The organism is Pseudomonas petrae (assembly GCF_021728295.1).
Classification (GTDB): domain Bacteria; phylum Pseudomonadota; class Gammaproteobacteria; order Pseudomonadales; family Pseudomonadaceae; genus Aquipseudomonas; species Aquipseudomonas petrae.
This window is the reverse complement of record NZ_JAKJXE010000009.1, coordinates 114,077-227,303: the sequence shown is the minus strand read 5'-3', so window position 1 is coordinate 227,303 and position 113,227 is coordinate 114,077. Positions and strand designations below refer to the sequence as shown.

General features: G+C 61.6%; 107 protein-coding genes and 1 riboswitch (1 of these 108 only partly in view). Of the genes, 61 read left to right on the top strand and 46 right to left on the bottom strand.

All coding sequences use genetic code 11. The annotated features are described in order from the left end of the window. The first annotated feature begins 6 nt into the window (after positions 1-6). Positions 7-232, top strand: a riboswitch (cobalamin riboswitch). A gap of 107 nt (positions 233-339) precedes the next feature. From cobO to L4G42_RS17640, 12 genes are all read left to right on the top strand, one after another. Continuing rightward, positions 340-951 carry a cob(I)yrinic acid a,c-diamide adenosyltransferase gene (cobO, locus tag L4G42_RS17695; protein ID WP_237253638.1) on the top strand — a complete coding sequence of 204 codons (612 nt, stop codon included), beginning with the start codon at positions 340-342 and terminating at the stop codon, positions 949-951. Then, on the top strand, positions 948-2,249 hold the full coding sequence (locus tag L4G42_RS17690) for a cobyrinic acid a,c-diamide synthase CobB (RefSeq protein ID WP_237253637.1): 1,302 nt from the start codon (positions 948-950) through the stop codon (positions 2,247-2,249). Before cobO ends, L4G42_RS17690 begins: the two co-directional genes overlap by 4 nt. A 10-nt stretch (positions 2,250-2,259) precedes the next feature. Continuing rightward, the gene (gene bluB / locus L4G42_RS17685) at positions 2,260-2,910 is read left to right on the top strand and encodes a 5,6-dimethylbenzimidazole synthase (RefSeq protein ID WP_237253636.1); all 651 of its coding nucleotides are present in this window, start codon (positions 2,260-2,262) and stop codon (positions 2,908-2,910) included. Beyond that, entirely contained in the window at positions 2,907-3,815 is a 909-nt protein-coding gene (gene cbiB, locus L4G42_RS17680) for an adenosylcobinamide-phosphate synthase CbiB (protein ID WP_237253635.1), read from the top strand. Before bluB ends, cbiB begins: the two co-directional genes overlap by 4 nt. Beyond that, positions 3,808-4,800 carry a threonine-phosphate decarboxylase CobD gene (gene cobD, locus L4G42_RS17675; protein ID WP_237253634.1) on the top strand — a complete coding sequence of 331 codons (993 nt, stop codon included), beginning with the start codon at positions 3,808-3,810 and terminating at the stop codon, positions 4,798-4,800. Before cbiB ends, cobD begins: the two co-directional genes overlap by 8 nt. Beyond that, positions 4,797-6,266, top strand: coding sequence for a cobyric acid synthase (locus tag L4G42_RS17670; RefSeq protein ID WP_237259904.1), 1,470 nt, complete (start codon positions 4,797-4,799; stop codon positions 6,264-6,266). Before cobD ends, L4G42_RS17670 begins: the two co-directional genes overlap by 4 nt. Beyond that, a complete protein-coding gene (gene cobU / locus L4G42_RS17665) occupies positions 6,266-6,787 on the top strand; it encodes a bifunctional adenosylcobinamide kinase/adenosylcobinamide-phosphate guanylyltransferase (protein WP_237253632.1) in 522 nt (173 codons plus the stop codon). The genes L4G42_RS17670 and cobU overlap by 1 nt, the downstream gene beginning before the upstream one ends. Next, positions 6,784-7,836: a nicotinate-nucleotide--dimethylbenzimidazole phosphoribosyltransferase gene (cobT, locus tag L4G42_RS17660; protein ID WP_237253631.1), complete on the top strand. Its 1,053-nt coding sequence runs from the start codon at positions 6,784-6,786 to the stop codon at positions 7,834-7,836. The genes cobU and cobT overlap by 4 nt, the downstream gene beginning before the upstream one ends. Continuing rightward, complete coding sequence (gene cobC, locus L4G42_RS17655; RefSeq protein WP_237253630.1) at positions 7,833-8,405, top strand: alpha-ribazole phosphatase; 573 nt, start codon at positions 7,833-7,835, stop codon at positions 8,403-8,405. Before cobT ends, cobC begins: the two co-directional genes overlap by 4 nt. Continuing rightward, positions 8,406-9,143, top strand: a complete 738-nt coding sequence (locus L4G42_RS17650) for an adenosylcobinamide-GDP ribazoletransferase (protein WP_237253629.1) — start codon at positions 8,406-8,408, stop codon at positions 9,141-9,143. It begins immediately after the preceding gene. A gap of 222 nt (positions 9,144-9,365) precedes the next feature. Continuing rightward, a complete protein-coding gene (locus L4G42_RS17645; RefSeq protein WP_237253628.1) occupies positions 9,366-10,313 on the top strand; it encodes a GlxA family transcriptional regulator in 948 nt (315 codons plus the stop codon). A gap of 102 nt (positions 10,314-10,415) precedes the next feature. Next, on the top strand, positions 10,416-10,967 hold the full coding sequence (locus tag L4G42_RS17640; RefSeq protein ID WP_237253627.1) for a glutathione peroxidase: 552 nt from the start codon (positions 10,416-10,418) through the stop codon (positions 10,965-10,967). Positions 10,968-11,077: 110 nt separating this feature from the next. On the opposite strand, the gene L4G42_RS17635 is transcribed toward L4G42_RS17640, so the two are convergent. From L4G42_RS17635 to L4G42_RS17625, 3 genes are all read right to left on the bottom strand, one after another. Beyond that, entirely contained in the window at positions 11,078-12,373 is a 1,296-nt protein-coding gene (locus L4G42_RS17635) for an OmpP1/FadL family transporter (protein ID WP_237253626.1), read from the bottom strand. A gap of 139 nt (positions 12,374-12,512) precedes the next feature. Then, the gene (locus L4G42_RS17630; protein WP_237253625.1) at positions 12,513-13,004 is read right to left on the bottom strand and encodes a hypothetical protein; all 492 of its coding nucleotides are present in this window, start codon (positions 13,002-13,004) and stop codon (positions 12,513-12,515) included. 278 nt (positions 13,005-13,282) lie between these two features. Beyond that, complete coding sequence (locus L4G42_RS17625; RefSeq protein WP_237253624.1) at positions 13,283-13,507, bottom strand: hypothetical protein; 225 nt, start codon at positions 13,505-13,507, stop codon at positions 13,283-13,285. A gap of 1,078 nt (positions 13,508-14,585) precedes the next feature. On the opposite strand from L4G42_RS17625, the gene L4G42_RS17620 reads away from it, so the two are divergent. The 3 genes from L4G42_RS17620 to L4G42_RS26130 all read left to right on the top strand — a co-directional run bounded on the left by L4G42_RS17620 (position 14,586) and on the right by L4G42_RS26130 (position 18,073). Beyond that, positions 14,586-15,950 (top strand): DNA recombination protein RmuC, encoded by a 1,365-nt coding sequence (locus tag L4G42_RS17620; protein ID WP_237259920.1) that lies wholly within the window; start codon positions 14,586-14,588, stop codon positions 15,948-15,950. A 363-nt stretch (positions 15,951-16,313) separates the two neighbouring features. After that, a complete protein-coding gene (locus tag L4G42_RS17615) occupies positions 16,314-17,765 on the top strand; it encodes an NCS1 family nucleobase:cation symporter-1 (protein ID WP_237260978.1) in 1,452 nt (483 codons plus the stop codon). A 182-nt stretch (positions 17,766-17,947) separates the two neighbouring features. Next, positions 17,948-18,073 (top strand): PA1414 family protein, encoded by a 126-nt coding sequence (locus tag L4G42_RS26130; protein ID WP_122535674.1) that lies wholly within the window; start codon positions 17,948-17,950, stop codon positions 18,071-18,073. A gap of 123 nt (positions 18,074-18,196) precedes the next feature. Here the strand turns inward: L4G42_RS26130 and L4G42_RS17610 are convergent, their stop codons facing one another. After that, positions 18,197-18,487: a hypothetical protein gene (locus tag L4G42_RS17610; RefSeq protein ID WP_237253622.1), complete on the bottom strand. Its 291-nt coding sequence runs from the start codon at positions 18,485-18,487 to the stop codon at positions 18,197-18,199. A gap of 548 nt (positions 18,488-19,035) precedes the next feature. After that, entirely contained in the window at positions 19,036-19,986 is a 951-nt protein-coding gene (speB, locus tag L4G42_RS17605; protein WP_237253621.1) for an agmatinase, read from the bottom strand. 165 nt (positions 19,987-20,151) lie between these two features. Between speB and L4G42_RS17600 the strand changes: the two genes are divergently transcribed. Together L4G42_RS17600 and L4G42_RS17595 are read left to right on the top strand one after the other, a co-directional pair. Further along, positions 20,152-21,045 (top strand): LysR family transcriptional regulator, encoded by an 894-nt coding sequence (locus L4G42_RS17600; RefSeq protein ID WP_065992937.1) that lies wholly within the window; start codon positions 20,152-20,154, stop codon positions 21,043-21,045. A gap of 10 nt (positions 21,046-21,055) precedes the next feature. After that, positions 21,056-21,646 carry a tRNA-uridine aminocarboxypropyltransferase gene (locus L4G42_RS17595; protein ID WP_237253620.1) on the top strand — a complete coding sequence of 197 codons (591 nt, stop codon included), beginning with the start codon at positions 21,056-21,058 and terminating at the stop codon, positions 21,644-21,646. Positions 21,647-21,658: 12 nt separating this feature from the next. Here the strand turns inward: L4G42_RS17595 and L4G42_RS17590 are convergent, their stop codons facing one another. The 3 genes from L4G42_RS17590 to L4G42_RS17580 form a co-directional block, all read right to left on the bottom strand. After that, positions 21,659-21,880, bottom strand: coding sequence for a DUF6316 family protein (locus L4G42_RS17590; protein WP_237253619.1), 222 nt, complete (start codon positions 21,878-21,880; stop codon positions 21,659-21,661). Positions 21,881-22,035: 155 nt separating this feature from the next. Next, complete coding sequence (locus tag L4G42_RS17585; protein ID WP_237253618.1) at positions 22,036-22,650, bottom strand: NAD(P)H-dependent oxidoreductase; 615 nt, start codon at positions 22,648-22,650, stop codon at positions 22,036-22,038. Further along, positions 22,643-24,037, bottom strand: a complete 1,395-nt coding sequence (locus tag L4G42_RS17580) for a class II fumarate hydratase (RefSeq protein WP_237253617.1) — start codon at positions 24,035-24,037, stop codon at positions 22,643-22,645. The genes L4G42_RS17585 and L4G42_RS17580 overlap by 8 nt, the downstream gene beginning before the upstream one ends. 262 nt (positions 24,038-24,299) lie before the next feature. On the opposite strand from L4G42_RS17580, the gene L4G42_RS17575 reads away from it, so the two are divergent. From L4G42_RS17575 to L4G42_RS17545, 7 genes are all read left to right on the top strand, one after another. Continuing rightward, positions 24,300-24,836 (top strand): DUF2059 domain-containing protein, encoded by a 537-nt coding sequence (locus tag L4G42_RS17575; RefSeq protein WP_065992947.1) that lies wholly within the window; start codon positions 24,300-24,302, stop codon positions 24,834-24,836. 12 nt (positions 24,837-24,848) lie between these two features. Continuing rightward, complete coding sequence (locus tag L4G42_RS17570; protein WP_237253616.1) at positions 24,849-25,145, top strand: BolA family protein; 297 nt, start codon at positions 24,849-24,851, stop codon at positions 25,143-25,145. Between the two features lie 275 nt (positions 25,146-25,420). Further along, entirely contained in the window at positions 25,421-26,413 is a 993-nt protein-coding gene (gene trhO / locus L4G42_RS17565; RefSeq protein WP_237260976.1) for an oxygen-dependent tRNA uridine(34) hydroxylase TrhO, read from the top strand. A 3-nt stretch (positions 26,414-26,416) separates the two neighbouring features. Next, positions 26,417-27,052, top strand: a complete 636-nt coding sequence (locus L4G42_RS17560; protein ID WP_237253614.1) for a DsbA family protein — start codon at positions 26,417-26,419, stop codon at positions 27,050-27,052. Then, on the top strand, positions 27,000-28,886 hold the full coding sequence (locus tag L4G42_RS17555; protein ID WP_237259909.1) for an ABC transporter ATP-binding protein: 1,887 nt from the start codon (positions 27,000-27,002) through the stop codon (positions 28,884-28,886). Before L4G42_RS17560 ends, L4G42_RS17555 begins: the two co-directional genes overlap by 53 nt. Before the next feature lie 271 nt (positions 28,887-29,157). Next, positions 29,158-31,629 carry an EAL domain-containing protein gene (locus L4G42_RS17550; protein ID WP_237253612.1) on the top strand — a complete coding sequence of 824 codons (2,472 nt, stop codon included), beginning with the start codon at positions 29,158-29,160 and terminating at the stop codon, positions 31,627-31,629. A gap of 36 nt (positions 31,630-31,665) precedes the next feature. Beyond that, positions 31,666-32,463 (top strand): iron-containing redox enzyme family protein, encoded by a 798-nt coding sequence (locus L4G42_RS17545; RefSeq protein WP_237253611.1) that lies wholly within the window; start codon positions 31,666-31,668, stop codon positions 32,461-32,463. A gap of 4 nt (positions 32,464-32,467) precedes the next feature. Here the strand turns inward: L4G42_RS17545 and L4G42_RS17540 are convergent, their stop codons facing one another. The 5 genes from L4G42_RS17540 to L4G42_RS17520 all read right to left on the bottom strand — a co-directional run bounded on the left by L4G42_RS17540 (position 32,468) and on the right by L4G42_RS17520 (position 37,258). Further along, the gene (locus L4G42_RS17540) at positions 32,468-33,394 is read right to left on the bottom strand and encodes a GGDEF domain-containing protein (protein ID WP_237253610.1); all 927 of its coding nucleotides are present in this window, start codon (positions 33,392-33,394) and stop codon (positions 32,468-32,470) included. A gap of 278 nt (positions 33,395-33,672) precedes the next feature. Further along, positions 33,673-34,428 (bottom strand): YciK family oxidoreductase, encoded by a 756-nt coding sequence (locus tag L4G42_RS17535; protein ID WP_237253609.1) that lies wholly within the window; start codon positions 34,426-34,428, stop codon positions 33,673-33,675. Between the two features lie 57 nt (positions 34,429-34,485). Further along, a complete protein-coding gene (gene mupP / locus L4G42_RS17530; protein ID WP_237253608.1) occupies positions 34,486-35,157 on the bottom strand; it encodes an N-acetylmuramic acid 6-phosphate phosphatase MupP in 672 nt (223 codons plus the stop codon). A gap of 3 nt (positions 35,158-35,160) precedes the next feature. Beyond that, positions 35,161-35,859 carry a bifunctional 2-polyprenyl-6-hydroxyphenol methylase/3-demethylubiquinol 3-O-methyltransferase UbiG gene (gene ubiG / locus L4G42_RS17525; RefSeq protein WP_237253607.1) on the bottom strand — a complete coding sequence of 233 codons (699 nt, stop codon included), beginning with the start codon at positions 35,857-35,859 and terminating at the stop codon, positions 35,161-35,163. A gap of 67 nt (positions 35,860-35,926) precedes the next feature. Beyond that, a complete protein-coding gene (locus tag L4G42_RS17520; protein WP_237253606.1) occupies positions 35,927-37,258 on the bottom strand; it encodes a TRZ/ATZ family hydrolase in 1,332 nt (443 codons plus the stop codon). A gap of 165 nt (positions 37,259-37,423) precedes the next feature. Here L4G42_RS17520 and mtnA point away from each other — a divergent pair, with 165 nt between their 5' ends. From mtnA to fabF, 17 genes are all read left to right on the top strand, one after another. Beyond that, the gene (gene mtnA / locus L4G42_RS17515) at positions 37,424-38,500 is read left to right on the top strand and encodes an S-methyl-5-thioribose-1-phosphate isomerase (RefSeq protein ID WP_237253605.1); all 1,077 of its coding nucleotides are present in this window, start codon (positions 37,424-37,426) and stop codon (positions 38,498-38,500) included. A gap of 305 nt (positions 38,501-38,805) precedes the next feature. Next, positions 38,806-41,616: a DNA gyrase subunit A gene (gyrA, locus tag L4G42_RS17510; protein WP_237253604.1), complete on the top strand. Its 2,811-nt coding sequence runs from the start codon at positions 38,806-38,808 to the stop codon at positions 41,614-41,616. A 257-nt stretch (positions 41,617-41,873) separates the two neighbouring features. Beyond that, positions 41,874-42,959 carry a 3-phosphoserine/phosphohydroxythreonine transaminase gene (serC, locus tag L4G42_RS17505; RefSeq protein WP_237259910.1) on the top strand — a complete coding sequence of 362 codons (1,086 nt, stop codon included), beginning with the start codon at positions 41,874-41,876 and terminating at the stop codon, positions 42,957-42,959. Next, positions 42,959-44,053 (top strand): prephenate dehydratase, encoded by a 1,095-nt coding sequence (gene pheA, locus L4G42_RS17500; RefSeq protein ID WP_237253601.1) that lies wholly within the window; start codon positions 42,959-42,961, stop codon positions 44,051-44,053. Before serC ends, pheA begins: the two co-directional genes overlap by 1 nt. A gap of 54 nt (positions 44,054-44,107) precedes the next feature. Beyond that, positions 44,108-45,220: a histidinol-phosphate transaminase gene (gene hisC / locus L4G42_RS17495; RefSeq protein WP_237253599.1), complete on the top strand. Its 1,113-nt coding sequence runs from the start codon at positions 44,108-44,110 to the stop codon at positions 45,218-45,220. Positions 45,221-45,248: 28 nt separating this feature from the next. Next, on the top strand, positions 45,249-47,456 hold the full coding sequence (locus tag L4G42_RS17490; protein ID WP_237259921.1) for a bifunctional prephenate dehydrogenase/3-phosphoshikimate 1-carboxyvinyltransferase: 2,208 nt from the start codon (positions 45,249-45,251) through the stop codon (positions 47,454-47,456). Next, a complete protein-coding gene (gene cmk, locus L4G42_RS17485) occupies positions 47,453-48,142 on the top strand; it encodes a (d)CMP kinase (RefSeq protein ID WP_065992981.1) in 690 nt (229 codons plus the stop codon). The genes L4G42_RS17490 and cmk overlap by 4 nt, the downstream gene beginning before the upstream one ends. Positions 48,143-48,263: 121 nt before the next feature. Next, the gene (gene rpsA / locus L4G42_RS17480; protein WP_065992985.1) at positions 48,264-49,955 is read left to right on the top strand and encodes a 30S ribosomal protein S1; all 1,692 of its coding nucleotides are present in this window, start codon (positions 48,264-48,266) and stop codon (positions 49,953-49,955) included. A 202-nt stretch (positions 49,956-50,157) separates the two neighbouring features. Further along, a complete protein-coding gene (gene ihfB / locus L4G42_RS17475; RefSeq protein WP_037011901.1) occupies positions 50,158-50,457 on the top strand; it encodes an integration host factor subunit beta in 300 nt (99 codons plus the stop codon). 17 nt (positions 50,458-50,474) lie between these two features. Further along, on the top strand, positions 50,475-50,714 hold the full coding sequence (locus L4G42_RS17470; RefSeq protein WP_237253595.1) for a lipopolysaccharide assembly protein LapA domain-containing protein: 240 nt from the start codon (positions 50,475-50,477) through the stop codon (positions 50,712-50,714). Between the two features lie 196 nt (positions 50,715-50,910). Continuing rightward, entirely contained in the window at positions 50,911-52,284 is a 1,374-nt protein-coding gene (locus L4G42_RS17465; protein WP_237253594.1) for a phosphohexomutase domain-containing protein, read from the top strand. A gap of 123 nt (positions 52,285-52,407) precedes the next feature. Then, the gene (locus tag L4G42_RS17460; RefSeq protein ID WP_237253592.1) at positions 52,408-53,376 is read left to right on the top strand and encodes a UDP-glucose 4-epimerase family protein; all 969 of its coding nucleotides are present in this window, start codon (positions 52,408-52,410) and stop codon (positions 53,374-53,376) included. After that, the gene (locus tag L4G42_RS17455; RefSeq protein WP_237253587.1) at positions 53,373-54,389 is read left to right on the top strand and encodes an MraY family glycosyltransferase; all 1,017 of its coding nucleotides are present in this window, start codon (positions 53,373-53,375) and stop codon (positions 54,387-54,389) included. Before L4G42_RS17460 ends, L4G42_RS17455 begins: the two co-directional genes overlap by 4 nt. 110 nt (positions 54,390-54,499) lie before the next feature. Beyond that, a complete protein-coding gene (locus L4G42_RS17450; protein ID WP_237259911.1) occupies positions 54,500-56,494 on the top strand; it encodes a polysaccharide biosynthesis protein in 1,995 nt (664 codons plus the stop codon). Between the two features lie 197 nt (positions 56,495-56,691). Further along, positions 56,692-57,036: a ComEA family DNA-binding protein gene (locus L4G42_RS17445; protein ID WP_237253584.1), complete on the top strand. Its 345-nt coding sequence runs from the start codon at positions 56,692-56,694 to the stop codon at positions 57,034-57,036. Positions 57,037-57,205: 169 nt separating this feature from the next. Next, positions 57,206-58,009, top strand: a complete 804-nt coding sequence (locus L4G42_RS17440) for an SDR family NAD(P)-dependent oxidoreductase (protein WP_237253583.1) — start codon at positions 57,206-57,208, stop codon at positions 58,007-58,009. A gap of 40 nt (positions 58,010-58,049) precedes the next feature. Beyond that, positions 58,050-59,324: a beta-ketoacyl-ACP synthase II gene (fabF, locus tag L4G42_RS17435; protein WP_237259912.1), complete on the top strand. Its 1,275-nt coding sequence runs from the start codon at positions 58,050-58,052 to the stop codon at positions 59,322-59,324. Between the two features lie 61 nt (positions 59,325-59,385). Here the strand turns inward: fabF and L4G42_RS17430 are convergent, their stop codons facing one another. From L4G42_RS17430 to dsbD, 4 genes are all read right to left on the bottom strand, one after another. Beyond that, positions 59,386-59,949 (bottom strand): TetR/AcrR family transcriptional regulator, encoded by a 564-nt coding sequence (locus tag L4G42_RS17430; protein ID WP_237253581.1) that lies wholly within the window; start codon positions 59,947-59,949, stop codon positions 59,386-59,388. A 149-nt stretch (positions 59,950-60,098) separates the two neighbouring features. After that, entirely contained in the window at positions 60,099-60,866 is a 768-nt protein-coding gene (gene dsbG / locus L4G42_RS17425; RefSeq protein ID WP_237253580.1) for a thiol:disulfide interchange protein DsbG, read from the bottom strand. Positions 60,867-60,877: 11 nt separating this feature from the next. Continuing rightward, entirely contained in the window at positions 60,878-61,750 is an 873-nt protein-coding gene (locus L4G42_RS17420; protein ID WP_237253579.1) for a TlpA family protein disulfide reductase, read from the bottom strand. After that, positions 61,750-63,537, bottom strand: coding sequence for a protein-disulfide reductase DsbD (gene dsbD / locus L4G42_RS17415; protein WP_237253674.1), 1,788 nt, complete (start codon positions 63,535-63,537; stop codon positions 61,750-61,752). The genes L4G42_RS17420 and dsbD overlap by 1 nt, the downstream gene beginning before the upstream one ends. A gap of 153 nt (positions 63,538-63,690) precedes the next feature. Here dsbD and L4G42_RS17410 point away from each other — a divergent pair, with 153 nt between their 5' ends. Next, the gene (locus L4G42_RS17410) at positions 63,691-64,374 is read left to right on the top strand and encodes a response regulator (protein WP_237253578.1); all 684 of its coding nucleotides are present in this window, start codon (positions 63,691-63,693) and stop codon (positions 64,372-64,374) included. Next, positions 64,371-65,705: an ATP-binding protein gene (locus L4G42_RS17405; protein ID WP_122535635.1), complete on the top strand. Its 1,335-nt coding sequence runs from the start codon at positions 64,371-64,373 to the stop codon at positions 65,703-65,705. Before L4G42_RS17410 ends, L4G42_RS17405 begins: the two co-directional genes overlap by 4 nt. 71 nt (positions 65,706-65,776) lie before the next feature. On the opposite strand, the gene L4G42_RS17400 is transcribed toward L4G42_RS17405, so the two are convergent. Then, positions 65,777-66,226 (bottom strand): SgcJ/EcaC family oxidoreductase, encoded by a 450-nt coding sequence (locus L4G42_RS17400; protein ID WP_237253577.1) that lies wholly within the window; start codon positions 66,224-66,226, stop codon positions 65,777-65,779. A 357-nt stretch (positions 66,227-66,583) separates the two neighbouring features. Here L4G42_RS17400 and L4G42_RS17395 point away from each other — a divergent pair, with 357 nt between their 5' ends. The 3 genes from L4G42_RS17395 to L4G42_RS17385 all read left to right on the top strand — a co-directional run bounded on the left by L4G42_RS17395 (position 66,584) and on the right by L4G42_RS17385 (position 69,523). Continuing rightward, complete coding sequence (locus L4G42_RS17395; protein WP_237253576.1) at positions 66,584-67,861, top strand: serine/threonine transporter; 1,278 nt, start codon at positions 66,584-66,586, stop codon at positions 67,859-67,861. A 248-nt stretch (positions 67,862-68,109) separates the two neighbouring features. Further along, a complete protein-coding gene (locus L4G42_RS17390) occupies positions 68,110-68,673 on the top strand; it encodes a GNAT family N-acetyltransferase (RefSeq protein WP_237253575.1) in 564 nt (187 codons plus the stop codon). Between the two features lie 67 nt (positions 68,674-68,740). Further along, positions 68,741-69,523, top strand: a complete 783-nt coding sequence (locus L4G42_RS17385; protein WP_237253574.1) for a DeoR/GlpR family DNA-binding transcription regulator — start codon at positions 68,741-68,743, stop codon at positions 69,521-69,523. Here L4G42_RS17385 and L4G42_RS17380 read toward each other — a convergent pair. From L4G42_RS17380 to L4G42_RS17365, 4 genes are all read right to left on the bottom strand, one after another. Continuing rightward, positions 69,501-71,066: a sensor domain-containing diguanylate cyclase gene (locus L4G42_RS17380; protein ID WP_237253573.1), complete on the bottom strand. Its 1,566-nt coding sequence runs from the start codon at positions 71,064-71,066 to the stop codon at positions 69,501-69,503. The genes L4G42_RS17385 and L4G42_RS17380 overlap by 23 nt on opposite strands. 266 nt (positions 71,067-71,332) lie before the next feature. Beyond that, positions 71,333-72,658: an MFS transporter gene (locus L4G42_RS17375; protein WP_237253572.1), complete on the bottom strand. Its 1,326-nt coding sequence runs from the start codon at positions 72,656-72,658 to the stop codon at positions 71,333-71,335. Positions 72,659-72,816: 158 nt separating this feature from the next. Beyond that, positions 72,817-74,370: a UxaA family hydrolase gene (locus L4G42_RS17370; protein WP_237253571.1), complete on the bottom strand. Its 1,554-nt coding sequence runs from the start codon at positions 74,368-74,370 to the stop codon at positions 72,817-72,819. Between the two features lie 267 nt (positions 74,371-74,637). After that, entirely contained in the window at positions 74,638-75,600 is a 963-nt protein-coding gene (locus L4G42_RS17365; protein ID WP_237253570.1) for a LysR family transcriptional regulator, read from the bottom strand. A gap of 107 nt (positions 75,601-75,707) precedes the next feature. Between L4G42_RS17365 and L4G42_RS17360 the strand changes: the two genes are divergently transcribed. The 3 genes from L4G42_RS17360 to L4G42_RS17350 all read left to right on the top strand — a co-directional run bounded on the left by L4G42_RS17360 (position 75,708) and on the right by L4G42_RS17350 (position 78,039). After that, on the top strand, positions 75,708-77,018 hold the full coding sequence (locus L4G42_RS17360; RefSeq protein WP_237253569.1) for an L-fuconate dehydratase: 1,311 nt from the start codon (positions 75,708-75,710) through the stop codon (positions 77,016-77,018). Positions 77,019-77,263: 245 nt separating this feature from the next. Next, positions 77,264-77,692, top strand: coding sequence for a YidH family protein (locus L4G42_RS17355; protein ID WP_237253568.1), 429 nt, complete (start codon positions 77,264-77,266; stop codon positions 77,690-77,692). After that, positions 77,689-78,039 (top strand): DUF202 domain-containing protein, encoded by a 351-nt coding sequence (locus L4G42_RS17350; RefSeq protein ID WP_237253567.1) that lies wholly within the window; start codon positions 77,689-77,691, stop codon positions 78,037-78,039. Before L4G42_RS17355 ends, L4G42_RS17350 begins: the two co-directional genes overlap by 4 nt. A gap of 213 nt (positions 78,040-78,252) precedes the next feature. Here the strand turns inward: L4G42_RS17350 and L4G42_RS17345 are convergent, their stop codons facing one another. Next, positions 78,253-78,810, bottom strand: a complete 558-nt coding sequence (locus L4G42_RS17345) for an RrF2 family transcriptional regulator (protein WP_237253566.1) — start codon at positions 78,808-78,810, stop codon at positions 78,253-78,255. 362 nt (positions 78,811-79,172) lie between these two features. Here L4G42_RS17345 and L4G42_RS17340 point away from each other — a divergent pair, with 362 nt between their 5' ends. Further along, entirely contained in the window at positions 79,173-80,378 is a 1,206-nt protein-coding gene (locus tag L4G42_RS17340; RefSeq protein WP_237253565.1) for an NAD(P)/FAD-dependent oxidoreductase, read from the top strand. 158 nt (positions 80,379-80,536) lie between these two features. Here L4G42_RS17340 and L4G42_RS17335 read toward each other — a convergent pair whose 3' ends face one another. The 8 genes from L4G42_RS17335 to dkgB all read right to left on the bottom strand — a co-directional run bounded on the left by L4G42_RS17335 (position 80,537) and on the right by dkgB (position 89,596). After that, on the bottom strand, positions 80,537-82,132 hold the full coding sequence (locus L4G42_RS17335; RefSeq protein ID WP_237253564.1) for a gamma-glutamyltransferase family protein: 1,596 nt from the start codon (positions 82,130-82,132) through the stop codon (positions 80,537-80,539). A 70-nt stretch (positions 82,133-82,202) separates the two neighbouring features. Next, positions 82,203-83,111 (bottom strand): ABC transporter permease, encoded by a 909-nt coding sequence (locus tag L4G42_RS17330; RefSeq protein WP_237259914.1) that lies wholly within the window; start codon positions 83,109-83,111, stop codon positions 82,203-82,205. Next, entirely contained in the window at positions 83,111-84,055 is a 945-nt protein-coding gene (locus L4G42_RS17325) for an ABC transporter permease (protein ID WP_237260973.1), read from the bottom strand. Before L4G42_RS17325 ends, L4G42_RS17330 begins: the two co-directional genes overlap by 1 nt. A gap of 43 nt (positions 84,056-84,098) precedes the next feature. Further along, positions 84,099-85,598, bottom strand: a complete 1,500-nt coding sequence (locus L4G42_RS17320) for an ABC transporter substrate-binding protein (protein ID WP_237259916.1) — start codon at positions 85,596-85,598, stop codon at positions 84,099-84,101. After that, positions 85,595-86,728, bottom strand: a complete 1,134-nt coding sequence (locus tag L4G42_RS17315) for an ABC transporter ATP-binding protein (RefSeq protein WP_237253560.1) — start codon at positions 86,726-86,728, stop codon at positions 85,595-85,597. Before L4G42_RS17315 ends, L4G42_RS17320 begins: the two co-directional genes overlap by 4 nt. After that, entirely contained in the window at positions 86,725-87,729 is a 1,005-nt protein-coding gene (locus L4G42_RS17310) for an ABC transporter ATP-binding protein (RefSeq protein ID WP_237259917.1), read from the bottom strand. The genes L4G42_RS17315 and L4G42_RS17310 overlap by 4 nt, the downstream gene beginning before the upstream one ends. Further along, positions 87,726-88,463: a FadR/GntR family transcriptional regulator gene (locus tag L4G42_RS17305; RefSeq protein WP_237253558.1), complete on the bottom strand. Its 738-nt coding sequence runs from the start codon at positions 88,461-88,463 to the stop codon at positions 87,726-87,728. The genes L4G42_RS17310 and L4G42_RS17305 overlap by 4 nt, the downstream gene beginning before the upstream one ends. Before the next feature lie 329 nt (positions 88,464-88,792). Next, complete coding sequence (gene dkgB, locus L4G42_RS17300; RefSeq protein ID WP_237253557.1) at positions 88,793-89,596, bottom strand: 2,5-didehydrogluconate reductase DkgB; 804 nt, start codon at positions 89,594-89,596, stop codon at positions 88,793-88,795. A 738-nt stretch (positions 89,597-90,334) separates the two neighbouring features. On the opposite strand from dkgB, the gene L4G42_RS17295 reads away from it, so the two are divergent. Both L4G42_RS17295 and L4G42_RS17290 read left to right on the top strand, forming a co-directional pair. Next, complete coding sequence (locus L4G42_RS17295) at positions 90,335-90,637, top strand: transposase (RefSeq protein ID WP_237250421.1); 303 nt, start codon at positions 90,335-90,337, stop codon at positions 90,635-90,637. Then, complete coding sequence (locus L4G42_RS17290) at positions 90,634-91,470, top strand: IS3 family transposase (protein WP_272904134.1); 837 nt, start codon at positions 90,634-90,636, stop codon at positions 91,468-91,470. Before L4G42_RS17295 ends, L4G42_RS17290 begins: the two co-directional genes overlap by 4 nt. Positions 91,471-91,740: 270 nt before the next feature. On the opposite strand, the gene L4G42_RS17285 is transcribed toward L4G42_RS17290, so the two are convergent. The 4 genes from L4G42_RS17285 to L4G42_RS17270 form a co-directional block, all read right to left on the bottom strand. After that, a complete protein-coding gene (locus tag L4G42_RS17285) occupies positions 91,741-92,301 on the bottom strand; it encodes a DUF1003 domain-containing protein (protein ID WP_237253115.1) in 561 nt (186 codons plus the stop codon). Between the two features lie 117 nt (positions 92,302-92,418). Further along, positions 92,419-92,625: a hypothetical protein gene (locus tag L4G42_RS17280; RefSeq protein ID WP_065993044.1), complete on the bottom strand. Its 207-nt coding sequence runs from the start codon at positions 92,623-92,625 to the stop codon at positions 92,419-92,421. A 123-nt stretch (positions 92,626-92,748) separates the two neighbouring features. Beyond that, positions 92,749-93,231, bottom strand: coding sequence for a GreA/GreB family elongation factor (locus L4G42_RS17275; protein WP_237253126.1), 483 nt, complete (start codon positions 93,229-93,231; stop codon positions 92,749-92,751). A 43-nt stretch (positions 93,232-93,274) separates the two neighbouring features. Next, positions 93,275-93,670 (bottom strand): hypothetical protein, encoded by a 396-nt coding sequence (locus L4G42_RS17270; RefSeq protein WP_237253114.1) that lies wholly within the window; start codon positions 93,668-93,670, stop codon positions 93,275-93,277. Positions 93,671-93,792: 122 nt separating this feature from the next. Between L4G42_RS17270 and earP the strand changes: the two genes are divergently transcribed. Then, the gene (gene earP / locus L4G42_RS17265; RefSeq protein WP_237253113.1) at positions 93,793-94,938 is read left to right on the top strand and encodes an elongation factor P maturation arginine rhamnosyltransferase EarP; all 1,146 of its coding nucleotides are present in this window, start codon (positions 93,793-93,795) and stop codon (positions 94,936-94,938) included. 87 nt (positions 94,939-95,025) lie between these two features. Beyond that, the gene (locus L4G42_RS17260; protein ID WP_037011849.1) at positions 95,026-95,595 is read left to right on the top strand and encodes an elongation factor P; all 570 of its coding nucleotides are present in this window, start codon (positions 95,026-95,028) and stop codon (positions 95,593-95,595) included. A 279-nt stretch (positions 95,596-95,874) separates the two neighbouring features. Here the strand turns inward: L4G42_RS17260 and L4G42_RS17255 are convergent, their stop codons facing one another. The 3 genes from L4G42_RS17255 to L4G42_RS17245 form a co-directional block, all read right to left on the bottom strand. After that, on the bottom strand, positions 95,875-96,894 hold the full coding sequence (locus L4G42_RS17255) for an alpha/beta hydrolase (protein ID WP_237253112.1): 1,020 nt from the start codon (positions 96,892-96,894) through the stop codon (positions 95,875-95,877). A gap of 51 nt (positions 96,895-96,945) precedes the next feature. Next, the gene (locus L4G42_RS17250; RefSeq protein ID WP_237253111.1) at positions 96,946-97,365 is read right to left on the bottom strand and encodes an organic hydroperoxide resistance protein; all 420 of its coding nucleotides are present in this window, start codon (positions 97,363-97,365) and stop codon (positions 96,946-96,948) included. 166 nt (positions 97,366-97,531) lie between these two features. After that, entirely contained in the window at positions 97,532-98,005 is a 474-nt protein-coding gene (locus tag L4G42_RS17245) for a MarR family winged helix-turn-helix transcriptional regulator (RefSeq protein WP_237253110.1), read from the bottom strand. A gap of 235 nt (positions 98,006-98,240) precedes the next feature. On the opposite strand from L4G42_RS17245, the gene L4G42_RS17240 reads away from it, so the two are divergent. Further along, positions 98,241-98,972 (top strand): sulfite exporter TauE/SafE family protein, encoded by a 732-nt coding sequence (locus L4G42_RS17240; protein ID WP_272904096.1) that lies wholly within the window; start codon positions 98,241-98,243, stop codon positions 98,970-98,972. 35 nt (positions 98,973-99,007) lie between these two features. On the opposite strand, the gene L4G42_RS17235 is transcribed toward L4G42_RS17240, so the two are convergent. After that, positions 99,008-99,862 carry a LysR substrate-binding domain-containing protein gene (locus L4G42_RS17235; protein WP_065993052.1) on the bottom strand — a complete coding sequence of 285 codons (855 nt, stop codon included), beginning with the start codon at positions 99,860-99,862 and terminating at the stop codon, positions 99,008-99,010. Positions 99,863-99,958: 96 nt separating this feature from the next. Between L4G42_RS17235 and L4G42_RS17230 the strand changes: the two genes are divergently transcribed. Beyond that, on the top strand, positions 99,959-100,192 hold the full coding sequence (locus tag L4G42_RS17230; RefSeq protein ID WP_237253109.1) for a DUF1127 domain-containing protein: 234 nt from the start codon (positions 99,959-99,961) through the stop codon (positions 100,190-100,192). Between the two features lie 49 nt (positions 100,193-100,241). Further along, positions 100,242-101,489 (top strand): winged helix-turn-helix domain-containing protein, encoded by a 1,248-nt coding sequence (locus L4G42_RS17225; protein WP_237253108.1) that lies wholly within the window; start codon positions 100,242-100,244, stop codon positions 101,487-101,489. Between the two features lie 391 nt (positions 101,490-101,880). On the opposite strand, the gene L4G42_RS17220 is transcribed toward L4G42_RS17225, so the two are convergent. Beyond that, positions 101,881-103,227, bottom strand: a complete 1,347-nt coding sequence (locus tag L4G42_RS17220; RefSeq protein WP_237253107.1) for a class II 3-deoxy-7-phosphoheptulonate synthase — start codon at positions 103,225-103,227, stop codon at positions 101,881-101,883. A 228-nt stretch (positions 103,228-103,455) separates the two neighbouring features. Between L4G42_RS17220 and L4G42_RS17215 the strand changes: the two genes are divergently transcribed. Beyond that, positions 103,456-104,211 carry a spermidine synthase gene (locus L4G42_RS17215; protein ID WP_237253106.1) on the top strand — a complete coding sequence of 252 codons (756 nt, stop codon included), beginning with the start codon at positions 103,456-103,458 and terminating at the stop codon, positions 104,209-104,211. On the opposite strand, the gene L4G42_RS17210 is transcribed toward L4G42_RS17215, so the two are convergent. Further along, positions 104,212-105,003, bottom strand: coding sequence for a crotonase/enoyl-CoA hydratase family protein (locus L4G42_RS17210; protein ID WP_237253105.1), 792 nt, complete (start codon positions 105,001-105,003; stop codon positions 104,212-104,214). It lies immediately after the preceding gene. 415 nt (positions 105,004-105,418) lie between these two features. Here L4G42_RS17210 and L4G42_RS17205 point away from each other — a divergent pair, with 415 nt between their 5' ends. After that, complete coding sequence (locus L4G42_RS17205; RefSeq protein ID WP_192172776.1) at positions 105,419-107,095, top strand: DEAD/DEAH box helicase; 1,677 nt, start codon at positions 105,419-105,421, stop codon at positions 107,093-107,095. Positions 107,096-107,232: 137 nt separating this feature from the next. Here L4G42_RS17205 and L4G42_RS17200 read toward each other — a convergent pair whose 3' ends face one another. From L4G42_RS17200 to L4G42_RS17190, 3 genes are all read right to left on the bottom strand, one after another. After that, positions 107,233-107,457, bottom strand: coding sequence for a pyocin S6 family toxin immunity protein (locus tag L4G42_RS17200; protein ID WP_237253104.1), 225 nt, complete (start codon positions 107,455-107,457; stop codon positions 107,233-107,235). A gap of 11 nt (positions 107,458-107,468) precedes the next feature. Beyond that, positions 107,469-108,491 carry a colicin E3/pyocin S6 family cytotoxin gene (locus tag L4G42_RS17195; protein WP_237253103.1) on the bottom strand — a complete coding sequence of 341 codons (1,023 nt, stop codon included), beginning with the start codon at positions 108,489-108,491 and terminating at the stop codon, positions 107,469-107,471. 375 nt (positions 108,492-108,866) lie between these two features. Next, positions 108,867-109,634: a DODA-type extradiol aromatic ring-opening family dioxygenase gene (locus L4G42_RS17190; protein WP_237253102.1), complete on the bottom strand. Its 768-nt coding sequence runs from the start codon at positions 109,632-109,634 to the stop codon at positions 108,867-108,869. Between the two features lie 105 nt (positions 109,635-109,739). On the opposite strand from L4G42_RS17190, the gene L4G42_RS17185 reads away from it, so the two are divergent. Further along, positions 109,740-110,396, top strand: a complete 657-nt coding sequence (locus L4G42_RS17185; RefSeq protein WP_237253101.1) for a thiopurine S-methyltransferase — start codon at positions 109,740-109,742, stop codon at positions 110,394-110,396. Positions 110,397-110,476: 80 nt separating this feature from the next. Here L4G42_RS17185 and htpX read toward each other — a convergent pair whose 3' ends face one another. Continuing rightward, a complete protein-coding gene (htpX, locus tag L4G42_RS17180) occupies positions 110,477-111,364 on the bottom strand; it encodes a protease HtpX (protein ID WP_237253100.1) in 888 nt (295 codons plus the stop codon). Between the two features lie 267 nt (positions 111,365-111,631). After that, positions 111,632-112,843 carry a pyridoxal phosphate-dependent aminotransferase gene (locus L4G42_RS17175; protein ID WP_122535600.1) on the bottom strand — a complete coding sequence of 404 codons (1,212 nt, stop codon included), beginning with the start codon at positions 112,841-112,843 and terminating at the stop codon, positions 111,632-111,634. 192 nt (positions 112,844-113,035) lie between these two features. Between L4G42_RS17175 and msrB the strand changes: the two genes are divergently transcribed. Continuing rightward, on the top strand, positions 113,036-113,227 hold the 5' end (the start) of the coding sequence (msrB, locus tag L4G42_RS17170; protein WP_237253099.1) for a peptide-methionine (R)-S-oxide reductase MsrB. Its footprint extends 207 nt past the window's final position; only the first 192 of its 399 coding nucleotides appear in the window; its start codon is at positions 113,036-113,038; its stop codon lies beyond the right edge, outside the window.

The window sequence follows — 113,227 nt, the reverse complement described above, 5'->3', positions numbered from 1 at the left end:
CTCTAACCTTCGCGCCATGTTTCAGGTGCCCGGGACTTCGTTGGTCCACAGGGTGAAACAGGGAAGCCGGTGCGATTGCTCGTGCGATCAATTCCGGCGCTGCCTCCGCAACGGTAAATGAGTCAAGGCCACGCACAATGCCACTGTGTTCGCTGAACATGGGAAGGCGCCTGGCCTGCCACGGTTGTGGCAACTCATGAGTCCGGAGACCGGCCTGATCCATCGAACAGCATCACGGAGGGCGATGCTCTGCTGCAGGCCGGGCCTTGTCCGGTGCCTGCTGACAGTCTTTGCCTGTGCCCTCCGTTTGCCACACCTGCCCTCAAGCGGAGAGCTGAGATGAGCGAATCCCCCGAACGTGACGAACGCCACCTGGCGCGCATGCTGCGCAAAAAGGCGGTGATGGACGAGCGCATTTCCAGCGCGCCAAATGAATGCGGGTTGCTGCTGGTCTTGACCGGTAACGGCAAAGGCAAAAGCAGCTCGGCGTTCGGCATGCTCGCCCGCGCCATGGGCCACGGCATGCAGTGCGGCGTCGTGCAGTTCATCAAAGGCCGCCACAGCACCGGCGAAGAGCTGTTCTTCCGCCGCTTCCCCGAACAAGTGCGTTACCACGTGATGGGCGAGGGCTTCACCTGGGAAACCCAAGACCGCCAGCGTGACATCGCCGCCGCCGAATCCGCGTGGGCCGTGACCCGGGAAATGCTCAAGGACCCCTCCATCGGGATGGTCGTGCTCGATGAGCTGAACATCGCCCTCAAGCACGGCTATCTGGACCTGGAGCAGGTGCTGAGCGACTTGCAGGCGCGGCCGCCGATGCAGCACGTGATCGTCACCGGTCGGGGGGCGAAGCAGGAACTGATCGACCTCTCCGACACGGTTTCCGAGATCGGCGTGGTCAAGCATGCCTTTCAAGCCGGCATCAAGGCGCAGAAAGGCATCGAACTGTGAGTGAGCGCCAACCCCGGCACTGCCCGGCAGTATTGATCGCCGCCCCCGCGTCCGGTCAGGGCAAAACCACCGTCACCGCCGCACTCGCCCGTTTGCATCGCAATCAGGGCCGCAAGGTGCGCGTGTTCAAGTGCGGGCCGGACTTTCTCGACCCGATGATTCTCGAGCGCGCCAGCGGCCATCCGGTGTACCAGCTGGACATGTGGATGATCGGCGAGGACGAAAGTCGTCGTCTTTTGTGGGAAGCCGCTGCTGATGCCGACCTGATCCTCATCGAAGGCGTCATGGGCTTGTTCGACGGCACGCCCTCCAGCGCAGACCTGGCCCGGCGTTTCGGCGTGCCGGTGCTGGGCGTGATCGACGGCACGGCCATGGCCCAGACCTTCGGCGCACTGGCGTTGGGATTGGCGCGGTATCAGCCGAACCTGCCGTTTGCCGGCGTGCTGGCCAATCGGGTCGGTACGGTGCGCCATGCGCAGTTGCTGGAAGGCAGCCTGACCGAAGGCCTGCGCTGGTACGGCGCGCTGTCGCGTGAAACCGGCATTGAGCTGCCCAGCCGGCACCTCGGCCTGGTGCAGGCCAGCGAATTGAATGACCTGGACATGCGCCTCGACACTGCTGCCACCGCGCTGGCCAGCACCTGCGACGCCACGTTGCCGCCGGCCGTGACCTTCACTGCCCCCGAGTTTGTGCCGGCTGAACCGCTGCTGGCCGGCGTGAAAATCGCCATCGCCCACGACGAGGCGTTCGCGTTTTTCTACGGCGCCAGCCTCGACCTGCTACGGGAGATGGGCGCCGAACTGTCGTTCTTCTCGCCTATCCGCGACCGGGAATTGCCCGACGTCGACAGCCTGTATCTGCCCGGCGGCTACCCGGAATTGCATCACACGGCGCTGGCCGAAAACCACAGCATGCGCGCCGCGATTCGCGCGCACCACGCCGCCGGCAAACCTCTGCTCGCCGAATGCGGCGGCATGTTGTACCTGCTCGATGCCCTGACCGATGTCGATGGCCAGCGCGCCGAAGGGGTGGGCTTGCTCAAGGGCGAAGCCGTGATGCAAAAGCGTCTGGCAGCCCTGGCCCTGCAATCGGTCGAACTGCCGGAAGGCACCCTGCGCGGCCACACCTATCACCACTCCCTGACCAGCACCGAGCTGACCCCCATTGCCCGCGGCCTCAGTCCCAATGGCGGGCGCGGCGCCGAAGCGGTCTACCGCGAAGGGCGCATGACCGCGTCGTACGTCCACTTTTACTTCCCCTCGAATCCCCAGGCGATGGCGGCGCTATTTTTGCCATGAGCCCGCTCCTATGACTGACCACACCTTCACCGACCACGAACGCGCTGCCGTTTACCGCGCCATCGCCGAGCGTCGCGACATGCGCCACTTTTGCGGTGGCTCGGTCGCGCCGGAGTTGCTGGCTCGCCTGCTCGAAGCCGCGCACCATGCGCCGAGCGTTGGTTTGATGCAGCCGTGGCGCTTCCTGCGCATCACCGACCCGGCATTGCGCGGGCAGATTCAGGCGCAGGTGGAGGAGGAGCGCATTCGCACTGCCGAAGCCTTGGGCGAGCGGTCTGACGATTTCATGAAGCTGAAGGTCGAGGGCATCAGCGACTGCGCCGAGGTATTGGTCGCCGCGTTGATGGACGATCGCGACAAGCACATCTTCGGCCGCCGCACCTTACCGGAAATGGACATGGCTTCACTGTCGTGCGCGATCCAGAACCTCTGGCTGGCGGCGCGTGCCGAAGGCCTCGGCATGGGCTGGGTATCGTTGTTCGATCCCCAGGCCCTGGCCGATTTGCTGAAGATGCCAACCGGTTCAAAACCCCTGGCGATTCTGTGCCTGGGCCCGGTCAAGGAATTCTACCCGGCGCCAATGCTGGTGCTGGAGGGCTGGGCGCAGCCACGTGCGCTGCAAGCGCTGGTCTACGAGAACACATGGGGAGTGATTGCATGAGTGTGGCGTTATTGAGCGTCGCCGGGGTCGCGCTGGACGCGTTGCTCGGCGAGCCAAAACGAAACCACCCGCTGGTGGCGTTCGGCCGTTTTGCCGAGCGCATCGAACAGCGCCTGAACGCCGCCGGCCGAGGCTGGCGCAGCCATGGCGTGACCGCATGGTTCATCGCCGTGGTCCCGCTGACGCTGATCGCGACCTTACTCAGCTGGCTGCCGTTGATTGGCTGGCTGGTGGAAGTGTTGGCGCTGTACTGCGCTTTGGGTCTGCGCAGTCTGGGTGAGCACGTCGAGCCTGTCGCCCAGGCGCTGCGCAGCGATAATCTGGACGAAGCGCGTCGGCGGGTCGGCTATCTGGTCAGTCGCCAGACGTCGGAGCTGGACAGCACCGAAGTGGCCCGCGCGGCCACTGAATCGGTGCTGGAGAACGGCAGCGACGCGGTGTTCGCGGCGATCTTCTGGTTCGTCGTGCTGGGCGCGCCGGGCGTCGTGCTCTACCGCCTGAGCAACACCCTCGACGCCATGTGGGGCTATCGTAACGAGCGCTTCGAACGCTTCGGCTGGGCGGCGGCAAAAATCGACGACCTGCTCAACTACATTCCGGCCCGCCTGGTGGCCTTGACCTACGCGCTGCTGGGCAACACCCGACTGGCCCTGCGCTGCTGGCGCACCCAGGCACCGAAGTGGGACAGCCCCAATGCAGGCCCTGTGATGGCCGCGGGCGCCGGTGCGCTGGGCGTCGAACTGGGTGGCCCGGCGATTTATCACGGCGAGCTGCATGAGCGTGCGACGCTGGGCGAAGGCGTGCCAGCGGACGCGGACGCCATTGATCGCGGCTGGCAACTGGTGCAGCGCGGCGTGTGGCTGTGGTTGCTGATCTTGTGTCTGGGGACAGAATTCTATGCTTGAACACGGCGGCCGGTTGCGTGGCGCAGTCCTGAAGTACGGCATCGATGAGGCGGACTGGCTCGACCTGTCCAGCGGGATTTCACCGTGGTCGTGGCCGATCCCGGCGATTCCTGATGCGGCGTGGGCGCGCCTGCCGGAGACCGATGACGGCCTGGAAGCCGCCGCCCGCCGCTATTACGGTGCCACGGACGTGCTGCCGGTGGCCGGTTCCCAGGCGGCGATTCAAGCGCTGCCAAGTCTGCGTCAGGCGGGCAAGGTCGGCGTGTTGTCGCCGTGCTATGCCGAACACGCGGAGGCCTGGCGCAGTACCGGCTTTCTGGTGCGCGAGGTGCTGGAGCATGAAGTCGAACGTTTTATCGATCAGCTTGACGTGCTCGTGGTGGTCAACCCCAACAACCCCACCGGCCTGAGCCTTGCGCCCGAACGCCTGCTGGAGTGGCATACCCGGCTGGCCCAGCGTGGCGGTTGGCTGGTGGTGGACGAAGCGTTCATGGACAACACGCCGGAGCTGAGCCTGGCGGCTTACACCCAGCGCGCGGGGCTGATCGTGCTGCGCTCGTTCGGCAAGTTTTTTGGGCTGGCCGGTGTGCGCCTGGGCTTCGTGCTGGCGGAGCCGCGCTTTCTCAAAGTCATGGCGCGGCAGATCGGGCCCTGGTCGGTCAGCGGGCCGACGCGCATTCTCGGTCAGGCCTGTCTCAACGACGTGGCCGGGCATCAACGTCAGCGCCAGCGCACTGAACAGGCCAGTCAGCGTCTGGTCGATGTGCTCACTCGCCACGGTTTCGCGCCCAAGGGCGGATGCGCGCTGTTCCAGTGGCTGATCACGCCGCTGGCGGAAGAACTTCACGCATTCTGCGCACAGCGGGGCATCCTGCTGCGGATCTTTACTCACAACAGCAGCCTGCGTTTCGGCCTCCCCCGCGAAGAAGCCGACTGGCAGCGTCTGGAACAGGCGCTGAGCGAATTCTCCCGGGAGCGCCCATGAACATCGGCAAAACCCTGATGGTTCAGGGCACCACGTCCGACGCTGGCAAAAGCACCCTGGTGACGGCGCTGTGCCGCTGGCTGACCCGCCAGGGCGTGCGCACCGTGCCGTTCAAGCCGCAGAACATGGCGCTGAACAGCGCGGTGACCGCCGACGGCGGCGAGATCGGCCGCGCCCAGGCCGTGCAAGCCCAGGCCTGTGGCCTTGAGCCGCACACCGACATGAACCCGGTGCTGCTAAAGCCCAACAGCGACACCGGCGCGCAAGTGATCATTCACGGGCGCGCCGTGACCACCATGAACGCCGTCGCGTACCACGATTACAAAGCCATCGCCATGCAAGCGGTACTGGCCTCGCACCGCCGCCTCAGCGAAGGCTGGCCGGTGGTCATGGTGGAAGGCGCCGGATCGCCGGCCGAGATCAACCTGCGCGCCGGTGACATCGCCAACATGGGCTTTGCCGAAGCGGTGGATTGCCCGGTGCTGCTGGTGGCGGACATCAATCGCGGCGGGGTTTTTGCCCATCTGGTCGGCACGCTGGAGTTGCTTTCGCCCAGCGAGCAGGCGCGGGTCAAAGGCTTCATCATCAATCGCTTTCGCGGCGACATCGCCCTGTTGCAGCCCGGTCTCGACTGGCTTGAACAGCGCACCGGCAAACCAGTGGTCGGCGTGCTGCCCTACGTGATGGACCTGCATCTTGAGGCCGAGGACGGTCTCGATCAGCGTCAGACCGACAAGGCCGAGCAGGTGCTCAACGTCATCGTGCCGGTCTTGCCGCGCATCAGTAATCACACCGACTTCGACCCGCTGCGCCTCCACCCTCAGGTCAATCTGCAATTCGTCGGGCCGGGGCAGGCGATTCCTGGCGCTGATCTGATCATCCTGCCCGGCTCGAAAAGCGTGCGCAGCGATCTCGCCTATCTGCGCGCCAATGGCTGGGACACCGCCATCAGCCGCCACCTGCGTTACGGCGGCAAAGTGCTGGGCATCTGCGGTGGCCTGCAAATGCTTGGCGAGCAATTGCATGACCCGCTGGGGCTGGAAGGCGCGGCCGGTTCAAGCCCGGGCCTGGGGTTGTTGGCCCTGAGCACGGTGCTGGAAGAAGAAAAACAACTGCGCAACGTCAGCGGTCGCCTGACCCTCGAAGACGCCGACGTCAGCGGCTATGAGATTCATGCGGGCGTGACCACCGGCGCGGCGCTGGAACGTCCACTGGTCCAGCTCGCCGACGGTCGCTGCGATGGCGCGCGCAGCCCGGACGGCCAAGTGCTCGGCACGTACCTGCACGGACTGTTCGAGAATCCTGCGTCGAGTAGCGCTTTGCTGAGATGGGCCGGGCTGCAGAATGTGCAGTCGGTCGATTACCACGCCCTGCGCGAGCGCGACATCGAACGCCTGGCCGATCTGGTCGAAACCCACCTGGACGGCACATTGCTGCGTGAACTCTGCGGCCTGGAGCAACCCTGATGCTGCAATTGATCCTCGGCGGTGCGCGCTCCGGCAAAAGTCGGCTGGCCGAAAAGCTCGCCAGCGCCAGCGGCCTCGACGTCATCTATATCGCCACCAGTCAGCCGCTGGATGGCGAAATGAACCAGCGCGTCGCCTTGCACCGCCAGCGTCGGCCGGCTGAATGGGGACTGATCGAAGAACCCGTCGAGCTGGCCCGCGTGCTCCGGGAAAACGCCGGGGAGGGCCGCTGCCTGTTGGTGGATTGCCTGACCCTGTGGCTGACCAATCTGTTGATGCTCGACGATCCGCAGCGCCTGGCACAGGCGCGCGATGCTTTGCTCGATGGCCTGGCTGAACTGCCGGGCGAAATCATTTTTGTCAGCAACGAAACCGGGCTGGGCGTCGTGCCCCTCGGTGAGCTGACCCGTCGGTATGTCGATGAAGCCGGCTGGCTGCATCAGGCGCTGGCCGAACGTTGCCATCGCGTGGTGTTCACCGTCGCCGGACTGCCCATGACCCTGAAAGGACCCGCACTATGAGTAACGCCTGGTGGCTCGCGCCTGCCCGAGAAGTCGATCGCGCCAGCCGCGAAGAAGCGTTGGCCCGTCAGCAGCAGTTGACCAAACCCACCGGCTCTTTGGGTCGGCTGGAAGACGTCGCGGTGCAACTGGCCGGCCTGCAGGGTCGCCTGAAACCGAAGGTCGATGAGGTCTGGATCGCGATTTTTGCCGGTGACCATGGCGTCGTCGCGGAAGGGGTTTCGGCTTACCCGCAGGCGGTGACCGGGCAGATGCTGCACAACTTCATCATGGGCGGCGCGGCCATCAGCGTGCTGGCCCGACAACTGTCCGCGCAGCTGGACGTGGTCGATCTGGGCACGGTTGCGCCGCTGGACCTGCCGGGCGTGCGTCACCTCAATCTCGGCCTTGGCACCGCGAATTTTGCCCAGGGCCCGGCCATGAGTGAGGCCCAACTGCACGCTGCGCTCGAAGGCGGTCGCGACAGCGTGTTGCGCGCCAAGGCAGCGGGCGCCGAGCTGTTCATCGGCGGCGAAATGGGCATCGGCAACACCACCGTCGCCAGCGCGCTGGCGTGCGCGTTGCTCGATTGCCCCGCCGCCTCGCTGGTCGGCCCCGGCACCGGTCTGGATGCCGAAGGCGTGAGCCACAAGGCCCAAGTGATCGAGCGGGCCCTGCGGCTGCATGCCGACGCCGTCGGTGACGCGCTGGCCAGTCTGCGCGCCCTCGGTGGTTTTGAAGTGGCGGCGCTGGTTGGCGCGTACCTGGCGTGCGCGCAGGAGGGCATTGCAGCGCTGGTCGACGGCTTTATCTGCTCCGTGGCGGCGCTGGTGGCGGTGCGCCTCAATCCTTCGTGCCGGGAGTGGCTGTTTTTCGGCCATCGTGGCGCCGAGCCGGGCCATCGCCTGGTGCTGGACGCGTTGCAGGCCGAGCCGTTGCTGGAACTGGGATTGCGTCTGGGCGAAGGCAGCGGCGCTGCGCTCGCGGTACCGTTGTTGCGTCTGGCCTGTGAGCTGCATAACGGCATGGCGACCTTCGCCGAAGCCGCCGTGGCAGACCGCCCGGCATGACGTTGCGTCTGGACCTGCTGCGCCATGGCGAAACCGAATTCGGCGGCGGCCTGCGCGGCAGCATCGACGACGCGCTGACCGACACCGGCTGGCAGCAGATGCGTGCGGCGGTGGGTGATCGCGCCCCCTGGGACCGCATCGTCAGCTCGCCGCTGCAGCGCTGCGCGCGTTTCGCCGACGAATTGGCTGAGCGCTTGGGCTTGCCCGTCGAACTGGCGCCCGATCTTCAGGAATTGCACTTCGGTGACTGGGAAGGCCAGAGCCCCGCGCAATTAATGGAAACCGATGCTGCCGGGTTGGGGCGGTTTTGGGAGGACCCGTACGGGTTTACGCCACCCAACGGCGAGCCGGTCCAGGCGTTTGCCACCCGCGTGTCGGCCGCTGTTGAGCGGTTGCAGCGGGCGTATGACGGACAGCGCGTTCTGCTGATCAGTCATGGCGGGGTGATGCGTCTGTTGTTGGCCCGCGCCCGCGGTCTGCCTCGGGAGCAATTGTTGCAGGTCACGGTGGCCCACGGCGGTATGTTCGGCCTCGTTGTGCAGGCCGACGGTGAGTTGACGGAGGTTTAAATGCTGCCGTTCTGGATCGCCTTGCAGTTCCTCAGCAGCCTGCCGGTTCGCCTGCCGGGCATGCCGACGCCCCAGGAGTCGGGGCGCTCGCTGCTGTTTTACCCGCTGGTGGGGTTGCTGTTCGGCGTGATGTTGATGGCGCTGAATCATCTGCTCGACGGCGCGCCGATGCTATTGCATGCCGCTTTGCTGCTGGCGGCGTGGGTGATGCTCAGCGGAGGGCTGCACCTGGACGGCCTGGCCGACAGCGCGGATGCCTGGCTCGGTGGTTTTGGCGACCGTGAACGCACGCTGACCATCATGAAAGATCCGCGAAGCGGCCCGATCGCGGTGGTCACGCTGGTGGTGGTGTTGCTGTTGAAGTTCAGCGCCGTGCTGGCGTTGATTGAAGCGCACACGGGCGTTGGCCTGCTGCTGGCCCCGGTGATCGGCCGCGCGGCCATGCTGGCGCTGTTTCTGGACACGCCGTATGTGCGCGCCGGCGGGCTGGGCCAGGCGCTGGCCGATCACCTGCCGCGCAAGACCGGGATGCGGGTGCTGGCGGCGGTGGCGGTGGTCTGCGTGCTGATCGGTGGCGGGGTGGCAGCGTGGGTATTGGTTATTGCAGCGTGCGGGTTCTTCTGGCTGCGCCGTGTGATGATGAAACGTCTGGGCGGTAGCACCGGCGACACCGCCGGCGCGATGCTCGAACTGCTGGAAACGTTGGTGCTGGTCACATTGGCGCTCATGTGCGATTGATGCAGCATCCTGCCTCTGACGTGCGGCGCAGGAGCGTGGCTTGTCCCGCGATCTGCCGGGAACCGGCAGCAAAATCCTGCGCTGCGGTTTGCCAGGCAATTCGCGTAAGCAGACTTGCTGCCGCTGCGCGCCAGATCGCGGGACAAACCACGCTCCTACAACCCGCTACGCTGGTTAATCGAGGACTTATCCATCGAGTTCCGGAACGGCCGGAGAGGTGTCATGCATAGCGTTGCGCTGGTGGTGTACCCGCAATTTCAGTCCCTTAGCCTGTCGGTCGGGTCCGTGCTGACCTGCGCGAACCTGATGCAGGGCGAGGCGGCGTACTCCTTTCATCTGGTGTCCGAGAGCGGCGGGGCGGTCATGTCGTCCGAAGGCTTCTCGGTCAACACCACGCCATTGCAGCCCGAGGGTTACGACACGATCATCGTCAGCGGCTACATGGACCTGCAATTGCCGACCCCCAGCCTGCTTGAGTTCGTGCGTACCGCGTCCGCTCAATCGCGGCGGGTGGCGTCGCTGTGCACGGGCGGTTTTGTGCTGGCCGAAGCGGGCCTGCTCGACGGCAAGCGCGCCACCATGCACTGGATTCATGCCCCCGAGTTTCGCAAGCGCTACCCGAACGTTCGCGTCGAAGACGACAAGCTGTTTACCGTGGACGGCCAGATCTGGACAGGTGCGGGCATGAGCGCTGGCCTCGACCTCGCGCTGGCGATGGTCGAGAACGACCTCGGCGCCGACATTGCCCGGCAGGTCGCGCGCAAGCTGGTGATCTATCAACGTCGCGGCAGCGAGCATTCCCAGTTGTCGACGCTGCTGGAGTTGGACCCCAAGTCCGACCGCGTGCAACTGGCGCTGGCCTATGCCCGCGAGAACCTCAAAAGCGATCTTTCAATAGACGCACTGGCGGCCATCGCCCGGTTGAGCCCTCGTCAGTTCAGCCGGGTGTTTCGCGAGGAAACCGGCCAGACCCCGGCAAAAGCCATCGAATGCCTGCGGGTGGAAGTGGCCCGGGCAATGATGGAAACCAGTCGGCACCCGATCGAAGTGGTCGCCCGGGAAACCGGCTTCGGCGATCGGGAAAGAATGCGCCAGGCGTTTCTGCGCAACTTCGGCGAACCGCCCCAAGCCATGCAGCGAGCCTTCACGGCGACCGACAAAGCCAGCTAACTCTCATGGCCGACTTTTCGTGGCGCGCTAGGCATTCGTCGCGCGGCGGAGTAGCGTAGCGGCAGCCCCACATTTCCTGCCCGCTCTTGAATGGACGTCGCCATGGCCTTTCGCTGGATTCACGCGCCTCTGCTATTGCTTGCCCTCAGTGGCGCCGCGGCGGCCGCCGATTGCCCGCCACTTCTGCAGGGGGACCTGCCCAAGCTGCGGGCGAAACAGGATATCGACCTGTGTAAACAGTTCGCCGGCAAGCCGATGCTCGTGGTCAATACCGCGAGCTTCTGTGGCTTCGCTCCGCAGTTCAAAGGGCTTGAAGCACTCAACCAGCGCTTCAAGGGCGAGGGGCTTGAAGTGCTCGGCGTGCCCTCGGACGATTTCCTGCAGGAATCCAAAGACGCTGCCGAAACCGCCAAGGTCTGCTACGTGAACTACGGCGTCACGTTCACCATGACCGAACCGCAGCCGGTGCGTGGCGCCGACGCCATCAACCTGTTCAAGGTCCTCGCCAGGCAAAGCAGCGCGCCAAGCTGGAACTTCTATAAATACGTGGTCGACCGCAAAGGCAACGTGGTTGCCAGCTTCTCCAGCAAGACGACACCGGACGATCCCGAGCTGATTTCAGCCATCGAGAAGGCCATCGCCTCCAAACCGTAAAAACTCGCTGACGCAAAGCAGACCGGTCACAACGAAAAACCCCGCAGCCATCGCTGGCTGCGGGGTTTTCTGTAGGGCGGACAGGTGATGTGCCTGTCCCGCCCACTGCATCAGAAGCGGTACGTCATGCCCACGCCGAAACCGTTGGCGCTGTTGTCGTACTTGGCGTTGTAGCTTTGACCCAGAGCGTTCGAGTCGGCGACCTTGACCTTCTCTTCCTGCAAGTAGGAGTAAGCCACATCGATGGTGATGTCGTCGGTCGGGCTGTAACCGGCGCCCAGGCTGAAGATCGTGCGATCGCCCGTCGGGATGCGCGGCGAGCGGTTCTCGTTGTTGGTCGGCGACTGGTCGAACGACAGGCCGGTACGCAACACCCACTGCTTGTTCAACTGATACGACGTACCCACGGCGTAAGCCCAGGTGTCGTGCCAGTTCTGCTCTTCGCTGATGGTGCCAACCAGTGTCTGAGTGGCGTCGCGGCGAGACACCGGCGTGATACCGGAGTTTTTAACGGTGATGTCTTCCAGGCGGCTCCAGCGTGTCCACGTTGCACCGGCGTACAGCTTCCAGGCGTCGTTCATTTTCTGAGTGACGGAGAAGTCGACGGTTTCCGGTGTATCGATGTTCAGCTTGGCGTCATAGCGACCGCCCGGCAGGATGGCCGAAGGCACGCCTGCGCCCGGGGTCACTTCGGTGTGGCCTTCGAGCTTGTAGGTCACTTTGGAGTGGTAGGTCAGGCCGACGCTGGTGGTGTCGGTGGCTTGCACCAGGATACCGGCGTTGAAACCGTAACCGACGTCATCACCCTTGACCTGCACGCGGCCGTCGCCGGTGCGGGCACCCAGCAGCGGGCTGACATTGAGTGCCGATTCCAGTGCACCGGAAATACGGTTGATGGTCGGACCGAAACCGATCGACACCTTGTCATTGAATGCGTAGCTGACGGTCGGCTGGAAGGTCACGACCTTGACGATGCTCTTGCTGCCGAAGTTGCGGCCCTGAAAGTTGTCTTCGTAGTCGGTGACCAGGCCGAATGGCGCGTAGACACCAAAGCCGAACGCCCAGTGTTCGTCGACCGGGTTCACGTAGAAGCCCATCGGCACGGCGATGAAAGGCACCATGTCGCCTTTGTTGGAACCGGTGCTGCGGCCGCTGGTGTCGGTGATGTCGGTGGAGGCATCGATCGCGGCAACCCCCACGGTCGCCTGCGCGCGCTTGAGGCGCGACATGCCGGCCGGGTTGCCGTACACGATGCTGGCGTCATCGACAGAGGAGGTACGGCCCGCAAAACCGGTCCCCATGCCGCTGATGCTTTGCTCGTTCAGGGCAAAACCGGATGCAAAAATCTGAGTGGAGGCAAGAGTGATGGCGAGACTGAGGCTGGATTTGATCATTGTTTTTTTCATTGTTAGAACTCCTTGTTGATCACCGCGCGGAAATTACCAATATTTCTGCCCACGCGCCATAGCCTGGATCAGCCGATTTAGAGCGGTTCTTGTAGGACAATCCTGAAAGTTCGCGGCTTTTTCGTTCGATACCAATCGGTCACGAAATGGCTGTCGAGGGCTGAAACAGCGGACTGACCCATGTTTGCCAGGCCGAGGTGAAATCCTGCAGCTGACCGCCGGGTTGAAATATCTCGCGCCACATTTGCGCCATGGCCAGAGAGTCATCTGCATCAGGAAGCGAAATATGGCTGGCTTCGACCATTAACCAGGCGATGGCAGTCGAGTAACGCAGGTTGACGGTCAGCTCCAGATCGGGCCCTGTCAGGAACGCATGCTGGCTGGCCAGGCCTCGAACAAGGCTGGCAAGGTCCGGATCGCGGGCGAGGTATTCGTCCCAAAGCCGGCGGTGCTGGGTGTCGGCAATGCTGTAAAGCCCGTGGCCGCGCGGGTTGTCCAGCTCGGCGCCTAGCGCGGACTGGCTGGCGGCGACGCCCAGCAGCAGGGATTCGGCGGCTCGATTGTGTCGGCCGAGGTAGATGAGCGTCGGGCGGATGACATAGCGACACAGTTCACTGGCGGCGATTCCCATAACACCCTCGGGGAGTTGATGAGTCGGCGGACCCTGGCGCTTGGCAGCAGGGATGGAGTGGGCCCACCGGCAGCGACCTGAGCCGCTGACTTGAAGTGTAGTGTGATATTTACGGTGTAAAGGTCTGTTTTAGCGGTAGTTCCCACGCAGCTTGAACAGGGTGACTGGCATTCATTACTGCATCTGTCGCTTTTTATGTAAGTAAAACAGATACAAAAAAGCCCCACCGTTATCGGGTGAGGCCTTGTCGATGCAGCGTTATTTGCCGACGGACGGTATCAGGCAACCAGGGCCTGACGCGTACGGTCGATCACAGCCTGCAGCGGAGCATCGCTGGAGTATTGATCCGGGTACAAACGCTCGCTATGGCGGGCGATACCGTGCTCGTTGACGATGGTGAAGCTGAAGCAGCCTTTGCGTGCTGCCATGATCAGGCAGTCCATTGGAGCAAAAGCGTTGGTCAGTGTACGAATAGCATTTTGAGTCTTGATATGAGTAGTCATGTTAGGGGTGTTTCCTGAATCGACACGCAATAAGAGGCGTGCAAAATAAAAACGTTCCAGTAAACGCGGACCGATGCTCGAATGTGAGTCAGGGGCAGGGCGCAGAACCTGTCTGGAACAAAAGCAGCCAGTTGAGCGCATTTGAAATGTGGCGCGGGGCTGACTGGTAGGTACTTAGGAGGGCAGGCAACACAACGCGAGCTAAGGTTCGATGCTCGAGGTGAAGATCCTGATCAATTTGCAGGCTGGTTGAGGAGAGCATGAATATTCTGCACACCCCTCCGTTGTGACGGCAGGTTGTGTGAGTTCATGTCTGGAAACCATCGAGGTGATCGATCCCTTTTTCCAATCCGTTCGCTCAGTTGGCGAACCGGGGTTGGGGGATTTGTTCGATCAGAATTGACTTTCAGCTTGGTACTAACGGCGGCGATGCTAATGGAATTGCACGGACAAGGCAAGTGCTGATTTGCAATCAAGCGAGAGTGTGGCGTAACGCGGGGCGAAAGAGATTACATCATATTGAGCGGAAAGGGTGGCCCCGTGCCTTATTCCGGCGAATTTTGAGCGGCTGCCATGGCTGTTGAAACAGGCTTATAAGCGGACGAAATCAACTTGTGCACATTGCGAAAGGTATCTGTCATGTCACTGTCACGTCGTCCGCTAACCGCTTGATTTAATGCAGCGAATTATTAAGTCAATGAAAACCATCGTTTTTTTACGCTGGTGAAAAAATCGTCAGTTTGAACGCAGGCCCCATTCTACGTGCGTTTGCGAGAGCTTAAGGTGTGTTGTCCACTGAGTTATCCACAGGTTCTGTGGATTGTCCCAAGCGTCGGCTCTATCACGCCGCTCTTGAAGCATCCGCTAGCGTTTTTGTCTTCGCCAGGCACAGTTTTACCCGGATCGGACGTCGAGCTCGCTTCTGCGCATAATGCTGTCTGCATGAACGTCGGAGTCTGGATTTATGGTGTTTGAGTTAACCAGCCTGTTGCTGGGTTTGGCGGTGGCTGCGGTGCCTTTGTTGGGGCTGGCGTGGCAGTTGCAGCGGCGTCTGGCGCACCGCGAGGCGGATGCCGCGTTGCTTGATGAGCGCTTGAGTAACGCGCAGATGGCGCAGGATGGGCTCAATGCGCAGCTCGACGCCAGCCGCGACGAGATCAGCGATCTCGCCCAGGCCAATGCGGTCAAGCAGGCGGACCTGGCAGCACTGCGCCGGGAAGTGGAGTTGCTGCGCCAACAGCATGAAGGCGCGCGCGAGGCCCAGGAAGACTGGGGCCGCGAACGGTCCTCCAGAGAGGCCGAGCTGCGCCGACTCGATGCCCAGTGCGCATCGCTTGGCGCCGAGCTGCGCGAACAGCAGGAAAGTCACCAGCAGCGCCTCACCGACCTGCAAGGCTCCCGCGATGAGCTGCGTGCCCAGTTCGCAGAGCTGGCCGGCAAGATTTTCGATGAGCGCGAGCAGCGCTTTGCCGAAACCAGTCAGCAGCAGTTGGGGCAGTTGCTCAACCCGCTGAAGGAACGCATCCAGTCGTTTGAAAAGCGCGTTGAAGAAAGTTACCAGAACGAAGCACGCGAACGCTTCTCTCTGAGCAAGGAGCTGGAGCGCTTGCAGCAGCTCAACCTGCGCCTGAGCGACGAAGCGAACAACCTGACCCGTGCGTTGAAGGGGCAGAAGACCCAGGGCAACTGGGGTGAACTGATTCTGGAACGGGTGCTCGAGCATGCCGGTCTTGAAAAGGGCCGCGAGTACCAGACCCAGGTCAGCCTGAAAGGCCCCGACGGCGAGCGCTTCCAACCCGACGTTCTGATCATGCTACCCGGCGACAAGCAGGTCGTTGTCGACGCGAAGGTCAGCCTGACTGCCTATCAGCAGTACGTGTCGGCTGACGATGAAGTGATTTCCCAAGCGGCGCTGAAGCAGCACGTGCTGTCCCTGCGCAATCACGTCAAAGGCCTCTCCGGCAAGGACTACAAACGCCTTGAGGGGCTCCACAGTCTCGATTTCGTTTTGCTGTTCGTGCCGATCGAAGCGGCGTTTTCTGCAGCGTTGCAGGCCGAGCCGAATATGTTTCAGGAGGCGTTCGATCGCAACATCGTCATCGTCAGCCCGACCACGCTGCTGGCAACGCTGCGGGTCATCGACAGCCTGTGGAAGCAGGAGCGGCAAAGCCAGAATGCTCGGGAGATCGCCGAGCGGGCAGGGTGGCTCTACGACAAATTCGTGCTGTTCATCCAGGACCTGGACGAAGTCGGCAACCGCCTTCAGCAGTTGGACAAGGCCTACGGCGCCGCGCGCAACAAGCTCGTCGAGGGGCGCGGCAATCTGGTCAGCCGTAGCGAACAGCTCAAGCTGCTGGGGGCGCGCGCCAGCAAGAGCCTGCCGGCGGATCTGCTGGAACGGGCGATGACTGACCCTGATGGACTGGCTCAGTTGCCGGAGTGATCCGGGGCTGTTTCTTACGAGGATGCGATAGCACGCGGGCTTATAAGTTGGAACAAAGCTCGCGGTGATCGTATACACATTTTCCCTCTCCCTTTTGCCCGTCTGCTGCCCGATAAAAATGCACCGACATTGATCACGATGCACTGCCAGCAAACGCGGCGTCTGCAGTCCCCCGTATTCAAATCTAAAATTCCGGCGTCTTCGGTTGCTGGATACCCGCTGTTTTGGCGCCTTGCCAGCGGTTTGGGTCGGTCATGGCACGCATTCTGCCTCTCGCTTCGTATACAACCCACACTCGCTCCCGTACGCAGTGTGTGAACGTGTGCTGTCGGGAGCCGGTTCGTCCTTAAAGGGAGAAATGCGATGACCGAGCCATTGCCGAAGGGCTACAGCCCCCGCCTGTACAACGAGGATCTGGGCCCCGTGCCGCAGAAATGGACCTGGTACAACATTTTCGCGTTCTGGATGAGTGACGTGCACAGCGTCGGCGGCTACGTCTTCGCCGCCAGCCTGTTCGCCCTTGGGCTGGCGAGCTGGCAGGTGCTGATCGCGCTGCTGTTGGGCATCTGCATTATTCAGGTGATCGCCAACCTGCTGGCCAGGCCGAGTCAGCAGGCGGCCGTGCCGTATCCGGTGATCTGCCGTCTCGCCTTCGGCGTGTTCGGTGCGAATATTCCTGCGGTCATTCGCGGCCTGATCGCGGTGGCGTGGTACGGGGTGCAGACGTATCTGGCCTCAAGCGCGCTGATCATCGTGGTGCTGCGCTTCTTCCCACAAATGTCGGTCTACGCAGAGCCGCAGTTTGCGGGTTTGTCTTACCTCGGTTGGTTCGGCTTCCTCGCGCTCTGGGTGGTACAGGCTGCAGTGTTCTGGACCGGGATGGACTCGATCCGGCGCTTCATCGACTGGGCGGGCCCTGTGGTCTACGCCGTGATGTTCATCCTGGCGGGCTGGATTGTGTGGAAGGCGGGCTGGGCCAACATCAGCTTTACCCTCTCCGAGAAATCGCTGACCGGCTGGGAGGCGGTTTCCCAAGTGATCATGGCGACCGCGCTGGTGGTGTCCTACTTCTCCGGGCCTACCCTCAACTTTGGCGACTTCAGCCGCTACTGCCGGAGCATGTCCGAAGTGCGTCGCGGCAATTTCTGGGGCCTGCCGATCAACTTTCTGGCCTTCTCGCTAGTCACCGTCGTGATCGTTTCGGGGACGTTGCCGGTGTTCGGCGAGATGCTGCATGACCCGATCGCCACCGTAGCGCGCATCGACAATGACGTCGCTGTACTGCTCGGCGCATTTGCCTTCGTAACCGCGACGATCGGCATCAACATCGTCGCCAACTTCGTGTCGCCGGCGTTCGACTTCGTCAACGTCGCCCCCAGCAAGATCAGCTGGCGAGCAGGCGGGATGATCGCGGCGGTGGCGTCCATCTTCATCACGCCCTGGAATCTGTTCAATAACCCTGCCGTCATCCATTACACGCTGGACATGCTGGCAGCATTCATCGGACCGTTGTTCGGCATCTTGCTGGTGGACTATTACGTGATCAAAAAACAGCAGATCGACGTCGACGCGCTATTCAATGATGGGCCGACCGGGCGCTACTGGTACACCGGCGGGGTGAACTACACGGCGGTCAAGGCGCTGCTCCTCGCGACAGTGGCGGGCATTGCAATCACCTTCATCCCGGCGTTGCAGCCGATGGCCAACTTTGCATGGTTTACAGGATGTTTCCTCGGTGGCGGGCTGTTCTATCTGTTCGCCAGACGCCGTCAGGCCCACGAATGCGCGGCGTTGACGCCCGTGGTAGCAGGTTGACGGCCCTGCCGTTTGTCGCGTGAAGTCTTCGGATGTGCGATTTGCAGTGTCACAACGTCATGTAAGGCAAAAAAATCCTGCCGCGACACTCGGTAGCAGGCGTAAAGTGCGCCTTAGCACTATGATCTGCTCTAAGCAGTTCGGACGTTGGCTGCCGAGTATTTCCCTGAAGGGGGCGTTATATGAACAGCAAATTGCAAGAATGGCTTCACGATGTAGGCGTCGCGCTCGGGTTGATCGAAAAGCCAAAGCTGCAACCCATTCCCGTGCGCAGCAATGATGATGAGCGTCGTCGGCCACGGCGCTGAGTGCTTTCGCCAGACGCGTTAAAAGCGGCGCTATCGCCCGATAGCCCGCTCCGTTTTCCCCGACCGTTCGGTCAACTTCCCAGTTCGCCTCAGCTACTTTTCTGAATCGATCCCATTTGCGGCTCAGTGGTGAGTTCTGCGTTTCTTCTCGACGAGAATCAGGTCAACCAGACCCTGCAGCGTCAGTTGGCCATAAGGTGAATGTGCTGACATACCTGCTATATCGGCTTTGATCTGGTTGGGAAGGACGATGCCAAAGTCGCTCTGCAGAACCGAAAAAAACTCTTTGAAGTCGGCTTCATCCAGTTCCAGCGCATTCAGCATGACGTCGTCTTCTTCCTGAATCAGGGTTTTGTCGACCAGAATCTTCCCGATCGTGTCGATCACATGCTGTCTGACATCGTCACGCTTCATGGCAGGCCTCTGCTTTGATTTAAGTGGTAATCACCCCAACATCAAAATACAGAGGGTTGTGGCAGGAACGCCCAATGAGCAACCACCCTGAAAAACCTGCGCTGCGATGCACAACGCCGGCGGTCTCGGATTAAGGCTAGCCCAAGTTTGCGTGACAGGAATGAGCCGTCTGTGCGGATTTTTTGTAACAGCGTTCAACCACTCAGTGGCGATGGTTGCTCAGCGCGAAAATGTTAGGACCGGCTTTAGCCGGGAAGCGTCAGTCGTTACACCGCTAAGATCGAGGGTGCCCGGACGGGCCTGTTCCCGGCTGAAGCTGGTCCTACGATACGCGCACATTGTGGGACCGGCTTTAGCCGGGAAGCGTCAGGCGTCACACCGCAAAAATTGAGGGTGCCCGGACGGGCCTCTTCCCGGCTGAAGCCGGTCCTACGATACGCGCACATTGTGGGACCGGCTTTAGCCGGGAAAGCGTCAGTCGTTACACCGCAAATCGGGACCGCGCGCACTGGCCTCTTCCCGGCTAAAGCCGGTCCTACTAAGGGCGGTCAGCGGTGTGCCACGCCCGGCAGCACACAGAGCATTTCGTAGAGCAGGTTCGCGCCCAGCAACGAGGTGTTGCCGGTGGTGTCATACGGCGGCGAGACTTCAACAAGGTCGCAGCCAATCAAATCAAGCCCCTGGCACCCACGAATGATCTCGATCGCCTGAATCGTCGTCAGCCCGCCGATCTCTGGTGTGCCTGTGCCAGGTGCCCAGGCCGGGTCGATGCCGTCGATGTCGAAACTCAGGTACACCGGACCGCCCACCACCTTCTCGCGCACTTCGGCCATCAGCGGCGCCAGCGACTTGTGCCAGCATTCCTCGGCCTGGACCACCCGGAAACCCTGCTTGCGGCTCCAGTTGAAGTCCTCGGCGGTATAACCCTGGGCGCGCAAACCGATCTGCACCACGCGATCGCAATCCAGCAGACCTTCCTCCACCGCACGGCGAAAGGTAGTGCCGTGGGCAATCTTCTCGCCGAACATGTGATCGTTGACGTCCGCATGGGCGTCGATGTGCACCAACCCGACCTTGCCGTGTTTCTTCTTCATGGCGCGCAGGATCGGCAGCGTGATGGTGTGATCGCCGCCGAGGGTCAGCGGGATGATGTCGTGCTCGAGGAAGCCGTCGTAGGCCTCTTCAATGATGCGCACGGCATCCAGCAGATTGAACGTGTTGATCGCTACATCGCCGATGTCCGCCACTGACAGCGAATCGAAAGGGGCGGCGCCGGTGGCCATGTTGTAGGGGCGAATCATGACCGATTCGGCGCGGATTTCCCGCGGGCCAAAACGGGTGCCGGCGCGCAGGGACGTGCCGATGTCCAGCGGCACGCCAACGAAGGCGGCATCCAGACCGGCCGCCGTTTGCAGGTGCGGCAGGCGCATCATGGTGGCGATGCCGGCGAAGCGCGGCATTTCGTTGCCGCCCAGTGGTTGATGGAAAATCTTGTCCACGGGAATGCCTCATCGGTGGTAATCAAAAGGGGCGGAAGCGGGCTTCCGGCATGGCCCCGATTCTGTTGACCGGGCCTGCCGTGAACAATCGGCCACGCGAAATACTTAGTTCAGATATTCCTGAAGTATCGGGTAAGCTGCCGGCAAACCCACCCTGGAATGACCATGCCCAGCGCGCTCCCCGACCTCAAATTGCTGCGCATCTTCGCCTGCGTCGTGCGCCATCAGGGCTTTGCCAGCGCCCAGCAAGAACTCAATCTGTCGACGTCGGCGATCAGCACCTACATGAGCCAGCTCGAAGCCGCGTTGGGCATCGTGCTGTGTCATCGCGGGCGCGGCGGCTTCAGCCTGACCAGCAAGGGGGAGCTGTTTCATCAGGAAACCCTGCGCCTGCTCGGCGAGCTGGAAGGCTTCGAACTCTACGCCGCTGCGCTCAAGGGCGAGCTGCGCGGTACGCTCAACCTCGGTGTGCTGGACTCGACGGTCAGTGATCGCGCCTTGCCATTTGCGGAAGTAATCGGCGCTTACAGTGCGGAGCATCCGGCCGTGCATTTGCACCTCGCCGTGATGAGTCCTTATGAACTGCAACTGGGCGTGCTGGACAACCGGCTGGACCTGGCGATCGGATCGTTCTCCACCCGCATGAACGGCCTGCTCTATCAGCCGCTGTACCGCGAGCAGCACTGGCTGTACTGCAGCAATCGCCACGCGCTGTATGCCGAACGGCGTATTCCAGAACCGGTCATCACCCAACAACGTATGGTCGGACGCGGCTATTGGAGCCAGGCCGAACTCGCCCGTCACGGTTTCAAGCACAGCGCCGCGACCGTCGAGAGTATGGAAGCGCAGCTGATTCTGGTGCTGTCCGGCGCCTACATCGGTTATTTGCCTGAACATTACGCGCAGTCGTGGGTGGATTCCGGGCACTTGCGCGTCTTGCTGCCGGCGACCTTTGGCTATCAGGCGCCGTTTTCGATGATCCTGCGCCGCGGGCGCAGCCGTGAGCCGCTGATTCAGACCTTTCGCGATCTGCTGAAAGCGCAGCTCAATCCACTGTAGGAAACCGACGATGTCCCGTGCCCGCTGCGAACGCTGCCTGCGTCCCACCGATCATTGCCTGTGTGCGCTGATTCCCGCACTGGGCAGTCGGACGCGTGTGTTGATCCTGCAGCATCCCAGCGAAGTCAATCACGCGCTCAACACGGCGCGCCTCGCGGCCCTTGGCCTGGAGAATGCGGAGTTGCACGTGGGGGAGGTGTTCGAGGATCTGGCGCAGTGGCTAAGCCGGCCCGGTTACCGGGCGTGTTTGCTGTTTCCGGGAGAGAAGGCCGTTGCGCTGACAGCCTGCAGTTGCGACGACGTGCCGCTGCTGCTCGTCGTACCCGATGGCACCTGGCGCAAGGCGCGCAAGTTGCTGCACCTCAATCCCTCGCTGGCGGCGTTGCCCAGGGTCGTGCTGACGAACGCGCCGCCGTCACGCTATCGGCTCCGCAAAGCGCCAGGTCCCGATGCGTTGTCGACACTGGAGGCCATCGCCCATGCGCTGCACACGCTGGAGCCGGAGGCGTCATTCGACGGCTTGTTGCGTCCATTCGATGCGCTGATCGACGGGCAGATCGCAGCAATGGGCGAGGAAACCTTTCGCCGCAATCATTCCTAAAGGCGGTTTAAATCAGCCGTTCAGCGAGGAGGGCATGCCCGATTGATAAGGGCTGGCCGCCTGCATGCGACGGATATAGGCCTCGGTTTCCCGTGCGGCGTCTTCCTTGCTCATGAACGGGCCTTCCAGGGTATTTTCCCGGGTGCTGAAGAAATACAGCCCATTGACACGGGAAACGCGGTCGCTGCGAAAACGCACGGTGGGGGCTGGATCTTGTTCACGCTTGCTTAACATGGCCTTCTCCGGGCTTTGAGTCGGTACGCGAGTGATCTGGATAGGCGACAAGGCGTCGCGGTGGTGTAAGTCAGAGCATTTGAATAGTAGCGTTCTTAACGGTTCCATCAACTTGCAAGCCCGCACCTCATTCCTGGCAGTGCGGGCGTCAGATCTCAGCGCTTCCCCAGCGCCTCGGCCTGGCGAATCCACTGCTGACGCTGCTCTTCGGTGGAGGTGCGCACCGGCGAGAACTCCGTCAGACGTGTGGTCTTGATCCCACAGAATTCAAGGATCGTTCTGACCATCTGCCGATGGGCCGGGGCTTTGAATACCCAGCGGAAATAGCGCGACGGGGTGTCCATCGTCACCAGCAACTCCGCTGTCCGGCCCTTCAGCAGTTCATTGGAAGGGTGGTGCCTGCCATGGGCCTTGAAGGCAAAACCGGGCATGAACACCCGGTCGAAGAATCCACCGAGCAGGCTCGGCAAACCGCCCCACCAGACGGGATACACGAACACCAGATGCTGCGCCCAGTGCACCTCGCGCTGGGCTTCAAGCAGATCGTGTTCCAGCGTCTGGGCGGATTCGTAGCCACCGCGCAGCACCGGGTCGAAATCCATTTCATCAAGCTTGAGCACCCGCACCACATGACCTTTGCTGCGCGCGCCCTGGGCATACGCCTCACCCAGCGCGTGGCCGAGGCTGATGCTTTTTGGCGTGCCGATGATCATCAGAATGCGTTTGCCGTAGCCTTCCAGTGGCGTCGCGCCGCTGATGGGTTCAGCCATTGCTGCCGGCCTCGAGCATTTTTTCCGGGCGCACCCAGGCGTCGAACTCGGCGTCGGTGAGGAAACCCAGTTGCAGCGCCGCTTCGCGCAGGGTCAGGCCTTCGCTGTAGGCTTTCTTGGCGATCTGCGCCGATTTGTCGTAGCCGATGTGCGGGTTCAGCGCGGTCACCAGCATCAGGCCGCGTTCCAGATGCTCGGCCATCTTGGCGGCATCCGGCTCCATGCCGGCAATGCAGTGCTCGTTGAAGTTGCGGCAGCCATCGCCCAGCAATCGGATCGATTGCAGCAGGTTGTGGATGATCACCGGCTTGAACACGTTCAGTTGCAGGTGGCCCTGACTGGCGGCGAAGGTGATCGTGGTGTCGTTGCCCATGACCTGACAGGCCAGCATTGACAGCGCTTCGCACTGGGTCGGGTTGACCTTGCCCGGCATGATCGAGCTGCCCGGTTCGTTGGCCGGCAACCTGACTTCAGCCAGGCCGGCGCGAGGGCCGGAACCGAGCAGGCGCAGGTCGTTGGCGATCTTCATCAGGGTCACGGCGAGGGTTTTCAGCGCGCCGGACAGCGCGGTCAGCGGCTCATGGCCGGCCAGCGCGGCAAACTTGTTCGGCGCGGTGACGAAGGGCAGGCCGGACAGCGCAGCCAGTTCGGCGGCCACCGCTTCGGCGAATCCGTGGGGCGAGTTCAGACCGGTGCCGACGGCAGTACCGCCCTGGGCCAGCTCACACACGGCCGGCAGTGCGGCGCGAATGCTTTTTTCGGCGTAATCGAGCTGAGCGACGTACGCCGAGAGCTCCTGACCGAAAGTGATCGGCGTGGCGTCCATCATGTGCGTACGGCCGGTTTTCACCAGCTTCATGTGGCGCGAGGACTGCTCGGCAAGGCCGCTGGACAGTTCGGCGATCGCCGGCAGCAGTTGCTCTTTCACCGCTTGCACGGCGGCAATATGCATGGCGGTGGGGAAGCAGTCGTTGGAGCTTTGCGAGCGATTGACGTGATCGTTGGGGTGAACCGGCGACTTGCCGCCGCGAACTCCACCCGCCAGTTCGTTGGCACGGCCGGCGATGACTTCGTTGACGTTCATGTTGCTTTGCGTGCCGCTGCCGGTCTGCCAGACCACCAGGGGAAACTGGTCGTCGAGCTGACCTTGCAGCACCTCGTCGGCGGACTGCTCGATCAGGTTGGCGATGTCAGTGGGCAAGTCGCCGTTGCGGTTGTTGACCCGCGCGGCGGCTTTTTTGATCAGCGCCAGCGCGTGCAATACCGGCAGGGGCATGCGCTCCTGGCCAATGGCGAAATTGATCAGAGAGCGTTGCGTCTGCGCCCCCCAGTAAGCGTCTTCGGGGACTTCGATCGGACCTATGCTGTCGGTTTCGGTACGGCTCACTGGACTCTCTCCTTAAGATCGATTTGCGCAGTTTAGTAACCGGGGGAGCCGGTGGGGTTCCCCGTGGCTGCTGTGCGGTCGGAACAGGTGCGGACAGTGTGCGACAAAAGGCCCGGGCCGGTCGCCCTAAACCTTCGTATGGGCGAGTGCGTCACGTCCCCGGGACAACCGCTCGTAGGGTCGGGGGTTGAGGGAAATGCGCAAAGGGGCGCAGAATGGCCGGCCTTGGGGTTCTGCCTCGCCTGCTAGATAAGGAAACTCGATGACCCGTCTTCGTGCCATTTGTGCTGCGGTTGCTCTGGTATGTGCCAGCGGCCAGGTTCTTGCCGACACCGCCAGCCATGAAGCCAGTGCTGTAGCGTTCCTCAAACTGGCTCACGCCGATCAACTGGGTGCGCCGGTCTACATGCAAGTCCAGCAGATGTTCGCTCAGCGTTTCGCTGAAACCAAAGCGCCTGCGTCCAAGCAAGCCACGCTCGAAACCTATCAGGGCAAAGCCAATGCCGCGCTGGATCAGGTGATCAGCTGGCCAAAACTGCAGCCTGACATGGTCAAGCTGTACACCTCCAACTTCACTGAAAGCGAGCTGAAAGACCTGGTTGCCTTCTACCAGTCGCCACTGGGCCAGAAAGTCCAGGCCAAGATGCCGCAGATCAGCCAGCAGTCGTTCCAGCTGACCCAGAGCAAACTGGAAAGCGCGGTGCCTGTGGTCAACAAGCTGCTCGCCGACATGACCAAGGAACTGACCCCGGCCGGCGCCAAGCCTGCTGCACCGGCCGCTCCTGCCAAAAAGCCATAAGCGAAGCCTGACATGAGCATGCAACAGCGAATCGAATCCGCGTTGACGGTCTTTCAGCCCGAGTACCTTCAGGTGCTCAACGAAAGCCACATGCACAGTCGCGGCACGGACACTCACTACAAGGCGGTGGTGGTCAGCGAGCACTTCGCTGGCCTCAACGCGGTCAAGCGTCACCAGAAGGTCTACGGCCTGCTCGGTGGCCTGATGGGTGAGTTCCACGCTTTGGCACTGCACACCTACACCCCGGAAGAATGGGCGAAGCTCGGCGCTGCGCCGTCTTCCCCGACCTGTGCGGGTGGGCACGACTGACGTGCGACCTTTGTAGGAGCGCGCTTGCCCACGAATGCGATTTGTCTGGGACATCTCGATGTCTGACACTCCGTGATCGCGGGCAAGCGCGCTCCTACAGGTTGGTTGTAACTGCTAACTGCTTGATGATCCCACCTCATCCCCGCTGATCACCACCCTGCCTGCCCGCCGTCGATTCTTGATAGAATCCGCGCCGCGCTGCCCGGTCGGCGCGCGTTCATCTGAATCATTCACCCGGTAGGCCCTTTGCGAGGGTCACCACCTGGAGACGCCACATGACCCAACCCGCACCCATCGTCGTCGCGGCGCTGTACAAATTCGTCACCCTTTCCGATTACGTCGCACTGCGCGAGCCACTGCTGCAGGCGATGGTTGACAACGGCATCAAAGGCACCTTGCTGATCGCTGAAGAAGGCATCAACGGCACGGTCTCCGGCAGCCGCGAGGGCATCGACGGCTTGATGGCCTGGTTGAAGAAAGACCCGCGCATGGTCGATATCGATCACAAGGAATCGTACTGCGACGACCAGCCGTTCTATCGAACCAAGGTCAAACTCAAGAAAGAGATCGTGACCTTGGGCGTGCCGGGCGTTGACCCGAACAAGGCCGTTGGCACCTACGTCGACCCCAAGGACTGGAACGCGCTGATCGCCGACCCCGAAGTGCTGCTGATCGACACGCGCAACGATTACGAGGTGTCGATCGGCACTTTCGAAGGCGCGATTGATCCCAAGACCACTTCATTCCGTGAGTTTCCGGACTACATCAAAGCCCATTTCGATCCGGCGAAGCACAAGAAGGTCGCGATGTTCTGCACCGGCGGCATTCGCTGTGAGAAGGCATCCAGCTACATGCTCGGTGAAGGGTTCGAAGAGGTCTATCACCTCAAGGGCGGCATTCTCAAATACCTGGAAGAAGTGCCCCAGGAAGAAACCCGCTGGCAGGGCGACTGCTTCGTGTTCGACAATCGCGTCACCGTCCGCCACGACCTGACCGAAGGCGACTACGATCAATGTCATGCCTGTCGCACGCCGATCAGCGCCGAAGACCGGGCCAGCGAGCATTATTCGCCCGGCGTCAGTTGCCCGCACTGCTGGGATTCGCTGAGCGAGAAAACCCGCCGCAGCGCCATCGACCGGCAAAAGCAGATTGAACTGGCGAAGGCGCGCAATCAGCCGCACCCGATCGGTCGCAATTACCGTGCGCTCGACGTTGAAGCGGCTGCCATTGACACCGCTGCTGTTGAAACCCTAGGCAACGAGGCCTGAGCCATGTCCACCCGCCTGCTGTACGTGATGGACCCGATGTGTTCCTGGTGCTGGGGGTTTTCTCCGGTGGCCGAAGCATTGGTCGAGCAGGCGGGCGCGGCGGGGGTGCCGTTGCATCTGGTGGTGGGCGGATTGCGCACCGGCAGTGGCGCGGCGCTGGAACCGGCGACCAAACGCTACATTCTCGAACACTGGCAAGCGGTGCACGAGGCCACGGGTCAGACGTTCCGTTTTGACGGCGCCTTGCCCGACGGTTTCGTCTACGACACCGCGCCTGCCTGCAGGGCCATTGTCGCGGCGCGCAGCCTGGCGCCGGACGTCGCCTGGCGGCTGGTCAAAGAAATCCAGCAAGCCTTTTACCTTCACGGTCGCGACGTCACCCACGGCTCGGTGCTGGCCGAGCTGGCCGAAAAAGCCGGCTTGCCGCGCATCGAGTTCGCCGAAGCCTTCGACAGCGTCGAGCAGCACACCGCGACCGCGTCGGATTTCTCCTGGGTTCAGGACCTCGGCATTGCCGGGTTTCCGACCCTGCTCGCCGAGCACAACGGCCAACTGGCGCTGCTGACCAACGGCTATCAATCCCTCGATGTCCTCGGGCCCTTGCTGGGTCGCTGGCTGGAGCGCAACGCCAGTGCCTGAAGTCCCCGACCTGGAACACCGCAACCCCGCCGCATCGGCTAATGAACGTCCTGCCGTTGATCGCCTGAACTGGGCGCAGATCAGGCGCCTCGCTCTGCAGCATAAAAAGGCGCTGTGGGTGGCCAATGGCGTCGCTGTCCTGGCGGTGCTCTGCTCGGTGCCGATCCCGCTGCTGCTGCCCTTGCTGGTCGATGAAGTGCTGTTGAGCAAAGGCAATTCGGCGCTGATCTTCATGAATCAGTTTTTGCCCGACAGCCTGCACAAACCCGTTGGCTACATCGGCCTGATGCTGGTCGCGACACTGTGCCTGCGCCTGGGCGCGCTGGTGTTCAACGTGATTCAGGCGCGGTTTTTCGCCGGGCTGGCCAAGGACATTGTCTATCGCATCCGCACGCGCCTGATCGAGCGGCTCAAGCGCATCTCGCTGAGCGAATACGAGAGCCTGGGCAGCGGCACGGTCACCGCGCATCTGGTGACTGATCTGGACACCGTGGACAAATTCGTCGGCGAGACGCTGAGCAAGTTCCTCGTGGCGATGCTCACCCTCACGGGCACCGCTGCCATCCTGATGTGGATGCACTGGCAACTGGCGCTGCTGATCCTGCTGTTCAACCCGCTGGTGGTGTTCGCCACGGTGAAGCTCGGCAAGCGCGTCAAACACCTCAAGAAACTGGAAAACGACAGCACCTCGCGCTTCACCCAGGCGCTCACCGAAACCCTCGACGCCATTCAGGAGATCCGTGCCAGTAACCGTCAGGGCTATTTCCTCGGATTGCTCGGCCTGCGCGCCCGGGAAGTGCGCGATTACGCGGTGTCATCCCAGTGGAAAAGCGACGCCTCCGGCCGGGCCAGCGGTTTGCTGTTCCAGTTCGGCATCGACATTTTCCGCGCTGCCGCCATGCTCACGGTGCTGTTCTCCGACCTGTCCATCGGCCACATGCTCGCGGTGTTCAGCTACCTGTGGTTCATGATCGGGCCGGTCGAACAGTTATTGAATCTGCAGTACGCCTACTACGCGGCCGGCGGCGCACTGACCCGGATCAACGAGCTGCTGGCCCGCGCGGACGAGCCGCAGTACTCAGGGCAAACCAATCCGTTCGTGGGTCGGCAGACGGTCAGCATCGACGTGCGCGGCTTGAGCTTCGGCTACAACGACGAGTGGGTCCTCGATCAGCTGGACCTGTCGATCAAACCGGGCGAAAAAGTCGCGATCGTGGGGGCCAGCGGCGGCGGCAAAAGCACCCTCGTCCAGTTGCTGCTTGGGCTGTACACCACCAAATCAGGGGTCATTCGTTTCGGTGGTTCAAGCTTGCAGGAGATAGGCCTGGACACCGTTCGCGAGAACGTCGCCGTGGTGTTGCAGCACCCGGCGCTGTTCAACGACACCGTCCGCGCCAACCTGCTGATGGGCCGCGAGCAAGATGACAAAGCCTGCTGGCAGGCGCTGGAAATCGCTCAAATGGATGCGACGATCCGCGCGCTGCCCCTGGGGCTGGACAGCGTGGTCGGGCGTTCGGGGGTTCGCCTGTCCGGCGGCCAGCGCCAGAGGCTGGCGATCGCGCGCATGGTGCTGGCCGACCCCAAGGTGGTGATTCTCGACGAGGCCACCTCTGCGCTGGATGCCGCCACCGAGTACAACCTGCACCAGGCCCTGAACCGTTTTCTCAGTGGCCGCACGACCCTGATCATCGCCCACCGACTTTCGGCGGTTAAACAGGCGGACCGTGTGCTGGTGTTCGATGGCGGGCGCATCGCCGAAGATGGTGATCATCAACAATTGATTGCAGACGGCGGGCTGTACGCTAGGCTTTACGGACATCTGCAACAGGTGTAACACAGCCCGACGGGGTTTCGGGGCGCCATGCTGAAATGGCGTATCGCCACTGGAACACGTCAATCCTTGGGCTATGCTTTGCCTCGACGCTCACCGTAAGTGTGAAAAGCGTCATATTTACGTCTTCGCATCCAATTGGCTGGTTACGTCTTGTAAAAGATGTGAGAGATTGTCTGCTGCGTCGTGGAAATTAGCGAAGTCTCTCAGGCTCCAGGAAGGTTGCCTGGCGTGGGGGGGCTGAGTTTCTGGCAGTGCTGATGAAAGGGACACCATGAAGCAAAAGCGGATTCTCGAGAAGCCTCGTCTTCTGGGCATCGTCTGGCCATTTATCGCTGTCGTGCTGTTACAGGCACTGCTCGGCTGCGTCAGCCTGTACATGATGTCCGCAGTCCGCAGCTACATTGGCGGTGAGAGCCTGTGGTCGAAGGGCCAGAAAGACGCCATCTACTATCTGAATATGTACGCCAACAGCCGCGACGACATCAATTACCTGAAATACCAGAAAGCGATTGCCATTCCCCAGGGCGGGCATGACTTGCGCCTGGCGATGGATCAGCCGGTTCCCGACATCGCGCGCGCCACTGCAGGAATTCTGCAGGGTGGTAACCATCCCGACGATGCGCAGAGCATTATCTGGCTCTACCTGAACTTCCAGCACTTCAGCTACCTGGAAAAGGCCATTGACCTGTGGAAGGTCGGTGACAACTACCTGGTGCAGCTCGATGAAGTCGCCCGGGAAATGCACGCGCGGATTCAAGAAGGCAACGTCACCAACAGTGATGTCCTGGGCTGGCGCCAGCGCATCAGCGCCATCAACGAAGGCGTCACGCCCGCTGCCATGGCCTTCAGCGACGCGCTGGGCGAGGGCTCGCGGGTCATCCTGCGGATTCTGCTGGTGGTCAACCTTGCCACGGCGGTCTGCCTGATCATCCTTGCGCTGCTGCGCACCCATAAACTGCTGGAGCAGCGCCACGCCTTTGCAATTGCGCTGCAGATGGAAAAAGAGCGCGCGCAGATCACCCTGGAGTCCATCGGTGACGGCGTCATCACCACCGATGTCGACGGCTCCATCGTCTACATGAACCCCGCCGCCGAGCTCATGACCCACTGGAAAAACGAGCAGGCGGCCGGTCTGCCGCTGGCCGCGCTGTTCAGCCTGCTCGACGAGAATGACCAGAAAGACACCTCGACCCTCATCGAGCGCATGCTCAGCGGCAATCTGGGCGGCGGCAGTGAAAGCTCAAGACTGATTCAGCGCCTGGACGGCAGCACCGTTTCGGTCGCGCTGGTCGGCTCGCCGATCCGCACCGAAGGCAAGGTCAGTGGCGCGGTGCTGGTGTTGCATGACATGACCCAGGAGCGTCAGTACATCGCCAACCTGTCCTGGCAAGCGACCCACGATGCCCTCACCGGACTGACCAATCGCCGTGAGTTCGAATACCGCCTGGAACTGGCCCTCAACAGCCTGGCCGGGCAGCCGGCGAGGCATGCGTTGATGTTCCTCGACCTCGATCAGTTCAAGCTGGTCAACGACACCAGCGGTCACGCGGCGGGTGATGAAATGCTGCGGCACATCTGCACGCTGCTCCAACAAGGCGTGCGCGAAGGCGACACGCTGGCGCGTCTGGGCGGTGACGAGTTCGGCATCCTTCTTGAACACTGCGCACCGGAGGCCGCCGAGCGGGTGGCCGAAAGCCTGCGCCAAACCGTGGAAAGCCTGCACTTTGTCTGGAAAGGCCGGCCGTTTGTTACCACGGTCAGCATCGGCCTGGTGCACATCGACGAGGTCCCGACCACCCTCGAGGCTTCGCTGCGCGCGGCGGACATGGCCTGCTACATGGCCAAGGAAAAAGGCCGCAACCGGGTTCAGGTCTACCACGACGACGACTCCGATCTGTCCACCCGCTTTGGCGAAATGGCCTGGATTCAGCGCCTGCACATGGCCCTCGAAGACAACCGCTTCTGCCTGTATTCCCAGGAAATCGCAGCACTGGGCCGCAACGCCGAGCAAGGCCACGGCCACGGCCATATCGAGATACTGCTGCGGCTGCGCGATGAGTCCGGGCGCATGATCCTGCCTGACAGTTTCATCCCCGCCGCCGAGCGCTACGGCATGATGACCACCCTGGACCGCTGGGTCGTGCAGCACGTCTTCATGATCATCGCCGACTGTCTCAAGTCCGGACACGGCAAAGGGCCAATGGCGGTGTGTGCGATCAACCTGTCCGGGACCAGTATTGGCGACGACGCGTTTCTTGAGTATTTGCGACAGCAGTTCCAGATCTACGCAATACCCCCTGAACTTATCTGTTTTGAAATCACCGAAACCAGTGCGATCGCCAATCTGGGCAGCGCCATTCGGTTCATCAATGAACTTAAAAGTCTGGGATGCCGTTTCTCTCTGGATGACTTCTGTGCAGGCATGTCGTCATTCGCTTACTTGAAGCACTTGCCTGTGGACTTCCTGAAGATTGATGGCAGTTTCGTAAAAGACATGCTCGACGATCCGGTTAACCGGGCGATGGTGGAAGTGATCAACCATATCGGGCACGTGATGGGCAAACAGACGATCGCCGAGTTCGTCGAGAGCCCCCAGATTGAGCAGGCGTTAATGGAAATCGGTGTGGACTACGCTCAGGGTTACGTTATCGAGCGACCGCAATTATTCACCTGTGAATGTCTGCACGCACGGCCCGCGAGGCAGACCCCACTGTTGTTCAGCGCTCCCGGGACTTTTCGCTGAACACACCATTTAGCAACTCACATAAGGAGCTACACAGTGATCGATATGTTCATTAGAACCGGTCCGCTGATGGATGCCAGCAGTTACCCCGCTTGGGCACAGCAATTGATAGACGATTGCAGTGACGCCAAGGCCAAGGTGGTAGGGCATGAACTTTATCAACGCATGCGTGACGGGCGGCTCAGTTCTAAGACCATGCGCCAGTACCTGATTGGTGGATGGCCGGTCGTCGAACAGTTCGCGGTCTATATGGCGCATAACCTGACCAAAACCCGATTCGCCCGACACCCGGGTGAAGACATGGCGCGACGATGGTTGATGCGCAACATTCGGGTCGAACTCAACCACGCCGATTACTGGGTCAACTGGAGCGCCGCCCACGGGGTGATGCTGGAAGACTTGCAGGCGCAGCGCGTGCCGTCGGAACTTCATGCGTTGAATCACTGGTGCTGGCACAGCTGTTCGTCAGATTCGCTGGTGGTGGCGATCGCGGCGACCAACTACGCCATCGAGGGCGCCACCGGCGAATGGTCGGCCGTTGTCTGCTCCCAGGACACCTACGCGGACATGTTCCCGCCGGACACCCGAAAGCGGGCGATGAAGTGGCTGAAGATGCATGCGCAGTACGACGATTCCCACCCTTGGGAAGCGCTGGAAATCATCTGCACCCTGGCCGGCAACAACCCCACCGAGCAATTGCAGAGCGACCTGCGAATGGCGGTCTGCAAGAGCTACGAGTACATGTTCCTGTTCCTTGAGCGGTGCATGACGCTGGAACGATCGCAGGAAGGTAACGGCACGGTCCGTGAACACCGGATCGCCGCCCGCGCCTGATCAGTCAGCCCGCCATTTCCAGGCGGTTGCGGCCCTTGCGCTTGGCGGCGTAAAGGGCCGTGTCGGCACGGCGCAACATGCTGTCGGACGATTCGCCCGGCAGCAGCGTTGAGCAACCGAGGCTGACGGTCAGATCCAGAGGTCGTCCTATCAGCGGATAAGTGAGTTGCAGTGCCGCACTGCGAAGGCGTTCGCCCACCAGCGCGGCTGACTCACGACTGGTATTGGTCAGCACGATGAGAAACTCCTCACCGCCAAATCTGAACACTTGATCGATATTGCGCAGCCGGTCCTTGACCACATTGGTCACCGCCCGCAGCACTTCGTCGCCCGTGGCATGGCCGTGGGTGTCGTTGATGCCTTTGAAATGGTCGATGTCGAGCATCAGCACCGACAGCGGTTGCTGCTGGCGGCGTGCGATCTCGAACTCCCGAATGAGCGACTGCTCCATGGCGATCCGGTTACCGGCGCCGGTCAGCGGGTCACGCAACGCACTCAGGCTGGCGTGACGGTACAGCAGGGCATTGCGCAGGGGATACAGCAAGCTCGACAGCAACGATTCGAGTTGCTCCAGCTCATGCTCGCCGAAACGGTGATCGCGCTGAAACGACAGCTCGCCCAGCTGCTCGCCTTCATGGGTCATGCTGTACGTGGCGTTGTGACGGGCGCGTTCGCCCAGTTCCAGGCGCAGATCGGTAGGCAGGTGTTTGTAGCTGAGGGCATTCAGCGGGATGAGTTGCTGAACGCTCTGGAAAAGCATCGACAGGATCTTGTCCGCTTCGAGGCTGGTCTGCAGTTGCAGATCGAGCTGACGCCTCAGCTGCCCGTAATCGAGGGCAGGTCGGACGAGGCTGTGCGGCGGCGCGAAACCATGGCGTCGCAGCCGGGCGCTGTCGAAATCTATGGCATGGGTGGTGGTTGGAAAACTCATGGTTCCGCTCCTTCGCCTCTAACGGGCTTGAAATGGAGAGAGCGAAACTCGTGCCAATTCGGATGCCTGCGATAAACGTATTGTCAATCAATAAGTTGCGGCGGATTGTGACAGGTTCGGTACCTTTCCGCGCCTTGGATTTGACTAACGTATCGATTCTGACGGCATTCGGTTACAGGATGCGGCGGGAAACTGCCGAGTGGAGGGTGTCCGGCGCGGTCTGATATTCAGTTGAGGGAGCGCGCGATTCGGACACTCCCCTCATAGGTTTGCCACTTTCACGCCGGTCGACGGGTTTGCGCATCCAGTGCCTGTCCGTTGATGCCTTTGCTGTCCGGGCCCATCAGGTACAGGTACACCGGCATGATCTCTTCCGGCGTCGGGTTGTTGGTCGGATCTTCCGCCGGATACGCCTGGGCGCGCATGTCGGTGCGGGTTGCGCCCGGATTGATACTGTTGGCGCGTAGCGACCCAAGCCCATCGATTTCATCGGCCAGCGTCTGCATCAGCCCTTCGGTGGCGAACTTGGACACGCCATAGGCGCCCCAATACGCGCGGCCTTTGCGGCCGACGCTGCTGGAGGTGAAGGCGATGGACGCGTCACCCGAGAGCTTGAGCAGCGGCAGCAACGCGGTGGTCAGCATGAAGGTGGCGTTGACGTTGATGTGCATCACCTGCATGAACTGCTCGCCGGTGAGCTGCTCGATCGGCGTGCGCGGGCCGATGATCGAGGCGTTGTGCAACACGCCATCGAGCCGGCCGAACTCCGCTTCGATCATCGCGGCGAGTTCGTCGTATTGATGGGGCAGGGCGGTCTCGAGATCGAGCGGGATGACCACCGGCTGCGGATGCCCGGCGGCTTCAATCTCGTCATACAGCGCGCTCAGATTCACTTCGGTCCGGCCCAGCAGCAAGACCGTCGCGCCGTGGGCGGCGTAGGTTCTCGCGGCAGCGGCGCCAATGCCACGGCCGGCGCCGGTGACCAGAATCACCCGATCCTTGAGCAGGTCGGGGCGGGCGGAGTAATTGAACATGCGGGCTCCTTTGTATATGTAAAGCGCTGGGTTATGCCGAACTGCGCTGATGAGCGATCAGCAGCTGCACAGCGCATCGTCCAGCACCCGGCGCAGCTCCAGCGGGTGATTCACCACCACGTCCGCGCCCCAGTGATCAGGGTTGTCCTGGGGATGGATGTAGCCGTAGCGCACGGCGGCGGTCTTGGTGCCAGCGTCGCGACCGGATTCGATGTCACGCAGGTCATCGCCCACGAACAGCACGCTCGCCGGGTCCAGATCGAGCATCTTGCAGGCCAGCAGCAGCGGCTCCGGGTCGGGTTTGCTCTTGGTCACGTGGTCCGGGCAGATCAGCACGGCAGAACGCTCCGACAAGCCCAGTTGCTCCATGATCGGCTGAGCGAAACGCACCGGTTTGTTGGTGACCACGCCCCAGATCAGGTTGGCTTTCTCGATGTCGGCCAGTAACTCGGCCATGCCGTCGAACAGCGTGCTGTGCACCGCGCAATCGGTCTGGTAGCGCGCCAGAAATTCCAGGCGCAGCGCCTCGAATTCCGCCGCTTCAGGAGATATCGCAAACGCCGCCGAGACCATCGCCCTGGCACCGCCGGAAATCTCGTCGCGAATCAGCTTGTCGTCGACCCGCGGGAGGCCGCGTTCGGCCAGCATTGCCTGGCAGATCGCGATGAAGTCCGGCGCGGTGTCGAGCAGCGTGCCGTCCATGTCGAAGAGAACTGCCCTCAGGCGCATGGCTCAGACTCCCCGCAGTGTCTGGATCATGTAATTGACGTCGACGTCGGACGCCAGCTTGTAGTGCTTGGTCAGCGGGTTGTAGGTCAGGCCGATGATGTCCTTGACCTGCAGCCCGGCATCGCGGCTCCACGCGCCCAGCTCGGAAGGGCGGATGAATTTCTTGAAGTCATGGGTGCCGCGCGGCAGCAGGTTCATGATGTATTCGGCGCCGATGATCGCGAACAGATACGCCTTCGGGTTGCGGTTGATGGTGGAGAAAAACACCTGACCGCCCGGCTTGACCATCTTGTAGCAGGCGCGAATGACCGACGACGGGTCCGGCACGTGCTCAAGCATTTCCAGGCAGGTCACGACATCGAACTGCTCGGGCATTTCTTCGGCCAGCGCTTCGGCGGTGATCTGCCGGTATTCGACGCTGACGCCGGATTCCAGCTGATGCAGCCGCGCCACGGCGAGCGGCGCTTCGCCCATGTCAATGCCGGTCACGCCGGCACCGCGCAAGGCCATGGCCTCGCTCAGGATGCCGCCGCCGCAGCCGACGTCGAGCACCTTCTTGCCAGCCAGATTCACGCGCTCGTCAATCCAGTTCACCCGCAGCGGATTGATGTCATGGAGCGGCTTGAATTCGCTGTTGCGGTCCCACCAGCGATGGGCGAGGGCCTCGAATTTGGCGATTTCGGCGTGGTCGACGTTGCTCATGTGTGATCCTCTAAAACTTGAATTCGGTGTCCGGCCACGGTATCTGACCGTGGCGGCGCTCAATGGGTCAGGCTTTGGCTGCCGAGATGCGGTTGCCCCAGGCTTTGGCGGTTCGGGTCAGCGCTTCTTCGTCCATGCGGGTCAGGCGTTTGTCCTGCAGCAACTGCTTGCCGGCGACCCAGACGTGCGTCACGCAGTCGCGACCCGTTGCATAAATAAGTTGTGACACCGGATCGTAGACCGGCTGCTGCGCAAGGCCGGAGAGGTCGAATGCGACCATGTCGGCGGCCTTGCCGATTTGCAGCGAGCCGGTGTGATCGTCGATGCCCATGGCGCGGGCGCCATTCAGCGTGGCCATGCGCAGCGCACGATGGGCGTCCAGCGCGGTGGCCGAGCCGGCAACGGCTTTCGCCAGCAGCGCGGCGGTGCGGGTTTCGCCGAGCAGGTCCAGGTCGTTGTTGCTGGCTGCGCCGTCGGTGCCGATGGCGACGTTGACCCCGGCCTGCCACAGGCGCTCGACCGGGCAGAAGCCGCTGGCCAGCTTCAGGTTCGATTCAGGGCAGTGAATGACGCTGGAGTTGCTTTCGACCAGCATCGCCAGGTCGTCATCGCTGATCTGGGTCATGTGCACCGCCTGGAAGCGCGGGCCCAGCAGGCCCAGGCGCTGCAGCCGCGCGAGGGGGCGTTCCTGGCGTTGCTGAACGGCCTCGTGCACTTCAAAGGCGGTTTCGTGAACGTGCATCTGGATCATCGCGTCCAGCTCATCGGCGATGACCCGAATCTTCTCCAGGTTCTCGTCGCTGACGGTATAAGGCGCGTGGGGCCCCATGGCGATCTTGATGCGGTCGTGGTGGGCCAGATCGTTGAACAGCTCGATGCCGATGTGCAGGGATTCGTCGCTGTTGCGCGCGCCGGGTATCGGGAAGTCCAGCACCGGCACGGTGATCTGTGCGCGAATGCCACTGTTGTGCACCCGCTCGCAGGCGACCTTCGGAAAGAAATACATGTCGGAGAAGCAGGTGATGCCGCCCTTCAACTGTTCGGCGATGGCCAGATCGGTGCCGTCGCGGACGAAATCCTCATCGACCCATTTCGCCTCGGCCGGCCAGATATGGTCCTGCAGCCAGGTCATCAGCGGCAGATCGTCCGCCAGGCCGCGGAACAGCGTCATCGCCGCGTGGCCGTGGGCGTTGATCAGCCCGGGGCTGAGCAGCATGCCAGGCAGCTCGCGCACTTCAATGGCCGGCTGGCGCAGGGCCTCGGCACGCGGGCCGATGTAAGCGATCAGGCCGTCGCGAATGCCGATCCCGTGCTGTTGCAACACAACGCCCGCGGGTTCGACCGGTACCAGCCAGTCCGGCAGCAACAACAGGTCGAGCGGGGCAGCGGAATGGGGCATGGGGCAGGCATCCAGTGGCTTATTACGGTGACGGCGAAGTATACCCGAGCGTCTTCCCAGGCGGCTCGCTATAATCGGCGGCTTTTTAAGGTGCTGGCGATTTGCTTCTTTGCACCGTCGCTGTGGCGGCAAGCTTTTCAAAAAATTCATCAAGTGGGGTGTGCAATGCGCGATCGATTACTGGCTGCGGAGAAGGTAAAGGCCATCGATTGGCGGGACGGCACGTTGTATCTGCTCGATCAGCGGGTCTTGCCCTTCGAAGAAACCTGGCATCCCTACACCACAGCTGAAGGCGTGGCCGAAGCCATTCGCACGATGGTGGTGCGCGGCGCGCCGGCCATCGGCATCAGTGCGGCCTACGGCATCGTATTGGCGGTCATTGATCGTCTGGCCGAAGGCGGCGACTGGCAAATGGCCCTGGAAGAAGACTTCGACCTGCTGGCCAATTCCCGGCCAACAGCGGTCAACCTGTTCTGGGCGCTCAACCGCATGCGCGAGCGCCTGTATCGCCTGAAGGATCACGAAGATCCGCTGAAGGTCATGGAAGCCGAAGCCGTGGCCATTCATTTGAGCGACCGCGAAGCCAACCTGACCATGGCGCAACTGGGTGCCGAGCTGATTCGCAAGCACCAGGGCAATCTGCAGACCGTGCTGACCCACTGCAACACCGGCGCGCTGGCCACAGGCGGCTTTGGTACGGCGCTTGGCGTTATTCGCGCGGCACATCTGGAAGGCATGATCGAGCGCGTCTACGCCGACGAAACCCGGCCCTGGCTGCAGGGCTCCCGTCTGACCGCGTGGGAGCTGGTTAACGAAGGCATTCCGGTCACCCTCAACGCCGACTCCGCGGCCGCGCACCTGATGAAAACCAAAGGCATCACCTGGGTCATCGTCGGCGCCGACCGCATCACCGCCAACGGCGACGTCGCCAACAAGATCGGCACCTACCAGTTGGCGGTCGCGGCGATGCACCACGGCGTGCGCTTCATGGTGGTGGCGCCGAGCTCGACCATCGACATGAACCTGGCCAGTGGCGACGACATCCCCATCGAAGAACGCGACGGCCGCGAATTGCTGGAGGTCAGTGGCAAGCGCGTGGGTGCCGAAGTCGACGCCTTCAACCCGGTATTCGACGTGACGCCCGCCGATCTCATCGACGCCATCGTCACCGAGAAGGGCATCGTCGAACGCCCTGATACGGCAAAAATGGCCCTGTTGATGTGCCGCAAACGCCTGCATTGATCACCCCGCAGCCGATAATGCCGTTCGTCGCCAAACGCGCTATCGGGCTCTGTGAGCGCTTCTCAGGCGTCTGCTGGCGAAATGGCTTGTTCGCGGCGCCTGCAAACACTTCGTGCCTGACGGCGATTGTGGTACCATCCGGCGGTTTCCAAAGGGGCGCATGGCGGCCCTTATGACTGCGCACATTCATGGCATAACTCGCTGATTTGTCGTAAGTCGTTGCCTGACAATCGTCGGCAGCGGCAAGCCTTGTTCATCCCGGATGGCTGAGCAAGGTTTCACCAGAAAAAGGAATCAGGCTTCTCATGGGCGAACTGGCCAAAGAAATCCTCCCGGTCAATATCGAAGACGAGCTGAAGCAGTCCTACCTCGACTACGCGATGAGCGTCATCGTCGGACGAGCTCTGCCCGATGCGCGCGACGGCTTGAAGCCCGTGCACCGGCGGGTACTGTTCGCAATGAGCGAACTGGGTAACGACTGGAACAAGCCGTACAAGAAATCCGCCCGTGTGGTCGGTGACGTTATCGGTAAGTACCACCCGCATGGCGACACTGCGGTCTACGACACCATCGTTCGTATGGCCCAACCCTTTTCCCTGCGCTACCTGCTGGTAGACGGCCAGGGCAACTTCGGTTCGGTGGACGGCGACAACGCCGCCGCCATGCGATACACCGAAGTGCGCATGACCAAGCTGGCCCACGAGCTGCTGGCCGACCTGCACAAGGAAACCGTGGACTGGGTGCCGAACTACGACGGCACCGAACAGATTCCTGCGGTCATGCCGACCCGTATTCCCAACCTGCTGGTCAACGGCTCAAGCGGCATCGCCGTGGGCATGGCGACCAACATCCCGCCGCACAACCTCGGTGAAGTCATCGACGGCTGCCTGGCGCTCATCGACAACGGCGACCTCACCGTCGACGAGTTGATGCAGTACATTCCCGGCCCCGATTTCCCCACCGCCGCGATCATCAATGGTCGTGCCGGCATCGTCGAAGCGTACAAGACCGGCCGTGGCCGCATCTACATGCGCGCCCGCTCCATGGTCGAAGACATCGACAAGGTCGGTGGTCGCCAGCAGATCGTCATCACCGAACTGCCGTACCAGCTGAACAAGGCGCGTCTGATCGAGAAGATCGCCGAGCTGGTCAAAGAGAAGAAGCTTGAAGGCATCACCGAACTGCGCGACGAGTCCGACAAGGACGGCATGCGCGTGGTCATCGAGTTGCGTCGCGGCGAAGTGCCTGAGGTCATCCTCAACAACCTCTACGCCCAGACCCAGCTGCAAAGCGTCTTCGGTATCAACATCGTTGCGCTGATCGACGGCCGCCCACGCATCCTGAACCTCAAGGACTTGCTGGAAGCCTTCATTCGTCACCGTCGCGAAGTGGTCACCCGTCGCACCGTGTTCGAACTGCGCAAGGCCCGCGAGCGTGGCCATATCCTCGAAGGTCAGGCCGTTGCCCTGTCGAACATCGACCCGGTCATCGCCCTCATCAAAGCCTCGCCTACTCCGGCCGAAGCCAAGGAAGGCCTGATCAGCACGCCGTGGGAATCCAGCGCCGTGGTCGAGATGGTCGAGCGCGCAGGTGCCGAATCGTCCCGCCCGGAAAACCTCGATCCTCAGTACGGCATGCGTGACGGCAAGTATTTCCTGTCGCCGGAGCAGGCTCAGGCGATCCTCGAGCTGCGTCTGCACCGCCTGACCGGTCTGGAGCACGAAAAGCTTCTGACCGAGTACCAGGAAATCCTGACTCAGATCGGCGAGCTGCTGCGTATCCTCAACAGCGCCACGCGCTTGATGGAAGTCATCCGCGAAGAGCTCGAGCTGATCCGCGCCGAATACGGCGATGTGCGTCGCACCGAGATCCTCGATGCGCGCCTGGACCTGACCCTCGGCGACATGATCCCCGAAGAAGAGCGCGTCGTGACCATCTCCCACGGTGGCTATGCCAAGACTCAACCGCTGGCCGTTTATCAGGCCCAGCGTCGCGGCGGCAAAGGCAAGTCGGCCACCGGCGTCAAGGATGAGGACTACATCGCTCACCTGCTGGTCGCCAACAGCCACACCACGCTGCTGATGTTCTCCAGCAAAGGCAAGGTGTACTGGCTCAAGACCTACGAGATCCCGGAAGCGTCCCGCGCTGCCCGTGGTCGTCCGCTGGTCAACCTGTTGCCGCTCAGCGAAGGCGAATACATCACCACCATGTTGCCGGTCGACCTCGAAGCCATGCGCAAGCGCGCTGACGAAGAAGAAGCCGAAGGCGTGGAAGCCGACGCCGAAGACCTCGAAAACAGCAACGAGACCGAAGAAGAGCGCAAGGCGCGCATCAAGGCCGCCGACAAGAAGAAGGCGCCGTTCATCTTCATGTCGACCGCCAACGGTACCGTCAAGAAGACCCCGCTGGTGGCGTTCAGTCGTCAACGCAGCGTCGGCCTGATCGCGCTGGAACTGGACGAAGGCGATATCCTGATTTCGGCTGCCGTTACCGATGGCGAGCAGGAAATCATGCTGTTCTCCGACGGCGGCAAGGTCACCCGCTTCAAGGAATCCGAAGTGCGCGCCATGGGCCGTACGGCTCGCGGTGTCCGCGGCATGCGTCTGCCGGAAGGTCAGAAGCTGATTTCCATGCTGATCCCGGAGCAGGGCAGCCAGATCCTCACCGCTTCCGAGCGTGGCTACGGCAAGCGCACCGCGATCACCGAATTCCCTGAGTACAAACGTGGCGGTCAGGGCGTCATCGCCATGGTCAGCAACGAGCGTAACGGCCGTCTGGTCGGCGCGGTTCAGGTGCAGGAAGGCGAGGAAATCATGCTGATTTCCGACCAAGGCACGCTGGTGCGTACCCGTGTTGGCGAAGTCTCGAGTCTGGGCCGTAACACTCAGGGCGTGACCCTGATCAAACTGGCCAAGGACGAGAAACTGGTCGGTCTGGAGCGCGTTCAGGAGCCATCGGAAGTCGAGGGCGAGGAGCTGGAAGGCGAAGCGTTCGAGGGAGAAACTCTCGAAGGTGAAGAGAAGGATGGCGACGTGACTGGCGCCGTCGACACCGACGAGTCCGCTGACGATGTGCAAGCGGATTCCGCAGCTGACGAAGAAGAGCCGCAGGAGTAACGCTGAAAGGGGGCTGATGATTCGGCCCCCTCCTTAGAATCATTGGACGCATGCTGTCATGCAGATCGCTTTCGCGACCGTCGTAACCTCCGATAGCTCCTATAGTCGATCTCAGTGACCGAGTACGTAACGTTGTAGGAGCAATCGGAGGTTACGACGGTCGCGATGCGGCTCTTCTGACACAATGCAGTCTCTGTTCTGCACTTCCCCGCATTTCACCCGTTCCAAATTAATTCAGTGACACGACGAGAGTGGATATGAGCAAGCGAGCCTTTAACTTCTGCGCAGGTCCTGCCGCGCTCCCTGAAGCTGTTCTGCTGCGCGCCCAGGCCGAACTCCTGGACTGGCATGGAAAAGGCCTGTCCGTCATGGAAATGAGCCATCGCAGCGACGAGTTCGTCTCCATCGCCACCAAAGCGGAGCAGGATTTTCGCGATCTGCTGTCCGTCCCCTCTAATTACAAAGTGCTGTTTCTTCAAGGTGGCGGCAGCCAGCAATTCGCTCAGGTTCCGCTGAACCTGCTGCCGGAAAACGGCACGGCCGACTACATCGACACCGGTATCTGGTCGCAGAAAGCCATTGAAGAAGCCTCCCGCTACGGCAACATCAATGTCGCCGCCAGCTCCAAGCCGAACGATTACTTCGCCATCCCCGGTCAGAACGAGTGGAAGCTGTCCAAAGACGCTGCCTACGTTCATTACGTGCCCAACGAGACCATTGGCGGTCTGCAATTCAACTGGATTCCGGAAACCGGCGACGTGCCGCTGGTCGCCGATATGTCTTCGGACATCCTCTCGCGCCCTGTCGACGTCTCGCGTTTCGGCATGATCTTCGCCGGCGCCCAGAAGAACATCGGCCCGAGCGGCATTGTCGTGGCGATCATTCGCGAAGACCTGCTGGGTCACGCACGCGCGCTCTGCCCCACGATGCTCAATTACAAGGTCGCCGCCGACAACGGTTCGATGTACAACACGCCGCCAACGCTGGCCTGGTACCTGTCCGGTCTGGTCTTCGAATGGCTGAAAGAGCAGGGCGGCGTAGAAGCCATGGCCAAGCGCAATGAACTCAAGCAGCGCACGCTGTACGACTTCATCGACGCCAGCGGCCTGTACAGCAACCCGATCAACCCGTCCGATCGCTCGTGGATGAACGTGCCGTTTCGTCTGGCCGATGATCGCCTGGACAAGCCGTTCCTCGCGGGTGCCGAAGCGCGCAATCTGCTGAACCTGAAGGGTCACCGTTCGGTGGGTGGCATGCGCGCGTCCATCTACAATGCCATCGACCTCAGTGCGGTCAACGCCCTGACCGCGTACATGGCAGAGTTCGAGAAGGAACACGGCTAATGTCTGAACAAGAGCTCAAGGCACTGCGGGTCCGCATTGACAGCCTGGACGAAAAGGTCCTGGAACTGATCAGCGAGCGCGCCCGCTGCGCCCAGGAAGTCGCGCGGGTCAAAATGGCCGAACTGCCAGCTGGCGAGGTGCCGGTGTTTTACCGGCCTGAGCGTGAAGCGGCGGTGCTCAAGCGTGTCATGGAGCGTAACCGTGGCCCGTTGAGCAACGAAGAGATGGCCCGGCTGTTTCGCGAAATCATGTCCTCGTGCCTGGCGCTGGAGCAGCCGCTCAAGGTCGCTTATCTCGGCCCTGAAGGCACGTTCACCCAAGCTGCCGCGCTGAAGCATTTCGGCCACGCGGTGATCAGCAAGCCCATGGCGGCGATCGATGAAGTGTTCCGTGAAGTGGCCGCCGGTGCGGTGAACTTCGGCGTCGTCCCGGTAGAGAACTCCACCGAGGGTGCGGTCAACCACACCCTGGACAGCTTCCTTGAGCATGACATGGTCATCTGCGGCGAAGTCGAGCTGCGCATTCACCATCATCTGCTGGTGGGCGAGAACACCAAGACCGACAGCATCAGCCGTATCTACTCCCACGCCCAGTCCCTGGCGCAATGCCGCAAGTGGCTGGACGCGCACTACCCGAACGTCGAGCGCGTCGCTGTCGCCAGCAATGCCGAGGCGGCCAAGCGGGTCAAGGGCGAGTGGAATTCGGCGGCGATCGCCGGTGATATGGCGGCGGGCCTTTATGGCCTGACGCGGATTGCCGAGAAGATCGAAGACCGTCCGGACAACTCCACGCGTTTCCTCATGATCGGCAATCAGGAAGTGCCTCCGACCGGCGACGACAAGACGTCGATCATCGTGTCGATGAGCAACAAGCCGGGCGCGCTGCATGAACTGCTGGTGCCATTCCACGAAAACGGCATCGACCTGACGCGCATCGAGACGCGTCCCTCGCGAAGCGGTAAATGGACCTACGTGTTCTTCATCGATTTCGTTGGCCACCACCGCGACCCGCTGATCAAGGCCGTTCTCGAGCAGATCAGCCAGGAAGCCGTGGCACTCAAGGTGTTGGGTTCCTATCCGAAGGCAGTGCTTTGATCCTGCGTGCGGACTTGCAGCCCTACGGGTTTCACTGAAGAGGTAAAGCGGTACATGAGCGGCGACTTCCTCGCGCTGGCACAGCCCGGCGTGCAAAAACTATCGCCTTACGTTCCCGGCAAACCGGTGGACGAACTGGCGCGTGAACTGGATATTGATCCGGCGCGCATCATCAAGCTGGCGAGCAACGAAAACCCCATGGGCGCCAGTCCCAAGGCGTTGCAGGCGATCAGAGACGCACTGGCGGAGTTGACCCGCTACCCCGACGGCAACGGTTTCGAGCTCAAGCAGCGGTTGTCGCAAGCCTGTGGCGTGCAGCCCGAGCAAGTGACGCTGGGCAACGGCTCCAACGACATTCTGGAAATCGTCGCCCGTGCCTATCTGGCGCCGGGGCTCAATGCGGTGTTCAGCGAACACGCGTTCGCGATCTATCCGATCGTCACCCAGGCCGTGGGCGCCACCGCTCATGTCGCCAGGGCGAAGGATTGGGGTCACGACCTGCCGGCCATGCTCGCCGCCATAGACAGCAACACCCGGGTCGTCTTCATCGCCAACCCGAACAACCCCACCGGGACCTGGTTCGGGCCGAGCGCCTTGGCTGACTTCCTCGCGCAGGTGCCCAAGGACGTGCTGGTCGTCCTGGACGAGGCCTACATTGAATATGCCGAGGGCGCCGAACTGCCTGACGGGCTTAACTTTCTGAGTGCCTATCCAAACCTGCTGGTGTCGCGGACGTTCTCCAAGGCCTATGGCCTGGCGTCGTTGCGCGTCGGCTATGCGTTGTCCTCGCCGGTCGTGGCCGACGTGCTGAACCGCGTGCGTCAGCCGTTCAACGTCAACAGCCTCGCGCTGGCCGCCGCCTGCGCCGCGCTGGACGACGTTGACTATGTTGCGCAAAGCCGTCAGCTCAATGAAGCCGGCATGCAGCAACTGGAGGAAGGGCTTGGTCAGATGGGCCTGAGCTGGATTCCCTCCAAAGCCAACTTCATCGCCGTTGACCTGGGCCGCGAGGCAGCTCCGGTTTACCAAGGGTTGCTGCGCGAAGGCGTGATCGTTCGCCCGATCGGCGGTTACGGCATGCCCGATCACCTGCGGGTGAGCATCGGTCTGCCAGGCGAGAACAGTCGTTTTCTCGAGGCGTTGAGCAAGGTTCTGGCGCGTGGTTGATGTCACGTCGCTGCAACCCGCTGCGCCTGTGATCGGCCGCCTGGTGGTGGTCGGTCTCGGATTGATCGGAGGGTCGTTCGCCAAAGGCTTGAGGGAAAGTGGCCTGTGCCGTGAAGTCGTGGGCGTCGATCTCGACCCGCAATCCCGCGCGCTGGCCGTGGAACTGGGCGTTGTCGATCGCTGTGAAGACAATCTCGCTGCCGCCTGCGTGGGGGCTGACGTCATTCAGTTGGCCGTGCCGATCCTGGCCATGGAAAAGCTCCTCGGCGTCCTGGCGAAACTGGAGCTGGGCAATGCCGTGCTGACTGATGTCGGCAGCGCCAAAGGTAACGTGGTCCGCGCCGCGCGCGAAGCATTCGGCGTGATGCCGGCGCGCTTCGTGCCCGGCCACCCGATTGCCGGCTCCGAGCAGAGCGGGGTGGAAGCCTCCAACGCCGAGCTGTTCAAGCGGCACAAAGTCATCCTCACACCGCTCGCCGAAACCGATCCTTCGGCGCTGGCGCTGGTCGACCGTCTCTGGTCGGCATTGGGCGCGGACGTCGAGCATATGCAGGTCGAGCGCCACGATGAAGTGCTGGCGGCGACCAGTCATCTGCCGCACCTCCTGGCGTTCGGTCTGGTGGATTCGCTGGCCAAGCGCAACGAAAACCTCGACATCTTCCGCTATGCGGCGGGCGGCTTCCGCGACTTCACGCGCATCGCCGGCAGTGATCCGGTGATGTGGCATGACATCTTCCTGGCGAACCGCGAGGCAGTGCTGCGCACCCTCGACACCTTCCGCAGCGACCTTGATGCGCTGCGCGACGCCGTGGACGCGGGCGATGGCCACCAATTGCTCGGTGTGTTCACCCGGGCCCGTGTCGCCCGGGAGCATTTCGGCAAGATCCTCGCCCGTCGTGCCTACGTTGAAAAAACCTCAGGCGCCGACCTCATCTTTATTGCCCAGCCGGGTGGCGTTGTCCGGGGGCGGGTTCGCGTGCCGGGTGACAAGTCGATCTCCCACCGCGCCATCATGCTCGGGTCCCTGGCCCGGGGCACCAGCGTCGTCGAAGGTTTTCTCGAAAGTGAGGACGCGCTGGCGACGTTGCAGGCATTCCGCGACATGGGCGTGGTCATCGAAGGGCCGCACCACGGTCGCCTGACCATTCATGGCGTCGGCCTCAACGGGCTTCAACCGGCGCCGGGGCCGCTTTATCTGGGTAACTCGGGCACGTCGATGCGCCTGCTCTGTGGCCTGCTGGCCGCGCAGCGATTCGACAGCGTGCTGACCGGCGATGCCTCGTTGTCCCGGCGCTCGATGACCCGTGTCGTCGAGCCATTGCGCCAGATGGGCGCCGTGATCGAAACCGCAGAAGACGGCAGGCCGCCGCTGACCCTTCGCGGCGGGCAGGGTCTTCAGGCCATCCGCTACGACATGCCGTTGCCCAGCGCTCAGGTGAAATCCGCGCTGTTGCTCGCCGGTCTTTACGCAAATGGCACAACGATGGTGCATGAGCCAGCGCCGACCCGGGACCACACCGAGCGCATGCTGCAAGGGTTCGGTCATTCGGTTTCCGCTCATGACGCGACAGTGGCGCTGCAGTCAGGGGTTGAGCTCAAGGCCGCACGCATCGAAGTGCCGGCCGATATTTCCTCGGCGGCGTTCTTCCTGGTTGCAGCGTCCATCGCCGAGGGCTCCGATTTAATCCTCGAAGGTGTGGGTGTCAACCCGACGCGCTCGGGCGTTATCGATATTCTGCGTCTGATGGGCGCGGACATCACGCTGCACAACCCGCGCGATGCGGGCGGTGAGCCGGTGGCTGATCTGCACGTGCGCCCTGCGCGCCTCAGGGGTATCGACATCCCCCAGGCGCTGGTGCCGCTGGCAATCGACGAGTTTCCGGCGCTCTTCATTGCCGCCGCGTGCGCTGAGGGGCGGACAGTGCTTCAGGGCGCCCAGGCGTGGCGCGTCAAGGAATCCGACCGCCTTCGCGCCATGGCCGACGGTCTGGCGACGCTCGGCATAAACGTTGAATCGACCGCAGATGGCATCATTATTGATGGTGGAACCGTCGGCGGTGGTGAAATCAATGCGCAGGGTGATCACCGCATCGCCATGGCATTCAGTATCGCGTCGCTGCGTGCGGCCAGCCCGATCCACATCCGGGACTGCGCCAATGTGGCGACTTCATTTCCCAGTTTCCTGACGCTGTGTGCTCAGGTGGGTATTCGTGTAACGCAAGAGGGGCAATCGTGAAAGTTCAAGCTCCGGTCATTACGATCGACGGACCCAGCGGTTCCGGGAAGGGCACGGTGGCCGGCAAGCTGGCCAAACGTCTGGGCTGGTCCCTGCTGGATTCCGGCGCGCTGTATCGGCTGCTGGCCTTCGCCGCCGTCAACCATGGCGTCGACCTGACCAATGAAGAAGCATTGAAGTTGCTGGCTGCGCATCTGGACGTGCAGTTCATGGCAGCGACCGACGACCACGGTCAGCGGATTATCCTGGAAGGGGAAGACGTGACGTCAGCCATCCGCAATGAGCACGTCGGCAGTGGCGCGTCGCAGGTGGCGTCGTTGCCGGCTGTTCGCGAAGCATTGCTGCAGCGCCAGCGGGCTTTTCAGGAGTTTCCGGGCCTGATCGCCGACGGCCGCGACATGGGCACGGTGGTCTTTCCCGGCGCGCCGCTGAAGATTTTTCTGACGGCCAGCGTCGACGAGCGTGCCCGTCGGCGATATTTGCAGTTGAAGGCCAAGGGTGACGATGTTAGTCTGCCGAGTCTGCTAGATGAGATCCGTGTCCGCGACGAGCGCGACACCCAGCGAGCGGTAGCACCGCTCAAGCCGGCGCATGACGCCATTCAGCTGGATTCCACCGAATTGTCCATCGAGCAGGTGCTTGAACGCATCCTGAGTGAAGTTGCACTCCGCGATCTCGCCGGATGACCAGAAAGCCATGTGGGAGACCAGTCATAGTCCCGCAGGCTTTCTTTCATATGAACGAAACCCACGTTGTCTGGAGCGTGGCAGATGGGCGTATTCTTCGCCCTTATCAACAGGAATTAAAATGAGCGAAAGCTTTGCTGAACTTTTCGAAGAAAGCCTAAAGACTCTTAACCTTCAGGCCGGTTCGATCATCACCGCGATCATCGTCGATATCGATTACCAGGCTGGTTGGGTCACCGTTCACGCTGGACTGAAGTCCGAAGGCCTCATCCCGCTGGAGCAGTTCCACAACGATGCTGGCGAGCTGACCATCAAGATCGGCGATGAAGTCCACGTTGCGCTGGACGCGGTCGAAGACGGCTTTGGCGAAACCAAGCTGTCCCGCGAAAAAGCCAAGCGTGCTGAGTGCTGGATCGTTCTGGAAGCGGCTTTCGCAGCTGAGGAAGTGGTCAAGGGCGTTATCAACGGTAAGGTTAAAGGCGGCTTCACAGTCGACGTTAACGGCATCCGTGCGTTCCTGCCAGGTTCTCTGGTTGACGTCCGTCCAGTGCGCGACACCACGCACCTGGAAGGCAAAGAGCTGGAATTCAAGGTCATCAAGCTGGACCAGAAGCGCAACAACGTTGTCGTTTCCCGTCGCAGTGTCCTGGAAGCCGAAAACAGCGCCGAGCGCGAAGCTCTGCTGGAATCGCTGCAGGAAGGCCAACAGGTCAAGGGTATCGTCAAGAACCTCACCGATTACGGCGCATTCGTCGATCTGGGTGGCGTCGATGGCCTGCTGCACATCACCGACATGGCCTGGAAGCGTATCAAGCATCCATCGGAAATCGTCAACGTTGGCGATGAGATCGATGTAAAGGTCCTGAAGTACGATCGCGAGCGCAATCGTGTTTCCCTGGGTCTGAAGCAACTGGGTGAAGATCCATGGGTTGCTATCAAGGCTCGTTACCCGGAAGGCACTCGCGTTACCGCGCGTGTTACCAACCTGACCGACTACGGCTGCTTCGCAGAGCTGGAAGAAGGCGTGGAAGGCCTGGTGCACGTTTCCGAAATGGACTGGACCAACAAGAACATCCACCCGTCAAAAGTCGTACAGGTTGGCGACGAAGTGGAAGTCATGGTTCTGGACATCGACGAAGAGCGTCGTCGTATCTCCCTCGGCATCAAACAGTGCAAATCTAACCCGTGGGAAGATTTCTCTGGCCAGTTCAACAAGGGCGACAAGATCTCCGGCACCATCAAGTCGATCACCGATTTCGGTATCTTCATTGGTCTGGACGGCGGCATCGACGGCCTGGTTCACCTGTCCGACATCTCCTGGAACGAAGTGGGCGAAGAAGCCGTACGTCGTTTCAAGAAGGGTGACGAGCTTGACACCGTGATCCTGTCGGTTGATCCAGAGCGTGAGCGCATCTCGCTGGGTATCAAGCAGCTGGAAAGCGATCCGTTCTCCGAGTACGTCACTGTCAATGACAAAGGCGCTATCGTTCGCGGTATCGTTAAAGAAGTTGACGCCAAAGGCGCCATCATCACTCTGGCCGACGACATCGAAGCGACCCTCAAAGCCTCCGAAATCAGCCGTGACCGCGTTGAAGACGCGCGTAACGTTCTGAAGGAAGGCGAAGAGATCGAAGCCAAGATCATCAGCGTTGACCGCAAGAGCCGCGTGATCAGCTTGTCCATCAAGTCGAAAGACGTTGAAGACGAGAAAGAAGCGATTCAGAGCCTGCGTAGCAAGCCTGAAACCGCTGAAAGCACTGGTCCTACCACTCTGGGCGACCTGCTGCGTGCTCAAATGGAAAAACAGAACTGAGTTCTGTCTGACCATTGAAAAAGGGCGACTTCGGTCGCCCTTTTTTGTGGGCGGGTGTTTTTGCGGCGCGTTCGGCCAATGCCCTGTTGACGATCTTCAAGCTCGGCTCATTTAAGTCTGGACATACTCTGTTCAAATCCTTCTGGTCATGCTAAAACCTTCAAAGCGCTTTACCTAGCTGCTTGAAAAAGAAGGGAAAAATATGACGAAGTCGGAGTTGATCGAACGAATTGTCACCCATCAAGGACTGCTCTCATCCAAAGATGTGGAGCTGGCCATCAAGACCATGCTTGAGCAGATGTCGCAGTGCCTTGCGACGGGCGACCGTATTGAAATACGCGGCTTCGGCAGCTTCTCCCTCCACTATCGCGCGCCTCGCGTAGGCCGTAATCCAAAGACAGGTCAGTCTGTCAGCCTGGACGGCAAGTTCGTCCCTCACTTCAAGCCAGGCAAAGAGCTCCGCGACCGGGTGAACGAAGAAGAGGAGCATGAGCTCCAATAGCTCTTTAAGGAGTTCTCATGCGTAATGTGAAGCGTCTGATCTTTCTGGTTATCGCCCTGTTGATCGCAGCGGCGATTGTCGTATTTGTGCTGGAAAACCAGCAGGCCGTCGCGCTGGCATTCTTTGGCTGGAATGCGCCCGAGCTGCCTGTTGCCGTGCCGGTGATCTTTGCGCTGCTGGTGGGCATGCTGATGGGTCCGCTGCTGGTTTCAGTCGCGCGTCTGCGCAGGAAACCCAAGGCGTCACGTTTGCCCTGATAGAATCCCCGCGCGCCAGACACCTCAACGCTTGCGTTGAAGATAATTACAAGCGCACTTATAACTAATCTCCTTTTTCAATGCCTAACCCACGCCTCAAGCTTTCAGGCGCGAGGGTTGCGTGCAGTTCGTCATTCGAGCTGCTTCTACTGAACAGAGGAACCTTCGGGTTTTTTCGTCGCATAGGTTTTTACACATGAATTCCGACTATCCCGCTCTTCAGACTCGCTGCTTCAAGGCCTACGATATTCGTGGCCAAGTGCCCAATGACCTGGACGATGACATCGCATACCGCATAGGGCGGTCCATGGTTGTAGAACTGGGTGCCAAACATATTGTGGTGGGCCGAGACATGCGTCTTGAAAGCCCGGCCTTGGCTCAAGCGTTGATCAAAGGCATTCGGGAAGCCGGCGCGGATGTCATCGACATCGGCCTGTGCGGCACCGAAGAAGTCTATTTCGCCACCAGCCACTACGAAGCAGACGGTGGCGTGATGGTCACGGCCAGTCATAACCCGAAGGGTTATAACGGCATGAAGCTGGTCCAGAAATCGTCCCGTCCCATCAGCGGTGACACCGGCCTTGATGCCATTCGCCAGCGCGTCGATGCGGGCGATTTCGGTCAGGTTGCCGCTCAGCACGGTAGCGTTCAGTCCAAGCCGGACAAGACTGCCTACATTCAGCACCTGCTGACCTACGTCAAAGACGCCGATCTTCGTCCACTGAAGATCCTCGCGGACCCGGGTAATGGCGCTGTTGGTCCTGCACTGGACGCGATTCGCTCCCAGCTGCCGTTCGAGTGGGTGATCATCAACGCTGAACCGGATGGCAACTTCCCCAACGGCGTACCGAACCCGCTGCTGCCAGAAAACCGGAGCATTACCCGCGACGCGCTGCTCAAGCACGGTTGCGACCTGGGTCTGGCGTGGGACGGCGATTTCGACCGCTGCTTCTTCTTTGACGAGCAGGGCCGTTTCGTTGAGGGCTACTACCTAGTGGGCCTGCTGGCCGAAATGCTGCTGAAGCAACACCCGGGCTCGAAAATCATTCACGACCCGCGCCTGACCTGGAACACCATCGATCAGGTCAAGCAGGCAGGCGGTACGCCGGTGCTGTGCAAAACCGGTCACGCGTTCATCAAGGAGCGCATGCGCCTGGAAGACGCCGTGTATGGCGGCGAAATGAGTGCTCACCACTACTTCCGCGATTTTGCCTACTGCGACAGCGGCATGATCCCGTGGCTGTTGGTCGCCGCGCTGATGTCCGTGTCCGGCAAGAAGTTCTCGCAACTGGTTGATGAGCGCATGGCGGCCTACCCGTGCAGCGGCGAAATCAACTACAAGGTCGAAGACGTCAAATCCATCATCGCCAAGATCCTGGAGCACTACACGCCGTCTTGCTCGAACATCGACAGAACCGACGGCATCAGCCTTGAGTTCGCCGAATGGCGCTTCAACCTGCGCGGGTCGAACACTGAGCCTTTGCTGCGTCTGAACGTCGAGAGCCGTCGTGATCCAGCCCTTGTAGAAGCCAAGGTCAAAGAGATCGAAGCGCTGATCAACGGTAAGTGATGCACTTGGCGCGCGGTCCTGCTGACTGAATGGCGGGGCCGTGAGCCAATCGTCTACAATGGCGCCGCTGCCTCGCAGCGGCCGTCATGACTGACGGGGAATTCTTATGTACATGGATTGGATATGACCAGAAAAATCCTGGTGACAGGGAGTTCGGGATTTTTGGGAACAGCGCTGGTTGACCACCTTGCACACCTGCCTGACGCGCACATTGTCGCGGTCAGCAGACGGTCGACGCCCAATTCTTCTCCAACCGTCACGACGGCCACCGTTGCCGGTCTAAATGCCGACACCCCATGGCAGGCGGTTCTGCACGACGTCGACACGGTCATTCATGCCGCAGCGCGGGTGCATGTCATGCACGACACCGCAGCCGATCCGCTTTCGCTGTACCGGGAGGTCAACACCCTCGGCACGCTGAATCTGGCTGAGCAGGCCGCCGCAGCAGGCGTCCGGCGTTTCATCTTGATCAGCACGATCAAGGTCAACGGTGAGTCCACCGCACAGGGCGAATGCTTTCGTCCGGACGACGCTCCCAATCCGAGCGATCCCTACGCCATCTCCAAGCACGAAGCAGAACAGGGGCTTCTGGCGCTGGCCAAGACCTCTGCAATGGAAGTGGTGATCATCCGCCCGGTGCTGGTTTACGGCCCCGGCGTCAAAGCCAACTTCCTGCAATTGATGCGCACGTTGCGCAAAGGCGTGCCGCTGCCGCTCGGTGCGGTGAACAATGCGCGTAGCCTGGTCTCGCTGGATAACCTGATCGACCTGATCCGTGTCTGCATCGATCATCCTGCCGCCGCGAACGAGGTCTTTCTGGTCAGTGATGGCCGGGACCTGTCGACCACCGAACTGGCCAGCCGTCTCAAGGCGCAGATGGCTGCATCGGGTTGGCTCATTCCCGTCCCCGAGTCCCTTATCATGCTCGGCGCCACGCTTTTGGGTCGCAAATCGGCGGCCGAGCGGGTGCTGGGTTCGCTGCGGGTGGACATCAGCAAAAACCGCGAGCGGTTGCAGTGGCAGCCCCCGGTGTCGGTAGAGGACGGCCTGAAGAAGACCGTCGAGCATTTTCTGGTTACGGATCGAGCATGAATTATTGGTGGGTCGCGGTGGCTGTTGTGGTGTTTTCGTTCGCGCTGACGCATGTATTGCGACGATATGCCTTGCACAAGAGCCTGCTTGATGTTCCCAACGGCAGAAGCTCCCATACGATTCCCACGCCACGGGGCGGCGGTGTGGCGATTGTCATCAGTTATCTGGTCGCGCTGGTCTGGATGCTCTCTGCCGGGCTGATGGGGCGCGATCCGTTCCTGGCCCTGTTCGGCGCGGGGGCATTGATCGCGGCGCTGGGGTTTCTCGACGATCACGGCCACATCGCCGCGCGATGGCGTCTGCTGGGGCATTTCTTCGCCGCGGCGTGGGCGTTGGTCTGGCTGGGTGGCCTTCCGGCGATCAATGTGTTCGGCCTGACCCTTGCCCCGGGCCTGATCGTTAACGTGCTGGCGGCGTTCTACCTGGTATGGCTGCTCAATCTGTACAACTTCATGGACGGCATCGACGGCATTGCCAGCGTAGAGGCGATCTGTGTCTGCGTCGGCGCGGCAATCATCTACATGTTGAGCGGTTATGCCAATCTGGTGTGGCTGCCGGTCCTGCTGGCGTGCGCAGTGGCGGGCTTTCTGTTCTGGAATTTCCCCCCGGCGAAGATCTTCATGGGCGACGCCGGCAGCGGATTTCTGGGCATCATGCTCGGTTGTCTGTCACTGCAGGGCGCGTGGATTTCCTCGCAGTTCTTGTGGGTATGGCTTATTCTCCTCGGGGTTTTCATCGTAGACGCTACAGTAACCCTCATCCGTCGGCTCGTTCGGGGCGACAAGGTCTATGAGGCTCACAGAAGTCACGCTTATCAATTCGCCTCGCGGCGTTTTGGCAAGCACCTTCCGGTGACGTCCGCAGTCGGTGTAATCAATCTGTGCTGGCTGTTGCCGGTCGCTGTGTGTGTCACCCGTTTCGGGCTGGACGGCGCACTCGGCGTGATCATTGCTTACGCTCCACTGCTTGCCCTTGCAGTCATCTTCAAGGCAGGGACGCTTGAAAAAAGCTGAGCGTGGACATTGCTGCTGGCGCTGTTGATCCGATTCCCCCGGGGGAGCAGGAATCAATGGCCGGTGCAGGGGTCGACTGAAAGGAGTTTGAACGCGTGCTTGAGGGGAAGATGGAAAAAATTCGCACTTCGCTGCTGGCGCTGCCTCGCCGGCACAAGCGGATCATGCAGGTGGCCGCAGACGTCTGTCTGATCTGGTTCGCGTTGTGGATGGCGTTCGTCGTCCGTCTGGGCATCGATGAACTCATCAATCCCCTGGAAATCCATACCTGGCTCTTCGCAAGCGCGCCCGTGGTGGCGATACCCTTGTTCATTCGTTTCGGCATGTACCGCGCCGTCATGCGCTATTTCGGCAACGACGCCCTGATCGCGATCATCAAGGCTGTCAGCCTGTCGGCCCTTATTCTCGGGTTCATCGTCTACCTCTACAGCAACCACCAGCATGTGGTGCCGCGATCAGTGATGTTCAATTACTGGTGGTTGAGCATGGTCATGATTGGCGGCCTGCGCCTGGCCATGCGTCAGTATTTCCTGGGGGACTGGTTTTCCGCCGTTCGCCATGTACCTTTTGCGACCCGGGACGATGGTCTGCCCAAAGTGGCCATTTACGGCGCTGGAGCGGCGGGTAATCAATTGGTTGCTGCGTTGCGCATGGGTCGGTCGATGCGTCCGGTGGCATTCATCGATGACGACGATTCGATCTCCAATCGGGTCATTTCCGGGCTGCAGGTCTATAAACCCAAGCACATTCAGCAGATGATCAACGTCACGGGTGCGCAGGAAATTCTGCTGGCGGTCCCGTCTTCCGCCCGCGCCCGGCGCAGGGAAATCCTCGGGTTTCTCGAAGGCTTCCCGCTGCACGTTCGCAGCGTCCCGAATTTTTCCGATCTGGCGGCGGGGCGGGTGAAGGTCGACGATCTCCAGGAAGTCGACATCGCTGACCTGCTCGGGCGCGACGCTGTGCCTGCGCAGGAAGAATTGCTCGAGCACTGCATCAAGAATCAGTGCGTGTTGGTGACCGGGGCAGGGGGGTCGATCGGTTCGGAACTGTGCCGGCAGATCCTGCTGCTGAAGCCGACCACGCTGTTGCTGCTCGATCACAGTGAATTCAACCTGTACACCATCCTCACCGAGCTGGAGCGTCGGGTTGCCCGCGAATCGCTCAAGATCAAAGTCCTGCCGATTCTCGGTTCGATCCGCAATCACTCCAAGCTGCTGGACGTGATGAAGACCTGGCAGGTCAACACCGTCTACCACGCGGCGGCCTACAAGCATGTGCCGATGGTCGAGCACAACATCGCCGAGGGCGTGCTCAACAATGTGGTCGGTACGCTGAATGCCGCCCAGGCCGCGCTGCAGGCGGGCGTTGCGAACTTCGTGTTGATCTCCACCGACAAGGCCGTGCGCCCGACCAATGTGATGGGCAGCACCAAGCGCCTGGCCGAGCTGACGTTGCAGGCACTGAGCCGGGAAACCGCGCCGGTGATGTTCGGCGACCGCTCCAATGTGCATCAGGTCAACAAGACACGGTTCATCATGGTGCGATTCGGCAACGTGCTGGGGTCGTCCGGCTCGGTGATCCCGCTGTTCCATCAGCAGATCAAATCCGGTGGGCCGCTGACGGTCACGCACCCGAAAATCACCCGCTACTTCATGACCATCCCGGAAGCGGCGCAGTTGGTGATTCAGGCTGGTTCCATGGGGCAGGGCGGCGACGTGTTCGTGCTCGACATGGGCGAGCCGGTACGCATCATCGAGCTGGCCGAGAAGATGGTGCATCTGTCGGGCCTGAGCATTCGCTCCGAACACAACCCGCAGGGTGACATCGCCATCGAATTCACCGGGCTGCGGCCTGGCGAGAAGCTCTACGAGGAGCTGCTGATCGGCAACAACGTGGCCGCGACTCGCCACCCGATGATCATGAGCGCGCAGGAAGACTTTCTGGCGTGGGACGTCTTCAAGCAGAGCCTCTCGCAGCTGCTCAAGGCGCTTGACGACGATGATTACACACGCGTTCGGCAGATCCTTGGGGACACGGTCAGCGGATATGCGCCAGAGGGCGATATCGTCGACTGGATTCATCAGCAGCGTCGTCGGGAACCCTGAGCGCACGCGCCCCGGAAACCTTTTCTTACGCAGCGAAATGGAGGCTGAAACGGGCGCGAAGCCCGTATGCACAGGGCCTGCGCGTCGGTACATATCCCGTCACCGATCCTTGCGTTGACGCACTGCCGCCATCGGCTAGGTTTGGGAAGCAGCTCAGGAATGCTGCTTCCACTTACGATGCCCATGGAGCATGACTCATGCGTAATTCTTATCTCTCCTCCCTGATCTTCGCGCTGCTGGCCAGTACGTCCCTCGCCGTGACTGCCGCGACGTCTGCCGCCCCTGTCGCCGCCCCGGCGGACGCCACTAAACCTGCTATTTCCGCGCCGGCGGGCGTGCAGGGATCCAAGGTCAATCTCAACGCCGCCAGTGCGGAAACCCTTCAGAAAGAACTGTCCGGCATTGGCGCCGCGAAGGCCAACGCCATCGTCGCTTACCGTGAAGAACACGGCGGTTTCACGGCCGTGGACGAGTTGATCGAAGTGAAGGGCATCGGCAAGGCGCTGCTGGACAAAAACCGCGACAAGCTGTCGATTGACTGAAACTCTATGAGCCCAAGGCCGATCCCTGATCGGTCTTTTTTATGCCTGCGATAATTCAAGGCCCACCCCTTACGCACCGAATAGAAAAATGTCGACTGACATATTATTTTTTAAATTACGGGCGTAATATACCTCCGCAGCTACGCTCACTTTCCCACGGAGAACCTTCATGACTACTCAGACTCAAGGCAAAGCTGTTATCACCGGCGCGTCGTCGGGCATTGGCTTCACCTACGCGGACCGCCTGGCACAGCGCGGATTCGATCTTCTACTGGTGGCCCGTGACCAGGCCCGACTGGAAGCGCTGGCGACGGATTTGCGAGCGAAACATTCGATCAATGTCGAGGTGGTGAAAGCCGACCTGACCCAGCCCACCGACGTCAGCGTCCTCGAGCAGCGTTTGCGCTCGGACGCATCGATCACGCTGCTGGTGAACAACGCCGGGGTTGCACTGAGCACGTCCCTCGCCGAATCGGATCTGGGCGAAGTGGACCGCCTGATCCAACTCAATATCGTGGCGCTGACCCATCTGGCATCAGCCGCAGCGGCCGGTTTTGCGGCGCGCGGCACCGGGGCGATCGTCAATATCGCGTCCGTTGTGCCACTGCTGCCGGAGCGCTTCAACGCGGTGTACGCCGCCAGCAAGGCTTATGTGCTGAGCCTGACCCAGTCACTGGCCGCCGAGATGAGCGAAAAGGGCGTGCAGGTTCAGGCCGTGCTGCCCGGCGCGACCCGCACTGAAATCTGGGAGCGCGCAGGTCTGGACATCAACGCCTTCCCGCCGGAAATGGTCATGGACGTCAACGAAATGGTCGACGCCGCGCTGGCCGGGTTTGACCAGAAAGAGCTGATCACCATTCCATCGCTGCCGGATGCCGCTGACTGGCAGGCCTTGACCCAGGCACGCCTGGCGCTGGGGCCGAATCTGTCGCTGCAGCACGCGGCGCAACGTTACAAAACGGCTGGCGCGTAACGGTGCCGGCGACTGCCAAAAATGAGGAAAAGGTGAACCCATGAGCGAGCGCCGCATCGTAGTGACGGGTATGGGGCTGGTGACGCCATTGGGCACCGGCGTCGAAGCGGTATGGAAGCGATTGCTGGAAGGCCGCTCCGGCATTGTGCAGTTGCCTGAGCAGACGGTGGCTGATCTGGCAGGCAAAGTCGGCGGCCCGGTGCCGACCCTGGAGCAAGACCCTGAAGCCGGGTTCGATGCTGACGCTGCCGCGCCGCCCAAAGAGCAGAAGAAGATGGACCGCTTTATCCTGTTTGCGTTGGGCGCTGCGCGACAGGCGGTCAAGCAGGCAGGCTGGGCGCCGTCCACTGAAGAGGAACGCGAGCGCACTGCGACCATCATCGGCGCCGGCGTAGGTGGTTTTGGTGCCATCGCCGAGGCCGTGCGCATCACTGACACCCGCGGGCCGCGGCGCTTGTCGCCGTTCACCATTCCTTCGTTTCTGGTCAATCTGGCGGCCGGGCATGTGTCGATCCAGCATGGTTTCAAAGGCCCGCTGGGCGCGCCGGTGACGGCGTGTGCGGCGGGCGTTCAGGCGATCGGCGATGCCGCGCGGCTGATTCGCAACGGGGAAGCGGACGTGGCCATCTGCGGTGGCGCCGAAGCCTGTATCGATCGCGTCGCCCTGGGTGGCTTTGCTGCCGCGCGGGCGCTCTCCAATGGTTTCAACGACACGCCGGAGCGTGCCTCACGGCCCTTCGACCGCGACCGCGACGGCTTCGTCATGGGTGAGGGCGCGGGGATCATCGTCATCGAAACCCTGGAACATGCACTCGCCCGCGGTGCAACGCCCATCGTCGAACTGGTCGGTTACGGCACCAGCGCGGACGCCTATCACCTGACGGCCGGGCCGGAAGATGGCAGTGGCGCGCGTCGAGCAATGCAGGCAGCGATCCGGCAGGCCGGCATCCAGCCTGCCGACGTGCAGCACGTCAACGCCCATGCCACGTCCACCCCGGTGGGCGACAAGGGCGAAATGGCGGCGATCAAAACGGTGTTCGGTGACCAGAATGGTGTTGCCGTGACGTCGACCAAATCAGCCACCGGGCACTTGCTCGGCGCGGCAGGCGGCATCGAGGCGATCTTTACGGCATTGGCGATCCGCGATCAGATCGCGCCGATGACGCTCAATCTGGAGAACCCCGATGAGGCGGCGGCAGGCATCGACATCGTCCACGGCAAGGCGCGCCCAATGAACATCGAGTACGCACTGTCGAACGGTTTTGGCTTCGGGGGTGTGAACGCCAGCGTGCTGTTTCGTCGCTGGCATTCCTGATTGGCATCGCTGAAATAAGCGGGACGCTTCCCTGCTACGAACAGGGCAGGGAAGTTGAGCGTCAGCCTTCGATCAGTTGCTTGAGCTGATCGCGGGTGGTCTCCAGGATTCGCTCGGCCAGCGCCGGATCTTTTGCACTGCGCGCCAGCACCATTGCCCCAACGAGGCTGGACATGAGCATCACGCTCTTGTCGCTGCTTTGTCCATTGGCCGGCATTCCTGCCTCGAGGGTCGCCAGCATGCGGTTGATCAACTCGTCGGTAATCTCGCTCGGTTGCCCGCGCTGGCCCAGCTCGGACGCCATGGTCGGCAACGGGCAGCCCTTTTCCGGGTGATCGCGATGGACGGTCGACAGGTACATGTCGATGAACGCCTGGGTCGAGCTGTCTTCGGCCAGTTTCTCGGCGCGAGAGGCGTGCAGCTGGTCGACGGCGCAGCGCAGGGATTTCTCGACCAGGTCGTCCTTGGAGTTGAAGTGGGCATAAAAACCACCGTGGGTCAGGCCCAATGCCTTCATCAACGGCTGCAAACCGGTGGCGCCGATGCCGTCACGGCGAAAGCGCGCGGCGGCTTCCTGAAGGATGCGCTGGTGGGTCTGGGCTTTGTGATCTTCGGCGTAACGCATGGAGCGAGCCTCCCGACTGTGGCTCTTGAAATGGTGGTCGACATTTTTACACGTATGACACGCCGGCGCAGTACCCACGTTGTAACGCGTGCCGCCACTGGTCAGAGAGCTGCATCCACCGCCGGCCGGCTATGACGGCAGAACCTTTGCTATTTCGGACCCATCATTTTCGCCAGCGCCTCGGGCCTGGGTGCGCCTTGTTGCTGCTGAAGGTGTCCGGCCTCGTCCTTGTAGAAAATCGACGGTGTGGCGGACAGGCCCATGTCTTCCATCAGTTTCATGTTGGCGTCGAGTTTTGCCTGGATATCATTGGGGATGTTCTGCATGGCCTTCAGCGTGCTGCCTTTGCCCGCCTGCTCGTGGTTCTGCAAGGCCACTTCCGGGTTCGCGTCGGCCAGCAGGCTCGCGGCTTTGGCGGCGCTGTCCTCGCGGATCACGCCGACCATGATGTGGCGCAATTGCACTTTGCCGGATTTCACCCAGGGCCGCGCCTGCTCCCAGAACAGGTTGCAGTACGGGCAGTTGGCGTCGCTGAACAGATAAATGACTTTCGGCGCAGTCTTGGCGCCGTCGGCGATCCAGGTGCTGTTTTCCATGCGGCTCCACATCGCCTCGGCCATCGGCCCATAGACCAGTTTCTGCAGGGGGGCGGTGCTCAGGTCTTCGCCTTTTTCATTAAACAGATTGCCGGCCAGCACATACTTGCCGTCAGGGGTCAGGTAAAGCGCCATGCCTTGATTCTGGTACTCGGCGGCGTATCCCTTGAGCCCGCCCGGCGCGTCAAAGCTGCCTTTGATGGTTGCGCCCTTGGCTTCCAGCGCCTTGATCGGGGCGGGCAGGTCCTCAGCGTGGACCAGTGCGCCTGGCAGGCTGAGCGAAACGGCGGTGGCGATGAGCGCATGGCGCATGAAGTTCATGGGGTGATCCCTTACTGTGAAGAAGGCTGTGAAGAAGGCTGTGAAGAAGGCTGTGAAGAAGGCGGAGAAGAAGGGTTCGGCGGCTGGCTGAAACCGTCCAGGTAATGTTTAAGGCTGGCGGCGGACAGCTCGCCCAGATGCCCGTCCAGTTGACGGCCGTTCACGCCGTAAAACAGCGTGGTGGGCAAAGCGGCTGAGCCGGCGCGGCGGCCCAGTTCGCCGCTGTTATCGAACAGCACGTTGTCCAGTTGCAGACCCTGGCTGCTGAGAAAGGTCGCCACTTCACGTGGGCTTTCTCCCTGATTGACGAACAGAAACACGACGTCGGGATTGGCCTTTTGCGCGGCTTGCAGTACGGGCATTTCCCGCCGGCACGGCGGGCACCACGTCGCCCACAGGTTGATCACCAGTTTGCGGCCCGCGTAATCGCGCAATTGCACGCGCTCGCCGGCGCCATTGCGCAGGGCCAGATCCGGCAGCGGGACATCCTGACGAACGCTTTCGACCGCCAGACTACTCAGCCACCAGAACAGCAATCCGCTGGCGACGCCCCATCCCAGTGGCCTGCGCTGCAACGGCCGCCGCCACGCAATGACGGCGGCACCGGCCACAGCGGCGATGACACCGAGCCAGGCACTGAAGCCGCCGTCGCGGATGTCGACGATGCGCAGCAGGTCGCTTTCATATTGCGGCCAGTAGCGGGCGACGAACGCCAGACGTGCCACCAGCAGGCCGAACATGAACAGGCCGAAGACGGCGCGTTCCGGGTTGATCCGCTGCTTGCGGCCACTGATCCAGCCGACCAACGTCGCCAGCGCGAGGGCAACGAGCAGCAGCAGATGATTGAGCGACAGGGCGAACGGCCCCACGGAAAAACTCAGCATCAGCCACGCCCCCGGGTGGTTTGCCAGTGCTGTAAAAAGCCCTCGAGGTCGACTTCACCGGTGATACGCCGGTCGCGTCTTTCGCTGCCGTCCGGCGCGATCCACACCAGGGTCGGCGGGCCCAGTACGTTGAAACGACCGAGCAGCGCGCGGCTGGCGTCGTTGTCGGCCGTGACATCGAGGCGCAGCAGGCGCACGCCGTTCAATGCCTGCAGGGCTTCAGCGTTGGCGAACACAGTCTTTTCCATGATCTTGCAGGACACGCACCAGTCAGCGTAGTAGTCGACCAGCACCCACTGCCCGGCGTCTTTGGCGGCAGCGAGTTCCCGGTCCATGGCCTGCGGGTCCTTGATCGTGGTGAACGCGGCGTGGGCCTCGCGAGCGGTGGCCGACTTTGAACCGCTGTAGACCTTGAGCGGCTGCCAGGGATCGTCGCCGCCCGCCGCCGCGCCGACCACCATCATCACGCCCCACAGGCCCACGACCAGACCAATGGGGGCGCAGAGGAGTAAGGCGCGTTGCAGCGACCGGGTCTGCACGATGGCGCTGTAGGCGAACATGATTAGCAGCGCGCCGAACAACGCCAGCCACAGCACGTCGGCGAGCAGCGGTCTAATCATGATCAACGCCGTGCCCAGTAACAGGAAGCCGAAGAGGCCCTTGACCAGGTTCATCCAGGCCCCCGGTTTTGGCAGGAAACGCGTGCCGACCGTGACCAGCAGCAACAACGGCAGGCCCATGCCCAGCCCCATGACGAACAACACCAGCGCGCCGTGCAGCGCATTGCCACTCTGGGCGATATACAGCAGCGCGCCCGCCAGTGGCGCGGTCATGCACGGGCCGATCATCAATCCGGACAGCGCACCGAGCCCAGCTGCGCCCAACAGACTTCCACCACGGCGCTGACGCCCGGCGTTCTCCAGGCGGTCGCGCAGGAAGCCGGGCAATTGCAGCTCGAAGAAGCCAAACATCGGCAGCGCAAGCAACACGAACAAGGCCGCGAAACTGCCCAGCAGCCAGGGTTGTTGCAGGGTCGATTGCAGGTTGCTGCCCAACAGCGCGGCGACCACACCCAGCCCGGCGTAAATCAGCGCCATGCTCAGCACGTAAATGCTGGCCAGCGCAAAACCGCGTGAGGGTTTAGCGCCGCTGCCGACCACCATGCCAGCAAGGATCGGCAGCATTGGCAGTGAGCAGGGCGTGAACGCCAGCAGCAGCCCCAGCCCGAAAAAAGCGGCCAGGCTCAGGGCCAGAGAACGTTGCGCCAGGCCACTCGCCAACGCTTGGTCCTCAGCCTGATCGCCGACTTCATTTCCTTTTTCAGTGCCGGCCTGCTGCGTCGCGCCGCTGCCCACATCTACACGCTGGCTTTGCGGGGGATAACACAACCCGGCATCGGCACAGCCCTGCCAGCTCACTTTGATCTGACCGCTGGCCGAGGCCGGGATCGTGAGTTCGAGGGCTTGCCGATAGACCTGCTGCTGGCCGAAATACTCGTCGTGATGGTCCTCGCCCGTCGGCAGGACGGGCTGCTGTTCCTGGCTCAGCCCTTCGAACTTGAGCCGTTGTTGATACAGGTAATAACCGTCCGCAATCTGCCAGTACAGGCGGGTTTCGCCGGACTCCAGCTGTTCCGAGGTGAAGATAAATGCTTTATTGGCCGGCAGAAAATCCGGCTTCTCGCTGAAGAGTGAAGGGCCGCTCCTGGCCGGGAAAGTGTCACCACCGGGCAACGCCTGCGCCAGCAACGGGATCAGCATCAGAATCATCAACCACACCTTACGCATGCTCACCTTCCAATCCTTATGAATGGGGCGAAGCGTGCGCAGTGGCGATTAACAGTCGATTAACGCTATGGGGGCGCGTCGTGTCTGCGGCGGCTCGTGCATAATCCGCCGTTAATCCCTCTGCGCTTCAATCGCCTTTTTTCGGGGCCGACCATGCACGTACTGCTTTGCGAAGACGACGACCTGATTGCCAGCGGCATCGTCGCGGGCCTCGATGCCCAAGGCTTGACGGTGGATCGCGTGGCCACGGCCTCATCCGCGCGGGCGATGCTGTCGGCTGCGCATTTCGACGTGATGATTCTCGACCTTGGCCTGCCTGATGAAGATGGCCTGAAGCTGTTGCGCCAGTTGCGTCAACAGGGGGTCGAAATCCCGGTGCTGATACTCACCGCTCGCGATACGGTGACCGACCGCGTCGACGGCTTGCAGGCCGGGGCGGACGATTACCTGCTCAAACCCTTCGACCTGCGTGAACTCAGCGCGCGCCTGCACACCCTGGTGCGACGCATGGCCGGGCGCAGCGTCAATGTGATCGAGCACGGCGTGCTCAGCTACGACCCGAGCAGCCGAGAAACGCGCCTTGCCGGTCAGCCGGTCGATCTTTCCCGCCGTGAGCAGGCCTTGCTGCAAGCGCTGCTGAACAACAGCGGCCGGGTGCTCTCCGGCGAACAGTTAAAGGACTGCGTCTACGGTTTTGGCGACGAAGTCGAGAGCAACGCCCTCAACGTTCATATCCATCACCTGCGGCGCAAACTGGGCGGCGGGATCATCGAAACCGTGCGCGGGCTCGGCTATCGCCTCGGCCCGGCCGGCCTTGATTCGGAGCCCACGCCATGATGAGCCTGCGCACGCGGCTGAGTCTGATCCTGGGCTCGGCGTTCATCCTGATCTGGGTGCTGGCCGCCGCCTGGATGCTGCGCGACTTGCGCACGCAGATGATGCAGTCCCTCGATCAACGCCTTGAGGCCTCGGCGCGGATGGTGGCCGGGCTGCTCGAGCAGATGCAGATGCCCACCGGCAGCGACACCCGCTCGCTGCGGGCGGACGATCCGGCGTTGCCCAACGGCATGGCGTGTCAGTTGAGTTCCCTGCGCGGGCAGGTGCTGGCGCGCACCGACAGCTCCCCGAGCGAACCGCTGAAGGCCGATGCCAGCGGTTTCCACGACCAGATGATCAACGGCGACCACTGGCGCGTGTACACGATGATGCATGACAACGTGCGGGTGAGTACCGCTGACCGGCAGATCGAACGCGATGTGCTCGGGCACTCGGTGCTGCTGGCGGCGTCGGTGCCGGTGCTGGTCGCGCTGTTCGGCAGCCTGGCGCTTGTCTGGTTCGGCATCGGCCGGGGGCTGGCCCCACTCAACCGCATGCGCGATGCCTTGAATCGCCACAGCGCCGACTCGGTCGAGCCGCTGGATGTGCCCAACCTGCCCAGCGAGTTGCAGCCGCTGCTGAAAAGCCAGAACCAGTTGTTTCAGCGCATTGCCCAGACCCTGGAGCGTGAGCGTCGGCTGACCGGCGACGCCGCCCACGAGTTGCGCAGCCCGCTCACCGCCATCAAGACCCATCTGCAAGTGGCGCGCATGACCGACGGCCAGAAGCGCGACACGGCGCTGGCCCATGCGGAGGAGGGCGCTGATCGCATGCACCGCACCCTTGAACAGCTGCTTTTGTTGGCGCGGGTCGAGGGCAGCCTTTCGTTTGACGACGGCGTGCAGTGCGACGCCGAGCAAGTCGCTCGGCTGGCGATTCATGACGCCAGTCATGGGGATGAGCAGCGCATCGAGTTGATCCTGCCGTCGCAGTTGTCCAGCGCCGCCGTGCAGATGCCGGCGGCGCTGGCGGTGGCCGCGTTGCGCAATCTGCTGGACAACGCGCTGCGCCACAGCCAGGCCGATGCGCGGGTTGAACTGAGTGTCGAAACCTTCGACGGGCAGGCGCATTTCCGCGTTCGCGATCACGGCCCCGGCATTCCCGAGCCGGACCTGGACAAGCTCACCCAACGCTTCTGGCGCAACGGCAAGAGCCCCGGCGCCGGGTTGGGTTTGGCGATTGTTCAGGCCATTGTTCAGCGTTGCGCCTGCTCGCTGCGCTTCGACAGCCGTCATGACGGTCTGCGGGTGGAGCTGAGCATGCCGTTGCGGCGCGATGTCGCAGGCGAGTGACGTGTGGGAAGGGTCTGAAAGTTGAGTCGGCCTGGCGTTGGAAGACAGGCCGATTGTTAGCACGATGTCCGTTACTCCGGCATTGCCGAAGAATGGTGGGATGTAATCAGCCACTGGTTGTCGACGAGTGCGTAAGTGAAGGTGTAACGCGCTTTGACTGCTGAGGTGTCGCTGAAACGGAACGTGTAAGTGCCGGTATCGATTGCGCTGTTGCAACTTGTAATAACCGTGCTGCTGTCGACGGTGCCGACCGGCTTGTTCTTAAGGAACTTATTGAAGTAATCAAGTTTGCCAGCAAGGTCTGTTCTGGGCTGGTTGGAGAGGGTCGGCAGCAGCACGGCATCGGGCGTGTAGTTCGCCGCAACCTCACGTGAGTCGCCGGTTTTGAGGGCATTATTCCAGCGTTCGAACAGGATTGCTGCCTGTTGCTTGTCAAGTGTTGCGCATTGAATGGGCGCGTTGTTTGCACTGGCCAAAGTGCTGGTAGCGAGCAATGTGATGAGAGCGAAAGACTTGAGCATGACTTGCCTTCCATGGGCGGTTGAATGTGGGCCGGGAGCCTAATGGAGGAGGAATGAAAGTTGTACTGTCGTGGATTTACAATTCGTTTCGCGAACTAATTCGTCCGTCTCCGGCGTGGGAAGTGTCCGGTTCGATAAGTAAGAAGCGTTGCTGATTTGTGCAGGAAGTTAACCCGGTTTGAAACTTTCATCATCCGGGTCCGCACGCTTTTGGTCCGACAAGCCTTTGATTCTGCTCTCTAATCCCGGACAATCGCGCCCCTTTCCCTGTAGAGAACCGGTCAGGGGCGCCGATTGCCACGTTTTTGGACGCGCTTTTGACCATGTAGCTATCACCGGCAACGGAGAATCGACCGGATGAATGATCAGGCCAACAGCGTCGAACACACCGTCGACGCCGCCCCCGCGAGCGTGACTACCTGGAACCGCAACGACACCACCTGGATGCTCGGGCTGTTCGGCACCGCCATCGGCGCGGGCACGTTGTTTCTGCCGATCAACGCAGGTATCGGCGGGTTCTGGCCGCTGGTGATTCTGGCCGTGCTGGCCTTCCCGATGACCTTCTATGCGCACCGTGGGCTGACCCGGTTCGTGCTCTCGGGCCGGGATGGCGCGGACATCACCGAGGTGGTCGAGCAGCATTTCGGCAAGAAAGCCGGTGCCTTGATCACCCTGTTGTACTTCTTCGCCGTGTTTCCGATCCTGCTGATCTACAGCGTGGCGCTGACCAACACCGTGGGCAGTTTCATGGAGCACCAACTGCATGTGCAGCCGCCGCCCCGGGCGCTGCTGGCGTTCGTGCTGATCCTTGGCCTGCTGGCGGTGGTGCGTTGTGGTGAGCAGATCATCGTCAAGGCCATGAGCCTGATGGTGTACCCGTTTATCGTGGCCTTGCTATTCCTCGCGGTGTTTCTGATTCCCCACTGGAACGGCGGCATTCTCACCACGGCAAGCACCCTTCCGGCACCGTCGGCGCTGCTGCACACGCTGTGGCTGGCGATTCCGGTGATGGTGTTCTCGTTCAACCATTCGCCCATCATTTCGGCGTTTGCCGTCGACCAGAAGCGTCAATATGGCGATCAGGCCGAACCACGCAGCGCGCAGATCCTGGCCCGCGCCCATCTGCTGATGGTGGTCATGGTGCTGTTCTTCGTCTTCAGCTGCGTGCTGACCCTGGCGCCGGAGCAACTGGCGGAAGCCAAGGCGCAGAACCTGTCGATCCTGTCCTATCTGGCCAACCATTTCAGCAACCCGACCATCGCGTTTGCCGCGCCGTTGATTGCTTTCGTCGCGATCACCAAGTCGTTTCTGGGCCACTACATCGGCGCCAGCGAAGGCCTCAAAGGTCTGGTCATGAAGACCGGCCGCCGTCCTTCGCCACGTACGCTCGATCGGCTGACCGCAGGCTTCATGCTGGTGGTCTGCTGGCTGGTGGCGACCCTCAACCCGAGCATTCTGGGCATGATCGAAACCCTCGGCGGCCCGGTCATTGCCGCGCTGTTGTTCCTCATGCCGATGTACGCCGTGCGCAAAGTGCCGGCCATGCGCCGGTATGCGGGCAAGCTGTCGAACGTGTTCGTCGTGGTGATCGGGCTGATCTCGATTTCGGCGTTGGTTTATTCGTTGTTGCAGTGACGTCGATGCCGGGTTAAGCGGGCCGGCGCACGGTGTAGGAGCGCGCTTGCCCGCGAAGGCATTCTGGACTGCAACGAATCCAATGCCTAACACACTGCTTTCGCGGGCAAGCGCGCTCCTACAGTTCATTGGGGTTAACCTGAAGATTCGCGTCGATTGCGGTCAACCGGTTATTTGTGTCGCATGGGATATGCCTTTGGTCCTGGCAAGCCGCACAGTCATCACTCGCACTCAAGGAAGCGGCGAACATGCCCAACAGTGACAACTTCGTTTTTACCCTGCGCCCTGCCACACAATCGGATGTGCTGACAATTGCGGTGTTGGGCATGCAGGTGTTCATGGACACCTATGCAACCGAGGGCGTTCGTGACGCCATCGCTCGGGAGGCCCTGGAATCGTTTGCTCCCGAGACTATTTCCGCGAATATCGAGCGACCTGACTCCATATTTTTGCTGGCAGAAGCCAATAATCATCTGGTCGGCTTTACGCAGATCTGCCTGCAAACCGGTCATCCATTGGTCAGTGACACGTGTGCCGCCGAGCTTAAGCGCTTATATGTGCAGGAGCGATTTGCCGGGCATGGGATAGGGTGGCGGTTGCTCCGGAGTGCCGAAGATGAGGCACTGGCCCGGGGCGCTTCAAACATATGGGTGACGGTTTGGGCGAGGAATACCCGTGCCTTGCTTTTTTACCCTCGACAGGGCTACGAAAATACTGGCTTGGCGGTACATCGTCTGCAGGCTGAATCCCACCCGAACGTGTTTTTCTGCAAATCACTTAACCCTTCAGGCCTTGTCCAGCCTCTGGTTTGACAGGCCGGCTCTGCGCGCCGCATGATCTTGCTCGTTTCTGATCGATGCAGCCCATTACCGAGGCCTCATGTCTGCCAACCCTGAAGCATTTCCCGGCGAGCGTCAGCGTTTGATCACCGAGCGTCTGGCCGTGCACGGTCGGGTAATCGCGGTGGAGCTGGCGGCCGAGTTCAATGTGTCCGAGCATTCCATTCGCCGTGATCTGGGCGCTTTGGCGTCCGCCGGCCTGTGCAAACGCGTGTACGGCGGGGCGATTTCGTTGGCGTCGGACGGGCCGCTGGCCGTGCGTGTCGAACATGAGCCCGGGCGCAAACGTCAGTTGGGCATCGCGGCGGCGGGACTGATCAGCGCCGGGCAGCACGTGTTTATAGACGGCGGCTCGACCAACCTGGCGATCGCCAAAGCCCTTGATCCGCACATGCCGTTGACCGTCACCACCAACGCGCCGCTGATCGCCGTCGAGCTGATGAAGCTGCCGTCGGTGGAGGTGATTCTGCTCGGTGGGCGCCTGAGTCCCGTTGCGGGCAGCACCAACGGCTTCACCACGATTCAGCAACTCGCCCACTTCAATTTCGATCTTAGCTTTCTCGGCGCCTGTGCGCTGGATGCGCTGAAAGGCGTGACCGCGTTCGACATGGATGTCGCCGAGTTCAAGCGTGCCGTGGTGGCGCGCAGCGGTCAGGTGGCGGTGGCGGTGATCAACCAGAAGCTCTCCAGCATCGCGCACTACCAGGTCGCGCAGTGCGAGGAGGTGGGTGCGCTGGTGGTTGAACACGACGCGCCGGCCGACCGGCTGGAGCTGTTTCGCGGCAAGGTCGCGCAGATCGTTACGGCGCGGGCAGCGCACTGAGCGCAGTCGATTCCTGCCAGGCCACGGTGCGATTGCGGCCCTGATGCTTGGCGGCGTACAGCGCCGCATCCGCGCGTTTGACGAAGTCTTCCATGGTCTGGCATTCCTGCGCCTGACACCCGTAAACCCCCAGGCTGATGCTGACGATGCCGATCGGATTGCCCTGATGTTCCAGGGCTCGCGTGAGCACGGCCAGGCGGATCTTCTCCGCCAGACTCACCGTGCCGTGCATTTCGCTGTAGGGCAGGAAAACGGCCATTTCTTCCCCGCCGTAGCGCACCGCGAGGTCGCCGGTACGGTTGAGGTTGCTGCGAATGCATTCGGCCACGGCGACGATGCATTTGTCGCCGGCGACGTGGCCGTAGTTGTCGTTGTAGCTCTTGAAAAAATCGATGTCGATCATGATCAGGCTCAGCGGATGCAGGTTCGGCTGGCCGTTGTGAAACTCCAGACCGAGAATCTCCTGAAAATGCCGACGATTGGCCAGGCCGGTCAGGCTGTCCTGGAGCGCGAGTTTTTCCAGCGAGTGGCTGGCAATGCGCAGCTGTGATTCGGCGTTGAGGCCGAAACGGATCTGCTGGAACAGCAAAACGCCAAACAGCAGGTTGGCGACCACCACGCAGATGATGATCGCCAGCGAGCGCCACGCGTATTGCCGCCACTCGTCGAGCACTTCGCGCTGGGACAGACCGGCGAGCACCACCATCGGGTAGCGGTCCAGTTTCTTGTAGCCGTACAGGCGCTGTTCGTGGTCGAGCATCGACACGACGTTCGCCGTGCCTTCGTAGTGCTCCCTGACGTAAAGACGGAACAATTCGCCGTCGGCGATGGAAATGCCGTGCACGTTTTCGAGGAGCGGGCGCCGAGCGAGCACTGTGCCATCGGCCATTGCCAGGGTGATAACGCCACGTTTGCCGATGTCGAAGCGCTCGAAGAACCGTTCGAAGTAATTCAATTCTACGGTGGCCAGCACCACACCGGCGAAGTTGCCCATCTCATCGTTGACCCGGCGCGACACCGGAATGATCCAGTCGCCGGTGGAGCGGCTCTGGATGGCCGCTCCGACATGGGGCAGGTCGCTGTCGATGGATTGGTGGAAGCGGAAATATTCTCGGTCCGCGTTATTGGCGTTGGCCGGCGTGTGGTTGAGGGAGGTTGCCGCCCAGTTGCCGTCCTTGTCGTAGATGAACAGGCCCTGGATCTGCTCGACGCTGGCGGCGGTGGCCCGTAGATAATCGTGCATGCGCGAACCACTGGCGGCGCCGAAGCCGTCGAACGACAGCCGTTCGACCACCGACGACACGGCGATGTGCGCCTGGTCGAAGGCGTCATCGGCGTGCTGCGCCATTGAGCGCGAGAGGTTGGCGACGTTGGTGTTGGCGATTTCCAGCTCGTGAATGCGCGTCTGGCGCAATTGCCAGACGGTGATGCTGGTGATCGAGAAGCACACCAACAAGGTAAACAGCCCCGCCAGCCACAACACCGGCATGCGCTTGAGTCGACGGTTTCTGACGCCGAACTCCGATTCTTCTACCTGTCTCAAACCCCACCCTCGCTGACTGCCACGATTTCAGACCCGCCACTGTGACGAACAATCCACTCGTTCGGACACGTAGCATCGCAACAGCGACCCGTCTGACTCACAGCGTAGGACAAGTGCGGGATTTTGAAGGGAAATTTATGGCGTATAAATCATGTGAGAGAGATTTCCTGCAGTCGGGTTGCAGCTTTGTCAGGAGCGGCTGCAACCTTTGTAAGGGTGACTGGCGGCAATGGGCTCCACCGACCGGTCATGCCTTGCTCTGCCCATCAAACCCGACGCCCTTGAACCTCATCCACATTTGCCTGCCAGTCCTTCTGCGCCGTGGTGGTGTGTTCAGGGATCGGCGCTTTGAGCAGCACGAAGTAGGCGACGGCCGAAAGCAACGCGACGATGGCGCTGACCGCGAAGGCCGTCGCGAAGGTGCCGGAATATTGCACGCTGAACCCGGTGACGATCGGCGCGATGGAGCCTGCGATGTAGCCGCCGAAATTCTGGATCGAACCCAAAGACGCCACACGTTTGGTATCGACCACGGTATTGACCACCATCCACGCCGTGGCGCTGGACAGGTTGATACCGAAAAGCGCCAGGCAAAGCAGGGCGACGCAACCGCTCAGTCCGGTGACGAAGGTCAGCGGCAGGGTGAACACGGCGGCGAAGACCAACCCGCCAATCACTGTGTATTTGCGGCTGTTGAGCACGCCGACGCCGCGCTTGACCAGCCGATCGCAGATGCGTCCGGCGGCGATGGTGCCAATCGCGCCGAAAACATAAGCAAACGACACCACCCAGGCGGTTTGATAGGGGTCCAGGCCATGTTCGCGCTGGAAGTAGCCGGGCAGCCAGGTCAGGTGCAGCCAGAGCATGTAGATCACGCCCATGAAACCGAGGAACGTGCCCCAGGTGCTGCGGTGCTTGAACAGGTCCAGCCAGCCGGCGAAGAACGAAGCCTTCGGCGCAGCATCGGCCTGAATCACCTGAACCGTTGGTTCGCGACCTTCAGCCGCCAGCTCCTTCAGGTACTGCGCGCGGCTTTTGTAGAACATCAGCCAGCACAGCGACAGGACGATGCCGAGCACACCCGTGATGATGAACATCCCGCGCCAGCTGAAGTTGACCATGAACAGCGTCAGCAGCGGCGGCGCCAGGCACGGCCCGATACAGGTCGCCGACCAGACGATGCCCGTCGGCGTGCCGCGCTCATGCTCTTCGAACCATTCGTTGAGGGTTTTGGCGGCTGACGGAAACATCGGTGCCTCGCCGATCCCCAGCAGCACGCGCAGGGCAAAGAAGCCGCTGAAGCTGTTGACGAAACCGGACGCCGTCTGCGCGATGGACCACACCATCAACGCGCCGCCCAATGCGATCTTGCTGCCGAGCTTGTCGATGATCATGCCCATCGGCAACTGCGCGAAGGCATAGGCCAGCGAGAACGCCGACAACAGAATGCCCATCTCCGAAGGGCTGATCAGCATGTCTTTCTGGATCGTCGTGTTGGCGATGGACAGCGCGCTGCGGTCCAGATAATTGACGATCCCGAACAGCATCAGGAAGACGATGGTGATCGTCTGGTAGGTCTTGAGGGATTTCATTGCGCACCTTTTTTATTGTTGTAAGGCTTGAAAGCTTCATTGTCCCTGTAGGGCCGGCTTCAGCCGGGAAGGGGCCGGTGTGGGCACCATCTATCTTGCGGTGTGACGCTTGAAAAGCTTCCCGGCTGAAGCCGGTCCTACCAAGGCAGCCCGTCCTGTCAGGTCACCGCCCCGATGTGCCACGGGACGAACTCGTTTTGCCCATAACCGTGCTGCTCGCTTTTGCTGCGGGCGCCGGAGGCGATGTCCAGCATCATCTGGAACACGTACGCGCCGCGTTCTTCGATTGTTGTCGTGCCGTCGGCGATGCCGCCGCAATTGACGTCCATGTCCTCCTCCTGAAATTCGAACACGCGGTTGTTGGTCGCCAGCTTGATCGATGGCGTCGGGGCGCAACCGTAGGCGGAACCGCGCCCGGTGGTGAACGCGATCAGGTTGGCGCCGCCGGCCACTTGCCCCGTGGCGGAGACCGGGTCGTAGCCGGGGGTGTCCATGAACACCAGGCCCTGGGCGCGAACGGCTTCGGCGTATTCATACACGCCCATCAGGTTGGTCGAGCCCGCCTTGGCCACAGCACCCAGGGATTTCTCCAGAATGGTCGTCAGCCCGCCCGCCTTGTTGCCGGCGGACGGGTTATTGTTCAGCTCGGCGTTCATGCGCCGGCAGTAGTCTTCCCACCAATGAATGCGCTGAATGAGTTTTTCGCCGATCGCCTGATTGGCCGCGCGACGCGTCAGCAAGTGCTCGGCGCCGTAAATCTCTGGAGTCTCCGACAGAATCGCCGTACCACCCGCCGCCACCAGCCGATCCACCGCATTGCCCAGCGCCGGGTTGGCGGTGATGCCGGAATAGCCGTCGGAGCCGCCGCATTGCAGGCCGACGATCAGATGCCGGGCGCTGACGGTTTCGCGGGTGATCCGGTTGGCCTGGGGGAGCAGCGATTGCACTTGGGCGATGCCGCTGGCGATGGTCTTTGACGTGCCGCCGGTGCCCTGAATGGTGAAGGCGCGCAGTTGGTCACTGGCCTTCAGGCCCTGGCTGTCGAGCATGTCCTGAATCTGGTTGGTCTCGCAGCCCAGGCCAACCACCAGCACCGCCGCAAAGTTCGGGTGCACGGCGTAGCCCGCCAGGGTGCGGCGCAGCAGGTCGATGGCCTCGCCCTTGGAGTCGATGGCGCAGCCCGAGCCGTGGGTGAGCGCGACCACGCCGTCGATGTTCGGGTAGTCCGCGAGGGCCTCGGGGAAAATGTCGCGACGGAAACGGTCGGCGATGGCCCGGGCCACGGTGGCCGAGCAGTTCACCGAGGTGAGAATGCCGATGTAGTTGCGCGTCGCAACGCGTCCGTCGGCGCGCACGATGCCCTGAAAGAACGCCTCGGTTTTCGGCGTCTCGTGTGCGTCGACGCCAAAGGCGTAGTCACGGGAGAAGTCGCCCATCTCCACGTTATGCACGTGCACGTGCTGCCCGGCGTCGATGGGCTGGGAAGCGAAACCGATGATCTGACCGTAACGCCGCAGCGGCTCCCCCTGCTCGACCCGCACCGCCGCGACCTTGTGCCCGGAAGGAATCGGCTGCGAGACGGTGACGTTTTCTTCGTCCAGGTGCGTGCCTTCGCTCAGCGCCTGGCGAGCGATCAGTACGTTATCGAGGGGGTTGAGGCGGATGAACAGCGCGCTGCTGTCGAACGCGGGCGTCTTGGCGATGAGTTCCATGCGGCCTCTCATGACGGTTGCGGCCTGCATCAGCGGTGCGAGACGACGGCTTCCATCAGGAAGCGGCACCGTGGCTGGCCGGTTATTGTTATTCACGACGTATCAAACAGCCGCTTCATAGGCGCGGACGTTGTTGGCCGATTTTCAGCCACTCTATGAAGCCAGTGGGTAATTTCCCAATGAAAGGTTTCGATTGAGCGATAACGCAGGGTTATCGATTCATGGGGTCGCCCGAGACTTTGGAAACGCGGGCCCGCACACGCAAATTTAAAAACGGGCGCTTAGAAATGCGAGGAGTGCCTTCACCGCTGCCGACATCGGCCGGGCTTTCGACGTCATCAGTCCAAGATTGGCCATGCTCAGCGGCAACTCCACCGGCAGAATGGCAATCATGCCGTAGCGCGCGTAGTGCTGGGCGACGTCATTGGGCACCACGGCGATCATGTCCGAGGATTCGAGCATCGAGGTGGTTGCCAGAATCGAACGGGTTTCGATGATGTCCAGCGGCTCAATCAATTGCGCCGCCTGCAATGCGTTTTCAACCTGGCGCCGCATCGGGCTGCCGATAGGGTGGAGGATCCAGGTCAGCGGTGCCAGATCCGCCAACGTCAGGCCCGCCGGGGGCAGTCCGCTGTGATCCACCAGCGGGTGCTGCGGCCGGGCGACGATGCGCATGCTTTCGCCCTGTTCGAACAGCTGAATGTCGAGGCTCTGGCCGTCGAGCTGATCGGGCAGTCGGCCCAGCACCACATCGAAATCGCCGCGAATCAATGCCGGCAGCAGCTCATCACTGGTGCCGACTTCCAGGGCGATGCGCACTTTCGGGTGCGCGGCCTTGAACGCCAGCACGCCGCGGGTCAGCAGCGTCGGCACCGGGCCCATGACCGTGCCGATGCGCACCATCCCTGTCGCCCCGCGCGCCAGCTCGGCCAGCTGCGCTTCGGCGTATTCGAACTCATGCAGCGCGCCCTGGGCGTAGCGAATCATCACCTCGCCGAACAGCGTCGGCTGCATGCCGCGCGGCAAGCGCTCGAACAGTTGCACGCCGAGGCGCTCTTCCAGCTGTTGCAACAACAGGCTGGCGGCGGGCTGGGTGGTGTGAATGGCGGTGGCGGCCTTGCGCAGATTGCCCAGTTCGCCCAACGCATTGAGCAACGCGATCTGCCGGCTGGAGACTTTCAGCATCGGGAAGGTGCCAGGCAGATCGGAGGAGGGTGACGTGTCTGACATATCGAATTTGGTATCGATGATTAGGATTTGGCGATTATGCCTGTATCGCGCATTGGCCTACAGTCACTCCTACAGGTATGCGTTGCCACCCATAATAAGGGCCCATCATGCAGATCACTTCTATCTCCGTCCGCGACATCCGCTTCCCCACGTCCCTGTCCCTCGACGGTTCCGACGCGATGAACAGCGCGCCGGACTATTCCGCCGCCTACGTTGTGCTGCACACCGATTCGCCCGACGGGCTGGAAGGCCATGGCCTGACGTTCACCATCGGCCGGGGCAACGAGATCTGCGCGGCCGCGATTCACTCCCTGGCGCCCAGCGTGGTGGGGCTGAACCTGGAAGCGATCACTGCGGACATGGGCGCGTTCTGGCACAGCATCACGGCAGGCGACAGCCAGTTGCGCTGGCTGGGGCCGGAAAAGGGCGTGATTCATCTGGCCACCGCTGCGCTGGTCAATGCCGTGTGGGACCTGTGGGCCAAGGTCGAAGGCAAGCCGGTCTGGAAACTATTGGCCGACATGACCCCCGAGCAGTTAGTGAAATGCCTGGACTTCAGCTACGTCACCGACGCCATCACCCCTGAAGAGGCCATCGCGTTGCTCCGTCGGCAAGTGCCGGGCAAGGCGAAACGCGAGGCGCAGATGCTGGGGGAGGGCTATCCGGGCTACACCACCGCACCGGGCTGGCTGGGTTATTCGGAAGAGAAGATGCGCCGGCTGGCCCGCGAAGCCGTGGCCGAAGGCTGGACCCACATCAAGCAGAAGATCGGCTCGGACATTGAGGAAGACATGCGCCGCGCCGCGATCCTGCGCGACGAACTGGGCTGGGAACGCACGCTGATGATGGACGCCAATCAGGTCTGGAGCGTCGAGCAATCGATCAGCAACATGCGCCGGCTGGCGGCGTTCGAGCCCTGGTGGATCGAAGAGCCGACCCACCCCGATGACATCCTCGGCCACGCGACGATCCGTCAGCGCATCGCGCCGATTGGTGTGGCGACCGGCGAGCATTGCCACAATCGGGTGATGTTCAAACAGATGTTCCAGGCCGGCGCGCTGGATTTCTGCCAGCTCGACGCGGCCCGGCTGGGCGGGCTGAACGAGGTGCTGATCGTGCTGCTGATGGCGGCCAAATTCGACATCCCGGTGTGCCCGCACGGTGGTGGCGTCGGGTTGTGCGAATACGTGCAGAACATTTCGATGTTCGATTACATCGCCGTGTCCGGCTCGCTGGACAAACGCGTGCTGGAGTACGTCGATCACCTGCACGAGCATTTCCTTGATCCGGTGGTCATCCGCCGTGGCCGCTACATGCCACCGCAACGGCCGGGGTACAGCATTGAAATGCATGCCGAGACGCTGGAGCGGTACCAATACCCCGATGGCGCGGTGTGGGTGGATCTGGCGAACCGATGACCTGACGGTAGGAGCGTGGCTTGTCCCGCGATCGGCGGGGGCCCCGTCGTGACTCGGCGAACGGGTTTCTCCAAACACAGCGCGTTGGCAGGATTTACGGGGACTGCGTCCCCGATCGCGGGACAAGCCACGCTCCTACAGGTTATGCACGCTGCGGCAACAGACAACCCCATGTCGCTGGGGGCACGGGCCTTTCCCGGGCATGACCGGTATGATCCGTCGCATCTACCCGACCACGGTGCGACATGAATTCCCCCGAGCCCGGCAACGTCATCCCTCCCGCCAATGCCCCCGTCACCCCGCCCGAGCGTGATCGATTGTCGGCTTCGCTGCTCGGCGGCGGCTGCGAGCCTGACCCGCGCTTTACACTGGCCAACGAACGCACGTTTCTCGCGTGGATCCGCACGGCGCTGGCGTTTCTGGCCGGTGGCATTGCGGTCGAAGCCTTCACCAGCGACGTGTTCAGCCCCGGGCTGCGTCGGGCCGTGGCCTTGTCGTTGCTGGTGCTGGCCTTGCTGGTGAGCGCCAGTGCCTGCGTGCGCTGGCTGAAAGTCGAACGGGCGATGCGTCAACGCAAGCCGTTGCCGCTGCCGGTGCTGGTGCCGATTCTGTCGTTGGGTGGCGGGTTGGTGGCGGCGGGGCTGATCGTCTTTCTGATTTACGGTGCGTCGTGAATCGGCGCACTCCTGCCGTGCCGTCGACGCCATTGCGCCACAACGATCCCGGTCTGCAGCCCGAACGCACACTGCTGGCCTGGCGTCGGACGCTGCTGACGTTGATCGGCGTGTGCATCCTGTTTCTGCGCTGGATTCCGCCGTTTGGGTTGATGGCGCTGCTGCCCGTCATCCTCTCGCTGATGGCGGGCATCCTGATCCAGATCGGCCTCAACGTCCGCTACCGCAAAAGCGCCCGGGGCATGACCCAAGAGCGCATTCCGCCGCCGTTGCGTGAAGTGGCGGTGCTGGGTTGCACGGTGATGGTGTTGAGTCTGGTGGGGATTGTTGCGGTGGCATCTGGCTGAACGGACCGACCAGACATACGCCCGGATTCGTAGGAGCCGGCTTGCTGGCGAACCGATTGTGTCAGCCGACGTCTGCAGTGGCTGGCCTACCGCTTTCGCCAGCAAGCCGACTCCTACAAATTTAAGCTCCGCAACATAGGGCTTCAACAGGACCTGCCTTCTCCCCGCCTTTGGTGAACCAGAGTCAGGATGAAAAGAGGGCGCAGTAGCGGGTTATTCGTCCACCTGCACCACCGCGATGCTCTGGCCGTCGGCTCCCGAGGCGCGGTGTTCTTTGCGCTCGTTCAACCAGCTGTTCACCTGCCCGCCAAACTCTGCCGGTGCCTTGCGCCCGAAACGGCGGCCCAGGTCGAGAATGGTCTGCTGCGCCAACGCCTCTTCCATGCGCTTTTGCGCCGTCAGCATTGCGGCGTGAATCGCGCAAGTGCCTTCGGTGGCCCATTCTGGCGCGTTGCCATCAAACACCGCGCAGCGACCGCGAATCTCCCGGCAATCGAAAATCAGCTTGCGGCCGTCGATGGCCGTGACGATGTCCAGCAAGGTGATTTCGTCCGAAGGGCGGCCCAACTTGAAGCCACCGCGCACGCCTTCGGTGGCGACCACCAGTTTCGCTTTCGCCAGTTTGGTGAAGACCTTGGCCAGATATTCCTGCGGCACGCCCTGCAGTTCCGCCAGGTCACGCACGCTGGCCTCGCGGCTGTCACCACGCTCGTCCATCAGAAACAGCAGGCAGTGAATGCCGTATTCGACGCCGGCGCTATAAAGAGACATGTGTATCTCCGACTGAATTGATCGTGCGCACGCTAACAATTCAGCAGCCACGTCGCAAGTAAAGCGCAGGGTGAATGACCAGTGGTAGAGCGTTTTTACGAGCTTCATTCTTTTTCGATGGATGAATAATCGATTTAATCCTTTGATTTTTAAGATATTTATCGAAATCTCTCACGTCCAGTGATTTGCGTGCGAAGAAATAGCGCTTGCTGAATTTAACTACGATCAATAAAGTCGTAGTTGTCCTGAGGTGGTCTCCAACTCCGACTAAACAAACCCGCACTGCTCATTCGGCACTCCGTTGGCCGCGCCACTGCGTCCTCAACCTGAAAAAACGACGTATTTCTTCTTTGGAGCACACATTGAAAAAGCAAATTCTGATTGTCGGCGCGGGTTTTGGCGGGATGTGGAGTGCGTTGAGTGCCGCACGTTTGCTGGACATGCACGACCGCACTGACGTCGAAATCACCGTTCTGGCGCCGGCAGCCGTACTCGGTGTGCGCCCTCGTTTCTATGAGCAGGAAGTGCATCAGATGCAGTCACCGCTGGGCCCGCTGTTCGACGCGGTCGGCGTCAACTTCATCAGAGGCGTCGCCGACTCCATCGATGTGGCAGGGAAAAAAGTCGGCTACAGCGACGCCAACGGCGTCAAAACCTCACTTAACTACGACAAGCTGGTTCTGGCCACCGGCAGCCGCGTGGTTCGCCCAACGTCCGTGCCCGGCGTTGAGCACGCGTTCGATGTCGACCTGATCGACGAAGCCACTCGCCTGGAACACCACATCAAGGCGCTGGCAAAACAGCCGGAATCAGCGGCCCGTAACACCGTGGTGGTCGCCGGTGGCGGCTTTACCGGCATCGAAACCGCGACCGAAATGCCAGCGCGTCTGCGTGCTGCGTTGGGCGCCGATGCTGAAGTCAATGTGATCATCGTCGATCGCGGCGCCAAGATTGGCGCGGCGCTGGGCGAGAACATCAGCCCGTCGATTGTCGACGCTTGCGAAGCGCTGGGCGTGCAGTGGAAAACCAATGCGGCTGTCTCAGCCGTCGATGCCGATGGCGTGACACTTGCCGACGGCCAGCGCATCGACGCCAAAACGGTGGTCTGGACGGTGGGTGTGCGTGCCAGTTCGCTGACTGAACAGATCCCGGCCCAACGCGATGCCTATGGTCGTTTGCACGTGGATCGCAACCTGAAAGTCATCGGCCAGGACGACATCTTCGCCACCGGCGACACCGCTTACGCCGCCACCGACGACGAAGGCAATTTCGCACTGATGACCTGCCAGCACGCCATCGCCCTGGGGCGTTCGGCGGGTAACAACGTGGCCGCAGACCTGCTGGGGGAAGCGCCGATTCCGTACAGCCAGGTCAAATACGTCACCTGCCTGGATCTCGGCGCCTGGGGCGCGGTGTACACCGAAGGCTGGGATCGTCAGGTCAAGCTCATCAAGGAAGAAGCCAAGCAGCTCAAGCAGCAGATCAACTCCGTTTGGATCTATCCGCCGGTGGCTGAACGCGAAGCAGCGCTGGCCGCAGCGGACCCGCTGATCCCTGTCGTGGCTTGAGGCGCGGCAAAAGCCAAGGCGCCTTCGGGGTTTGATGATGTGCAGGAGCGCGGTTGCCCGCGATTGCGGTAGGTCAGACCCACATAAGGTGTCGGATACACCGCAATCGCGGGCAAGCGCGCGCCTGCAATGACGGGTTCGCGAACGACCCCGTTGCCTCAATAAGCCGCCACCAACCCATCTTTCCTCGGATCGGTCCCACCCACATAGCCATCGGCCGTGCGCTGGATGATCTGAGCGCCCCCGAAGGCAAACACGCCGTTGGGGTCTTCAACCTCCACGTCGTGGCCTTTGGCGCGCAGCGCTTCGATCACGACCGGATCAAACGAGCGCTCCACTGCGACCTTCAGGCCGGATTCGATGCGCCAGCGGGGCGCATCGGCGGCGGCCTGCGGGTTCTGCTTATAACGCAGAATGCGCAGCATCATCTGCAAATGCCCCTGAGCCTGCATTGGCCCGCCCATCAGGCCGAAAGACATCAACGGCGTGCCGTCGGCGTTCATCACGAAGCCCGGAATGATGGTGTGAAACGGCCGCTTGCCTGGCGCAACGGTGTTGACGTGATCAGGGTCCAGGGTAAAACCCGCCCCGCGATTCTGCAGGCTGATGCCCGTGCCCGGTACCACCACACCCGAACCAAAACCCATGTAGTTCGACTGGATGAACGAGACCATCATGCCGCTCTCGTCCGCCGCCGACAGGTACACCGTGCCGCCGGCCTTGGGCGCGCCATGCAGCGGGTCTTGCGCCTGTTCGCCGACCAACGCCGCGCGGTCGCGCAGGTACGCCGGGTCCAGCATGTGTTCAGCGGCCACGCGCATGTGGTCGTTGTCGGTGACGTGCTGATTGAGGTCGGCCAGCGCCAGCTTCATCGCTTCCAGCACCGGGTGCACGGTCTCGACGCTGTCCACCGGATGCTCGCCCACGCCCAGCGCTTCGAGCATGCCCAGACCCGCCAGCGTGGCGATGCCCTGACCATTCGGCGGAAGCTCGTGGACCACGGCGCCGGCGTAGGGCACCGACAAGGTGTCGATCCAGTCCACCCGGTGGTTCGCCAAATCCTCAAGGCTCATGACGCTGCCATTGGCGTTGGCGTGGCTGATCATGGCCTGAGCGAGTTCGCCGCGATAGAACGCCTCGCCTTTGGTGTCAGCGATCAGCTCCAGCGTCTTGGCGTGATCCTTGAGCGCGACTTTCTCCCCGGCCTTCGGCGCTTTGCCGCCTTGCAGGAAGCACTCGGCAAAGCCCGGCTGATCCTTCAACAGCTCGGCGCCGCGACGCCACAGTTCAGCAATGATCGGCGTGACCTGATAACCGTCGCGCGCATAGCCGATGGCGGGCGCGGCGAGGGTGGCGAAGGGCAGCTTGCCGTAGCGCTCGGACAACGCGACCCAGGCCGACACCGCGCCCGGCACCGTCACCGAGGCCCAGCCGCGCTGGGGCATTTCCTGCTGGCCGGCGAAATGCTCCGGCGTCCAGGCGTTCGGCGAGCGGCCAGAAGCGTTCAGGCCCTGCAGCGTCTTGCCGTCCCAGACGATGGCGAAGGCGTCGCTGCCGATGCCGCAGCCGGTGGGTTCGACCACGGTCAGCACCATGGCGGCGGCGATGGCGGCATCAACGGCGTTGCCGCCCTGACGCAGCATGTCCAGCCCGGCCTGTGCGGCCAGCGGTTGCGAGCAGGCGACCATGTTGTTGCCCATCACCGGCGAGCGGGCGGACGCGTAAGGTTGGCTGTAATCCAGATCATCGAACATGCAGTCGTTCTCTTCTTGGCAGTTGATTGGTTATCGAGGCGCAGCTTTCGAGCCCTTCGGAATAAATCCGTCAGCTTTTCGGGTCGAGGGCATCGCGCAGCCCGTCGCCCAGCAGGTTGAAACACAGCACGGTGATGTAGATCGCCACGCCCGGGGCGATGGACATCCACGGCGCTTGTTCCATGAAGTTCTTCGCGGTGTTGAGCATTGAGCCCCAGGACGGCGAGGGCGGTTGCTGGCCCAGGCCGAGGAAAGACAGGCTCGCTTCCGCCAGAATCGCCGAAGCGATGGTCAGCGTCGCTTGCACAACCAGCGGCGAGAGCACGTTCGGCAGCACGTAGCGCAGGATGATCCAGCGGTCCGGCAGGCCGATGGCGCGGGCGCCTTCCAGGTAATCCTCGTGACGGATCGCCAGCACCTGACCGCGGGTCAGTCGCGAGAAAATCGGCATCGCCGACAGCCCGATGGCAATCATCGCGTTGCTCAGGCTCGGGCCTAGAAACGCGCCCAGGGCAATGGCCAGTACCAGAAACGGGCACGACAGCAGCGCTTCCATGATTCGCGAAATCACCGCGTCGAGCTTGCCGCCGAAGTAGCCGGCCAACAGGCCCAGCGGCACGCCGATGACCATGGCGATGGCCACCGAAACCCCGCCGGCCAGCAGCGAACTGCGCGCGCCCCAGAGCAGGCGGGAAAACAGGTCACGGCCCAGTTCGTCGGTGCCCAGCCAGTAGATCAGCGACGGCGCCTTGCGCACGGCGAGGAAGTTGGCTTTCAGCGGATCATGGGGCGCAATCCACGGCGCCAGCAGCGCGGCAAGAATGAAGATGATCAGCACGACCGCCCCAACCACCGCGCCCTTGTTGGCAAGGAATTTCTTCACGAATGGCGAGCGGGTGCGCCGCCGCAGTGGTTCTCTCAACGGCGCCTGGGACGGCGCGTTCAGCGGCGCTGAAGGGTGGGTCGCAATCGAAGTCATCAGGCCGTCCTCAGACGCGGATTGATCAGGCGATAGAGCACGTCGGCCAGCAGATTCCGCAGCAAAAAGCCGATCGCGACGCACAGCACCACGCCTTGCACCACGGCGTAATCGCGGTTGAACACGGCATCGACAATCATCTTGCCGAAGCCGGGAATGCTGAACACCTGCTCGGTCAGCATCGCGCCGCCGAGCAACTCGCCGAACAGCAACGTGGTGAGTGTGACGATGGGCATCAGCGCATTACGCAGGGCGTGCTTCAAGATCACCGTGCGCGGGAACAGACCTTTGGCCCGCGCCGTGCGCACATAGTCGACGCGCAGCACTTCGAGCATGGCGCTGCGGGTGTGACGCATCAGCACCCCCGACAGCCCGGCACCCAGCACGAACGCCGGCAGGATCAGGGTTTTCAGGTTCTGTCCGATGTCTTCACCCAGCGGCACGAAGCCCGACGCCGGCAGCCACTGCGGCTTCACGGCGAAGATCATGATCAACAGAATCCCCAGCCAGAAATGCGGAATCGAGATCCCCGACAAGGCGAACACGTTGGCCGCGTAGTCCACCGACGTGCCCTTGCGCACCGCCGAGATCACCCCGGTGGGAATGCCGATCACCAACGCGATGATCAGCGCCAGCACTGCCAGCTCGATGGTCACCGGCAGCTTCGACGCCAGCAGCACGGTCACCGGTTGCTCGGTGCGCAGCGAGGTGCCGAAGTCGCCCTGCAGGACGTTGCCGACCCAATGCACGTATTGCAGCGGCAGCGGGTCGTTGAGCCGGTATTTCTCGCGCAGGTATTCCATCACCGCCGGGTCGCGCTCTTCACCCGCCATGGCCTGGACCGGATCACCGGGCAGCAGCTTTTGCAGGGTGAAGACGAACAGCGAAACCAGGATCAGCGTCGGAATGGCACTGAGCAGGCGTCGCAGGATGAAAGTCAGCATGACGAATCCTCGCGGCCAAAGCGGTTGTCCACGCGCGCCGCTGTCATTTGAAAGCGACGTTGTTCAGGCGAATCAAACCATCGGGATTGGGCACGAAACCGGTGAGGTTGCTGCGCATCGCGATGATTCGAGGATCGAAGTACAGGTAGCTGGTCGGCACGTCTTCGGCGAGCAGACGCAGGGCCTCGAAGTAGATGGCCTGACGCTGGGCCTGATCGTTCACGGTGCGCGCCTTGTTCAGCAGCTCGTCGAGTTTCGGGTCACAGAAATGCCCGTCATTCTGGCCGCCCTTGCAGGTCACGAACTGATGAATGTCCCCATCCGGATCAGGACGGCCCGACCAGGCGCTCATGCCGATCTGGAAGTTGCCGGCCTGTTGCTCGCTGAGCAGCGTGGCGTATTCGGTGGCGATCAGATTGACCTTGAAGCCGGCCTCTTCGGCCATCGCCTGAATGATCTGGCCAACCTGTTGCGCGATGGGGTTGTTGGCGACTTTCAGCTCGACGCTGAGGGGCGTCTTCACCCCGGCTTCGGCCAGCAGTTTTTTGCTGGCTTCGACGTCGCGGGTCGGGACCGGCAGATCCTTGTCGTAATACGGGCTGTTTTTCGGGAACGGCTGGGCGCTTGGTGCGTACAGGCCTTCGAACACCACCTGATTGATCGCGTCACGGTCGATCGCCAGCTCGAAGGCCTTGCGCACGCGCTTGTCCTTGCCCATCGGGGTGTTGGCCTTGTCGCCGTTGTTGGTGTTGTACATCAGCTGCATGTAGCCCAGGCCCGGCGTGCTGAACACCTGCACGTGGCTGTCGGCCTTGGCGGTCTTCACGTCGGTTGGCGCGACGCGCTCGATGATGTCCAGGTCGCCGGAACGCAGGTTCGCCAGGCGCACCGAGGTGTCCGGAATCGGCAGGAAAATCACCTTGTCGAAGTGGTACGCCTGCTTGTTCCAGTAGTTGTCGAAGCGCTCCAGCACGATGCGGTCCTGCTGCACGCGCTGAACGAATTTGTACGGCCCGGAACACACCGGTTTTGAGGCCACGTCGGTCGCCGAGGCCTTGGGTGCGAGCATCATCCCGGCGCGGTCCGACAGTTGCGAGATCAGCGTCGCGTCGGGCTGCTTGACCTTGATCGCCACGGTTTTCGAGTCGATCACCTCAACGCTGTCCACTGACGCCAGTTCACTCTTGCGCAGGGAGTCGGGCAGGGTGCGGGCGCGGTCCAGGTTGAACTTCACGGCGGCGGCGTCAAATACCTCGCCGTCGTGGAAGGTCACGCCGTCACGCAGGGTCATGGTCAGCGTCTTGCCGTCCTCGCTCCAGTTCCAGGCGGTGGCCAGTTGCGGCGCGTAAGTCAGATCAGGATTGACGTCGACCAGCTTGTCGCACAGCGCGGTGTAGACCAGACGCCCCGAGTAGGTGCGCGAGCGGTGCGGGTCGAGCATGTCAGGGTCGTCCTGAATGCCGATGCGCAAAGTGGTTTCGGCGACAGCCGCATTCGCAGCGAGCAGCAACAACGTGGTTGTCATCAGGTGGGCGAATTTCATGGCTGACTCTCCAGAGAAAGGGCTTGATGGCTTTTGAACAGATTCAGGCGCTGGCTGTAGGCGGCGCTGGGGGTCGGCACGATCAGCGAACCGGCGCCGGCGTTGGCGATTTCGCGCCAGTAATGGCAGGCCACTTGACGCCCCGGCTCGACGGTTTCGAAAAGAGGTTTCACTTCGCGGCACAGCGGCTTGGCGTGGGGGCAACGGGTGTGAAAGCGACAACCGGCCGGCGGCTTGCTCGGGCTCGGCATGTCGCCGCCGAGCAGCGGGCGCGGGCGGCGCAGGTCCGGGTGGCTGACCGGCACGGCGGCCATCAGCGCTTGGGTGTAGGGGTGAAAGGGCGTTTCGAACAACGCGTTGACCGGCGCCAGCTCGACGATTTCGCCGAGGTACATCACCGCCACGCGGTCGCTCATGTGGCGGATCACCGCGAGGCCGTGGGCGACGATCAGCAGGGTCAGGCCGAACTGGTGTTTGAGGTCTTCCAGCAGATTGACCACCTGCGCCTGCACCGAGACATCCAGCGCCGACACCGGCTCGTCGCCGAGGATCAGCCGTGGCTCCGAGGCCAGCGCGCGGGCGATGCCAATGCGCTGACGCTGACCACCGGAGAATTCGTGGGGGAAGCGGCTACCGTGCTCCGGCGCCAGCCCCACCGTGCGCAACAGCTCGGCGACCTTGTCCTGGCGTGCGCTGCGGCTGTCGTCGCGGTGCAGCCAGATCGGCTCGCCGATGATCGATTCCACACTCATGCGCGGGTTCAGTGAGGCGAACGGGTCCTGGAAAATGATCTGCAGATCGCGGCGCACCTGACGCAGCTTGTCGGCAGGCAGATTGCCCAGGTTGCGGCCTTCGTAAATAACGTCCCCGGCGGTTGGCCTGAGCAGGTTCAACAGCACCCGGCCCAGTGTCGATTTGCCCGAACCCGATTCACCCACCAGCGCCAGGGTTTCGCCCCGGCGCACGGCCAGGGACACTTCGTTGACGGCTTGCACCGGCGGCTTCTTGCGCTGGAACAAGCCGGCTTCGCTGCGAAAGTGTTTGCTCACCGCGATGCTTTCCAAAATCGGTTTGTCGATCGCCGTTTCCGCGCTCCCGACCTCAACGATCTGTTGGCCTGACCGGCTCATGCGCTGACTCCCAGATGCTGTTCAAGTGGCACACGAATGCAGGCGGCGAAATGCCCGGCGGAGACTTCCAGCAAGGGCGGACGGGATTCTCGGCAGGCAGCGATGACGAAAGGGCAACGGCTGGCAAAACGGCAACCGGTGGGCATCTCAGCCGGCGTTGGCACGCGTCCGTTGATCGTCGCCAGCCGCCCTTCGCGAGGGCCGACCGAGGGCATCGAACCCATCAGGCCGACGGTGTAGGGGTGCTGCGGATCATCAAACAGGGTTTTGACCGAACCGCTTTCGACGACGCGGCCGGCGTACATCACGACGACCTCGTCGGCCACTTCGGCGACCACGCCGAGGTCGTGGGTGATAAGCATCATCGAGGTGCCGGTTTCGGCTTGCAGGCTGGCGACCAGCGAAAGAATCTGCGCCTGAATCGTCACGTCCAGGGCGGTGGTGGGCTCGTCGGCGATGATCAGCGCGGGGTCGTTGGCCAGCGCCATGGCGATCATTGCGCGCTGCCGCATGCCGCCGGACAGCTCGTGGGGGTAAGCATCAAGACGCTGAAGGGCATCGGGCACGCGGACCTTTTCCAGCATCTGCAGCGCGCGCTGGCGGGCGGCGCTGGCCGACAGACCCTGATGGCGAATCACGCTTTCGGCGATCTGATCGCCAATGGTGAACACCGGGTTGAGCGAGGTCATCGGCTCCTGAAAGATCATCGCCATGCGGTTGCCGCGCACGTCCAGCAGGCGCTCGTCGGACATCCCGAGCAAGGGCTCGCCCAGCAGATTCGAGGCGCTGGCTTGAACAGTCGCGGTGTCAGGCAATAAGCCCATCAAGGCCATGGACGTCACGCTTTTGCCGCAGCCGGACTCGCCGACGATGGCCAGGGTCTTGCCCGGCTGTATGGCAAACGACACGCCGTCGACGACGTTCGCCGGGGCATCCTTGAAGCGCACGGTGAGGTCGCTGACGCTCAATACCGATGGGGTGTTCGCGGGTGAAGCACTCATACGCTGGCCTCGAGGTCTTGCTGAATGACGTGATCGAGCGCCTGTTGCAGCGCACGCAGGTGACCGCGCATGGCCGTGGCCGCCTTGGCGGGATCGCGGCTTTCGATGGCACCGACGATGTCGTGGTGATCGTGGCTGTAAGTGCTCAGGCGGTCGGTGTTGCGGGCGCGTTGGCGCAGGTCACGCCACGCCGGATCAAGCCGGATCGCGTCGAGCATTTCGAAGATGTCCAGCATCAGCCGGTTGCCGGCGGCTTCAGCGATCGCGCGATGCAACGCGCTGTCCCACAGTTCGATGCCTTCGGCGTCTGGTTCGCTGGCGTGTTGCTGATGGGTGGTGCGTTCAGCCAGCCGGCGCAGGATTGCCATCTGTTCGCCGCTGGCGCGTAGCGCGGCCAGTGAAGCGAGTGCGGGTTCCAGATAGATGCGCGCTTCCATGACCTCGCTGAAATTGGTCCGGCTCGACAGCTTGGCAAAGCTCATGGCCGCGCTTGGCGGGGTAGGGCCGACGAAGGTGCCTTTGCCTTGCCGCCGCCAGATGTGCCCCTCGGCCTCGAGCACCGCCAGCGCGCGGCGAATGGCCCGGCGGCTGACGCCGAAATCCACCGCCAGGTCGCGCTCGGTCGGCAACGGCCGCTGCGGAAAGGCCGCCTGCTGCGCGACCATCTGGCGAAGCGCGTCGAGGGCCATCTTGGACGAAGTGTCGTGGGTTGCGTCAGTGTCGATGCTGTCCATCTGCGTCTCTCGTCACGGGGGTGAACCGGAGGCCAGCGGCTGCGTGAAGCAGGGTTGGCTACAAGGGACGAGTGCAATAGCGATGCCAATGAAAATTGGTTCACCCGCAAGGTCCGATGGCCGGCCGCGCGCGCAGGCGTGATCCCGCCGGTTCGGGCCAATTGGCAAAGGTTCGGAAGTCTGGTTCGCGGGGACAGGCGTGATTGGTTCAGGCGGTAAGCGAACCAATTTCAGGGATGGGCCAGGCAGGGTGCCTGTTTATGGTTCGGGTGGGTTATTAGGGGGCGCTGACTGGGGTGATTCTGGCCGAAGCCAGAATCAGGGCTGCATCAATCCCACTGCGGCGCGAGGCTGGCCGGGCTGGTCAGGCGATGACCGCGGTCCAGCTGGGCAATCTGCGCCATGTCGTCTTCGCCGAGCTTAAGGTCGGCGGCTTTCAGGTTGCTTTCCAGGTTTGCGCGTTTGGTCGAAGACGGAATCACCGCGTAACCCGACTGCATGGCCCACGCCAGCGTCACTTGTGCAGGGGTTGCGTTGTGGCGCTGGGCGATCTGCCCGATGACCGGGTCCTTCAGCACTTCGCCGTAGGCCAGGGTCATGTAGGAAGTGATCTTGATCCCGTGCTGTTTGGCGAAATCGGCCACGGTGCGGTTTTGCAGGTAGGGGTGCAGCTCGATCTGGTTGGTGGCGATGTTTTCGGCGCCGACCGCAGCAATGGCTTCTTTCATCAGCGCCACGGTGAAGTTGGAAATGCCGATCTCGCGGGTCAGGCCTTGCTGCTTGGCTTCCAGCAGCGCGCCCATGAACTCGGCGACAGGCACCTGGCCTTTCGGCGATGGCCAGTGGATCAGCGTCAGGTCGACGTGATCGGTCTTCAGTTTGGTCAGGCTTTCCTTGAGGCTCGGGATCAGCTTGTCGGCGGCAAAATTGTCGGTCCAGATCTTGGTGGTGATGTACAGCGCGTCACGGGGCACGCCGCTCTGCTCGATGGCCTGCCCGACCTCGGCTTCATTGCCGTAGATCTGCGCGGTGTCGATGACGCGGTAGCCCAGGTCGAGGCCATTGCTGACCGAGTCGATGACGACCTGATCTTTCAAGCGAAAGGTGCCGAGGCCAAATGCGGGAACAGTCATGGGAAGACTCCAGAGTTCGAGGGGGAAGGGAATGAACGAAGCAGATGCCCACTATCCCGCGTCGGCTGGCAGGGAAAAACCACAGCGCGGGCACGGGACTTTTGACGGGGGATCATGAATGCCATGGAGTTTGGGGCAGCGCTTGATCGTGATCGTTCAGTGGAATGTCGTTATTGCAGCGCCTGAACCACCGCATTAGCCAGCAAGCCGGCTCCTACCGGGTATTGCGCATGACGTATATCGCGCGCTGAACGCAAATCACTGTAGGAGCGCGCTTGCCCGCGAAAGACCTTGCGGCCAACGAATGAGCAACTGACACCCCCGATTCCGAGCCGGCTTGCTGGCGAATGCGGTGGGTCAGGCGAAATCGACGGCGCAGGCAGATCGCATTCGCGGGCAAGCGCGCTCCTACAGTGGATCGGCGTTTGCCGGGACTTCAGCGTCGTGCACAGAATCTGTGGGAGCCGGCTTGCTGGCGAAAGCGGTGGGTCAGGCGAAATCGACGGCGCAGGCAGATCGCATTCGCGGGCAAGCGCGCTCCTACAGTGGATCGGCGTTTGCCGGGACTTCAGCGTCGTGCACAGGATCTGTGGGAGCCGGCTTGCTGGCGAATGCGGTGTGTCAGGCGAAATGGATGACAGAGGCAGAACGCATTCGCGGGCAAGCTGAACTGGCTTAATGATTTTGGACATCTCAATCGGGCGCTAAGATGGCGCCCAAATCCGAGGTGTTATGGGCATGCGTACTTCTTACTCGAACGAATTCAAACTCAAAGCAGCGGCCATGGTGCTGGACGAGGGACGATCGGTCCCTGAAGTCTGCGACAACCTGAGCATTGGCCGAACCGCACTGCGTCGCTGGGTCGAACAAGTGCGTGCGGAGCGCCAAGGCGCAACGCCTGTGGGCGCCAAGGCGATTACCGCCGAGCAACAGGAAATACAGCGACTCAAGACCTTGCTCAGGCAGAAGGATCGGGATATCGAAATCCTAAAAAAGGCCAGTGCTCTCCTGCTTTCGGACTCCAAAGATCATTCGAACTGATCAGCGAGCTTGGCGAGCACTACGGCGTTCACGATTGTTGCCGCGCGTTGGGAGTCAACCGCAGCAGTTTTTATGCTTGGCGCCAGCGCCAAGGCATCGCCAACCGCAGCCGTGCGAAGCTTAGGGCTTTGCTGGTCAGGTTTCACAAGGAGTCGAGGGGATCAGCGGGGGCAAGAACGCTGTCCAGTGATCTTCGCAGCGAAGGCCATCAGGTTGGCCGGTACATGGCGCGCACTCTCATGCGTGAATCCGGGGTCGTGAGCTGTCAGCGTCGCCCGCACAAATACAAGTCTTCAGGAGTCGAGGCATTGGTGGCGCCGCATCTGCTCAAACGCAGGTTTGATGTGGATGCCCCCAATACCGTGTGGTGCGGGGATGTAACGTACATAAAAGTGGGTAAGCAATGGATGTATTTCGCTGCAGTGCTCGACTTGTTTGCACGCAGGATGGTGGGGTGGTCCTTTTCGATGACGCCCGACGCCGCGCTGACTTGTGAGGCATTGAGAATGGCGGTTGAGCTTCGCGGGCGCCCTAAGGGTGTGCTGTTTCACTCGGACCAGGGCTGTCAGTACACCAGCCATAAATTCCGGAATGAGCTGGTGACCCATGGCTTAAGGCAAAGCATGAGTCGCAAAGGCGAGTGCTGGGATAACGCCCCGATGGAGCGATTTTTTGGCAGCCTAAAATCGGAATGGGTGCCTAAGGAAGGATATTCGTCAGCACATGAAGCACAGTTGGACGTGCAGCGTTATGTCATGCGTTACAACAGCCGTCGCCCCCACAGCTACGACGGCTACAGGTCGCCTGTAGCAGCGGAGCAAGCGGCTGCTTGAAAACCTAAACGGGTGTCCAGAATTACTTGACCAGTTCAAGCGCGCTCCTACAGTGGATCGGCGTTTGCCGGGATTTCAGCGTCGTGCACAGGATCTGTGGGAGCCGGCTTGCTGGCGAATGCGGTGTGTCAGGCGAAATGGACGGCGCAGGCAGATCGCATTCGCGGGCAAGCGCGCTCCGGCAGTGGACCTGCGCCGAATTAAAAATCGCGGTCGTGCGCAAAATCGGCGAGCGGCGAGCGCAACAGGGTCGGCGCGCGCGGGGAACGGTCAAACATGCCCATCGCGTTTAACGAAATGCTTGTGCATGTCCGCCGTCAGCGCTTCAACTCGTTCGGTCAGTACTTTGGTCATTTCGGTGAGCCGGGTGTTCTGTTCCAGCAGTTCCAGCATCTGCGCCGTGTTCTGCGCCGCGCGGCCCATGCGTTCTTCGTTGGCCGTCGCCAGCGCTTCTCGATGCTCGGCGTCGGCATCGGCGCTGGCTTTGTCGCGGGCAGCCTGGCGGGTTTGCGCGAGGAGAATGAGCGGCGCGGCGTAGGCCGATTGCAGGCTGAACGCCAGATTGAGCAGGATGAACGGGTAGAGATCGAATGACACCAGCCCGCTCAGGTTGGCGCCCACCCACAGCAGCACCAGCAGCGTCTGTGCGCCGAGAAAGGTGGGCGTGCCGAAGAAGCGCGCAAACGCCTCGGCTTTGAGGGCGAATGCATCGGTGCCAAAGGTCGGCGCCAGGTGCGCGTGGCGTTTGTGAAAGCGCAGATGATCGACCGGCGCATCGGCAGCGGCAGTGCTCGGTTTGGCGGGCGAAGGGACAGGCGTTGCAGTGGGCATGATGCTTTCCTGAAGACAGAAACATCTGCCCACTATAGGCCTGCATCCCAGAGCGCAGTCATGAACCTGCGCTGAACCGTTGCTGATCCCCGCCGATATAGCGGCCGGGTTGCCGCGTCAGTCCACGGGTTCGGGATACAACGGCTTGGAACGCTGCATGATGCTGGCGTAGTCGTAAACGTACTGGCGGCCGGCGTGACTGGTCATGCGCAGGCGGTCGATCAGTTGTCGCTCTTTCTTGTTCAGGTATCTCAACCCGTGGTGGTCACTGGACTTGAGGCGATCACGTTCATGGGCGTCAGGGAAAGTGATGACGTTCGTCATGAAATATCTCCTTGGTTAAATCCGTGTCCCCGGCTCCGTGTTCCGGGATTCACCCTTTGTGGTGCGACTACGCACCTTACCCACAAAAAGTCGGAGGCTACAACCCTGCAAATGATCAGTGGATCACAGGATTTGCGTGATCTCGAACGATTGGCGGCTGCCGTTCACCACCACCTCCACCTCATCGCCATCAAGCTTGCCAAGCAGGCTCTGACCCAGTGGCGAGCGTGCCGTGATCACTGTAACCACCTGCTCGTCGACCGTGATTTTCAGCCCCGCTGCATCAGGCCCGAGAAATAAAAGCTGTCCCGCGCCGTTGTCCGCCCGGAGGGCAATGAAATCGCCGGTCTGGATGCCGCGCTGTTCATCGAACGGCTTGAGCACGAGGTTGCGACAGAGGTTCAGCGACTGACGGATTTCTTCCACGCGCCGCGCCTGACCCGCCGCCAGATACGACGCCTCCAGCCCAAGGGTGTCGTACTTGTTCTCGGCGATGTTCTCTTCGTGGGTCGCGGTTTCGTACGCCGTTTGCGCGGCCCGCACGGCCACATCGAGATCGACCTGCAGCTTCTCGACGATGCACTGCAGGACGGTTTGCTTGTTCACAGGCATGTGTTCACGGGCATGGAGTGGCTCGACAAAAAGGGATTCAACCGCAGAACTGATAGACGCTCGCACGGCTTTTCTCGCTGGGGGCGGTCTGGTTCTGCTGCATCCAGAACTGGCATTTCGGCCCGTTGAAGCTGCGTTGCCGCTCCGCCTGTTCGGCCTCCTGCGTCTGCCGCGCTTCACTGTCGCGCAGGATCTGCCGGTATTGATCGAACATCGGGTTATCACTTTCCTGCTTGGGTTTGGCCGCAGGCGGGGCGGTCATCTGCGCGGCCGCATTGTTCAGTGCCTGGGTCTGCTCGGCGGGGAGCATTTTATAGATCAGCCACAGGCTCAGCAGGGAGGCGAGAAAGCCCAGCCAGATGCCGGCGGCAATCGACAGGATCAGCTTGAGCGGGCGCAGCGTGACGGACAGTTCGCGGTGGTTGACGTACATGACAGACTCCAGACTTGTATGCATGTGGCCAGCGGTGGCGGCGATTGTCGCACGACCGGGGCTGGTGATTCTGCGCTGCAATGAAGGACAATCGTTTTTTTGAACATCCTCAGGGAGCCCGGATGAAAGCCTCTTGGGATATTTTCTGCAGCGTTGTCGATAATTTCGGCGACGTCGGCGTGACCTTTCGCCTGGCCCGACAGCTGGTCACCGAACACGACCTCCACGTTCGCCTCTGGATCGATGACCTGAACGCCTTCGCGCGGCTGTGCCCGGGTGCCGATCCGCTTGCTGACCGACAACTGCGCGATGGCGTGACCGTCTGTCGCTGGCCAAAGGAATGGCCCAAGGCGTGGCAACCGGTGGAGCTGCCGGACGTCGTGGTCGAAGCCTTCGCCTGTCGCCTGCCACCGGACTACATTGAGGCCATGCTCGCGCGGGAGAGGCGGCCGCTGTGGTTCAACCTCGAATACCTCAGCGCCGAGGACTGGGTTTCGGGCTGTCACGGCCTGCCGTCGATCCAGTCCTCAGGCTTGCGCAAGTATTTCTTCTTCCCCGGTTTCACCGAAAAAACCGGCGGGTTGTTGCGTGAAGCGGGCTTGACCGAAAAGCGTCAGGCGTTTCAGGCGAGTCCCGGCGCACGCCAATCCTTCCTCCAACGCCTGAACATCGTGCCCCACGCTGAGGCGCGGCTGATGTCACTGTTTGCCTACGAACACGCCGGGCTCGGCAGCTGGCTTGAGTGCCTGGCGCAGGCTGATCGCAAGACCCATTTGCTGGTCCCGGAAGGCCGCATTCTTGGCGACGTTCAGCGTTGGTTGGGCGTGGAGGAGTTGAAAGCCGGCGCCGTGCATGCCCGCGATGCCCTGAGGATTCAGGTGCTGCCGTTCGTGCGTCAGGAAGACTACGACCGGCTGTTGTGGTGCTGTGATTTCAACGTGGTGCGCGGGGAGGATTCGTTTGTCCGTGCGCAATGGGCGGGGCGGCCGCTGATCTGGCACATCTATGAGCAGGACGACGACGCCCACTGGGCCAAACTCGATGCGTTTCTGGAGTTGTATCTGGTGGGGTTGTCGGAGGAGGCGCGGCAGGCGCTGACCGAGGTCTGGCGCAGCTGGAATGGGGGCAAGGCCATGACTCAGGGCTGGCATGCGTTGGAGCAGCACACCGATGAACTGGCCGCCCATGCTGAGCGCTGGTGTCTGGAACAGGCCTTGCAGGAGGATCTGACGACTGCGCTGGTAAGGTTTTACCAAAGTTGGATATGATACGCGGCCTTGTATTAAGCCCTGTACGAAAAGTGGCTTTTCGTACAGGGCTTAGAAAGAACTTTCATCCAAATTCGGATACTCGTAATGAAAACTGGTAAAGAGCTTAAACCCGGTACCGTGATCAAGCTGGAAAACGATCCTTGGCTGGTTCAGAAAGCTGAATTCACCAAGTCGGGCCGTAACAGCGCGATCATGAAGACCAAGCTGAAGAACCTGCTGACCGGCTACAAGACTGAAATCGTCTACAGCGCTGACGACAAGCTGGAAGACGTGATCCTGGACCGTAAAGAAGCCACGCTGTCTTTCATCAGCGGCGACACTTACACGTTCATGGACACCACCGACTACACCATGTACGAGCTGAACGCTGAAGACATCGAAGCCGTTCTGCCATTCGTTGAAGAAGGCATGACCGACGTCTGCGAAGCGATTTTCTTCGAAGACCGTCTGGTTTCCGTAGAGCTGCCGACCACCATCGTGCGCACCGTTGACTACACCGAAGGTTCGGCTCGTGGCGACACGTCGGGCAAGGTCATGAAGCCGGCCAAACTGGCCAACGGCACCGAGCTGCAGGTTGCTGACTTCATCGAAATCGGTGACAAGATCGAAATCGACACCCGTGAAGGCGGTTCCTACAAAGGCCGTGCCAAATAAGCACAGTTTTTGTAACGCTGGACACGAAAAAGCCCGACCATTGAGTCGGGCTTTTTTGTGGGCGCTGACTCGTCAGCGTTTCCAAACAGAACTGACGCGACGCTTTTCTCTGTAGGAGCGCGCTTGTCCGCGAAGGGTCTTCCGGCCACTGGATGAGAAACTGACAGGCCTGGATTTTGTGGGAGCCGGCTTGCTGGCGAATGCGGTCAGATGGGCCAGTACGGTTGTGACTGACCTACCGCGTTCGCCAGCAAGCCGGCTCCTACAGTTCGTGCCGCTTTACTTCAAATGCACCTTTAGCTCTTGCGAAGCCTGCAGCATCGCCGAGCGCACTTCCGGCACCTGACTGACCACGTTCAACAACCCGTAATCGTGGATCATGCCGTTGTAGCGAACCGCCGTTACCGGCACACCCGCCTGGTCCAGCTTGCGGGCGTAGGCTTCACCCTCGTCGCGCAGCACGTCAGCACCTGCCGTTTGCACCAGGGCAGGCGGCAGACCTTTCAACTGATCGGTCGTGGCCCGCAGCGGTGAGGCATAGATCTCGGCGCGCTGTTTCGGGTCGGTGGTGTAGTTGTCCCAGAACCACTTCATCATGTTGCGGGTGAGGAAGTGACCCTCGGCAAACTGCTCATACGAACCGGTATCGAAGTTGGCGTCGGTCACCGGCCACAACAGCACCTGGTAACGGATTGCCGGGGTGCCTTTGTCTTTGGCCATCAGGCTGACGACCGCCGCCATGTTGCCGCCGACGCTGTTGCCCGCCACCGCCAGACGCTTGCCGTCGACGTTGATTTCCTTGCCATGCTCGGCGACCCATTTGGTAGCCGCATAGGCCTGGTTGATCGCCGTCGGGTAGTGCGCTTCAGGCGAAGGCGTGTAGTTGACGAACACCGCCACTGCCCCCGAACCCTCTACCAGATCCCGCACCAGACGTTCGTGGGTCGGGTAATCGCCGAGCACCCAGCCGCCGCCGTGGAAGTACATGAACACCGGCAAGGTGCCTTTGACGCCGGCCGGACGAACGATCGTCAGGCTGATGTTCTGGCCGTCGACCGAAATGGTCTTCTGGCTGACATCGGCCTTGGGCAGGGTCAGCTTGACCCCGGCCTGGGCACCGGTCAGCACGGCGCGGGCATCTTTGGGCGACAGCTGTTCGATCGGCTTGCCGCTTCCCGAATTCAGCGCGTCCAGAAACGCCTGCGTGTTGTGCTCGACGCCCGTGTCGGTCGCTGCGAAAGCGTTGCCAATCGACAGTGCGAGGAGCGAGCCAGCCAGAATCTTGCCAAACGTGTTCATGTTCTTCTCCCGGTCAGACGAGGGTTGGGGACGAGTTCTTACGACGAGCTTTTACACAGTCACGTGCAGACGGACATCGACGTTGCCGCGTGTGGCGTTGGAGTAAGGGCAGACCTGGTGGGCTGCATCGACCAGCGTCTGGGCTTCGGCTTGTTCAAGGCCCGGCAGGCTGATGTGCAGGTCGATGTCCAGACCGAAACCGCCGGGGATCTGACCGATGCCGACGTGGGCCGTGATCGAGGCGTCAGCCGGGATGGTTTTCTTGCTCTGACCGGCAACAAATTTCAATGCGCCGATGAAGCAGGCCGAGTAACCAGCAGCGAACAGCTGCTCAGGGTTGGTTGCTTCGCCGCCTGCGCCGCCCAGTTCTTTCGGAGTGGCCAGTTTGACGTCGAGGATTTTGTTGTCGGAAACAGCGCGGCCATCACGGCCACCGGTTGCGGTTGCGACTGCAGTGTAGAGAGCTTGCATGGTAATTCCTCACGTGCTGATGGGTAGGATATTGATGAATGAATCAGGGTCTGCTCGGCGCTAAAGTTTTGTGCGCTAAGCAAGTGAGATGGAATGTACTGCGCTAATGTTTAGCGCGCAAGATAAATTTTTGAAATTTTTCTGATGGGTCGATTACAGGGCCTGATCAGAGGCTTTCGTGCAGATTCCCACGCAGGGCGAGCAGGTCTTTCTGCAGGGCTTTGAGCTGCTCAAGGTTGATGCCGCTGGCCGCCAAGATGCATTGCGGAACGCTCTGCGCCTTTTCGTGCAGCGCCTTGCCTTGTCCGGTCAGGGTCAGCAGTACGACGCGCTCATCTTCCTTGCTGCGGGTCCGTCGGATCAGGCCCTCAGCTTCCAGCCGTTTGAGCAGCGGCGTCAGCGAGCCCGGATCGGTCAGCAGACGGGTGCTGACTTCTCCGACGGTCAGGCCGTCGCGCTCCCACAACACCAGCATCGCCAGGTACTGCGGGTAGGTCAGGTTCAGCTCCTGGAGCAGCGGCTTGTACACCTTGGTCATCATCAGCGACGTCGAGTACAGGGCGAAACACAGCTGGTTATCCAGCAGCAACTCGTCGCAACTGCCAGCGCCAGCCTTGGGGGTGGGCTCGTTGGCATTCATGGGGTGTCCCTCGCTCAGTCAGTAATGCCCGGTAATTTAGTGGCCTGATGTTTAATGCACCAGATAATTTCGGTAATCGCCGGATGCGCAGTTCTCTATCGGTCGCTCGCGGCATTCACGCGCTGATCGGTTGCATCACCGATATCGGGTACGGCAGATTTCCTCGACGGCGCTGACTGCGTAGCATGCGCGCTGAGATCGGATCAGAGGATCGCGCGTGATTGTCGATGTATTGATGTACCTGCTGCTGGGCGCCGCGATGGGCACGCTGGGTGGACTGTTCGGCATTGGCGGCGGGCTGGTCGCCATTCCGGCGCTGGGCGTGTTGTTCGGGCTCGATCAGCAACTGGCACAGGGCACGGCGTTGTTAATGGTGCTGCCCAACGTGCTGCTGGCGCTGTGGCGTTACAACCAGCGCAATCGGGTGTCGGTGCGTCATGCGCTGATGCTCATCGTGCCCAGTTTCACCCTGTCCTGGCTGACGTCGCTCTGGGCAGTACGCGTCGACCCGCAAAGCATGCGTCTGGGCTTCGTCGGGTTTCTCGTTCTGCTGACGCTGTTCAACCTGATCCAGATGGTCTGGCGCAAAGGCGCCGCCGGCGCTGAGCTGCGCCATACCCGATGGTTGTGGCTGCTGGGCCTGGGCTCGGGCGTCACCGCCGGGCTGTTCGGCGTTGGCGGCGGCGTCATCGCGACGCCGATTCTGACTGGCCTGTTCGGTGCGACGCAGGTGGCGGCCCAGGGCTTGGCGCTGGCACTGGCGGCGCCGAGCACCATGATTACGCTGGCGACTTACGCCTTGCACGGTCACGTCGACTGGCTGATGGGTATTCCCCTGGCCATCGGCGGGCTGGCCAGCATCAGTTGGGGCGTCGCCTTGGCGCACAGTTTGCCGGAGCGCGTGTTGCGCTCGCTGTTCTGCGGCTTTCTGGTGATCTGCGCGATCATGCTGTGCTTCAAACTTTGATTCAGACGCCGTGACCCTGAGGTACTGAATCCCCGTTAAAGCCTGAACCCTTCGGCAATGTGATCGGCCAGGCACTCGGTGATCGGCGACGGGTTGTTGGGGTTGCGCAGCAGCACGATGCTCGCCGACGGCAATTGCGGCAGCCCGTGCTGTTCGCCCAGCACTTCGAGGTCCGAAGTGATCAGGCTTTGCAGCTGCGCCGTCACCGCCAGGCCGGCGCTCACCACCGCCATGATCGCTGACAGACTGGCGCTGGTGTAGGCCACCCGGAACTCGCGGCCGGACGCCTGCAGCGCGTTGATTGCCCACTGGCGGCAAAAGCAATCGGTGTTGAACATCGCCAGCGGCATCGGCGTTTGCTCCTGTGGGCAAAAGCCTGCGCCGACTGCCCAGACAAATCGCTCCTGGCGCAGGATCTGGCCGATTTCCTTGCCGGGCTCCCGGGTGACGATGCTCAGGTCCAGGTCCTGGCGTTGCAGCAATTGCGACGAAGACTCGCAATGCACTTCCACCTGCACCAGCGGATAGGCCTGGGCAAAGCGCTGCAAAATCCCTGGCAGAAAGCGCATCACGTAATCGTCCGGCGTACCGATCTTCACCGTGCCGACCATGTGCGGCTCACGCAGGGTGTTGAACACTTCGCTGTGCAGTTTCAGGATCCGTCGCGCGTAGCCCAGCAGCACCTGACCTTCCGCCGTGAAGCTGATGGTGCGGCCGTCTTTCAGAAACAGCGGGCGCCGCACCACGTCCTCCTCCAGCCGTTTCATCTGCATGCTCACGGCCGACTGAGTGCGATTCACCACCTCGCCTGCCTTGGTGTAACCGCCCTCATCGGCGATCGCGACAAAGGTGCGTAGCAGCTCGCTGTCGATACTCGGGTAGGTGGTCATGCATCAATCTCCCAGATGCAGTGCATAAGAAACATTCGTTGGATTGATCTTAGGCGCGGCGAGAGAATCTGCCCATCCCCACTGGAGGGCAACACGATGAAAGGTCAAAAAGGTTACGTGCTGGTGGCAAAACCTCTGTCGCGGGAATCCGCGCCGGAACGTTGGTGGAAATCGTCTGTAGCGCAGGTCGCTCGCTGGCGTAAGCTGCATCAGCAGCGCGTTGAACTGGCCACGCTGAGCGATGACGCGCTAAAGGACATGGGCCTGAGTCGGGCGGATGTCTACGACGAAGTGGAGCGTCCTTTCTGGGATGACCCGATGAAGCGCTGACAGCGCAGCGGGTGATCGGTTAGCGTTGGGCACCGCCATGGAGGTCGCAATGCCCGCCGAACCGCCGATCCACCCGCCACTTTCCCTCAAGCACGCGCGCCGTCTGGCGCTGGCGGCCCAGGGCTTCACCAGTCGCCAGCCGCCTGCGACGATCAAGGCGGCGCACGTCACGCAGCTGATCGAACGGCTCGGCGTGCTGCAGATCGATTCGGTCAACGCGCTGGTGCGATCGCACTACTTGCCGCTCTTTTCCCGGCTCGGCCATTACCCGCGCACATTGCTGGAGCAGGCGGCGTGGAGCCAGGGTCGGCAACGCAAGCTGTTCGAATACTGGGGCCATGAGGCGTCGTTGCTGCCCGTCGAGCTGTACCCGCTGATGCGCTGGCGGATGCAGCGCGCGGCTCAGGGCGAGGGCATTTATCAGCAACTGGCGAAGTTCGGCCGCGAGCATCAGACCGTTATCGCCCGGGTGTTGCAGACCGTTCGCGAGCAGGGCGCGTTGGGCGCAGGCAGTATCAGCACCCGTCAGGATCGCGCCGGACCCTGGTGGGACTGGAGCGCCGAAAAGCATGCGCTGGAATGGTTGTTTGCAGCGGGCGAGGTCACGGTCGCCGGCCGTCGCGGTTTCGAGCGGCTGTACGATTTGCCCGAGCGCGTTCTGCCGTCGGCAATCGTCAATCATCCCGCTATAAGCGAATCCGATGCCCAGCGGGGCTTACTGCTGCACGCCGTAAAAGCGCTAGGCGTCGCCACCGAGAAGGACGTGCGCGATTATTTCCGGCAGGACCCGACCCCCGCCAAGCGCGGGTTGGCGGAACTGGTGGAGGAGGGCGCGGTTCAGCTCGTTCAGGTGCAGGGCTGGAAGCAACCGGCGTACACACTTCCCGGGCTGACCGTGCCGCGCAAGGTCGCCGCCAGCGCGTTGCTGTCGCCTTTTGATTCCTTGATCTGGGAGAGGGCGCGGACGGAGCGGCTGTTCGATTTCCACTACCGGCTGGAGATCTACACCCCGGCGCACAAGCGGGTTTACGGCTATTACGTGCTGCCGTTTCTGCACAACGAACGCATCGCCGCGCGCATCGACCTGCGGGCTGAAAGGGCGGCGGGGCGTCTGGCGGTTCATGCGGTTCATGAAGAGCAACCCGGACTGGATGACGAAGGCATGCACGCCCTCGCGTTGCACTTGCGGCAACTGGCCAACTGGCTGGAACTGCCGCATGTACTGATCAACTGCCAGCGCGCCAGTGCGGCGCGCCTGCGGGAGGCTTTTGTGGCCAGCGGCTTCGATCACCTGTAACGAAACCTAGGACCGGCTTTGGCCGGGAATGGGCCAGCGCGGGCACCCGCAATTCTATGGTGGGACATCCGGCGCTTTCCCGGCTAAAGCCAGTCCTGCAGAAAACAGCGCGCCGTTAGTGGGACCGGCTTTAGCCGGGAAAGGGCCGGGGATTCCTCCGCCGGCGCCGCTGACTGGACGCACGCCTCGCCGACGACTGTAGGAGCGCGCTTGCCCGCGAAAAAACTTTCCGACGCTGCAGCTCTGCCTGACAGTCCCTTTCGCCAGCAAGCCGGCTCCTACAGATTCGGTGCAGCATTCAGCCAATTCAGCCAACCAATGCAGCCAATTCGGCCAATTCGGCCAATGCAGCATCGGACGTGCGCAGCATTCAGTCAAAGGCGGCAATGACCTACCGACGCACCTGCTTCAACGTCTCGGCAATCAAAAACGCCAGCTCCAGCGACTGATCGGCATTCATCCGTGGATCGCAGTGGGTGTGGTAACGGTCCGACAAGCCATCTTCAGTAATCGGACGCGCGCCGCCGATGCATTCGGTGACGTTCTGTCCCGTCATCTCGATGTGGATGCCGCCGGCGTAGGTTCCTTCCGCCTGATGCACCTGAAAGAACTGCTTCACTTCCGCCAGGATCTGGGCGAAGTCGCGGGTCTTGTAACCGCTGCTGGCCTTGATCGTGTTGCCGTGCATCGGGTCCGAACTCCACAGCACCTTCTTGCCTTCGCGCTCCACTGCACGAATCAGCCCCGGCAAATGGTCGCCGACCTTGTTGGCGCCCATGCGCGCAATCAGGTTCAGGCGTCCCGGATCGTTGTCCGGGTTGAGGATATCGATCAGGCGGATCAGGTCATCGGTGTTCATGCTCGGGCCGACCTTGACGCCGATCGGGTTCTTCACGCCGCGCAGGAATTCCACATGGGCGCCATCCAGCTGCCGCGTGCGGTCGCCGATCCACAGCATGTGCGCCGAGCAATCGTAGAAGTCATTGGTCAGGCTGTCGCGGCGAACGAAGGCTTCTTCGAAATTCAGCAGCAGCGCTTCGTGGGCGGTGAAGAAACTGGTTTCGCGCAACTGCGGCGAGGTGTCCATGCCGCAAGCGCGCATGAACGCCAGGGTCTCGTCGATGCGATCGGCGAGCTGGCTGTACTTGTCCGACAGCGCCGAATTGGCGATGAAATCCAGGTTCCACTTGTGCACTTGATGCAGGTCGGCAAAACCGCCCTGGGCAAAAGCACGCAGCAGGTTCAGCGTCGCGGTCGACTGGTGATAAGCCTGCAGCAGGCGATCAGGGTCGGGCACGCGGCTCTTCTCGTCGAAGCCGATGCCGTTGACGATGTCGCCGCGATACGCCGGCAGAGTGACGCCGTCTATTGTCTCGTCGTTGGCAGAGCGCGGCTTGGCGAATTGCCCGGCCATGCGCCCGACCTTGACCACCGGGCAGCCGGCGGCAAACGTCATGACGATCGCCATTTGCAGCAGCACCTTGAAGGTGTCGCGGATTTTCGCGGCCGAGAATTCGAAGAAGCTCTCCGCGCAATCGCCACCCTGCAGCAGGAATGCCCGGCCCTCGGTGACCTCGGCAAACTGTCGGCGCAGCTCGCGTGCTTCCCCGGCAAACACCAACGGGGGGTAGCTGGCGAGGGTCTGCTCGACACGGCGAACGTGGTCGGCGTCGGGGTATTGAGGTTGCTGCTGGATAGGCAGGTTCCGCCAGCTGTCGGGGCTCCAGGGTTGGCTCATCTTGAACTCGAAGTCAGTGCGATCGGACAGGCATGTTAGCAGCTCACCCCGAGAATTTGCGTGACCTGCGGGGCGCGATTCGCCGACAATCCGCGCTTTTCCGGGTTGCCTCTTGCGCCTGTCTGCACACGTGGCGCTGCGCGCCGCATCGCCGATCGCTGAGTGCGGCGATGCCGATTCCTTCGGGCGCGATTCCGAATCACTCTGACCATGGGCACGAGAACAGCAATGACCGAGGAACGCGTAGAGCACGTGTTGGCCGAAGTTCACGACGAATTCGGCAAGATCCGGGTACTTGAAGTGGCCGATTACCGCTTCCTGGAGTTCGGTGACGCCATCGAACAGAGTTGCACGTTCACGGCCGATCCGGCGTGGCTCGAATACGATTACACACGGGCCATGTTCATTGGCGCGCTCTGCCATCCGGCTCCGGAAAGCGCGCTGTTCATGGGGCTGGGCGCGGGCACGCTGACTCAGGCGTGTCTGAAGTTTCTGCCCCTGGACGACGTCGAAGCCATCGAACTGCGCCCCGACGTGCCGCGTCTGGCCATGGAGTACATGGGCCTGCAGGACGATCCCCGGTTGTATGTGCGCATCGGCGACGCCCTCGACCTGCTGCCGACCGCCGAAGACGCTGACCTGATCTTCGTCGATCTCTACACCGACACCGGCCCCGCCGTGGGCCATCTGGCGTGGGGATTTCTGGAGAAGTGCCAACAGCGCCTCAACCCCGGCGGCTGGCTGATCATCAATCAGTGGGCGTCGGACGATGGCAAGCCCTTGGGCGCGGCGTTGCTGCGCGGGCTTTATCACCGCCATTACTGGGAACTGCCGGTCAAGGAGGGCAATGTCATCCTCATCGTTCCCGCCGACCTGGATCAGACGCTGGACATCGACGCCCTGACCCAGCGCGCCGAAAGCCTCGCGCCCCAACTGGGCTATTCGCTGTTGCCATTGATCAAGACGCTGCGGGCCGCGACCTGATCAGCATCCCCTGAACAGCGGCGGGCGTTTTTCCAGCAGCGCGTGCAGGCCTTCTTTCGCGTCATCGCTGTCGAGCACGCGCCGGACCAGCGCCGGCAACGCCTTGGCCGCCACGCTTTCACCCTCGAGCACCGCCTGCCGGGCGGATTCAAGGGTGGTGCGGATTCCCAAGGGTGCCCGGTCGGCGATGCGCTGGGCCAGGCGCAGCGCCGAGGGGAGCAAGTCCTCGGGCGCCATCACTTCCTGCACCAGGCCCATGCGGCAGGCTTCGTGGGCGTCGAATTCATCGCCCGTCAGCAGCCAGCGCATGGCATTGCCCCAACCCGCGATCTGGTGCAGCCGCAGGGTCGCGCCGGCGCAGGCAAAAATGCCGCGCTGCACTTCCAGATGGGCAAAGCGTGAATTGCTCGCGCACAAATTGATATCGGAGGCGAGCATCAGCTCGATGCCCAGTGTCAGGCACCAGCCTTGGGCCGCGACAATCACCGGCTTGCTGACCCGCGGACCGATCGACAGCCCCCAGGGATCGTAACCGCCGGGCGGCAGCGTCCAGCCATCTCTCAATGCCGGCCCGGCCTCAGCCAGATCGAGCCCGCCGGTGAAATGCTCGCCATGGGCAAACACCACCGCGACCCGCGCCTGGTCGTTACGCTCGAACTCCCCGTAGGCCTGGCTCAACTGGTTGAGCATGTCCAAGTCAAAGGCGTTGCGTTTGGCGGCGCGGTCCAGGCCGATGAGCATGATTGCGCCGCGCTGTTCCCGGCTGACGTGGCCTTTGATCGAAGAGGTCATGTCGCTGTTTCCTGCAGATGAGGAGAAAGGAAGGGTGGGGTGTCGCACTGTTTGGGTGAATCGTTTAAGCTCTGCTCGCAACCGATACCGGGCACTTGAAAAGTAGACACTGACGCAGCTTTGCGCAAAGCCTGTGACAGTTGGCCGCAAGGGGCTGTTTCGCGAAAAAAATCCTCACTTGTTTCAGCATTTCCGGTATAGTGCGCGCCGGCCTTTCATAGGGCCCTCGTCACGGTATGGGTTCGCGAAGCCATCTTCTCGAACCGGTTCGGTCACGAACCACCCATGACGATCCATTCATCAATACGTTTTCGCAAATCCCCGCCGACAAAGCAGCCAGGGTGACTCTAGGGTCTTACACGGCACGCGCAGCTTTGAAGCATGGGTCTTTGCGGATGCACTCAGAGGCAGACCCATGACCCAGGAATCCGGCGGCTTCGCCGCTCTTAACCTTCACCCGACAATTCTTGCAGCTGTCATCGCTACCGGCTACGAAGAGCCTTCGGCCATTCAGCAGCAATCGATTCCAATTATTCTCGCCGGTCACGACATGATCGGTCAGGCGCAGACAGGTACCGGTAAAACCGCCGCCTTCGCTCTGCCAATCCTGAGCCTGATCGACCCGACGAAACGCGAGCCGCAAGCGCTTATCCTCGCGCCGACTCGTGAGCTGGCCCTGCAAGTGGCCACCGCGTTCGAAACCTACGCCAAGCAGATGCCGGGCGTGACCGTTGTGGCTGTCTACGGCGGCGCGCCGATGGGCCCACAACTGAAAGCCATTCGTAACGGCGCTCAAATCGTCGTCGCTACCCCGGGTCGTCTGTGCGACCACCTGCGTCGTGACGAAAAAGTCCTGGCAACCGTGAACCACCTGGTTCTCGACGAAGCCGACGAAATGCTCAAGCTGGGCTTCATGGACGACCTCGAAGTCATCTTCAAGGCCATGCCTGAAACCCGTCAGACCGTGCTGTTCTCGGCGACCCTGCCGCAGTCGATCCGCGCGATTGCCGAGCGTCACCTGAAAGACCCGAAACACGTCAAGATCCAGAGCAAGACCCAGACCGTTACCGCGATCGAGCAGGCTCACCTGCTGGTTCACGCTGACCAGAAGACCTCTGCCGTACTGAGCCTGCTGGAAGTCGAAGATTTCGACGCCCTGATCATGTTCGTGCGTACCAAACAAGCCACTCTGGATCTGGCCAGCGCCCTTGAAGCCAAAGGCTACAAGGCTGCTGCGCTGAACGGCGACATCGCCCAGAACCAGCGTGAACGCGTCATCGACTCGCTCAAGGATGGCCGTCTGGACATCGTTGTGGCCACCGACGTTGCTGCCCGTGGTCTTGACGTTCCGCGCATCACTCACGTGTTCAACGTTGATATGCCGTACGACCCGGAAGCTTACGTTCACCGTATCGGCCGTACTGGCCGTGCCGGTCGCGAAGGTCGCGCCCTGTTGCTGGTAACGCCGCGTGAGCGTCGCATGCTGCAAGTGATCGAGCGCATGACCGGTCAGAAAATCGCCGAAGTCCGCCTGCCGGACTCCCAGGCCGTTCTCGATGCCCGCATCAAGAAACTGACCAACAGCCTGTCGCCACTGGTCGCTGATGCCGAAGCAAGCCATGGCGAATTGCTGGACCGCCTGACTGCCGACATCGGTTGCACTCCGCGTGCCCTGGCCGCTGCTCTGCTGCGCAAGGCCACCAACGGTCAGGCGCTGACCCTGAGCGCGATCGAGAAAGAACGTCCACTGGTGCCGAACAACGCGCCACGTGGCGATCGTCCTGAGCGTCCAGCAGGCGACCGTCCTGACCGTGGCGACCGCGAACGTCGTGCTCCGGTACCGTTGGCCGAAGGCCGTGCTCGCTGCCGTACCGCGCTGGGTGCCCGTGACGGCATCGCTGCGAAAAACCTGCTGGGCGCCATCCTCAACGAAGGTGGTCTGGCTCGCGAAGCAATCGGTCGCATCCAGGTGCGTGACAGCTTCAGCCTCGTCGAGCTGCCGGAAGACGGCCTTGAGCGTCTGCTGGCCAAGCTGAAAGACACCCGCGTTGCCGGCAAGCAGCTGAAGCTGCGTCGCTATCGCGAGGACTGATCTGCTCTTGAGCTGATCGTCTAAATAAAAAAATCCCCGACTGGTTCGGGGATTTTTTTTGTGTGGGATTTGGTGATTTGCTGGGTTTGAGTGAGCACTCACTTTGAGCCGCGGTGATTATGCCTACGCGACGACGCCTATGAATAATGCCAGATGCGAGGGAAGGGGTGTCCAAGCAGTGATGAGAGCTCTGCAACTTGCTTATCAGTAAGAAGCCATTCGGCTGCTGCCATGGCATTAAGACTTTCGTGGCCGACAACACTGACTATCTGATCAGTCAGCGCTCTGTCCACTGCCAGCTCGTATTTCAAAGAATCGTCCGGATAATTATTCGGCAGAAAACCATTGATCTCTAAGTACATAGAGGTTGCTCCTATTTTTCAACTCTGCGCCCGGGTTGTACTGGCTTGGTTTGCTCGCCAGTAACGGCGTCAAACTCACCCAAGTGCTTACCTTGCTTGTCGTAAATCTCAAGCGCTCCATGTTGGCTGTCCCATTCCAATATACGGCCCTTACCATCTTTCCAGCGTTTGCAAAGGCCACCTCCGCCTTGGACCTTTGTTTTACCGGTCACTTTCACTGCATCCGGGAAGGCTTGAAGTCCAGGGGGAGGCGGATGATACCCATGATCCCCATTAAACGGCCGCGCATACACCACATACATCGACCTCAGCCCCGAATCAGCGGGGAAGACCAGGATGCAGTCTTCTGCGGTGATGTCGTCGCCTGGGAGGCCTTCGAGCTGGCTGTCGGTGTCGTCCGGGATCGGGTGGACGAGAATGGTACCTAAACGGACATCGCTGTTTTCAGGGTAGACCAGCGGTTCCAGCGTCCCGTATCGACCCCGGCGGGGCGTCATGAGAATGGTGACGCCGTTGAGATGGGCTTCCATCGCGCTTTTGTCGGCATTCCAGCGGGCTTGCACGGTGCGGACCGAATCGTCGCCTGATGCCTTGGAATGGATGCCGTAAATCTGCAACTCGCCTTCGGCATCACGGCGCAGCTGGAAACGCACCCGTGTTGTCACCTGAGTCAGGTTGCGCAATTCGTCGTCGGTGTAGAGCGTGCCGTCGCCCATCTTCCCCGGTAGCATCCCCACGATGAACAGACTCGCCGGTCCGCCTGCTCCGCGAAGCAGCCAGGTATGGCTGCGTTGCATGATGCCGCCGCCGGCCATACGTCCCAGGCCCATGTCCGCGCCGAGTGCAGCGGCAATGGCATCTGAGGCGGAAGGCAGCAGCATGGCGCCCGCCATCATGATTGCGCCGAAGTTGGAGGCGGGTTCTACGGTGGTTCCGGCGGCAGTACTGCACCATTCCCCGGTGCAGGATTTGGCGAATACCTTGTCGGTACGCTCCTCCGGCGCGGGCCATCGCTCTGGATTAATATCGATCATAGATGGAGGTGTCTGGCACACCGCCGGATGGCTTTTGATATGAGTAGGACCGGGTTCAGCCGGGAAAGCGTCAGGTGCAACACCGCAAAATCGATGTCGCCCACGCTGGCCTCTTCCCGGCTAAAGCCGGTCCCACATGAGTCTGCGTCGTCCGGGCTGGAGGTGCCGTATGAACTTGAACAGGTCGATCAGGGCGGCGTATCTGGCACAGCGCTGCCAGGCTTTTGATTTCAGTGGGACCGGCTTTAGCCGGGAAAGCGTCAAGTGCAACACTGCAAAACTGATGCCGACTGAACTGGCCTCTTCCCGGCTAAAGCCGGTCCTACGGGGTCGTCATAGCCCATTTCCTCATGACTCCTGGCCGAGTCGATCGACCTAGCCAAACCGGTAGATGTCCATCCCCAACGCACCCATCGTGAAACCCTGGTGCTCGATGCTGAACTGTCCGCCCGCCGCGCGAGCGAAATACAGCGGCAGCAGGTGTTCATCCGTCGGGTGGTTGCGCGCGGCGTGCGGTGCCTGGTTTCGATAGTCGTGAAGCGCTTCCAGATCGTCTGCCGCCAGCTTCTCCACCATCCAATCGCGAAACGCCAAGGCCCACGGTGTGATGCTTTCAGGTCCCGCCTGCCAGTCCAGCTCTCGCAAGTTATGGGTGATGCTGCCAGAACCGATCAGCAAAACGTTTTCCTCACGCAGCCGATTCAGCGCCTGCCCGACTTGCGTCTGCAGGGCAGGGCCCATGCGCGTGGGCAGTGAAACCTGCACGATGGGAATGTCGGCCTGCGGGTACATCAACGACAATGGCACCCAGACCCCGTGGTCGAACGGCCGTTGGGTGTTCATGCGCGCCGGCAGGTCAGCCTCCGCCAGCAGCTCCAGTACGCGGCGTGTCAGCTCCGGCATGCCGGGCGCCGGATACTGCACGGCGAAAAGCTCGGGCGGAAAGCCGCCGAAGTCATGCCAGGTCTCCGGCTGCGGATTGCCGTTGACCAGCAGCTCGTTACTTTCCCAATGCGCCGAGACAATCACGATGGCCTTGGGGCGCGGCAGGGTGGCGGCCAGACGCGCAAGTGCCGGTCCGCTCTCACCCGGTTCGAGCGCAAGCATGGGCGAGCCGTGGGAAATGAACAGGCTAGGCAGCATTTGCAGTGTCCTGAGCGTATAAGGTGAGGGGCATGATCGGGCAGTACATCCATCTAAATCTAATATAAGTTTTCGTCCGTTTTGATCGGTATATCAGGAGTGTGTATGGAGCCGCGTTTTTGGCATGAGCGCTGGGCGATCAATCAGATCGGTTTCAATCAGGCCTCTGTGAATTCGCACCTGCTGCGCCTGTGGGCAGAGCTCACCGCCATGCCGGGGGAGCGCGTGCTGGTGCCGTTGTGCGGCAAAAGCATCGACATGATCTGGCTGCTCAACCAGGGTTTTCACGTGGTGGGTGCGGAATTGTCTGAAATAGCGGTGGCCGGATTCTTCAGCGAGAACGGCTTGCAGGCGACGATCGAGGAGCGGGGTGCGTTCAAGGTCCATCGTACGGAGAGATGCGAAATCTGGTGCGGCGACTTCTTTGCCCTCAAGCCCGAAGACATCGGTGACTGCACCGCCTTTTATGACCGTGCCGCCCTGATCGCGCTGCCGCCGGACTTGCGCTGGCGTTACGTCAAACAGCTCAATCATCTGCTGTCGAACGATGCCTGCGGCTTGCTGGTGACGCTGGACTACGATCAGTCGCTGATTGCCGGCCCGCCGTTCTCGGTTGATGAGGACGAGGTGCTGCAGTTGTTGTCCCCCGATTGGCGAGTCAAGCGCGTCGCGGATCTGGACGTGCTGGAGCAGGGCGTGAAGTTCAAGCAGGCGGGCGCGACGTCCCTGATGGAATATGCGTACCGGCTGTACCGACGATAGGGCAACGCGCACAACTGGGTACACCGACAAAAGAAAAGGGCGACTTCAAGTCGCCCTTTGTCATTGCAGCCCTGGCAGCATCAACCGCGGCGACGAAGTGCCTCGATGCGCTCTTCCAGCGGCGGGTGGCTCATGAACAGCCCGGCCAGGCCGTGCTTTAAACCACCGTTGATGCCGAACGCCGTCATGCTCTCAGGCATTTGCACCGGAACGCCCTGTTCCGAACGCAGGCGCTGCAGCGCGCTGATCATCGCGCCCGTACCGGCCAGGCGGGCACCGGCGTCGTCGGCGCGGTATTCACGCTTGCGCGAGAACCACATGACGATGGCACTGGCGAGGAAGCCCAGCACGATTTCGGCGAAGATGGTCGCGATGTAGAACGCGATGCCACGGCCTTCTTCGTTCTTGAAAATCACCTTGTCGACGAAGTTACCGATGATCCGTGCGAAGAACATGACGAAGGTGTTGACCACGCCCTGGACCAGCGCCAGGGTCACCATGTCGCCGTTGGCAACGTGACCGATTTCGTGAGCCAGCACCGCTTTCACTTCATCGGGCGAAAAACGTTCCAGCAGGCCCTGACTGACTGCGACCAGCGCGTCGTTCTTGTTCCAGCCGGTGGCAAAGGCGTTGGCCTCGTAGGCAGGGAAAATACCCACTTCCGGCATCTTGATGCCCGCATCGCGGGACAGTTGTTCTACGGTCTGCACCAGCCATTGCTCATGACGGGTGCGGGGTTGGGTAATGATCTCGGTGCCGGTGCTCATCTTCGCCATCCACTTGGAGATGAACAGCGAGAACAGCGAACCGGCGAAACCGAACACAGCGCAGAAGATCAGCAGCTGATTGAGGTTCAGATCAACCCCGTTGGCCGCCATGAACCCGTTGAAGCCAAAAAGGCTCAGGGTGATGCTGGCAATCAGCACGACCGCAAGGTTAGTGGCCAAAAACAGCAAAATGCGCATCATGGTTAAGAGTTTCTCCTCGGGAAGAATATGTAACGTACTGCGGGGGTATATAAGGTGATGTCGGGGCGTATTCAACCGGGCGATCATTTCAAACTGTGTCGTCTGGCGCCGGCACGGCAATATAGGCCATCAGCGAGAGGGTAGGGGCAGAGCGATGGGGCTCAAAACCGTAGGAGCCGGCTTGCTGGCGAACCCGGTGCGTCAGGTAACATCGTCGTCCCTGATCAACCGCGTTCGCCAGCCAGCCGGCTCCTGCAGCACGCAATACTACTGCTTGTAGGTCTTCAGGAAATTCCCGATCCGGCCAATGGCCTGTTCCAGATCATCCACACGCGGCAGCGTTACTACGCGGAAATGGTCCGGCCACGGCCAGTTGAACGCCGTGCCCTGAACGATCAGCAGTTTTTCAGACAGCAGCAGGTCCAGCGCGAACTTCTCGTCGTTGTGGATCGGGCAGACTTTCGGGTCGATGCGCGGGAAGGCGTAGAGCGCGCCCATCGGCTTCACGCAGCTGACGCCCGGAATGTCGTTGAGCAATTCCCAGGTCCGGTTGCGCTGTTCCAGCAGGCGGCCCGGCGGCAGGATCAGGTCATTGATGCTCTGATAGCCGCCCAGCGCGGTCTGGATTGCGTGCTGGCTCGGCACGTTGGCGCACAGGCGCATGTTCGCCAGGATGTCGATGCCTTCGATGTAGCTCTGCGCGTTGTGCTTGGGCCCGGAAATCGCGATCCAGCCCGAGCGGAAACCCGCCACGCGGTAGGACTTCGACAGCCCATTGAAGGTCAGGCACAGCAAGTCCGGTGCCAGCGAGGCGGTGCAGATGTGCACGGCGTCGTCATAGAGAATCTTGTCGTAGATCTCGTCGGAAAAGACCACCAGATTGTGCTGACGGGCAATCTCCAGCATCCCCAGCAACACTTCACGGGAATAGACAGCGCCGGTCGGATTGTTCGGGTTGATGATCACCATCGCCTTGGTGTTCGGCGTGATCTTGGCCTTCATGTCCTCCAGATCAGGCCACCAGTTGGCCTGCTCGTCGCACAGATAATGCACCGGGTTGCCGCCGGACAACGCCACGGCGGCGGTCCACAGCGGGTAGTCCGGCGCCGGCACCAGGACTTCATCGCCGTTGTTGAGCAGGGCCTGCATCGACATCACGATCAGTTCCGAGACGCCGTTGCCCAGATAGATGTCTTCGATGCCGACACCTTCGACCTGCTTCTGCTGGTAGTACTGCATCACGGCCTTGCGCGCGCTGAACAGGCCTTTGGAATCGCTGTAGCCCTGCGCCATGGGCAGATTGCGGATGACGTCCTGCAGGATTTCGTCCGGCGCCTCGAAACCAAACGGCGCCGGGTTGCCGATGTTCAGCTTGAGGATGCGATGGCCTTCCTCTTCCAGGCGCTTGGCGTGCTTGAGCACCGGCCCGCGAATGTCGTAGCAGACGTTGGCGAGCTTGTTCGATTTGCTGAACTGCATGGTGATTGGTCCCGAAAAAAGACGGCCCGCTGTATGAAGAGGCGCAGACCGCTGAGCATGACGCCATCAAAATGGGTTTGTACGCGAGAAACGCGGGTGACAGACTGGCGTCCAACGAAGGCGCAATCATACGTGCCACCCGATCCGTGGAAAAGGCGCAGATCGGGCTTTTTCATTTACGGAGGTCTACCCGTGGCTAAGCTGGATAAAACCCTTGAAGAATGGAAAGCGATGCTCGATCCGGAGCAGTACAACGTCTGCCGGCTGAAGGGGACGGAGCGTCCATTCAGCGGTAAATACAACGAAACCAAGACCGATGGCGTTTACCACTGCATCTGCTGCAACGAACCCCTGTTCGATTCGACCACCAAATTCGATTCGGGC

Coding starts and splice junctions, on each gene's coding strand:
- L4G42_RS17420 (WP_237253579.1), bottom strand. CDS start 61,750: ATGCTGAGTTTTTCCGTGGGGCCGTTCGCCCTGTCGCTCAATCATCTG.
- L4G42_RS17455 (WP_237253587.1), top strand. CDS start 53,373: ATGAATTATTGGTGGGTCGCGGTGGCTGTTGTGGTGTTTTCGTTCGCG.
- L4G42_RS17175 (WP_122535600.1), bottom strand. CDS start 112,843: ATGCAGTTCAGCAAATCGAACAAGCTCGCCAACGTCTGCTACGACATT.
- L4G42_RS17575 (WP_065992947.1), top strand. CDS start 24,300: ATGACCCGTCTTCGTGCCATTTGTGCTGCGGTTGCTCTGGTATGTGCC.
- L4G42_RS17585 (WP_237253618.1), bottom strand. CDS start 22,650: ATGGCTGAACCCATCAGCGGCGCGACGCCACTGGAAGGCTACGGCAAA.
- L4G42_RS17230 (WP_237253109.1), top strand. CDS start 99,959: ATGAAAGGTCAAAAAGGTTACGTGCTGGTGGCAAAACCTCTGTCGCGG.
- L4G42_RS17600 (WP_065992937.1), top strand. CDS start 20,152: ATGCCCAGCGCGCTCCCCGACCTCAAATTGCTGCGCATCTTCGCCTGC.
- ihfB (WP_037011901.1), top strand. CDS start 50,158: ATGACGAAGTCGGAGTTGATCGAACGAATTGTCACCCATCAAGGACTG.
- L4G42_RS17550 (WP_237253612.1), top strand. CDS start 29,158: ATGAAGCAAAAGCGGATTCTCGAGAAGCCTCGTCTTCTGGGCATCGTC.
- serC (WP_237259910.1), top strand. CDS start 41,874: ATGAGCAAGCGAGCCTTTAACTTCTGCGCAGGTCCTGCCGCGCTCCCT.
- L4G42_RS17400 (WP_237253577.1), bottom strand. CDS start 66,226: ATGCTCAAGTCTTTCGCTCTCATCACATTGCTCGCTACCAGCACTTTG.
- L4G42_RS17595 (WP_237253620.1), top strand. CDS start 21,056: ATGTCCCGTGCCCGCTGCGAACGCTGCCTGCGTCCCACCGATCATTGC.
- fabF (WP_237259912.1), top strand. CDS start 58,050: ATGAGCGAGCGCCGCATCGTAGTGACGGGTATGGGGCTGGTGACGCCA.
- L4G42_RS17295 (WP_237250421.1), top strand. CDS start 90,335: ATGCGTACTTCTTACTCGAACGAATTCAAACTCAAAGCAGCGGCCATG.
- L4G42_RS17375 (WP_237253572.1), bottom strand. CDS start 72,658: ATGAAATCCCTCAAGACCTACCAGACGATCACCATCGTCTTCCTGATG.
- L4G42_RS17520 (WP_237253606.1), bottom strand. CDS start 37,258: ATGCCCCATTCCGCTGCCCCGCTCGACCTGTTGTTGCTGCCGGACTGG.
- L4G42_RS17225 (WP_237253108.1), top strand. CDS start 100,242: ATGCCCGCCGAACCGCCGATCCACCCGCCACTTTCCCTCAAGCACGCG.
- L4G42_RS17320 (WP_237259916.1), bottom strand. CDS start 85,598: ATGAAATTCGCCCACCTGATGACAACCACGTTGTTGCTGCTCGCTGCG.
- L4G42_RS17250 (WP_237253111.1), bottom strand. CDS start 97,365: ATGCAAGCTCTCTACACTGCAGTCGCAACCGCAACCGGTGGCCGTGAT.
- L4G42_RS17405 (WP_122535635.1), top strand. CDS start 64,371: ATGATGAGCCTGCGCACGCGGCTGAGTCTGATCCTGGGCTCGGCGTTC.
- L4G42_RS17215 (WP_237253106.1), top strand. CDS start 103,456: ATGACCGAGGAACGCGTAGAGCACGTGTTGGCCGAAGTTCACGACGAA.
- earP (WP_237253113.1), top strand. CDS start 93,793: ATGAAAGCCTCTTGGGATATTTTCTGCAGCGTTGTCGATAATTTCGGC.
- L4G42_RS17625 (WP_237253624.1), bottom strand. CDS start 13,507: ATGACTACTCATATCAAGACTCAAAATGCTATTCGTACACTGACCAAC.
- L4G42_RS17270 (WP_237253114.1), bottom strand. CDS start 93,670: ATGTACGTCAACCACCGCGAACTGTCCGTCACGCTGCGCCCGCTCAAG.
- L4G42_RS17555 (WP_237259909.1), top strand. CDS start 27,000: ATGTCCTCGGGCCCTTGCTGGGTCGCTGGCTGGAGCGCAACGCCAGTG.
- bluB (WP_237253636.1), top strand. CDS start 2,260: ATGACTGACCACACCTTCACCGACCACGAACGCGCTGCCGTTTACCGC.
- mupP (WP_237253608.1), bottom strand. CDS start 35,157: ATGCGCCTGAGGGCAGTTCTCTTCGACATGGACGGCACGCTGCTCGAC.
- L4G42_RS17330 (WP_237259914.1), bottom strand. CDS start 83,111: ATGACTTCGATTGCGACCCACCCTTCAGCGCCGCTGAACGCGCCGTCC.
- ubiG (WP_237253607.1), bottom strand. CDS start 35,859: ATGAGCAACGTCGACCACGCCGAAATCGCCAAATTCGAGGCCCTCGCC.
- L4G42_RS17315 (WP_237253560.1), bottom strand. CDS start 86,728: ATGAGCCGGTCAGGCCAACAGATCGTTGAGGTCGGGAGCGCGGAAACG.
- L4G42_RS17610 (WP_237253622.1), bottom strand. CDS start 18,487: ATGAAGCGTGACGATGTCAGACAGCATGTGATCGACACGATCGGGAAG.
- L4G42_RS17445 (WP_237253584.1), top strand. CDS start 56,692: ATGCGTAATTCTTATCTCTCCTCCCTGATCTTCGCGCTGCTGGCCAGT.
- L4G42_RS17335 (WP_237253564.1), bottom strand. CDS start 82,132: ATGTTCGATGATCTGGATTACAGCCAACCTTACGCGTCCGCCCGCTCG.
- cbiB (WP_237253635.1), top strand. CDS start 2,907: ATGAGTGTGGCGTTATTGAGCGTCGCCGGGGTCGCGCTGGACGCGTTG.
- dkgB (WP_237253557.1), bottom strand. CDS start 89,596: ATGACTGTTCCCGCATTTGGCCTCGGCACCTTTCGCTTGAAAGATCAG.
- L4G42_RS17590 (WP_237253619.1), bottom strand. CDS start 21,880: ATGTTAAGCAAGCGTGAACAAGATCCAGCCCCCACCGTGCGTTTTCGC.
- L4G42_RS17255 (WP_237253112.1), bottom strand. CDS start 96,894: ATGAACACGTTTGGCAAGATTCTGGCTGGCTCGCTCCTCGCACTGTCG.
- trhO (WP_237260976.1), top strand. CDS start 25,421: ATGACCCAACCCGCACCCATCGTCGTCGCGGCGCTGTACAAATTCGTC.
- L4G42_RS17220 (WP_237253107.1), bottom strand. CDS start 103,227: ATGAGCCAACCCTGGAGCCCCGACAGCTGGCGGAACCTGCCTATCCAG.
- cobT (WP_237253631.1), top strand. CDS start 6,784: ATGAGTAACGCCTGGTGGCTCGCGCCTGCCCGAGAAGTCGATCGCGCC.
- pheA (WP_237253601.1), top strand. CDS start 42,959: ATGTCTGAACAAGAGCTCAAGGCACTGCGGGTCCGCATTGACAGCCTG.
- L4G42_RS17385 (WP_237253574.1), top strand. CDS start 68,741: ATGTCTGCCAACCCTGAAGCATTTCCCGGCGAGCGTCAGCGTTTGATC.
- L4G42_RS17570 (WP_237253616.1), top strand. CDS start 24,849: ATGAGCATGCAACAGCGAATCGAATCCGCGTTGACGGTCTTTCAGCCC.
- htpX (WP_237253100.1), bottom strand. CDS start 111,364: ATGATGCGCATTTTGCTGTTTTTGGCCACTAACCTTGCGGTCGTGCTG.
- cobO (WP_237253638.1), top strand. CDS start 340: ATGAGCGAATCCCCCGAACGTGACGAACGCCACCTGGCGCGCATGCTG.
- L4G42_RS17325 (WP_237260973.1), bottom strand. CDS start 84,055: ATGCTGACTTTCATCCTGCGACGCCTGCTCAGTGCCATTCCGACGCTG.
- L4G42_RS17240 (WP_272904096.1), top strand. CDS start 98,241: ATGTACCTGCTGCTGGGCGCCGCGATGGGCACGCTGGGTGGACTGTTC.
- L4G42_RS17450 (WP_237259911.1), top strand. CDS start 54,500: ATGGAAAAAATTCGCACTTCGCTGCTGGCGCTGCCTCGCCGGCACAAG.
- L4G42_RS17630 (WP_237253625.1), bottom strand. CDS start 13,004: ATGGGAATCGCCGCCAGTGAACTGTGTCGCTATGTCATCCGCCCGACG.
- L4G42_RS17305 (WP_237253558.1), bottom strand. CDS start 88,463: ATGGACAGCATCGACACTGACGCAACCCACGACACTTCGTCCAAGATG.
- L4G42_RS17365 (WP_237253570.1), bottom strand. CDS start 75,600: ATGTCAGACACGTCACCCTCCTCCGATCTGCCTGGCACCTTCCCGATG.
- L4G42_RS17650 (WP_237253629.1), top strand. CDS start 8,406: ATGCTGCCGTTCTGGATCGCCTTGCAGTTCCTCAGCAGCCTGCCGGTT.
- L4G42_RS17670 (WP_237259904.1), top strand. CDS start 4,797: ATGAACATCGGCAAAACCCTGATGGTTCAGGGCACCACGTCCGACGCT.
- L4G42_RS17355 (WP_237253568.1), top strand. CDS start 77,264: ATGAATTCCCCCGAGCCCGGCAACGTCATCCCTCCCGCCAATGCCCCC.
- L4G42_RS17285 (WP_237253115.1), bottom strand. CDS start 92,301: ATGCCCACTGCAACGCCTGTCCCTTCGCCCGCCAAACCGAGCACTGCC.
- L4G42_RS17430 (WP_237253581.1), bottom strand. CDS start 59,949: ATGCGTTACGCCGAAGATCACAAAGCCCAGACCCACCAGCGCATCCTT.
- gyrA (WP_237253604.1), top strand. CDS start 38,806: ATGGGCGAACTGGCCAAAGAAATCCTCCCGGTCAATATCGAAGACGAG.
- L4G42_RS17410 (WP_237253578.1), top strand. CDS start 63,691: ATGCACGTACTGCTTTGCGAAGACGACGACCTGATTGCCAGCGGCATC.
- L4G42_RS17310 (WP_237259917.1), bottom strand. CDS start 87,729: ATGAGTGCTTCACCCGCGAACACCCCATCGGTATTGAGCGTCAGCGAC.
- L4G42_RS17640 (WP_237253627.1), top strand. CDS start 10,416: ATGGCCTTTCGCTGGATTCACGCGCCTCTGCTATTGCTTGCCCTCAGT.
- L4G42_RS17465 (WP_237253594.1), top strand. CDS start 50,911: ATGAATTCCGACTATCCCGCTCTTCAGACTCGCTGCTTCAAGGCCTAC.
- L4G42_RS17185 (WP_237253101.1), top strand. CDS start 109,740: ATGGAGCCGCGTTTTTGGCATGAGCGCTGGGCGATCAATCAGATCGGT.
- dsbD (WP_237253674.1), bottom strand. CDS start 63,537: ATGCGTAAGGTGTGGTTGATGATTCTGATGCTGATCCCGTTGCTGGCG.
- L4G42_RS17635 (WP_237253626.1), bottom strand. CDS start 12,373: ATGAAAAAAACAATGATCAAATCCAGCCTCAGTCTCGCCATCACTCTT.
- L4G42_RS17645 (WP_237253628.1), top strand. CDS start 9,366: ATGCATAGCGTTGCGCTGGTGGTGTACCCGCAATTTCAGTCCCTTAGC.
- hisC (WP_237253599.1), top strand. CDS start 44,108: ATGAGCGGCGACTTCCTCGCGCTGGCACAGCCCGGCGTGCAAAAACTA.
- L4G42_RS17205 (WP_192172776.1), top strand. CDS start 105,419: ATGACCCAGGAATCCGGCGGCTTCGCCGCTCTTAACCTTCACCCGACA.
- L4G42_RS17560 (WP_237253614.1), top strand. CDS start 26,417: ATGTCCACCCGCCTGCTGTACGTGATGGACCCGATGTGTTCCTGGTGC.
- L4G42_RS17360 (WP_237253569.1), top strand. CDS start 75,708: ATGCAGATCACTTCTATCTCCGTCCGCGACATCCGCTTCCCCACGTCC.
- L4G42_RS26130 (WP_122535674.1), top strand. CDS start 17,948: ATGAACAGCAAATTGCAAGAATGGCTTCACGATGTAGGCGTCGCGCTC.
- mtnA (WP_237253605.1), top strand. CDS start 37,424: ATGCGCGATCGATTACTGGCTGCGGAGAAGGTAAAGGCCATCGATTGG.
- L4G42_RS17345 (WP_237253566.1), bottom strand. CDS start 78,810: ATGTCTCTTTATAGCGCCGGCGTCGAATACGGCATTCACTGCCTGCTG.
- cobU (WP_237253632.1), top strand. CDS start 6,266: ATGCTGCAATTGATCCTCGGCGGTGCGCGCTCCGGCAAAAGTCGGCTG.
- L4G42_RS17615 (WP_237260978.1), top strand. CDS start 16,314: ATGACCGAGCCATTGCCGAAGGGCTACAGCCCCCGCCTGTACAACGAG.
- L4G42_RS17280 (WP_065993044.1), bottom strand. CDS start 92,625: ATGACGAACGTCATCACTTTCCCTGACGCCCATGAACGTGATCGCCTC.
- L4G42_RS17440 (WP_237253583.1), top strand. CDS start 57,206: ATGACTACTCAGACTCAAGGCAAAGCTGTTATCACCGGCGCGTCGTCG.
- L4G42_RS17535 (WP_237253609.1), bottom strand. CDS start 34,428: ATGTTCAATTACTCCGCCCGCCCCGACCTGCTCAAGGATCGGGTGATT.
- L4G42_RS17390 (WP_237253575.1), top strand. CDS start 68,110: ATGCCCAACAGTGACAACTTCGTTTTTACCCTGCGCCCTGCCACACAA.
- L4G42_RS17195 (WP_237253103.1), bottom strand. CDS start 108,491: ATGATCGATATTAATCCAGAGCGATGGCCCGCGCCGGAGGAGCGTACC.
- L4G42_RS17245 (WP_237253110.1), bottom strand. CDS start 98,005: ATGAATGCCAACGAGCCCACCCCCAAGGCTGGCGCTGGCAGTTGCGAC.
- L4G42_RS17200 (WP_237253104.1), bottom strand. CDS start 107,457: ATGTACTTAGAGATCAATGGTTTTCTGCCGAATAATTATCCGGACGAT.
- L4G42_RS17370 (WP_237253571.1), bottom strand. CDS start 74,370: ATGGAACTCATCGCCAAGACGCCCGCGTTCGACAGCAGCGCGCTGTTC.
- L4G42_RS17470 (WP_237253595.1), top strand. CDS start 50,475: ATGCGTAATGTGAAGCGTCTGATCTTTCTGGTTATCGCCCTGTTGATC.
- L4G42_RS17190 (WP_237253102.1), bottom strand. CDS start 109,634: ATGCTGCCTAGCCTGTTCATTTCCCACGGCTCGCCCATGCTTGCGCTC.
- L4G42_RS17460 (WP_237253592.1), top strand. CDS start 52,408: ATGACCAGAAAAATCCTGGTGACAGGGAGTTCGGGATTTTTGGGAACA.
- rpsA (WP_065992985.1), top strand. CDS start 48,264: ATGAGCGAAAGCTTTGCTGAACTTTTCGAAGAAAGCCTAAAGACTCTT.
- L4G42_RS17210 (WP_237253105.1), bottom strand. CDS start 105,003: ATGACCTCTTCGATCAAAGGCCACGTCAGCCGGGAACAGCGCGGCGCA.
- L4G42_RS17540 (WP_237253610.1), bottom strand. CDS start 33,394: ATGAGTTTTCCAACCACCACCCATGCCATAGATTTCGACAGCGCCCGG.
- dsbG (WP_237253580.1), bottom strand. CDS start 60,866: ATGAACTTCATGCGCCATGCGCTCATCGCCACCGCCGTTTCGCTCAGC.
- cobD (WP_237253634.1), top strand. CDS start 3,808: ATGCTTGAACACGGCGGCCGGTTGCGTGGCGCAGTCCTGAAGTACGGC.
- L4G42_RS17395 (WP_237253576.1), top strand. CDS start 66,584: ATGAATGATCAGGCCAACAGCGTCGAACACACCGTCGACGCCGCCCCC.
- L4G42_RS17235 (WP_065993052.1), bottom strand. CDS start 99,862: ATGACCACCTACCCGAGTATCGACAGCGAGCTGCTACGCACCTTTGTC.
- cobC (WP_237253630.1), top strand. CDS start 7,833: ATGACGTTGCGTCTGGACCTGCTGCGCCATGGCGAAACCGAATTCGGC.
- L4G42_RS17260 (WP_037011849.1), top strand. CDS start 95,026: ATGAAAACTGGTAAAGAGCTTAAACCCGGTACCGTGATCAAGCTGGAA.